Genomic DNA, 115,343 nt, shown 5'->3' with positions numbered 1-115,343 from the left:
GTGGAGCCCATGCAGGGATGGAAAGTGGCGGCCGATACAGTGGAATTGGGCTTTTTCTCCTTTGGCAAATTCCTGATCTATAACGACCTGGATGCTTCCAAATGGCAGCAGGAGGATGATATTATAACGCATCCGGTGATTCAAAGTCTTTTTGGCGGCGGATTTTCAGATACTGCTCCACAACTGCCGGATGATGTGTTCATCGACAACGATACCAATGCGCATGAACTGTTCCAGGTAGTGGATGCCGACAGTTCCCAGATCATGGCCATGCTGAGCGTGCAGGAAGGCCGTAACCTGGTGATACAGGGCCCGCCGGGAACGGGTAAATCACAAACGATTACCAACATCATTGCAGACGCTATTGGCCGCGGTAAAAAAGTGTTATTTGTGGCAGAGAAAATGGCAGCGCTGGAAGTGGTGAAACGCCGGTTGGATAATATCCAGCTGGGAGAAGCCTGCCTGGAATTGCACAGTCATAAAGCCAATAAAAAAGAACTGCACCAGGAACTGAGAAAGGTGCTGGAACTGGGGCGCCCGTCTATCCAGAAGTTACAGGAAGAAGTGTTGCTCCTGGATAATTACAAGAAAGAATTGAATGATTACTGTCTTGCAGTGAATGGCGCTATCGAAAGAAGCGGTTTAACTGCCCACCAGGTAATAGGTTACCTGTTACGGCTAAACGAAGAAACTGCAGGTATCACATTACCGCAAATACAATTGCCGGATATCGCGCGCTGGGATGCTGTTGCAATGAACAAGGCTACCGCAATGGCGTTGCGGATACAGGCCTGTTTGCAGGAAACAGGTGTGCCGGCCAATCTCGCTTTCCGCGGCAGCCGGCTCACGGTATTGCTGCCGCATGAACAAACTGCTCTTGCCCGGCTATTGGCGGATGCATTGACCGCCCAGGAAGCACTGGTGCAAACGACTTCCGCGATCGCAGGAAAAATGAGTATCCCATCTCCCAAAGATATTAACGCGGTACATACGCTTATTGATATTTGCGCGCTGCTGGCGCGTCAACCGGATCTACAGGAAATAGACGTCGCCAATAAAGCGTGGGTATTGCAAAAGCAGGATATCGCGGAATGGCTGACCGCAGGTGTAGCTGCTACTGCCGTTCAGCAGCAGTACCAGGAAATCTTTATTCCCGAGGCATGGGAGCAAAACGCAATGGAGATCCGGGAAAACCTGCTGGCACATGGCCACAAATGGTACAAGTTCCTGATTGGCGCGTACAAAAAAAGTAACCGGCAACTGGCGGCTTTATGCAAACACGCGTTGCCGGACGACAAGGAAGAAAAATTGCAGTATGTGGATGCGATCATGGAATTCCGCCGGCAGGATACACTGCTGAAAGAACATGCTGCATTAGCCGGCACCTTGTTCGGCAGCCGCTGGCAGAAATCACATACCGATTGGCCAGCGCTGGAAGAAGCAACGGCCTATCTAACGGAATTGCATACATGTATTTCAGCGGGCAGCTGTCCTGCGCAGGTAGCTCAATGGTTACACACTCACCGCAACGCCGCCGATGCCCTTGCAGATCAGCAGCAGCTTGCGCAATTGCTGGCAGAGCAGCAGCAACGCAACACTGCCGTGCTGGAGAAGCTGGAAATGCCGCCGGGACAATTTCCTGTGCTGCTGGATGTACAGCAATGGCAGTTACAAACATGGACAGATAAACTACCCGAAATACACCACCTCATTGCGTGGAACAATATAACGGAAACGGCTATACAGGAACAGCTGGGATGCCTGCTCACTCCGGTGCAGGAATGGGAAGGCGGTGCCAGATTACTGAGAACAGCGCTGGAAAAAACATGGTATGAATACCTGGTGGAAACAGCCGTGAAATCGCAGCCTGCATTGCGTAAATTTGAGCGTGCAGGTCATGAAGAAATGGTACAGCAGTTTCGTAAGCTGGACGTATTGAATCTTCAGTATAACCGCGCCCGTGCTGCGTTACAGCACTGGGAACAAATGCCTCGCGCAGATGCCGGCGGACAGGTAAACATCCTCCGCACGGAGTTTAACAAAAAGGCGCGGCATATGCCTATCCGGAAACTCATGCAGGAAGCGGGTTTGGCGATACAGGCTATTAAGCCGGTATTTATGATGAGCCCATTGTCTATCGCTAATTTTTTACCGCCGGCCACATTGGAATTTGACCTCGTTATTTTCGATGAAGCCAGCCAGGTGAAGCCGGTAGAAGCGCTGGGCGCTATTTTGCGCGGTAAACAACTGGTGGTAGTAGGAGATAATAAACAATTGCCACCTACCAGCTTCTTTGATTCCCTTACCCGGGAAACCGATGATGAAGAAAATGTTACCGCAGATATGCAGAGCATCCTCGGTTTGTGCGATGCACAGGGTGCGCCACAACGTATGTTGCGCTGGCATTACAGGAGCCGCCATGAATCGCTGATCACGTTGTCGAATCATGAATTTTATGAGAATAAACTGGTGATATTTCCGAGTCCCGGTGATAAAGAAAGAAAAGGACTGGTATTTCATCACCTGAAAGATACGGCATACGACCGTGGTAAAACCCGCACCAACCCTAAGGAAGCGGAAATTGTAGCAGATGCGGTAATGGAACATGCCCGTAAAAATCCCGGAATGAGTTTAGGGGTGGTAGCGTTTAGTACCTCGCAGCGGCAGGCGATCAGTGATGCGCTGGAATTGCGGCGCCGTAAATCACCTGAGCTGGAATCATATTTCATGGCGCACCAGGACGAACCTTTCTTTGTGAAGAACCTGGAAAACGTGCAGGGAGATGAAAGGGATGTAATATTTATTTCTATCGGTTACGGACGTACGGAGGAAGGATATGTGGCCATGTCTTTTGGGCCGCTGAATAACGAAGGCGGGGAAAGAAGGCTCAATGTACTGATCACGCGGGCGAAAACGCGTTGCGAAGTATTTACCAATATTACCGCTGATGATATTGATGTGAACAGGACCAAGAGCTATGGTATACAATCGCTGAAAAATTTCCTGTATTTCGCACAGCATGGTAAGCTGTACATGACCGCCGAAACAGGGCTTCCGGCAGATAGTCCGTTTGAAGAAAATGTGGCGTCTAAACTGGAATCGCTGGGATATATTGTACGCAAGCAGGTAGGGTCAAAAGGATTTTATATTGACCTGGCTATTGTAGATGCAGAAAATCCGGGCCGTTATATATTGGGGATCGAGTGCGACGGTGCTGCTTATCATTCTGCCCGTTCCGCCCGTGACCGTGACCGCTTGCGGCAGCAGGTGCTGGAAGCTGTTGGCTGGAAGATCCACCGGGTGTGGAGCACCGATTGGTTCCGTAATCCGGAGCGGGAGCTGAACCGCCTGGTGGCTGCTATTGAAAAAGCAAAAGCCGCTGTTGCGATCGACGACCAGGTAGCCGAAGATGCAAAGAAAGAATCCCCACAGGTACTGACCCGGGAAGCAGTGGAAGAAACCGAAGAAGAAGTGCCGGCATATGAAACCGCAGTATTACCGGATGAAATCCGGGCGCAGGAATTTCATCTGTCTCCCATTGGTAAACTATGTAACTGGATAGAACAGGTAGTAACAGTGGAAAGCCCGGTTCATTTTGATGAGTTAGCCCGGCGGATGGTAGAAGCAGCAGGTATTACCAGGGTGGGACCCCGTATCCGGGAAATACTGCGTCATGCGGTACGCCATTCCGATGCCGGCAAACGCATAAAAATTAAAGGACAATTCCTTTGGCATACTTCATTGCCTACGCCCGTGGTGCGCAACCGCAGCCAACTGCCGGCCGCCGCCAGGAAAATCAACTACATAGCAGCAGAAGAAATAGGCGTAGCCCTGGAAAAAGTGGTGAAGGATGCGGTGGCCATACAACGCGAAGATGCCGTGCCTTTCATTGCCAGGATGTTCGGCTACAGCCGTGTAACCGAAGAAATGAAAGAAGAGATCCTGAAAGCCATTGATCTCAGCATTGAAAATAACCAGGTACAACGGGAAGGCGAACTGCTGAAGGCATGATACCGTACAGGCGCTGTACTGAAACCGGACAAATTTAAATTAATAATATCTGTTTAGCGTTGGTATTTAGGATACATCCGGGATGGCATGTTTTTGCTTTTCAGGTGTGGAGAAGAGAATAATGTGAGATAGTCATCAACTTTAAATTTCTCCCGATGTTTCAAAATCATCTCCTGATAGCATGGCGTAACCTGGTCCGGTTTAAATATTATTCCCTGATCAATATTGCCGGGTTGTCTATTGGCCTGGCCGCCTGCTGGTTATTGTTGCTGTATGTACACCGGGAAACCAGTTATGATAATTTTTATCCGCAGGCGGATCGTATTTACCGGGCTGTTAATCATGCTACGTGGACAGGCGGTAATTTGCACCTGGCTACTACTTCCGCCCCATTTGCCGCGGTATTGAAGAAAGACTACCCCGAAATAGAACAGATAACAAGAGTAGAAGCCGATGGCGGCGCCGCATTGAAATATGGCGAAAAGAAACTGGAAGTAGGGGATATGTTTTTTGTGGACAGCACCTTTTTTAGCGTGTTCAATTTCCCGATAGCCGCAGGGGATGCTTCTTTCGCCCTGGCCCAACCCAATTCGCTGGTGCTGACCCGGAGTCTTGCTCAAAAACTCATCGGCAGCCCTGAGGAGGCGATAGGAAAAACCATCCTCACAGATGACAGCACTGCTTATACTGTGAGCGCAGTAATGGAAGATGTGCCCTCCAATTCCCATCTCTCTTTCAGCGCATTGCGCGTAATGCCGCCGGACTATAACGCTAACGGCTGGCAGAACTTCGACATATATACTTACCTGTTATTGCAGAAAGATGCGGATGCAAAATCGCTGGAAAGTAAGCTGCCGGCGTTTTTTGAGCGGTATTTAAAACCGCGTATGGGAGAAGTAACGTATAAAATGGAACTGCAGCCGGTGACAGATATCCACCTGCATTCCCACCTCGATTATGAAATATCGCCAAACGGCAACATGCTGTACATCTATATTTTTCTTTGTATTGGTTTGCTGACGTTGCTGATTGCCTGTATTAACTATATGAACCTGGCTACGGCCCGCGCCAGCGCGCGTATAAAAGAAGTAGGGGTGCGTAAAAGTATGGGATCGGGCAGGGAAGAAATTGCGCGCCTGTTCCTGACAGAATCCATGCTGCTTACTTTCTTTGCCGCCCTGGTTGCTGTGGGAATGGTAGCGGTATTGCTGCCCTGGTTTAATGCTTTCACCGGTTCGCAGGTACAGTTATGGCAGTTCGGACTGGCAAAAACCATCGTTGTTATTATAATACTGGCTTTACTCACCGGTCTGTTGGCAGGTATTTACCCGGCGGTGTTTATGTCTGGTTTTAAAGTGATCAATTCGCTGAAAGGGAAGCTGGGAAACAGCGGCCACGCTGGTTTCCGGAAGGGGCTTGTTACCTTCCAGTTTATCATTGCGATTATTTTAACAGGAAGCACCATGGTGGCGTATGACCAGCTGCAGTATATGATGCATAAAAACCTGGGTTTCGACAAAGACCAGGTATTGTCTTTTCATATACCGGACCAGCAGATGCGGAGTAAAATGGCGGTGCTGAAAGACCAGCTGTTGCGGAATCCGCTGGTGCAGCATGTAGCTGCGGCCAGTAATCCGATAGGCAGGAATAATATTGGTGGTCACGGCTTTTTCTTTGAGCAGAACGGCAGTATTTCCGAGGCGTCTGTAGTTGCGCAGAATTATATGGTGGACGCGGATTACCTGAAAACAATGGGCATCAAGCTGCAAAGCGGGCGTAATTTTTCAGATACCGGTGAATCGGATATGCATCATTCGGTGCTGATCAATGAAACGCTTGTGAAAATGCTCAACTGGGATCAGCCACTGGGCAAGCGGGTGCAGTTTAAGATTGACGCCGAAGGGAATCGTACCGAGCGTGTAGTGGTGGGCGTGGTAAAAGATTTTCACATCTATTCCCTGCAGCATAAAATAGCGCCGCTGGTGCTGGAGATGCCGCCGTTCCCCGGTGCGCAGGACAATGTATACGTGAAGGTGAGCAGGTCCAATGTACCGGCTGCAGTTGCCTATATTGAAAAAGTGTTTCATTCCTTTGATCCCGGGCATCAGTTCGATTATAGTTTTATAGATCAGAATTTCGCCAGGCAGTATGCCGGTGAGCAGAAGCAGGAAACGATATTTATGTTGTTTGCAATGCTGGCATTATTTATTGCCTGCCTGGGACTCTTTGGGCTGGCGGCTTTCACGGCGGTACAGCGAACAAAGGAAATAGGCGTACGCAAAACGCTGGGGGCTTCCACCGTAAATATTGTAAAATTATTATCGAAAGATTTCCTGCAATTGTTACTTATTGCCGCTGCGGTAGCATTCCCGGTTACCTGGTGGATTATGGACCGGTGGCTGAATAATTTCGCTTATCATGCGGGCATCAGCATCTGGGTGTTTGTGATTACAGGCAGCGCGGTGATAGTGATTGCGTTGGCGACGGTGAGTTTTCACGCGGTGAAAGCGGCGATGGCCAATCCTGTTAAGAGTTTGCGGGCTGATTAAAAGAAGGCGCCGGGTAAGTAATTGCCCGGCGCTGCATTATATTAAGCGGTTTTAAAACACCGCATACTGATACTTCCGTTCTGTATTTCTTCGTACGTGAATTTTATTTCCTCATTTTTATTTACCAGTCCCAGTGTATAGATCATTGGGAGATAGTGATCGTTGGTTGGGATGGACAATTGCGCTTCCCGGCCGAGGGTATGATAATTTACCAGGTCGGTGAAGGCGCCCTGTTCCAGTTTCTGTTTCACCGTTTCATCGAAGGAAAGGGCCCAGTCGAACGGTTTGGCATTGTCTGTAAACACTACCTGCCGGAGATTGTGCACAATGTTGCCGCTGCCCATGATGAGTACTCCTTTATCCCGTAGTGCTTTCAGTTCTGCCGCCAGTTTGAAGTGGTATTCCGGTGGCTGGTGATAATCGATGCTCAGCTGGAATACAGGGATATCGGCCATAGGATACATATGTTTCAGTACCGTCCATGAGCCGTGATCGAGGCCCCAGTGGTCATCTTCTATAACATTAGTGGAAGTGATGAGCTGTTTGGTTTCCCGGGCCAGTTCCGGTGCGCCGGGTGCGGGGTATTGTACTGCGTAAAGTGCTTCCGGGAATCCGCCGAAATCGTGGATGGTTTCCGGTTGCGGGGCTACCAGCACGTGGGTGCCTTTGGTGAGCCAGTGGGCGGATATTACCAGGATGGCGCTAGGTTTTTGAGGCAAGTCCTTTCCCATGCTGCTGAGGGCGCGTGTAAAGGGATTGTCCATGATACCGTTCATGGGGTTTCCGTGCCCGATAAACATAACGGGCATGCGGGCGCTGTTTTTAAATTCGCCGGTAATATTCCTGAGATCGTTGAGTTGCATGCTATTCCTCCTGTTGGCAGCAATGCCGTTGATGATAAAATTTATGCGAACTGGCGTAAGAAGTCCGCCAGGCTTGTTTTGTCCAGTTTAAGCAGCAGTGCGCCTTCAATTTCCTGGTAAAGGTTGTCCAGATGCTGGTTGATCTGTTTCCCTACGAGGCAGTCGGGGTTGGGCTTATTTTTGCTATTTCCCAGCAGGGAAGCCTGTTGTACGGCGTGGTATACTTCTGAGAGCCGGATCTTATCGGCTGGTTTTGCCAGGGTGGCGCCTCCGTTTTTACCTTCCTTACTTTCTATGAGCCCGTGGTTGCGGAGGTTGCTGATTTCCTTTCGAACCAGTACCGGGTTGATGTTAATGCTGCCGGCAATATAGTCGGACGACAAAAGTTCCCCTTCCGCGCTGGCCATCAGCGTGAGTATATGCAGTGATATGGGAAATCTTCCGTTGTTCATTCTGTAATCGACTTTATTACAGTACAAAAGTACGATAATAGGGGAGAATGGAAAAATTTATCTGTGGGTATAGAAGTAAACCACGCTGGCAATGATGAGAACCAGTACGATAAGGGCAATCACGCAGCCATTCCGGCTGGGTTGCTTCACTGCACTGGCTACCCCACGGGCGCCAATAAGCGCCTCCACGGCCTCTTTAGCTTCCAGCAGGCCAATATTGGTGCCGGGGAGCTTGTTCATTTCTGTCAGGTAGTATTTAACGGCATGCAATTTTCCGGAATGCAGGCTCAGTTGTATCGCTTTTTCCTCGATGGTACGTTTAGAAATGATGTTTTTCCGGTTTTCCGGGGTTGTTTGGTCGTTCACTACCTTTTGACAGCTTTGGCAGATAAACAGTACGTGAAATGGGTCTTTTTCCGGTATGGTACGGATAAGATCCGTGCTCCCACACCAGGGACATACTTGTACAGTGCTCATTAATGGTGGAACTTTTTATTAACTGCTGCATAAGTTAATAAAAGTTTTTTAGGATTCAGCAATAAATGCGGTAGAGGGGAGGTCGACGATGTTTGTCTGTTACTTCACCAATACTTCTCAGATGCCTGATGCATGGGTAAGCATTGCCTAACCCATGCACTATGAATACTGTTCTCATGCACTTCTGATGCACTTCCAATGCACTATCAATGCACTCCCCATGCACTATCTCCCCTTAGGGTTGTTTTTTCAGGTGTCCGGCAAATGCTTTTTTGAACTTCTCCAGTTTGGGTTTGATCACAAAAGTGCAATATGGCTGTGATCCGTTCTGGTTATAATAGTTCTGGTGATAATCTTCCGCCTCATAAAAGGTAGTAAGCGGCGCAATTTCCGTTACAATAGGTTTGTCATACGCGCCGGATTCCTGCAGTTTCTTCTTATAAAACGCTGCTTTCTCTTTCTGGTCCTCGTTATTGTAGAAGATCACGCTGCGGTACTGGGTACCTACGTCGTTGCCCTGCCTGTTCAGCTGGGTGGGGTCGTGACTCAGCCAGAAAGCCTGCAGCAGTTCTTCGTAGCTTATCTTTGACGTATCGTAGGTAACGCGGATCACTTCCGCATGGCCGGTAGTACCGGTACATACCTGCTCGTAGGTAGGGTTGGGTACATCACCGCCGGCATAGCCGGATTCTACTTTAGTTACACCGTCCAGGTATTGAAACTGAGCTTCTGTACACCAGAAGCAGCCGCCTCCGAAGGTAGCGGTAGCCGTTTTTCCATTGTTGGTTACTTCCATATCTCCGGGCACTTTGTCTTTTTTTTGCTGGGCACAGGCAGAAAACGCCATTGCAATCAGGCAAATGAATATTGAATATTTTCTCATAAAAATAAAAATTTCAAAGATGCAGCTTTTTTTATATGTCCGGAATGTAATGCTGTTAAGGGATTGCAGCTATTCCTGGCATCTTTAAAGAGCCTTTCCTTTTTATAATTTACGTAATATATGATGGAGGAGAGCGACAAGTTAAGTAACTTTAACATTCTTTTGCAGTTTCCAGGAACCCAGGAGCGCCCTGAAAACCGCCCAAAAGCATACGTCAGCAGCAGCAGGAACCGATAGTATAAGCCGGAATTGCCGGATAACGTTTGATAGCATAATGACAACAAAGATGAACAAGAATTAATAATTTTCCCGGATCAGCTTTCTCCGCCACCATGTTGGCAGCGCTTTTACGCGCACATGAACGTAAACCTTTTACGCAGACACGAACAATACCTGATTGTTGGTGCCTTCTTACTTTAAATAAATAACACTTGAAATATTTTCCTGAATCTGCGTTGATGCAGTTGGAATTCGACAAAGTACAGGCATTGCTGCAAGAGCACTGCAAAACAGAGCTCGGCAAGGAAATGGCCGCAGCGCTCCGCCTGCACACGCATATAGATTACGTAAAAACCGCCCTGCAACAGGCACATGAATATAAACAACTCACCCTGTTACAGGAAAATTTTCCGAACGATTTCATCCTGAACCTTAAAAGAGAACTCCGCCTGCTTTCTATTGAAGGCGCTGTACTAACCGGGGAACAGGCCATGCTGCTGCGTAAACTGGCAGAAAGCATGCATAGCATTGTCCGTTTCTTTGATCACGACCGCCGTACCCAGTACTCCGCGTTGTATGAAGTGATCAAAGAAACCCATTATGAGAAAAAGATCACCGCTACCATTGATGAAGTGCTGGATGAACTGGGACAGGTAAGGGATAACGCTTCCCCGGAACTGGCCCGCATCCGTATTTCGCTGTACCGCAAACGTACAGAGCTGCGCCGCGTGTTTGACCGTATCCTGCAGAAGCTGCAAAAGCTCAATTACCTGGCCGACCAGGAAGAGGCTTTCCTCAACGGACGCAGGGTTGTGGCTATTTACGCCGAAAATAAGCGCATGGTAAAGGGTATTATTCATGGCGAATCCGATACGCGGAAGACTTCCTTCCTGGAACCGGAAGAAACCATTGAGCTGAATAATGATATCCAGTCGCTCGAAAGGGAAGAAGGACGCGAGGTGTACCGCATTCTCAAAGCGATGACGGCCGCATTAAGTGGTTTTTCGTTTTTGCTGAACGGCTACCACGAAATCCTGGGTACTTTCGATTTTATCCGGGCAAAAGCCAGGCTGGCGCTGGATATGGACGCAAACTATCCCATGCTGCTGCCGCATGCACAGCTTAATCTTATACAGGCTTATCACCCGTTGCTGCTGCTTTATAACAGGAAAAACCAGAAGCCTACCATCCCGGTAAGCATCAACCTGGATAAAGATGCGCATATCCTGGTGATCAGCGGACCCAATGCCGGTGGTAAAACGGTGACCCTGAAAACCATCGGGCTTATTCAGCTGATGCTGCAATCGGGGCTGCTGGTGCCGGTACATCCATCGTCCCAGATCGGGATCTTTAAACAACTGATGATCCATATCGGGGATACCCAGTCGCTGGAGTTTGAGCTGAGCACGTACAGTTCCCATCTCAAAAACATGAAATATTTCATGGAAAACGCCAACGGCAGAACGCTTTTCTTTATAGATGAACTGGGAAGCGGGTCGGATCCCAACCTGGGCGGCGCTTTTGCGGAAGTGATCATGGAGGAACTGGCTAAGAAACATGCGTACGGTATAGTTACCACGCACTATCTGAACCTGAAAGTGATGGCCAACAAGGTAAAGGGGATCGTTAACGGGGCCATGGGCTTTGATGAACAAACGCTGATGCCTATGTATAAGCTGATGGTGGGGAAGCCCGGCAGCTCGTACACCTTCTCTATTGCTGAAAGGATAGGGTTGCATCCGTCGCTGATTGCGCGCGCCAAGAAACTCGTGGATGAGGGGCATTTCCAGCTGGATAAGCTGCTGAACAAAGCCGAACAGGATCTGCAGAAAGTAGAAAGCAAAGAAAAGGAACTGCAGAAGTTATTAAAGGAAAACGAGCGCCTGAAGAAGGAATATGAAGTGCTGGCCGACAAAGAGCGTAAGCAGCAGCAATATGCTTTACTGAAATTACAGAACCAGATCAAGGAGGATGACCTGCAGTATCTGAAGGATATGGAGCGGAAGCTGAAGCAGATCGTGATAGAGTGGAAACGTGCCGATGATAAGGAGAAAGTAATGAAGCAGGCAGAAATCCTGTTGTTCCGCCGCCGCGAAAAGCAGCATACTGAACAACTCAACAAAAAAGTACAGGACAAATTTGAGGAGATCAAAGGCCAGATAGAGGTAGGCACCCAGGTGAAAATTGTTACCAACAGGCAGGTGGGCAAGGTATTGGAGATCCGTGATAAACGTGCTATTGTCAAAATTGGTAATATTCCTATCAATGTGAAGCTGAGCGATCTTGTGCTGGTGCAGGAAAAACCTGCTGAAAAGGTAGAGGAAGGGAAATGATATAACGGATACCCTGAGGTGGTATAGAGATTATCTATAGGCCGTATAGTTGGAGCAAGGTTATTTAATAACCTATCTTTACCGCGTCAAAATTTAAATGGTGGTTACCGTAAAATATTAAACCAATGGAAGTATTAGAACGTGTTGTAACACGCAATTCGGATGTACAGGTTTATAACTGTGATTACGCAGAAGGGGCCAACTTTTTCATGGGGGAGTGGAATGGTTATGAGTGCGCAGGTGATCTGAACATTCCGCATCGTCACAATGGATATAGTATAGATATATTGATCAAGGGCCGCATAACGCAGGTGATTGATTTTAAAAAATACGAGATGGAAGCGCCGGCGCTCATGCTGATGGAACCTAACCAGGTGCATCAGCATGAGATGGATCCTGATGCGGAGCTCATTAATCTTTACTTCACCAACGACTTCCTGGTGCCCGAAATGCAGGGAGTGGTGAGCTGCTGGCGCTGTGTATTCAGCTCCGGTATGGTTCCGCTGAACGAAGAGCAGCTGGAGGAAGTATTGTCTTATGCAGATTTGATCAGGAAAGAGTATAACAGCAACAAATTACGCAAGGATGCCATCATCCGTAACCTGTTGAACGCTTTTATTATAGCGTGCGGGCGTATTTCTGAACCTTCCGGTAACTGGATGAATGCAGAGAGTTCGCAATATAATATGGCGCGGCAGTTTAAGATGCTGGTAGATCAGCATTTTCATGAGAAAGCGCAGGTATCGGATTATGCAGAAATGTTGTACGTTTCACCGGGACATTTAAATGACACGGTGAAGGCGTTGCTGGGAAGGAATGCTAAATTCATCATTGACGAGAAACGGATCATGGAGGCAAAACGCCTGCTGTACTGGGGTGAGCACTCTATTAAGCAGATTGCTGCGCAGTTGAATTTTTGAAGATGATGCCTATTTTAACCGTTTCTTTAAGAAGCATTCCGGATTCACCCCTGCATCGTTTCAAAAGAGTATCCGTGAAAAGTACAATTAAACCCGTAATAATTTAAACGTGCGTTAACTTTAAATATCTATTTTTGCATTGTGTTTAAAATAATGATGTCGCCCGTGCATCATTCTAAATTTTGAAAACCGATGAGAATTTTTTAGCGGCCGACCGCAAACCTTCAATTTTCTTTTTTACAGTAGTAACAAATTGCTGTGCTCAAACGTATAATGTGCTGTAACATTATAGGTGTCTGAGTGTTGCGGGGCTACCTACCTGTATTTCACAACCCGATTGCTGTCACTGATATTGATTGCTGCGAAGCAAGGCTGCCTTTTATTGGCCTTGATCGTACCGGGGAATTTTATTGTTAGTCGTTTAAAACAAAGTAGTATGAAACCATTTAAATCAACGTTTACAAATTTGCCGGCAGGCTTACTTTATAGTTTTTTTGTTCTTTCCGTATTGTCTGCCTGCAGCACATCGCAGGCAAAGAATGAGGCTCCGCCACCAGCATCTTTACCTGTAATTAAAGCAGTTACATTACCTGCTACAACCTTTCAGGACTTCCCTGCTTCGGTAGAAGGAACCCGTGATGTGGAAATAAGACCACAGGTAGATGGCTATCTAACGAATATTTCAGTAGATGAAGGTGCTTACGTTAGAAAAGGTCAAACACTTTTCACGATCGATAGCAGACCTTATGTAGAGCAACTCAACAATGCCACTGCAAATTTACAAGCTGCAAAAGCGGCATTAGAGAATGCACAAATCAATGTTGATAAATTGAAACCGCTACTTAGTAATAATGTGGTATCGGATGTTCAATTAAAATCGGCCGAAGCAAGTTACAATTCAGCGAAAGCTAATGTTGCCCAGGCACAGGCCCAGGTAGAAGCCGCCCGTATCAATCTTGGGTTCACAAATATCAGCGCACCCAGCGATGGTTATGTAGGTAGTATTCCCTTTAAAACGGGAAGCCTTATTAGCAGGGGAATGACAGGCGCATTGACTACTATTTCTGAAGTAAAGGATATGCGTGTTTATTTTTCTTTGAGTGAAACCGATTTCCTCAAATTCAAGGAAAAATATCCAGGTAATAGTGTTGCTGAAAAAGTAAAAGGAATGCCAGCGGTAGAATTAATCCTGGCAGATGGAAGTGTTTATCCTGAAAAAGGAAAAGTTGAAATAGTGGAAGGGCAGTTTGACAAAACTATTGGTGCAATTAGTTTACGTGCCAGCTTTCCTAATGCACAGGGAGTACTTAGAAGTGGTAGTACCGGTAAAGTCAGAGTACCTACTTTACATGCTTCTGCATTGGTAATTCCTCAGGAAGCTACGTTTGAATTGCAGGACAAAGTGTTTGTTTATACAGTGGCCGATAGTAATAAAATCGTTACAAAACCACTAACCATTTCTGGCAAAACGTCTAATTATTATTTTGTTACTGATGGCGTTAAGGTGGGAGATAAGATTGTATTATCTTCTCAATCTACCATGATGATGGGTGGTTTAAAAGATGGTGTTGTTATTCAGCCACAGATGGTATCTATAGATAGCCTGTTGAAAGCGAAGCCGCTGCTTTAAAATAGTTAAGCGTGAAAGCACGCCAGTGTTAAGAACGTTTACACAAAACATTATTCAAATTGTGACGCAGGCAGTGTTGTTACACACATGCACTGTTTGTGTTCGTGCGGACATACCGCAACCCATAATTGTTATTTATGTTAAAACGATTTATTGAAAGGCCGGTGTTATCAACGGTTATTTCTATCATATTGGTTATACTGGGAGCGTTGTCTTTATTCTCCCTGCCTACGGCCTTATTCCCTGAGATTGCGCCGCCATCTGTACAGGTTATCGCCAATTACCCTGGCGCCAACGGGGAGGTGATAGCCCGTACAGTTGCTACCCCCATAGAAGAATCGGTAAATGGTGTGGAGAACATGACGTACATGACCTCCAATTCCAACAACGATGGTAGCTACACCTTGACAGTTTATTTTAAACAAGGAACGGATCCTGATATTGCAGCGGTAAACGTACAAAACCGCGTATCTAAAGCTAATAGCCAGTTGCCTCCCGAAGTATTACAGGCTGGGCTTTCTACACAGAAAGTGCAGAGCAGCTTCCTGATGTTTGTGGCGATATATAGCGAGGATAGCGTTAAGTATAACGAACTGTTCTTAAATAACTATGCAAGAATTAATATCATCCCTCAGTTACAACGTATACCAGGGGTGGCACAGGTACAGCCATTTGGTTCAAAAGATTATTCGATGCGTGTTTGGTTGAAACCCGACAGGCTTGTTGCTAATAATCTTTCTACAACAGAAGTGATGAATGCGATCAAAGATCAGAACGTAGAAGCTGCACCAGGGCGTTTGGGACAAAGTAGTAAAGAATCTTTCGAGTATATTATTAAGTACAAGGGAAAGTTGAACAAGCCTGAAGAGTATGAAAACATGGTGATTAAGGCAAATAACGATGGTTCTGTTCTTCGCCTTAAAGATTTGGCCCGGGTTGAACTTGGTGGTTATACTTATACTGCCTCGAATTTGCTCGATGGCAAACCGGCTACTGGTTTTGGTATTTTGCAAACACCGGGTTCCAATGCCAATGAAATTCTTACCGAACTGGAACGCCAGATTGGAGAATTTGATAAGGCGTTACCCGATGGTATGAAGTTTAAGATCATGTACAACTCGAAGGAGTTTTTGGATGCATCAATCGACCAGGTAAAAGAAACACTGATCATTGCATTCATCCTGGTGGCCATCGTGGTTTTCGTTTTCCTGCAAGATCTGCGCTCTACATTGATCCCGGTAATTGCTGTTCCTGTTTCGATTATAGGTACCTTCTTCTTCTTACAATTATTCGGCTTTAGTATTAACCTGCTTACATTGTTCGCACTGGTACTGGCTATTGGTATTGTGGTGGATGATGCAATTGTGGTTGTAGAAGCCGTACACTCAACGATGGAACGAGAGCATTTACCGGCAAGAGAGGCAACAGTTAAAACGATGAGTGAGATATCCGGTGCGATTATTTCGATCACATTGGTAATGGCAGCAGTGTTTGTACCAGTGAGCTTTGTACAAGGTCCTGCAGGCGTATTCTATAAACAATTCGCCTTTACGCTGGCCATTGCTATCGTTATTTCTGCGGTGAATGCGTTAACGCTAAGTCCGGCGTTGTGTGCTTTATTCTTAAAGAACCAGCATATAGGCGAAGGTGGAGAGAAAAAAGGTTTTGGTGCCCGCTTCTTCGATGCGTTTAATACCGCTTTTAATGCAATGACGGCAAGATATATACGGAGCATCAAATTCCTGCTGAAGAACAGATGGGTGGCCGTTACCGGATTATTGCTTGTGGTGGTTGCTACAGTTTTGCTGATCAAAACAACACCTACCGGGTTTATTCCGGATGAGGATCAGGGGTTTGTTGTTGGTATTACCCAAACACCTCCCGGTAGTTCACTTAGCAGAACGGAGAATGCAACGAGCCAGATCAGTAAAATTACGATGAAAGATGAGGGTGTGAGCGATGTATGGGCTGCAAATGGAATGAACTTCGTAACAAATGCGAACGCTTCCCCTAACGCTGCGATATTTGTACGGTTAAAAGATCGTAAGGAGAGAGGTGCTGTAAAAGACCCCACTGCTATTGCAGGCGGTTTGTTAGGCAAGTCAATGCAAGTACATGATGCCCTGACTTTCTTTGTTGGTTTCCCAACAATACAGGGTTTCGGTAATGTGAGCGGGGTAGAAATGATGTTGCAGGACAGAACAAACGGATCGCTGGAGAAATTAGCGGGAACGGCATGGGGTTTTGTTGGTGCATTAAGTCAGCGGCCGGAAGTGGCGAGTGCGTTCACTACTTTTAATACGGGGAATCCACAATACACCATTGATATAGATGATATAAAAGTGAAACAATTGGGTGTATCTGTTGGTGATTTGTTGAATACGCTGCAAACGTATTATGGTAGTAGTTTTGTTTCAGACTTTAACCGTTTCGGGAAGTATAGCCGCGTAATGGCGCAGGCCGATGTTTCCTACCGGATGGATAAAAGTTCATTGGATGCTATTTATGTAAAGAACAACCTGGGTACGATGGTGCCGGTAAGTACAGTGGCCAAATTCACACGTGTATATGGTCCGGAAACAGTTACACGAAACAACCTGTATAGTGCTGTTACCATTAATGCCACGCCCAAACCAGGTTATAGTACCGGTGATGTAATTAAAGCCATTGGAGAAGTATCGAAAAAGGCATTGCCACAGGGATATGCCTATGAGTTTACGGGTATTACGAGGGAAGAGATAAGAGCAGGGAACCAAACTGCATTTGTGTTTTTATTGAGTGTGTTGTTCGTATTCTTCCTGCTGGCTGCACAGTATGAAAGCTATATCCTGCCACTGGCAGTAATCCTTACTGTACCTACGGGTATATTAGGTGTATATAGTTTCATTGGCTTCAGCGGCATAGAGGGCAATATCTACGTACAAATAGGTATGATCATGCTGATAGGATTATTGGCTAAAAATGCGATCCTGATTGTGGAGTTTGCCCTACAACGGCGAAGGGCGGGCTATGAGCTTGTTGAGGCGGCGTTGGAAGCAGCACAGCTTCGTCTTCGTCCAATATTGATGACTTCCTTTGCCTTTATTGTTGGTATGTTGCCATTAATCTTTACGCAAGGTGCATCTGCCAAAGGCAATCACTCGATCGGTTGGAGTACTGTAGGTGGCATGTTTACCGGGGTGGTCCTGGGGGTATTCATCATACCTGTGCTGTTTGTAATTTTCCAGTTCCTGCAAGAGAAAATCAGCCGTAAACCGATAGTGGCAGTGGAAGCAGAACATCAGGCAAAGCTGGTTCATTAATAGCGGCAGAAAAATATATTATCAGATTCAGAAAAAAGACAAATGAAAACAAGATATAGCTCATTTTACTTTTTGTTGTTCTCCTTAGTTGTAGGGTTAGCAGCATGCCGGGTAGGCCGCAATTACGAGCGGCCCCCGGTGGCGTTGCCGCAGCAGTTCAATAATGACACTGCGCCTTCAGACACCAGCAGCATAGCAGAAATAGAATGGAAGAAGTTTTTTACAGATGCCACCTTACAGCAGTTGATCAGCCAGGCCCTCACCGGCAACTACGATCTGCAGCTGGCGGTGAAAAGAGTGGAAACGGCGCAGGCTTACCTGAAACAGGCTAAAGTGGCCTGGTTGCCGGCTTTTACAGCTACCGCATCGGGCAGTACCAACTTCCCTTCCAAGAATAGTTTCAATGGATTGAACCTTGCTGTTAATAACCTCGGCGACCATATCGAAGATTTTAATATCGGTGTGGGCATGTCGTGGGAAATTGATATCTGGGGTAAGATAAAACGTCAGAAAGAAGCCGCACTGGCTACCTATCTGCAGTCGTACGAAGGCGAGCACGCCGTGCAAACCGGGCTGGTGGCAGCTATTGCCAACAGTTACTTCAACCTGCTGATGCTGGACAACCAGCTCAGTGTGGCCCGCAGAAACCTGGCGCTCAGCGACACCATCGTAAAGATGATCCGCCTGCAGAAAGCCGCCGGTGATGTAACAGAGCTGGGTGTGCAACAGGCTATTTCGCAGCAACAAACTGCGGAACTGCTGATCCCACAACTGGAACAAGGTATTGCCATCCAGGAAAATGCGTTACGCATTTTAACCGGTGAGCTACCGTCAACGATTACACGTAGCAGCAAACTGAGCGACTTCCAGGTATTGGACTCATTGCCGGCAGGTATTCCTGCGGCCATGATCAGCCGCCGCCCGGATGTACGCGCCAGCGAAATGGGACTGGTAGCTGCTAATGCACAGGTAGGCGTGGCGCAGGGTAGCATGTATCCTACGCTCACTATTACCGGCAGTGGCGGATTAAATGCCTTCAAAGCCAGCACCTGGTTTAATCTTCCTGCTTCCCTGTTTGGTACAGTGGCCGGAAGTGTGGCACAGCCTATCTTCCAGCGCCGCCAGTTAAAAACACAACTGGAAGTAGCTAAAATTCAACGTGAACAAGCGGTGATCCAGTTTAAGCAGTCTGCTCTTACAGCAGTAGGAGAGGTTAGTGATGCGTTGGTAAAGCTGGACAAAGTAAAGGTGCAGCAGGAAATTGCTGTCCGCCAGGTAAATACTGCGCAACTGGCAGTACAACAGGCTCAGCTGCTGTTCCGCAGCGGTATGGCTAACTACCTCGAAGTAATTACTGCCCAATCACGTTCCCTGCAGGCTGAACTGGCCCAGGCCGATATAGACCGCCAGCGCCTCAATGCGATGGTAGACCTGTACCGTTCTTTGGGTGGCGGTTGGAAATAGCCACTGCAAATGACGGATCAAAGCGAAAGACCATCAGCAGAGTTTTTGAATCACTACCCGAAACAGATCGCTTAGGTCCGTCATTTTTATCATACCATCCCGCGTTTACGCGTTGTAAACCGGGATTTTTATTTCCGGAAGGCTTGCTGCTGGCGGGTTTAAAAAATAATAGCCGAATTTTTTTTTATTTTCAATTTCTTTTATACTTTTGCGTCCCTGGAGAGTTGGCAGAGCGGTCGATTGCGGCAGTCTTGAAAACTGTTGACTGTAACAGGTCCCGGGGTTCGAATCCCTGACTCTCCGCAACCACATTGTTAAAATGGTTAAAGCCTGTAGATGCAAAATCTACAGGCTTTTTGTATTTAGAAAAATGCCGGATAAATGCCACTGATTTCGGTTAAATGAAAGCCTGAAGGAAAACAAAAATGTTACAGCTACTATTCTGCAAACCGTTGGTATTAAAGAACATGATGGGATGGTAATTGCAGTTGTTAACAGGTAAATGAATAAATAGAGATATCCGTTAGTTATGATGAGGTACATTGCTATCCTACTTATTTCTTACAATTCTCACAGCAATATATGGTTTTCCCGGTAACCCGATTAAGCTGTGTCCTGAAAATTTCTTTTCCAATGGTGTGATGGTCATATTCCATGTGTCAATCACTTCAACATTGTAGGATGCGTCTGTAGGAAGATCAATAACAATGCTCCGCGGTTGTGCATCATTCAAATACCCCAAATAGTATTCATGTTCAATGCCGACGCATGAAAATGGTGCCCACGTAAATAAAGGAATAGGTTTTAATTCCCCGGGTGCCGCTTCAATAATCTGGCGGAGGAACTTGATCCGATCGGGGCTTTTTCCTATCATCACACCGCCTTTCGACCACCATAAAATATCGGATGACTCACCAGGAAGCCGGATAGGATCTTCAGTAACATAAGTTTCTCCATGTCCTACAAATCCTCCATTGGTAAAACCTCTCCAAAACTTTTCAGTCATGGATTGAGCAGTTAAATTACCCCACGACCACGGTATGTTTCCTTCATATCTGCATTCATCAAAAATAACAGGCTTTTTATACTTCGTCCTGTACTCTTTTGCCTTATAAGTGTTTTCTTCCTGAATGCTTACATGCGTAATGTAGGGATTGGTATGATCATAGAACCGAACACCATTATGAATACTAAGGAGGTAGTGAAACTTATCTTTAGTAGCGAATTGCTCAATATAATAGTCCCAGTCACTCATTTTCTTATTCTGCATAAAATCATACTCGTTGGCCATGCTCCACCAAACATTCTTGAAAGCTGCGAATCGTGCAATGATGTAATTGATATAAAGGTCTTCGGTAGCTCTGTCGAGCGAACTAAATCCCCAACGGTCGTAAGGATGGAAAACAATAAGGTCTGCTTGAATGCCTAGTGAGTCGAGCTGCTTTATTCTTTCTTCGATGTTCCTGAAAAAGGCAGGGTTTAATTTGTTATAGTTCCAGTTTTTTAGCGGTGATCCCTCAAAAGGATAATACACAGGTTCATTATTGTTCCAGTCATAGCTCTTTGGAAAAATGCACATGCGCATTTTATTAAAATAACCCTTCGATAATGTTTGGAGCGTTACTTCGGCCAAACTATCACCCTGGTGTACCCAGCCGTAGCAGGTGGTTCCAAACGAATAATGCGGGGTACCGTCGGCATATGCAAAATAGAAACTGTCTTTTACTGCTACAGGACCATGATTATCTTTTTGCGCGGGGGTACATACAAAGCTTCCTTTTTTATTAGTAAGGTTTTTGACATTGCTTAAAGTTACATAGTTCCATTTTCCTTCGTTTGGAGGCATAAACCTGATTTTATAAATGCCATTGCCGTCGTAAAAACCAGGAACAGAAATAGTATCCTTGTTCTTAATAAATCTGCCTGTTAGGTTCACCGGATAAAATATGAATTGATTGAGCAAATGTGGATATTGATGATTGAAAACGGCATAGCAAAAAGGAACGACAGTTTCAATATAACGGCGATTAAGCAGGCCATTAACCGTTACGATCTTTTATGGTCGGAATGGAGGGCTTTAAATTATTCGAGTGTAATGGGTTTGTCTTTCCTTTTAAAATCAAACCACATTACCTTATCCTGCGCAGCTGATTTCAGGTATAAAATATTCTTATAAAAGGCAACCCCGCTGCCAGAGTATATTCCAGCATCGAAATCCTTATCTTTCTTTAAACGGTTGTGAACCGCATTAAAGAAGGACTTAATCGTGGGCATTGGATTTTTACTAATTAAACGCAGCGCAAGCAATTCTACATCCGTATCTGTTTGGCGGCCCCCTTTGCCTTCAATGCAATAATCAAATACGTCATCTGCATAAAAATTCGTGTCATCATTCAGTGTAACTTCCTGAGCGCTGAAGAAAAACTGACTATAGTCCATATCCAGCTGGTCAGCAAAAACATCCAATTTAACATACTCCGCCTGCAATGCTGCATCTCTTTTTTCCAGATAAAGATGCACCTGGTATTTCTCCATCAAATCTTTCACCCTATCCACAAATACATCAAACGGAACAATCACATTTATTAAAGAAGCCATAAATCCTATAAAAATTTATATTTAAAATATCTTACACCTTAACTAAAGTTAAATATTTCTATTGTTAATCATCCTACGGATAGCAGAAGTAAACTCAATTAGGGATTCAGGCTACACATTTGACGGTTTAGGCTAAGCTATGACCAATGCCTTTGTCGACCTTTGTAAAATGGAAAACAAAATTAAAGGAAAAGTAGTCGCTATAACAGGGGCCAGCAGTGGAATTGGTGAGGCTACGGCAATTATGCTGGCAGCGCAGGGTGCAAAAGTAGTTTTGGGCGCCCGTCGTAAAGATCGATTAGAAGATTTGGTTGGCCGGATCAAAGCGGCAGGTGGCGAAGCAGTTTATTTAGTGACGGATATCAAAAACCGCGGTGATTTAGTGCAATTGGTTCATTTAGCCTGTGAAACTTTCGGGCGTTTGGATGTGATAGTAAATAACGCTGGAATTGCCCGTTTGTCGAGGGTCGACGCTGTTCAGGTCAGCGATTGGGAAGAGATGATTGATGTCAATCTCAAAGGAACCCTGTATGGTATCGCAGCTGCCTTACCAATTTTTTTGAAACAAGGTTTTGGTCACATCATCAATATCATATCAACTTCCGGTATAAAAATTGTGCCCCTGCAGGGTGTGTACGCCGGTACCAAGAATGCAGTGCGTACCATCACCGAGGCCATGCGCCAGGAGTCAGGCGGGCTATACCGTGTAACCGGAATCTCACCTGGTTTGGTTAATACAGAACTGATAGATCATATCAAAGACGAAGCAGCCAGAATAGCTGTTAAGGAAAAGGCAGCACAAATCGCGATCACTCCTGATGCAATAGCAGCTGCGGTGATCTATGCTATTAGCCAGCCGGATCATGTGGAAGTGGGAGATATTGTTGTCCGGCCAAGTGTACAGGATTAAACTTAATTTAGCATGAATCATGAAACCTGCACAGCAACCCATTATATTTAAAACCATTTCTGAATTGATGAGGGGAATGGGTATGCCCAAACCCCTGCATCCTTTGGTGGCTGTAGTAAATTACGATGCTACCAGGATCAGCCGGGAAAACGCAGGAAGAAGTTTTTTGATCGACTTTTATAAGATTTCCTTTAAACAAAATTTCAGGGGTCAGGTTAAATACGGGCAGGGCTATTATGACTTTGAAGAAGGGGGCCTGGCTTTTTTAGCGCCCAATCAACTGGTTACTATGACGGGTGATGAAAGCAGCTACGAGGGCTATACGCTGTATTTTCATGCCGATCTTATCCGCAATTATCCATTAGGCAAAAACATGGATCAATATGGTTTCTTCGCCTACGCAGTAAATGAAGCCTTGTTTCTTTCTGACAAAGAGAAGAAAGTAATTGGTGCCCTGTTTGAAAGTATTGCTGCCGAACTGGATAATAATACTGACGCTTTTAGCCAGGACGTGTTGGTTTCGCAGATTGAATTGCTGCTTAATTACAGTAACCGGTTTTATAACCGTCAGTTCCTTACCCGGAAAGCTGTCAATAATGACCTGATCAGTCAAATGAATAGCTTCCTGGCTATTCGCTTCACAGATCACGTAGATGGAATACCTACTGTTCAGGAGGTTGCCCGGCATCTCAATGTTTCGCCCAGATATCTGACGGATATGCTCAAAACACTAACTGGGCAAAGCACACAGCAGCATATTCATGACCGGTTAATAGAAAGGGCTAAGGTGATGCTGACAACTACCCGTATGAATATTGCCGAAATCGCCTACCAATTGGGTTTTGAACACCCACAATCCTTCAATAAATTATTTAAACGAAATACTGCTCTTTCACCAAGCAAATTCAGGCAATCTTTCAATTAGCGGAAGAAAATCCCTGCTTCATCCGGAAACAGGGATTTGAAAGCAAATTTAAAAACCATACATACCACCCGAAACGGAAATCTGCTCTCCCGTAATCCAGGCTGCATCATCGGACGCAAGAAATACGGCGGCTTTCGCAATATCTTCGGGCTGGCCTCTGCGGCCAAGCGGCGTATTGGCAATAAACATTGTTTCATACTCACTGCCAGCAGTGACGCCGGCACTACGTGCTCCTTCTGTTTCCGTAGCGCCCGGCAAAATGGAATTGATACGGATGTTTTTTGCACCCAGTTCTTTCGACAAGGAAATCGTTATGGCGTCTAAGGCTGCTTTAGTTGCAGAGTACAACGAGGCTGCAGGAAGTGGCATTTTGCTTGCGCCAGAACTGATGTTGATAATATTGCCGCCCTTACCGCTGAACAGTTTCAAAGATGCCTGGATAGTAAGTATAGCCCCCAAAACGTTGGTGTTGAAATGCTGGTGAAAGCTTTCTGCTGATACCAGTTCAATAGGCGTGTATCCCTGAAAGGCCGCGTTGTTTACCAAAATATCCAACGTGCCGAAAGCCTTTTTTGTTTCTTCAAACAGCCTGGTTACATCCGCTTCCTTCGATACATCGCCCTGTACCGGAATGGCGATGCCTCCATTGTCAGTTATCTCCTTAACCACGCTATCTGCGCCTTCTTTACTTTTGGCATAATTCACAACTACCTTTGCGCCTTCCGCCGCAAAATATTTGGCGATAGATGCGCCTATTCCTTTTGATGCACCTGTAACCACCGCTACTTTGTTCTTTAATCTACTCATTGTTTCTTTTTTTGATGCTTGAGCGACAAAGGTAGGATTGGTAAGTTATTATTAGTAACTTCGTGCTGAAAAGTAACAGTAACATAGGTGTAACAAAGTAACATTATGGGGTGTAAAATAGAAGAGTTCCAACAGGAACAAAAGAAAAGAATGAAAGCTGTTCAGGATTCAATGGACGTGCTGAATGGGAAATGGAAGATTTCTATCATCTCATCTATTTGCTGTTACGGCAAAAGGCGGTTTTCAGATATTTTGAATGATGTAGAAGGAATTTCCAACAGGATGTTGAGTAAAGAATTAAAGGAATTAGAAATAAACCAGTTGGTAAAGCGAACCGTTTTAGATACACAACCCATAACGGTTCAATATGAGCTTACGGAACACGGTGATACACTACAAACCATCATCAGCAATCTGACAGATTGGGGCATTGTACATCGGAAGAAAATTGTCGGGAAATAATATAAGCTTCATGAACCGCCGTCGGGAATGGAGGTAAATGATGGCGTGCGTGAAAGAATTAAAAAGGAGAACAGGGAAAGAAGGAAAAACAGCAGCATAGGTTGTATGCAGCTGTTTGTGGACTGATCTTAAATCCCTGTCCTTTAAGGCACATTATTCTGCCAATCAGAGTTTGGCCTTCGCATCATTCAATAGTGACAGCAATTGAATTACATCCCCATCCTTCATAAACACATAGGACTTCTCATCAAATCGCTCTATTTTTAAAAAGGTGGACCATTGCTTTTTTGAATAAAAGCAGCCTGCCTGCAAGCCGCCGCGGCTTTTATATTCAACTTCAGTATATACTTCTGGTGTGGTCGGCATTATCTTGTCTTTTATTATGTTTAAAGATTTAATAAGCGCATCAACCTCATCTATATCAAGCAATCCTATTTTTGTATCGGATGAATATGCTCCGGAATACGCATATTCAAAACGTACTGCCTTGGCGGTTTCTCCGCCAATCAGGTCTGTAAATTGGGCAACTTGAATCTGGCAGCCCCTCAGCGATCCAACGTCCGTAAATTGTCTTTGTATTAGAGACCCGGATTTGTTTGAGAAAAGCTCTGCCTTGCTTTTTTGTTCTTTTAGATCTGTATTGGGTTTCGCTGTTTGAGAAAAAGCCGAATAGAATGGGGTTATAATTGCCAAAATTAAGATTACTTTTTTCATAGTTGATGGAGGTTTATTTAAAAGATTTTTTGAACGACATCATAACAGTTGCTGCTATATACTTAGCACGTTTAAGCCTGAACTTTTTCTGAATCATACCAATCAACCGTCTTATGCAGTATTTCTTCGAACTTAAAAAGGTCATCGATAGTTAAAATCTCCGTCCTCGTTTCTTTTTTTTGCTCGTCAAAAGTGCCAATGTATTTCCGTACACCGTTAAAATACAGTCTGCATATCGTTTTTCGATTATTATCATCCAGCAGTATAGCGAAATAGGATTGAGCATCGCGATATGCTATCCTGGCCGGTTTTATCTTTTGACGGAGCATCGTCTTTACAATCATGTAACCTTCCTTTTCCTCTTCGGTGGTTTCAATCACCGGGGCCTTTTCTTCTACATTTGTTGTTGCTAATTCTTTTTCAGCATCAGATGGCGCAGCCTCATTTTCCTTTTTCAACGCAGATTTAAGCCTTTCAGTTATCAGGTCATTAATGTATTGTTGTATTGACCTTTTGGTAAGCGTACCCAGCTGCTCAACAATTTTTGACGTTAACATCCCCTTATATATCTGTTTGGCAAAGAGCTTGATCAACCCCTCAGAAGGATTTTGAAATTCAATATTTATCAGCGTTTTGAGCTCATTCATATATTTTAGCTCGCTTGCAGTAGTTTGAATGCTTTCTATGTTGAAATATGACTTGTGGAATTTCTTTAGTTCTTCAATCTGGTTATCTTTTATATCTGTAACATTAAATTCAAAGAATGGCTTTTCATCCATTTTATTCTGCTCTGCAAGATCTGTATAAAACCGGTAAATTATTCCATTGGACAATAGTCCGAACTTAGCGGCTGTAGTGTGAAAGTACCGGAAAAGCTGGGAGTTGTGCGGATCCAGGCTTTCTCCCCAATGCTTACATTCGATAAGTATGGAAGGCTTGCCTTCTTTCAGGATTGCATAATCGACTTTTTCGCCTTTCTTGATCCCGATATCTGCAATGAATTCCGGCATTACTTCAAATGGGTCAAATACATCGTAGCCCAGTACTTTAATGAAAGGCATAATAAAAGCATTTTTAGTAGCCTCTTCTGTTTGAATCTGGTTTTTAAGCTTTTCGACTTTGTCGCCGAAGAGTTTAATTTCATCTTTGAAATCCATCTTTTTTATATTAATGTTGTTGGAAATCTATTACTGAACTGCTTTTCCGAGGGCGTCGAGCCGTCGTATCTGTAAGTTCATGTGGTGCAGCACCACCTTTTCGTAATCATTGGATTTGTCGCTCGCCTTACTGAAAAGCACCAGCATCTCTATAAACAGGAAAAACAGGATCCACAGGCACCAGAAAGCTAATGCAACGGACGATGCGGATAACATATGCATCATGATCGTTAACTCATCCAGGAATCCTGTATTCGCTTTCATTTCTTTTTCAAGTGCAGGCTTAATGTGGAGTAAATCGTTTTCCTTTTGGGCTCTTTGTTGCCGCATGGCGCCAATGGTGGAGTCAAGGGACGGTAGCAATGCTATTTTGGGATTTGGCACCAGCGTAGTTCCAACAGTAATGTCACTTATCGTTTTCCAGGTGGTGGTATCCCTGCCAGAAGATGTAACTGTTGCCACGGGTACCCGTCTTGTTGCTGTTTGCGTAGTTGTGGCAGTTGTGGTGGTATGTTTACTGATATCTGCGATGTAATTATCTTTTTCCTGTTCTTTTTTATTAATCGTCGTGTCCAGCGCTGCAATCTGCTTTCTTAATTCTTCGGTTTTCGAGGGTAGTATACTGTCAACCTTGTTCGAAACGTAGGAAATCTTCTCTATCTCAATATCTTTTTCGAATATTATCTGATCGATGATCACCGCGCCCAGAACAGACATAATTAGCGCCAGGCAGCATCTGAAAAATCGTAGTAGCCAGCTCGGATGGATGGATAAGATGATTTGCTTTTCAACCTGTACAATGATGACGATGGAGAGAAGCCCGGCCAGTATGCAACCCGGCAAACTGAGTGACAGGTAACGGTGGGCAAAAGTAAAACCAATGAAGAACCAGAGAATGCAAACGATCAGCATGGCTGCGGTGTACTTTTTCACGGATTTGAATGCGGCTTCGCTGCAGTTCCGCAGGATATTATAATTGTATCCGGTGAGGAAGCAGCCGAAACGGATCCAGAGATGTTTCATAGCGCAGGGTTTTAAAGGTTTTTGTTCAGAATCATGTGACTGGAAATTGCCGCAAGGCCATTCCTGAATCCGCGGGTATAGCTGATAATGATGCCATGCCCGACTCCCTCGTTGAGCTTTGCCTGTTCTTCGATTTCTTTGACCTGCCTGATGTGGCTTTCGGCAATTTCCTTTTTTACGGTAAGCTCTTCCACCGTATCTATCATTCCGCTTCTGCTCCTGCTGGAGATGTGGAAGTTTATTTGCCGGATAAAGTCGTCGTAAAACGTTTTTACCTTCCGGATTGATCTTTCCAGGTCATTCTTCAACGCGATCACATTTTGATCCAAATGAGTGATGTCCGGATTTATCAGAGCATCATTATACCCTTTAGACTCATAATTCTTGTCGAGGAAATCGTATAGAAGATGTAGTCCACCATTGAGCGGTGTAGCAGCTTTCCCGTCAGGCTGGTCTCCCGGTGCATCCTTCTCAATGAAAGTAGTTTCCGGGATATCGGGTATTGCGTTTTCAATTGCCAGATGGTGGTTGTGACCATTTTGACGTTGCCGGTTGAAAATATTGAAGAGGCTCATATGTTTTATTAAATAGTGATTGTCGGCACCTTATATTTATTATGCCCTTTATTATGACAGGATTCGCAAAGCGTGATGAGCAAGCGATCGGGGTACTCCCAGGGAAGGCGGAACTTCTGCTCGCTTGCTATAAACTGGTATTGCCGGTGATGTACCTGCAAGTCTTTGTCGCTACGGCAATGCACACAACGATGCATATCGCGGTGTAGTATTTCTTTTCGTCTTGCCTTCCAGTTGGGGTGAAATAGAAGGGCGCCATAACTGCCATGCGATTTAACGTTCAGGAGGTCCTGCTTTTTAGGTGTTACCGGAGGCGACTTGGCAGGAATATCTTCCTCGATATATCTGCGATAACATTGGTCTCCCTTAAACTGCAAATATTTATACGGCGCGTCGTTTGGAGTTGTCATAATAGTACAGGTTGGAGTTTATTGAAATATAGTTCCGATCGGGTCAATTTATTGCTCCCACTTACAAAGGGTTCTGGTTGTCATTGCTTTTTCAAGGGAAATGCTGATGATTCGGTGCTTACAATTACTTAGCCCACGGCAATCCGATTTATAATGATACTTTGTAGCACTTTTGCTGTCACAGACATACACCGTTATTGGGTTGCAGTGAGTATAGCTTATAAGCAGCCAGGTATACAGGAGTTTCATGGTTCGATCGGTTCTGAAGACAAGGGGCACATAGAACTGGCATTATTGGTTAAGTCGTATGACAAAGCCTGCAACAATGAATACAGCCATTCGCTTTTTTGTAGCGTTTTGTTGCTTCGCGAACCGCTTCCTGGCAGGTTTCAAATCCTCCCAGATAGGTCCGGTTATACATCATGGGAAAGTATTCGCAGGTACTGACGTGAACTTCATGATCGCCGTTGAGCTGGGGGTTATTGTTTACATAATAGTTCTGTTTCATAGTGTTGTTTTTAATTTATGAAACAAAAGTATATTTCATCAACCTCCTTTTTTTATGGGAAACCGTAATCAGTTATTTTCTTTCGAAATTTCTTTTGAGATGCTTATATAGCACCTAAATCCTTGCAGTGGGCCACCAGTTGTTCATTTTTGGTAAAGCCAAGTGCATCTTTCATCTGATTGAGTTTCTTTTCTACGCTGCTTAGGCCGGATGGTTTTATCCCGTTGCGTTGAAGGTGCGCGGGTATGTCTTTCTGCAGCATTCCCTGCGCAAGCAACGTTATGATCAGGATATCAAATTCTGAAAATGAGTAGGCGTTCTTTTTGTCGATCGACTGCCTGATATGATATGGCAAATAACGCCGGTGCTGGGCTATTTCATTGATGGCTTCTTTAAGCGACCGGATGTCGTTTCGGCCTTTGGCGACAAAACCGTCTATGTCGTACTTGTTGTAAAGTTGTTCAATAACAGCCGGCTTGTTTTCCAATGAGAAGACCAGGATATTCAGATCGGGCTGTACTTCCCGGGCAGTGGCAATCAGCTCTATACCACCAGATAATACCTGCTTACGATCATCCTGAATGAATGATAAATCTGTAATCAGGAGATCGAAGGAGCTTCCGGCTTTAACTGCCTGTGTGATCTTATACAAAGCATCATCGCAATAATAGGCATGTGCTATATCTGTGATAGCCAAATCTTCCAGTGTTTTCTGCAGAGAAATATTGGCGCTTTCGATATCTTCAGCAATAAGTACCTTTTTAATCATAAGGATTGAGCTATTGGAATGGAAATGTGAATTTTTAATCCTTTAGCAGGATGCTCAAATGTATATTGCCCGTCAATTCTTTTAATACGGTTTCCCGTATTCTGCAGTCCGTTTCCATACTTAACTTGCGGAGAAATACCGATGCCATCATCGGTATAGAGAATCTGAAGCTGGTTGTTTTGACATTCGAATTTTATCATCACGGAGTTGGCCTGGCTATGTTTTTTCATATTGATCATTAATTCCTGGAGAATATATTCAACTTCATGCTGAGCCTGCACACTGATCCGGCTCCAGAGCATAGGACCGTTGCCGAAGATCAGGACCTTGATTTGTTCAGATCCAAAAGATTCCAGCAGGTTGTCAATTTTAACGTGAAAAGGGATCTTTGAGATAGTGGGATTTTCGTAGGAGATATCGCGGGACTGCTCATACAGCACCTCGATCTTATCTATTAATTCCTCCTGATCTACAGACGCTTTATGCTCAAGTTCTGTCATGATGCGGTACAAGCCATTTGCTACCACGTCATGCACTTTCTGGGAGGTTTTAAGCTGATATTCCTGTATTGCCTGCCGGGATGCAAATTCAATTTGTTGCCGGCGCCGGCGGTACCGAAGGATTAAAGCGATTCCGGCGATAATGAAGAGCAGGATGGTTAGCGCCAGTATGAACCGCTGTACTATCAGCTGGGTCTTCTTTTGTGCATTATCTTTTTGCAGCTGAAGATTGTCGGCTTTGTTTTTTGCGGCTTCATACCGGATTAATGCAAATTGGTTCTTCGCTGCGTTCTTGGCCGTTTGGATACTATCCGTCAGGTGTTGGTAGCGGATGAAATAAGGTTTCAGCAGGTTAGTGGGGCTGAGGGTAATAAGTTTTGAAAGTGCTTCGACTTCGTCGTCCGGACTGTTCATTTCCCTGGCAATTTCGTACCTTCTTACCGCATAATGAAGCGCCGAATCGGGCAGGGAGAGCGAATAATAGTCTGATAGATGCGCGTAACTGGCATTGAGTCCCCTGATATCGTTTGAATCCTTACGGATTTGCAATGCAAGTTGCAGCTCAGGGCCGGCGGAGTATGCAGCGTTTTTCAGCCATTTAGTTTTGGCATAGTTGGAAAGTACCCGGGCATATTCTTTTTTGTTTTTACTCTCAGCCAGCAGGGATCTGTATAAATCGATAGCCTGGTCATAGTCGCCTTTTTTCTGATAAGTAAGGGCTATGCTGTTAAGGGCAATGGTCCTGGCCTTCGGATGTTTTATATATTTGAGTGCCTTGCGATAGTAGTCGATAGCTGCGTCATAGTTTTTAAGGTTAAGGCAGATATTGCCCAACTCATGGTAAATTGAGCTGAGGCATTCCAGGTCTTCTTTTTTGTGTTCATCAAGATAAGTAAGGGATTTCAACAGGCTTTCCTGTCCTCCGTAATGGTCTCCCTCATATGCCTGGATGATACCCATATAAGTATAGGCCATTGCAATTTCCAAACTGTCTGTGGCCCCGGTGGCAACGAGATTAAAATAATAAAAGGCAGAATCGTTGTTGTTGTTATTGAAAAATGATTCCCCTTTTTCCAGCGTGGGTGCAGAAATCGGTTGCGGGGGGGCCTGGTTGGAAGTACAGGCTAAAAAACCGCTGAGGAGTAGGGGCAGGATAATGTTTGAGGGGCGCACTAAGAATTATTTCTCTTAAAAGTATCGAATTTCTCAATTTTGAGGAATTATTATTGGTTGGCGCTAAAAAAGTGAGGCAAGAACTTCTTGCCTCACGGAGATGATACATCAGGGTTTCCTTGGAGGAATTGTTCCGGTTTCGCCGCCGGTATCGTCCAAAGTAGTGACCTGTTCGCCATTGTTATGGTTGCTGTTATTGGGATGGCATGGGCTCAGGAATGCCAGGAAGAAGCCTAATATGATGTGAAACATTGTTTTAGTTTTTAAAATGTTTAAGCAATAGGCTGCCGGTTGCCGGGCATCCGGCAGCGGAGTTTCGAGTTGTTGAAGAAGCGCTTCTTCTTTTTTTGGGAAGTGTGGGCGTGGATCACGGAAGCTGATTGTCGCTTCCCAAGCCGGTAACCGGCCTCCGCTTTCTTTGCCCGGGGTGTGAATAGGTTCTGTACAGAGTACCTCGTAGCTAAGGAGGCATTTACCCGATTGCAAAACGAAGATATGTCGAGGTAAAAGGTTGATTTACAAACAATTCCAATAATTCCGCTAATTCCTGGTATTCCACTTATAGTTCCGGGAATGCGGGTTTAATTCCGATTATTCAGTTCTATAATTTTATTTATGGCGACACATTATCCTGATTACCGGCAACTCGTCATGCGGGCGTTTGAACGAAAGAAGAAAAACAGTACGCTACCTCACGGCTTGATGCACCTGAAGCCGGCGAAGGTCAAAGAGGAATGTGTGAAGAAATGCACAAAAGAGGTAAATAGGCGGGATGAAAAAATCATCAGGGATTTCTGTGGAGATTTGAATGAAGAGAGAAGCTGCCATGATATTATGCAGCGATGCGACAGGGATAAGTTCCGGCCGTTGATAAATTACCTGAATGGGAGGTCTGAAAGTACAGATGAGAAGAATATCGAGCTCCTTGCCTGGCTGATTGACTTTCCTGGCAGGCCCTGGGAATTGGGGAAAACGTACTCCGGTGATGATGATGAAAATGGAGATCCTGTGTTAAATGAGGCTACCCCGGCAACAGTAGATCAGGAAACGGCACCGGGTTCCCCAGCTACCCCGCCCGTAGCTGGAAGGGATGAATTAACCGGAAATCCGATAATTCCGGAAAATCCGGCAATTCCATTCCTGATGTATAGCTCAAAGGAAAAGGAAGGCGCGGGTGTTAAAGTCGCAGAAACCAGTAATCAAAAAAAATTAAGAGGGAGATCCACGAGAACATTGGCCGCCGCGGTTATATTATCGCTGGCACTGGGAACAGGTGGTATGTGGTGGTGGAAAGATAATCCGCGGCCCGGCGGTAACTGCATGTATTGGCAGGAAGATCATTACGAGCCTGTAGCCTGTAACCAGAAAATAGCTAATGGGAGGGTCATAGCGGCAGATACAATGAAGTTGAAAAATTTCAGGAAGATAACCAGGCCGGACACCATCACCTACCAGGCTATAGGAAAGGTTTGGTATTCTAAAATTAACGACAAGATAGAATACTATACAGCGGGAGGAGAGCACCCTGTGGTCTTTGGCCGTCAGCTGAAGCCAATTACTGTCTATATTATCGATAAGTATATCCGTGGAATGAATGAGTGAAAGGTTGCCCTTCTTCAAATCCCCAAAAATGCTTATCTTAATTTCTACTACTTAGCAATTAACACTAAAGAACCCTAAAGCCGTGTTTGATACATTTTTTGAAAAATATCCAGACTACCGTATTATCCAAAAACCGAAGAGCGATAACGTGGATGAGTATATTGGCAAGCTGCCGGTTCAGCTTATCCAATTTTTGAACGCTTACGGATTTTGAACGTTTATGAATGGTTACCTGAAATTGGTTGACCCATCGGAGTATCAATCGGTTTTTGATGAAGCCTATAATAATAAGGACAAGGAAATTGTTTTTGCGGTTACCGGTCTTGGCGATTTCCTGACCTGGACGGGAGATGCGATACGCGCAGTTTACTTCAAAAATGGTGGCGATTCCATTATCGAAAGCGGGGATGACATGGAATGGTTTTTTAATATGGATTTAGCGGACAAGGGTTTCTTAAGAGATAACTTAAATGATACCAATTATCTCATCGCAAAGGAAAGGTTGGGTGAACCGGAATATGATGAATGCTATGGATTTGTCCCACTGTTAGGATTAGGAGGGAAAGAAAAAGTGGATAATCTTCAGAAAGTAAAAATAAAGGAACATATTTCCTTAATTGCCCAAACAATGGGTAAGATTGAATAGTGAAAACAGTGGGTGAGGCAAAATTGCTTTTTCCCTTTCCCCGAATGGCCTGAATGCCCCTTCTTTTGTCGCAGATGGCCTTTACGGTGATAACTATAGTATTTATTTTTGGACTGTATCTGAAACCAGCATAAAAAATTAAATACTAAAACCGATCAGATGAGAAAGATAATCTACGGAATCAATCTGACTGCAGATGGTTGCTGTGATCATACCCAGTTAAGTGGCGGCCCGGAAATCCATGAGTATTTCACGGACCTCATGCGGGATGCTGACCTGATCATCTACGGACGTAAAACCTACGAGTTGATGGTTCCTTACTGGCCTGACGTCGCAAAAAAACAATCCGGGACGAAATCGGAGATCGAATTTGCGAAAACATTTGACGCCATTGATAAAATTGTTTGTTCCCGGTCGTTAGACAAGGTTGAAGGTAATACGAGAATTATTCGTGAGAACCTCGCAGAAGAAATCTTAAAACTGAAACAGGAATCCGGCAAAAATATTTCAATCGGAGGTATAAGCCTGCCTGGGGAATTAATCAGACTTGGCCTGGTGGATGAATATTATTTTCTCGTTCATCCCATCATTGCGGGTGAGGGAAGAAGGTTGCTGGATGGTACCGGTCCGGCTCAGCGGGATTTAAAACTGGCAGACTCGAGAACGCTTCCATCAGGAGCTATAGCGCTTCATTACGTGAAACAATGATAATGCGGGTATTCAGGTGAAAGTACTGGTACAGGTCTCAAACCATTTAACCAATAATTTAATTAAAAGACTGACGGAACGCCATCGGCGACAGGTTGGTTTTGGTCTTGAACAATTTACTGAAGGATTGCAGGTGTTCAAAACCCAACTCGTAGGCGATCTCGCTGACGGAGAGATTGGTGGTTGATAGTTTTTCTTTAGCCACTTCTATGAGCTTATTGTGCAGATGCTGCTGGGTATTCTGGCCGGTAAGGGATTTCAGTAACCCGCTCAGGTAACCCGGTGAGATATTTAAGTTTTCGGCAATGTAGGCAACGGTGGGCAGGCCTTTTTGAGCAAGCATGCCGCTGTTAAAATAATTGGTGAGCAGATCTTCCAGTTTGGTGAGTATCTCATGGCTGGCGATCTTGCGGGTTATGAACTGGCGCTGATAGAACCGCTCTGAATAAGTCAGTAATAGTTCCAGTTGGGCAATGATCACGCTTTGACTGAACCGGTCGATATTAGCATTGTACTCCTGCTCGATATTTTGCGCAATAGATGCGAGCATTGTTTCTTCTTTGTCTGATAAATAAAGCGCCTCGTATACGGAGTAGTTGAAGAATTCGTATTGCTTGATGGTTTTAGCCAGCGGCGTGTTCCATAAAAAATCCGGATGGATCAGGATCATCCAGCCCTCCGGACGGTGCATCATACCACCATTTTCAATTTCCACTCCAAAGACCTGGCCGGGTGCCATAAAGAAGAGTACACCTTCATCAAAATCGCTGGCCTGCTGGCCGTATTTGAATTTAGCATTCTTTACCCTTTTCATGGATATTGTATAAAAATCATAGATCAAACTGAACTTGCCTTCGGCAAGGGGCCTGGTCAGGTCGTCCATCCGCACCAGGCTGATCAGCGGGTGCGCGGGCTTGGGCAGGCCCGCAGCCCGGTGATATTCGGTAATTGTGTGAAAATGAAAAATCTGCTTATTCATAGCTTTGATAAAGTTCGTTATTTTTTTTGGTAAGCCCGGGCAAACTCCTGAGCGAAATCGGCAAGTTTAACCTTCCCCATTTTCGGCTGGTTCCGGTGAAAGTTCTCCAGGGTTTTGCCACTGTGCATAACCGCCTGCATTTCCACGAGGGTCTCCGCCAACTTTTCCGGCACTTTAGCCATCTTCAATCCCTGCAGCATTTGCTTTTCAGAGAGCAGCACCCATTTTAACCAGGGCTTGCCTACTGCGCTTCCAATGATCTTTGCCGCTTCATTGCAGGTCATTTCCTCGCTGCCTACATAACGGATGGTTTTTTCTTTGGGTAATAATAGCAGTTCCTCCGCAATGGCATCCGCAATATCTTTTGGCGATACAAAAACGATCCGGTCGTCTCCTCCATAGTTCCCCATGAGCAGGCCGGTTTTGCCGGTTAACAACGCCCCAGGGCCGTAATAACGCAGTGCCAGCAATTTGCCCATAAGGCCCTTGCCTCTGATCAGGTCGATGGACTGATAGAAGTTGGTATAAAAGGCCGCAGGCCGCATGATGGTAATGGAGGCGTTAAGTCCGTCGAATACATGCTCTGCGTTTTCGGCTTTCACCAGGTCAGCTGCCCAACCGCTCAAAAGTACAACCCGTTTGGTGCCGGCTTCTTTGAGTGCCTGAACATAGTTTTGCGATATCCGGCGCAGGTAAGCTCCCATATCAGGTTCCGTAAAGCTCAGGGGAATCATTGCATAAACGGCATCTGCACCGGTGAATGTATCGGTCAGAAACCGGACATCGGAGATCGAGCCAATAGCAGGGGTAGCGCCTGTTTTTTCGATAGCTGCCCGCTTTTGGATGTCGCTGCTGATAACGGTTACCGCATGTCCCTGGGCGATCAATATTTCTGTCAGCGGCAGGCTGATGTTCCCTAAGGAACCTGTAACAATAATTTTCATCGCTGGTTATTTGGTATAAATACTGTTCTCAATATCGGTAAGCAAGGTAGCGTGCGTTGGTCGCCATTTTAAATTCTCCTGTGTCCAAACGCTCGATGCGGGACAGTCGATGGCGGCCATCTGTGAGAACCAGCCAAAATGTTCAGCGGCTGCTTCCGGCATTACCGGAACTACCGGGAAATTCAGTTGTTTACCTATGGCTTCCGCTATCGTTTTAACTGTAATCGCTTCTTCGGCTGAAGCATGATAACGGGCTCCCGGTTCGGCGTTTTCCAAAGCCAATCTGTACAAATGGGCAGCATCCAGCCGGTGTACGGCGTTCCAGCGATTTTGTCCGTCGCCGATATAAGCAGATATTCCTTTTTCTCTGGCCATATTGACCAGAATGGGTACGAAACCATGTTTATCATCGTCGCCATGTACCGATGGAGATAAACGGATCACTGCTGTACGCACACCCAGCGCGGCTACTTTATCTGCGGCTTGTTCAGAAGCCCTGGGCCAGGCCGGGTTGAACGGAGGAATGATATCTTCGGTAGCCGGCTTGCCGGGACTGACCAGGGCTGTGCCGGAAGTAACGATCAAAGGACGGTCAGAACCGGCCAGCACATCGCCGATGGTTTCAATGGCTGTTTTATCCACTTCGCATACTTCCTTAAACCGGGTAAAGTCGTGGATAAAGCCGGCATGGATCACGCCATCTGACTGAGCGGCGCCGCTGCGAAGGCTTTCCAGGTCTTCGAGGTCGCCACGATGAACTTCTGCACCTGCTTCGATAAGCTTTTGGGCTGAGGCATCTGAACGGGCCAGCCCTAATACCTGGTGGCCGGCAGCTAATAATTCCTGCACAATGGCAGTACCGACGAAGCCTGTAGCTCCTGTAACGAATACACGCATGATTGTTTTTTCTTTTGTTGACACAAAGATGAGTTGCTTTAGTGAGGTTGATTTATCCAAAACTGCGTTTGATTTAGCTAAAACAGGGAAAGAATTGTGTAATTAACTAATTTTGATATCCGGTTGTGAAATCCCGGGTTTTGTACGCACAGATTACAAACAACCAATTTAGTTTTAGCAATGAAACATAACGAGGTTAAACCTTGCTTAGCATTAGCCACCTATATTCATTCTTTCTGGGAATTGAAAGGAGATGACAGCGACCACCAATGGGAACGGATATTTCCTGATGGCTGCCCCGGGATCGTTATAAATTTAGGAGGATCCTGCAAAACCGACAACGGCCTGGCTACCATGGATCACGGGAAAACATACGTGGTAGGAGCAATGACTTCCTTTAAAGATAGTTTTATCGACAGCAACACCCATCTAATGGGAGTGTGCCTGAAACCAGCCATGTTTTCGTCTTTTTATAACTATGCGCCACAAAATGAATTGACGGATCATACCGTTGAATTTGACTTAGCACATTCATTTGATGTTGATAAGATAAATAATGATCCCCATGTTTATCTCAACAGATATTTTTTGGACAGGAAAAGAAATATCAACCAGTTGCTTCAGCCTGTTTTAAACGATATCCATATTTCTAAAGGAATGTTAAGCATCTCTGAAATGGCAAAAAATAATTTTATAACTGTCAGGCAATTGGAGCGGATTTTTAAAGCCCATATTGGATTAACCCCCAAGGAGTATGTAAAGATCATTCGCTTCCAGTCGGCTTTTTCTATGATGAGTGACAACAGCCCAAAGAAAAGCTTGTCAGATATAGCGTTTGAATGCGGCTTCTATGATCACGCACATCTTACCAATGAAATAAAGCAACACACGGGACTCACGCCTTCCCAATTTTAATTTTGTCGCTTTTTTCCAAAAGATAAACCAGGCCAGGTACTTAATTTTGCGTAAAAGGATTTTAAATGAAAAAAGTAATTTTGAATTTAGCGGTCAGCTTAGACGGGTTTATTGAAGGGCCAAATGGTGAAATTGATTGGTGCATTATGGACGACGATATGGACTTTGGAAGTTTTATAGCAAGCGTCGACACCATATTTTACGGAAGAGTGAGCTATGATGCCTGGGGGAATTTCCAACCTGATGCAACTACCAGTCCTGCAGAAAAAGAGATGTGGGAGGGAATACACTCAAAAAATAAATTTGTTTTCTCAAGCCAGAGCAGACAAGACAGCAAAGCTACCTTCATAGGCTCCGACATAGCAAACCGGGTTGCTGAAATCAAGCGACAAGATGGTAAAGATATCTGGCTATACGGTGGGGCAAGTCTTATTAAAACATTTATAAATACAGGTCTTATTGACGTCTATAAAGTATCAGTGCACCCGGTAGTTTTGGGAGCTGGCAAACCATTGTTTGAAGATTTGAAAGAACGAATAGGTTTAAGGTTGATTGAAACCAATGTTTTCAAGTCGGGTGTAGTGCAACTTACCTATGAGCCGGGGAAATAGATACCGGAGGATTTACTTGTTACAAAAGACAGTATAAATTGAAACGCCTTCAAGTTATCGAAGGCGTTTTTTATCAGTTGTCTAACCCAAGTTGTTTTCTCATGTCGAGGTTAAAATCATATTGTTCCTCAATCGAAATGGCTCTCCGGGAGTTTTCATTAATATCTTTTCCTTCCTTTGTCCAAAGAAAAGGATAAAAGTTAAAGACTTTATCGCCGTTTAACTTTGAAACTTCGTCCCGCCAATTTGTCCACCTGCTGCCCTCATAAAATTTATCCAAGTCATTGTTGAAACAGAAGTCCAGGAATTGGGTATAAGTAAGGTCCATTTGTTCATACTCCAAATTATCTGGCGAAAAATAATAGACGTTTCCTAAGTCCTTGCCAAGCCCTCCGCCATTTAGAAGATAAAAGCCTCCAATAGCATCATCGGCAATTAACAGAAATGATGGACTTTCACCAAATTCTTTAAAAGATTTCCCTTTATTCCAATCAGGAAGTGTCCGATTAATTTTTGAGCTACCTGAACCAAGAATCCTAATCCAGCCATCATCAATTAAAAGTCCGCCTGTCATATAAATAATTGCACCCATTGGGGAACGCGTTGTCACCTGGGTTTTGTACAACGCATCTTTTGCTTTTGAGGTGTCAACCGGTAAGATCTCAACTTTGTTTTTTGCGGATTTAATCCACTCATCTACAAATATCCATCCCGGATCAGTTTTGTTGATTAGTTCTTCAACTTGTCTCATTTTATTTTGGGCTGTCATTGGTAAGGCATACAAGGTCAGCAAGACTATTGTTAAATATCGTATCATAACCTTTGTGTAGTTTTCGCAAGCTATTATTTTTTCGGCTATCTAACAAAAAAGCGCAGTGACTGGCCGGATAACGCAAATATAACTCATGATTGGTTTAGATTATCCAGCTGACCTATATAACAACCCATATCAGCCTTCCTCAACGATGTAGAATAGTTCATCGGTTACGTGTTCGGTAAAAATATTGGAGTATACCTGAGGTATGTCATCACAGCAACCTAATGCCAGGCGACAGCGTACAGCATGTTTTCCGCTAAAATGGCTAATTTTCGACAGGATTAACTCACCAGGCATTAAATATATATTAGGCTGCCCGGTGCCGCAAAACCAATCCTTACACAATTTTTCACTTGTCTTTACCCATTGTCCCCGGCTGTTCAGCATTTCCCGGTGCATCTGGAAAACACTGAAGGTAATCCCTAATGATACCGCCGTATCTGACTTATTACGTATAATGATCATTGAGGCATGATAGTAACGGTTTGAATCACAGTAATGGTTAATTGAACCGTCCTTCTTAAGGTATTCCATTACTTCACATACGGGGGACGAGGTATCTACCTGTACCGCTATATGAGATTTTGAATACCTAAATATGCAAAGTTTTGGATACTCTTTGAACCGCCTTTCTTGTCGTAACCAGTATCGGCTTCCTGTACGGATAGTATCCTTCCATGGTCCAATGTAATAAATAGGAAAAGCATCATCACCGAACGATTGCAGATATTCGTTTGCAGGGCCGGTAGTATCTTCCAGAACAAATTTTTCTGTATTAGAGTAGCTGACAGGAATAGGCTTGCGCAAACATGAGGTAAATAATAAAATAGATAAAAGCATAATTCCTGTTCGCATAGTTTTTTTGATACAGATGCGGGGCAGAAATTATTCCATAACTGATATCGGGAAAACTTGCCTATCCGTAAAATATTAAAATGAGCTAAAAATATCCGACCAGATATCTTTTAGCTCATTTTAATAATTGAACCAATCAACTCAAGGTTCTGTGTGATCGTGTTCCAATGCCTTCTTGAATTTATTATACAGTGTCCAATCGGGATCCGGCTGGTTATCCATCCAGCCATAAGTAAGGCCCTCAAACCTTGCGCGGTAGAAAGTGTCATTTTCCGGGTACATTCTTATTCCGTCGTAATATCTTCTGAGGAAATATTCAAAATTAGCACGGTCCTTTCTGCCTGCAAATTTTTCACCTTCGGCGTAACCATAATTGTATTCCCGCTCGTACTCAGAAAGTACAGGCCCTGACGGATTAGACCGGGGAGGAGGAAGCGTTTGGGCATGAACCGATAATGATCCTACCAGTGCAATTAAAAGTACCGCAACTGTTTTAGCCGCTGCATTCCATTTTAAACATCGTTTTCTTTTATTTTCCATAAAATAGTATTTAGGCAATGAAATTAGCCTTCCTTACTATTAAAGGATAGTATAAAGACGACAAGTTTGGTTCCCGGTAAAAAGTCGCAGGTACTTGATAAAAAAAAAGCTGCTGGCCCGTATCAGCAGCTTCCGCAGATCCATTTTCTATACGGAGGATCTTATCCGATTTCAATTGTCCTGGGTGCTTTTTGCTTTGCTTCTTCTTTCTTTGGGATAGTAAGCAACAGCAGGCCGTTTTCGTAACGGGCATTTATTTTTTCTTCATCCACTACATCCTTTTGAAGTTCGAAGCTGCGCTGAAATGATTGATAGCTGAACTCCCTGCGGCTGTAATTTTTTTCCTTGGTTTCTTCTGTATGTTGTTTGGCAGAAGAAATAGTGAGCAGGTTGCCATCAAGTGTGATCTTAAAATCTTTTTTATCCATGCCGGGAGCGGCTACTTCAACTTCAAAGTTATCGTCCGTTTCCCGGATATTTACAGCGGGAAGGGTAGTGCTGGTGGATGAATAGTTATTATTTCCCCAATTAAAAAGTTCGCGGCCAAAGAAGTCATCGAACAAAGCCGGGAATGCGGGGAACTGATTCCCGTTCCTCTTAATAAGTGACATATTAACCTCCATTTTTAAATAAGTGAGCAATAAATAATGATCTAATTTTAATTGGCTGGCCAGCCTCAAAAAAAATTTCACAATCCATATGCCATGGCCCCAAAACTGATTTTTTTTCAGGAAAACTGACATTATTTACCCTCTTAATAGGAGGGGAAAGGTTATCCTGTCAGTCTCCTGCCATAACTCTTTATGAAGACTGGATATCTTAAAGAATCATGTTAAGTTTGAGTATGGAAAATTTATTGAAGTATATCCATTCTCTCACCAACTTTACACCGGACAACTGGTGTGCGCTTGCCCCCGCATTAACAACGGTGGTGTTCTCCAAAGATGAATACCTGTTACAGGCCGGTAAAGTTTGTGACGCCTTGTTTTTTGTGAGCAGCGGATACTGCAGGGCTTTCTATAACAAGGATGGGCAGGATATTAATACCGCTTTCTTTTTTGAGAATGATATCGCTACCAATATCAACAGCCTGGCTACCGGTGAAAAGTCGGCTTTCTCCATCCAGGCATTGGGGCCGGTAACGGCTATCCGCTTTGACGTAAAGAAGCTGCGCGAAGTATCCCTGCTGGACCCTGCTATAGAAGCGTTGGGCCGGAAATGCCTTCAGCAGATTGCGGCAAAACAGGAAAAGCATGCCGCCATGTTTAAATTAATGAGTCCGCAGGAACGTTACGAATTCCTGGAGGAGCATGACCCCGGCTTGTTGCAACGGGTGTCGCTTACCCAGCTGTCGTCCTACCTTGGCGTAGCCAGGGAAACATTAAGCCGCATCCGCAGCAGGAGATAGGCATCCTGTTTGTGACGATTGTCACAGGTTAAAATGGTTGGATCTGTGGATCTTTACACCATTAATTTTAAACCATTTAACAACAGAAAGTATGAATGCAACACAATCAGCAGAAACCGTACTTCGCTTCATTAATTCATTGAATGAAGAAGATTTTACCTCGGCACGCAACTGTGTGACCGATGATCTTACGTTTAACGGTGTAATGGGAACCCGTAATGGCGCTGACGCCTATTTCAAGGATATGGAGCGGATGAAGCTGAAATATAACATCCGGAAGGTGTTTGCTGACGACAGCGATGTGTGCCTCTGGTACGATGTAATTATGGATGACAAACCCATACTAAGCTGCGGCTGGTATCAGTTGCAGGACAACCGTATCCGTTCGTTCCAGGTGGTATTTGACCCGCGGCCATTATTGGAAACGGCGAAATAGTTTCGTCACGACAGTAGCCCATGTTTAAAAAAAGCCATTCCTTTACGAATGGCTTTTACTTTTTCAAACATTCACACTAGTTATGGGAAATATCTCTTTTGTTGATTAGTTTACGCATATTTTCCAGGATGGTATTTGCTTCTTCGAAATGAGTATTTAACTTCGGTACCATATCCCTGGCATAGGTACTGATGGCGGTATCCTTAGAGGCTACTGCATTATTAAATTCAAACAGCGTTTTTTTATGATCCTCGATCATCTGTTTAATATAGGCCCTGTCAAAATCTTCTTTCTTAATATCTGTCAGCGTTTGTTCTGTCGCTTTTGCATCGTCTGTAAGATCTGCAGGCATGGTAACGCCTGTTTTATTGGCAATGGCCTGTAATTGTTCATTGGCGGCAGTGTGATCTTTTTCCATCATCGCACCATACTGCCTCACCCGTTCATCCCGGGCTTTACTTTTTGCAAGTTGTCCAAGCCTTATTTCTTTAAGGTTAGCGGCAGCCGCGGTGGTGATAAAATTAACGGTAGCCTTTGGCAGATGATCCATACTTTCTTTCATCGCCACCGTACTGTCTTTTTCCGTTTGCTGGTCCGGTTTCTTTTGCTGCCCGCAGGAGAGAAGGGTAGCCACAGCCAATGTTAGAACAGGATATGTTTTCATCATTCCAGTTTTTGAAAGGATATCAAAAAAAGCGCCATGCCTCGAACCGGGGATTTTATCAATAAGATATGACACTTAAACATTAAACCTAGCCTTAGTCCGCTTGCGGGTATACCAGATACCAGCGGCAGCTAATGCCGCAGCGCCTGCCAGCAGCCACCAACGGGTATTCCCGGCAGGCGGAATGTATTCCACGCCGTTCACCCCGGCAACAGCCGCTTCATTTACATACCTGCCGGAATGGGGCCTGGCAGATGCTTTGAAATTATCTGCCAGTGATTGCAGCTGTTGCTGCATTTCCTGGCCGGTTAACGGCTTCCCATGGCCGGTAGCCACCGTTTGGGGTTGCAGGGCCGCCAGTTTTTTCACACTGCTCTCTGCAGAGATCCAGTCAGGTGTGAAATATTTGGGAGGACCGGATACTTTTTTCGATTGGGTGATCACGTGAGACAGCGACTCCGCCTGGGTGGTTACAAACGCATCTCCCGCCAGCAGTACACCGTCGTATTCGCGGTAAAGACTGATATGTCCCGGTGTATGCCCGGGCGTATGAATATATCGCCATCCCTCCAGCCCGGGTACGGATCCATCTTCCGGAAGCATGAGCAAATGGCCGTTCAGATTAATCCCCTGTTTGGGGAATGTCCACGACAGTAGCGTCATCATACCGCCGCCGGCAGATGGGTCGGGAGGTGGATAGGCAGACCTGCCGGTAAGATAAGGGGCTTCCAGGTAGTGCGCATACACCGGCACATCCCATTCCGACAGCAGCGCCGGAAGCGCGCCGGTATGATCAAAGTGACCGTGGGTAAGAATGATAGCCGATGGTGTTGCCTGTGGCCAGAAGAGATGTTTGGCCACCTGCATAATTTTATGGGCGGAGGTTTGCAATCCCGCGTCTACCAGTACCCAGGAATTATTGGCTGGCTCATGAATGAGGTACATATTCACAAATACGTCGTGTATACCCCACACGCCGGGCGCCACCGCAAACCATTTCTTATAAAGTTTCTCCTCGATTAACGTAATGTTTTCCATACCGGTTGTTTTCCTTCCATACAGCAATTACTGTTCCCTCTGAATGCCCCTGTCTCTCGAAAAATAAAAACAGTTATCTCAAACGGGTTATTTATTTTGCGGCAGAAGTGGACAAAAATAGCGAACAATGAAAATCAACCTGCTCTTCCGCCGCGGGAGAAAAGCATACCTGACAGGCATCTTCCTGCTTGCAGGTAGCCTTACCTCATATGCACAAAAGACTAACCAGGCGCTCCTGCTGGATGGCAATGATAACAACCCCTGTATTGGTATGGGTATCATCCGGAAGCATTGGACCGTGGAAGCCTGGATCAAAGGAAACGATAAAGTCTGGAAAGAACGCGAGGCTATTATAGGCGGCGGTGAATACGCAGCCTATCCCAACATCGACAATCTCTCTTTGATGATCAAAAACGGTCATTTACACAGCAAAAAAGCGAATATAACAGCGCGCGACATACTGGACAGTAACTGGCATCATGTAGCTGCCACCTGCAACGGCGTAGAAACCAAACTTTACCTGGATGGAAAAGAAGTGGGCCGCGCAAAAGGCGCGGTGGATATTTTGCCCGGCGCCATAGGCACCAACGATATGGACTCCAGCACCTTTGGCGGTTGTATCGATGAAGTACGGATATGGACTACCGCACTGGCTCCCGCCACCCTCCGCCGGTGGATGTATCAGCCGTTGGCCCCTTCGCACCCTGACTTCCAGGCACTCAAGGGCTATTATACCTTCGATGATATGCAGGACGATGTATGTCTTAACCTGGTTGGGAAAGGCCACCAGGCATATCATATGCGGAATACACGGAAAAAGTATAAAGAAACATCGCCGTTGGCGGCGCTGGTGAAAAATAACAATCCTTTATTTGTAACACCGCACCCGAAGCAACAACTGTTTAATGCGGTAACTATCCAAAGCGAATGGGATGCGGATCCGGGCAGCGCTAACGACGCGGTACTTAAACTACGTATAGTGGCTAACGGTAGTAAGGAGCCGCTGAAACTGACTGCTTTGCAGCTGGATTTATCGCGCAATACCCGGCTATCCGATATTACGGCAGTGCATGTATATGCTGCCGGTCAGACGCCGCGCTCCAACAGCAGGAAGGAGTTGTTTGGAACAGGTAATACCCCGGGGAAAAAAATGAAATTAGTTTTGCCTCCGGCAGATAGATATGCCTTGCAAGACGGGGTAAATTATTTCCTGGTAACCTTCGATGTAAAAAAGAACGCGGTGCCAGGAGATACTTTGTATGCAGATGTTGCTTCATTTGCTTTAAACGGCACCGCCTATACGCCGGAAGCAGCACCCACCAACATTATGAAAACAGTAGTACCCTCTTCTGCTACCAATGCACATATGGTGAAGCTGCTGCAATGGAATATCTGGCATGGTGGCGTGCACCTAGGAAATAATGGTCCCGGCCGGGTAAAGGAGTTACTGCTGCGGACCAATGCCGATATTATCAGTATGCAGGAAGCCTATGGTACACAACAGTTCCTGAATGATACGCTGGGGTTTCACCTGCAAACACCCGCCCCGGGTGCCAACCTCGCACTGTTCAGCCGTTACCCTTTGGAGCAGCATGCATCCGGTGATAATTTTAAATCCAATACCGCAACGGTGCTGCTGCCGGGCCGCCGGAAAGTATTGGTCGGCAACTGGTGGCTGAGGTATGCCAGTAAACATGAGTACACCGATTTTTATCCTATTCCGGGTTTGGATACTAACGACTGGATCAGGGAAGACAGTGAACTGGCGGTAACAGATGCCCGGAAAAACCTGGAGCAGAATATTAACCCGGTTGCATCTGCAGATACCTCGCTGCCGGTGATTTTGGCAGGGGATTTTAATTCGGGGAGCCACCTCGACTGGACCGCCAGGGCGGCGTTTTTACATTATGGATATGGTCCGGTGTTATTACCGGCTTCCAGGTTTATGCTGGAACGGGGTTACCGTGATAGTTACCGCGAGCTGCAACCCAATGAAGTAACGCATCCGGCAGGCACATTTGCGGTGATTTACGGGCACCTGCAAACATCGCGGATCGACTTTATATATTACAAAGGGCCGGGCATTAAAGCAATCGCTTCTAAAATTATCCGGACATCACCGGAGATAGATGACGTGTGGCCCTCCGATCATGCTGCGGTACTTACTACATTTGATATACGATAACAAGGCGAAATCGGTCACTGCCACACGTTTGAGGAGATCCGTCTCAGTAATGTGTAATCATTTTCTCATAGTAACCCCATCCTGGGAAACTTACATGAATGACTGCGACCAGTCATGTTGACAGAAAACAACACAGGAGCGAGGTTCGCTGTATCAGGCTGCTTTACGTGTAAGATGTCATTGGTATGGATTCACATTTGCGAATGAAATACGAAAGTATTGTTCACTCAAAAATGATGAAGTATGTTCTATCATGTAAAAGACCTGCAGTTTAATGCCCGGGTATCAAAACCGGATCCTGCATTTGCTACTTTATTACTGGAGCAGTTCGGCGGTGCAAACGGCGAATTGGCCGCTGCGCTCAGGTACTTCGGACAGGCATTTGGCGCCAGGAATCCATTTCCGGACAAGTACGACCTGCTGATGGATATAGCCACAGAAGAATTCAGCCACCTCGAAATAGTGGGCGCCACTATCCAGATGCTGTTGCAAGGCATCAACGGAGATTTGAAAAAGGCGGCAGAAGAGTCGGAGATCATGCAGTTACTGGATGGGAAAAAGGCGAAAGAAGAATTTATTCACAAAGCAATTGTAGCGCCGCAGCTGCTGGTGTCTTCCGGAGGCGGCCCTGCATACACCAACAGCCAGGGTGTTCCATGGTCGGCTTCCTATATCAATGGCGATTGTAACGGTGATCTTACAGTAGATCTCCGCTCTGATATGGCAGCGGAATCACGCGCAAAAATCACGTACGAATACCTGCTCCAATTTACTGACGATCCATATGTAAAGGAAACCCTTAACTTCCTGATGACCCGTGAAGTGGCGCACTTCCAGATGTTTGAAGCAGCGCTGGATTCCATACAGCCCAATTTTCCTCCGGGCGTATTGCAGTCTGATCCGCGGTACAGTAACCTCTATTTTAATATGTCCAGCGGCGCTGATATCCGCGGGGCATGGAATGAAGGCGAATCTTCCCAACTCGGCGAAACCTGGCAGTTTATTGAAGATCCTGTTAGTTATGTATTGCAAACAAACGGACTGCTGGATGTGGAACCAACCGGCACCAGCAGAACCCTGCAGGGTGTGGATGAAATAGACAAGAGTTTAAGCCTGCAGCGAAGCGAGGAAATAAACATGGCCGTACCGATTGGAGAACAGTCATGGAGTGAACATAACAATACCGACGGCGTACAAAAAAAGAGCAATGGAAAGGCAAGCCACGCTAAAAAGAAATAAAAAAAATAAGGCAGCAGATGCCGGGTATCATCTTGAAGTGGTTTATTATACTGATCCGCTTTGTTGCTGGAGCTGGGCGTTTGAGCCGCGTTATTCAGCGGCTTGTTAATGAGTACGGAAAACGGTTGTCGGTACGCTATTGCATGGGCGGCATGCTATCGGGATGGAACAACTATCACGATACACTGCATGCGGTTAGCCGGCCTATACAAATGGGGCCAGTGTGGATGCAGGCAAAACAACTGACGGGTGTAGCGTTGAACGATACCATCTGGTTCACAGATCCGCCGGCATCTTCTTACCCGGCCTGTGTAGCAGTAAAGTGTGCTGCCCTGCAATCGGAGCAATTAGCTGCGCAATATCTTTTTAAGTTGCGGACTGCGGTGATGCTCAAAGCAAAAAATATTGCGCGGAAGGACGTGTTGATCTCCACGGCGGAGGAACTGGCGAAAGAGAATCCCTTGTTTGATGCGGGGAAATTTGCAGCGCAGTTAACAAGCCAGCAGGCTATTGATGCCTTCCGGGCGGATATGCAGGAAACAAAATACCGGGGCATCCATCGTTTCCCTTCATTATTATTACAGGTAAGAGATATCAGGAAAAGTTTACTGCTCACGGGAAACAGGCCCTTTGAGGCTATTACATCGTGTATTGACCAATTAGTTGCTGAATAAAATAAAATATCCGGATTATTTATCCGGATATTTTATTTTCCATTGTTCCAGTAATTCTTCAGCTTTGCCGGGTTCCAGGTGTTTAATAATAAAATCCAGTTTTTCTTCCCGCCGGTCGTCACCTTCTTTTGATTGAGGGGATCCGCAGTACCACAGGAAGGATAATCCCACTACCTGCCAGATAAGCTGGAGAAATTCTGACTGCCAGTTTTCCATTGTTTCCCGCATCATCTGTACGGCATATTCCGGTACTTCCGCGGGTTGCGAATGCGCCATCTGCTCATTCAGATAATCTTTCCATCCAAAGTACCAATGTAATGCTACGGAAGCAAAGAACAGGAATAGCGTTACCCAGAAGTAGGCTTTTCGCTTCAGGTAGGAGGGCTTTTTCTGATTTGTTTTCATAACCTGTAATATAACAGTGAATAAAAATTATACAGGTAAATGACTAACAAAATCAAGCCAGGCCTAATACCGGTTATATATTAGCTTCCGGCGCCATTACTGAGGAAATAGTGAAACAGTTTGTCTGAATGATGTGGTTACTTATTACCGGTGTCTTTTGTTTTACGGCTGGATTGCATTCCCAGGTAAACGGCAACGGCAATAATAACTACAATCAATGCGATCAGTGGTACTAACATAGTAAATGGTTTCTGGTATTCCTTCATTAATTATGCCATGTGTGTCGCCTGGAATGCTTGTTGTTGCTGCGTTTGCTGATGTGGATGGCACGATTTTGTAAGTGTATTTCAGGAAGAAATAAACCATATTACTCATTCTTAAATCAGGTTATTATGGAAAACATACTGAACCAACAACGTGATGAAGGAAAAGTAGCAAAGGCGATAGAAAATCAAACGGCAAAACTGCCGTCCGATACTTTTTTGTGGGCATCTATAGGTGCCATGGGATTGTCGCTGGCCCTGCAATGTTTAGGCAAGAAACATGTGAGCCTTTTCATTGGTCAGTGGGCAGCGCCCTTCCTGCTTTTCGGTATTTACAATAAGATAGTTAAGGTAGAAGGTAACGATTAGTTACATGGTGAATGAAGAGGTGAAAACAGCAGGCGTCTTTTTTGGCGCCTGCTGTTTTTTGTCAGATGGATTGCTGAGTGGGAAGTAAACTGCTGGTCATTAAGTTGCAACGCCAGGGTTGACGCAGCAGGAACAGTACCAGTGAGGCGATATCTTCGGGAATCAGCATTTCTTCTTTCTGCTGCATTTCCAGTTTTTTTTCTGCCGGCATATCCAGCAGGTCAGTGCCCACCAATCCGGGTTCAATAAGCGATACCTTGATATTCGATGACTGTACCTCTTTTCGCAGCGCTTCTGAAAAGGCCTGGATACCGGCTTTGGTGGCGGTATACACGGAGCTGTTGGCCGTTCTTACATCCGCGCTGAGGGAGCCGATAAACACAATCTGTCCCCTGCCTTTGTCTTTCATACGTTTCATTGCCTCATGTGAGCAGGCCAGGTGCGACAGCAGGTTGGTGTTGAGCACATATTGCCAATCGTCGTACGTGCCTTCCTCTATCCCCTTGAATGGCACCGCGGCATTATTGATTAGTATGTCGAGGCCTTCAAAATGTTCATCTACCTGTTTAAATGTTTCTTCAATCCCTTTTTTCTCTGCAATATCTGCTGTAAACCCATGCACCTTTCCCTCCATGCCAGCGTCTTTAAACGCCTGAATAGTATCGTTCAGCTCTGGCTCATGTCTGCCGAAAACCATCACCTTTGCGCCGTACGAGGCCAGCAGGAGGGCGGTAGATCTGCCAATTCCGGTGGTGCCACCAGTAATCAGGATTTTTTTTCCTGTCAGTTCTTCCGGTTCATATTTACCGATTGATGAAAAATTTGTTTGCTCCATAAGAATACTTTTTAAATGGTTTACTTCCAGGAGATGGTAATCTGCTGGTTTCCTTTGAGTTTAAATTCAAGATGTCCGTTGTCACACGGCGCGCCGTTTATTTCCGTTTTCTCATCTGTTACTTTGATCCGGGGCAGGGCAGTACGTTTCTGGATGGCTATCATACGCATATGACAGACTCCCTTTTTATGTCCCAATACCCGGAAGGTCACCGTTTTGCCTTTTATGGTAAAGCTGCTGGTGGGATAGTCGATGAAAATGAGGAGCGATTCGCCGGGAACCACGTAATAGTGGCGGGGAATCAAAGCAAAGGCAAGGCCGGAACCGTATACTTCCTGGCCTACGGTCCCCGACTTGTTCCAGCCCTCCTGTAGATCTTCCACGGGTATCCACAACTGATTCGCCACTTCCCCGGTTTTGGTGTCTTCTGACAGGCAATCTTCCGGTAACATGGGCGGATAATAATAGGCTGCCCGGTAAATATAGTAGCGTGTGTATTCACTGAGCAATAACCTGACAGATTCAGGTATGGGCAGGTTTTCCGACATCAGAAGATATTCCCCGAAGGAAGAAAAACACTCGGTTTCCTCGTAAACTGCCGTATATAGCGCATCCGGCAGGGGGAACAGTGCGAAAAAAGTGGGGTAATCTTTTGCATAACCATAATTGCAATCCCACAGCCATACATTTTTAAACATATTAGCGAGACAGAGAAAGCTGATATCCAGGAATACCTCTTCCTTTGTAAGGAGGTATAACTTCAATGCCGTAAAAGCAGAAAAAGCTGTATTGTTGGCCTGGTAAAAAATCTGAAATCCTTCTCCCTGCAACGAAAGACATGCTGCCTTCGCTTCCTGCAGATATATTTCTTCCTGCGTAAGCTCCCATGCCAGCAACATCACTTTTGCATAAATACCGGCTACATCTTTTTCTCCGCCTTTGCCTGGCGCAGTTTCCGCTTTTATTACTTCCAATGTTTCCATGTTATAGAACACCGGCCATTTATAATTAAAATGATGGGCTACTTTTATCGCGAAATCAAGGGATGAGAAAAGCATTTCCCTGATACTTTCATGTCCCTGTTTCATCAGCCTTACCAGGTTCATTAACGGGTGGTGAAGGTACCAGCTGTCCATTAACAAAGGAGTTTTATGTTCTTCCGATTTATCCAGCCTGTCCTGGGCTGCGGGAAGCCACCGGACCAATGTTTTATGTTTTTTATCATAGAAATCCGGTATCACCGCTACAAGATCCTTTATCATCTGCATTTCGCGCCGGCTCCATTGCTGGTAATCTATCAGGGGGAGCAAAACACTCAGCTGCACCATCAGTTCCGGGGGTGTTTTATAATCACACACATAAGCGTTCAGAAAAGCATGGCCATTTACCTGGCACCAGCTGCCGGCGCTGTGTTCCAGATCGTGCCATGTTTTATCCAGTATTTCCGGCCAGTGGTGATATTGTGTTGCCGGTTTGGGAAGATGGAGATATATTTCTGCCAACAGGTCCATAAATTGTTTAGACATGGCTATTTCGTCAGCGGGTGCTTTGTCGTCCATTACCACAAATGCGTCGCTAATGGTGTAGGTTTTGCCCGCCTTTAAGGACTGTCCATCTGAAACAGGCAGCATAAAGCCTATATCAGGCCATGTGCCCCCTACTGAATTACTGGCGGATGTTTTCGTTTGCTCACAGTATTTATCAAGGGATGTTAGGTTTTGAAGATATAGTACGGACCCCGAGCCAGGTTCCTTTATGCTGAAATAGATCATTCCTGTACGCGGACCGTTTTGTGAAAGATGTATGTCACCTTCCGGGATACCCTTGTAACCACTTCGTTTCAGTGGCATAATATCACGTGGCCAGTAGTGAAAGATGAGCGGAGCAATTGGTGTAACGGTTGTTTTACAACGAATCGCCGAGTGTCCGTTATTATAAAGGTCCAGCGTTACCACATAGGAAGCCGCCAGCGTTTGCAGATGAAAAACAGCCTGGTTCTTTTTCCTGACAGTACGTTTGATCACGATCTTGTCGTGCGGGGCATATACCGCCCTGAAAGTAATACGGGCGCCTTCCGGCCACTCGGCCAGCACCCATAAGGCATCTCCTGCGCAGTATACATAGTAATGACAGGCGCCGGATGGCTGGTAAAAGATCTCTTTTAATTCGGGATTATTGAATATTTCATTAATGGCCGTTGCATGAGGTGAAACTCCTTCCATAATCATATATTTAAGCATGCTCCAGGGTTAAAATATGCAGGCACCACAAGGTGATCAGCAAGAGTTGTATACCGGCATCCAGCAGGTATATTTTTGATATCACTGCTTTGGATACATATATCACATCTACCAGCAGTAATACAAGTGCTGTGCCTGCGCCAATAATCAATATTCCCGTTGTTGCAGCCCCCGGATGCAAGGCCGCGTTTAATAAGGTACATCCTGTTACCGCCAGGAGTGCACCTACTGTTTTTACGAGCCATACATCCGTTTTGTGGCCGGTGATTGTTTCAAAGCTGGTATAATACACCAGCGGCCAGATGCCTGTAACCAGGAAATAGATTCCCTGTATCCATAACACTGTTTCAAGTATTTGCGTCATGCACTTTGGCGTTAATTATTAAACACCGCATAAAAATCCGTACCAGTCGGGAGGTCAGAACGGAAGACAACAAAAAGCCTGTTACATAGCACACACAGGCATTGTGAACGTGGATGAAAAGCCACGGACTGATATTTAGGAGAGGACAGATTGTACAATGTTTTACAGGGCTTCCATATTAATGAAGCCAGTGGTGCTGGATGGCTTCCATCGATTGGCCTTTGGTTTCCGGCACCAGCTTATATACCGTTATAAAAGCGAATACACAGCATAATGCAAAGCACCAGAATGTTTGGGGCGTTCCTACAGATGCCAGCATAACGGGCGTTAACTGCCCCATGATCGCATCGGCGGTCCACATTACCATGATGCTGAGCGACAGTGCCTTCGCGCGTATGCTGTCAGGGAATATTTCGGCTGCAATCACAAACTTCAACGGGCCGATAGAAAAGGCGAAGCAAGCAAGGAAAGCCAATACACAAAGCAAGAGATAGATGCCATTAACGGCGCCTGCATAAAAACAGATGCCGGTCAGCAACAGGCTCACCGCCGCGCCGGCTGTTCCCCACAGATATAAGGGGCGCCTGCCAAGACTGTCTACTTTCCAGATCGCAATAAACGTAAAGAGTACGTTTGCTGCGCCAAAAAACAGCTGGCTGATGAGGGAGCTGTCCAGCGTAAGCCCGGATTGGTGCAGTATAGTAGGCCCGTAATAAATAATGGCGTTGATCCCGCTGAACTGTGAGAATAACGGTAGCAGGATGGCAATCAACAAGGCACGGCGGTAGCGCGGCGCCAGCAATTGCGTATAACCGGTGGCGTTATCTTCCGTTAAAGTATGCCTGTGCTTCAGCCAGCGGGGGCTTTCCGGAATAAACGCGATACCCAGTAAAAAAAGCAGTGCGGGGAAAATGCCCACGCCAAACATTTTGCGCCATACCTCCAGGCCGGTGATCAGCAGCCATCCGCTTTGGGCGGGCGTGGCTGCATATTTCAGGAGCAGCGCATTGCTGCCATAGGCGCTGAAAATACCGATGGTCACAGCCAGCTGGTAATAGGTAACCAGCCGGCCACGCAGGTGGTCGGGGGCAATTTCAGAGAGATAAAGGGGTACCACACTGGAGGCGATACCTACCGCCATGCCGCCAAGTATGCGCGCTGCAATGAGCCAGGAAAATACCGGGATAAAGGTGCAGCCCAGCGCGGTGAGTACAAACAGGGCTGCTGAAAGGAATAACAACTTTTTTCTGCCAAGCCGGTCGCTGATGTCGCCGGCAAAAATGACCCCGGCAATACAGCCTGCCAGCGCCGACGAAACAAACCAGCCCAGTTGTGCGGGCGACAAAGAAAACCGGTGCTCCACAAAAGGAAGGATACCGGATACTACGGCCATGTCAAAACCAAAAAGGAAGCCGCCCAGGGAGGCTACCAGCGTAATAAAGGTGAGATGTTGACCGTGTTGCTGCATGTTCAGGTGGATGCTATTTGTTGATAAACCGGATGCGATGATTTTAAAAAAGCTTTGATCAGTTTCACCGGTTCCCCGTTATTGCTGGTAATCCGGCAGTCTGTCGCCGCCGCCGGTATCACGAAAGTTTCCGCATAGTGATACATATTCGTATGCCCGTTGGCGGTAGTAACCGTTATTGTACTGCCTTCTACGAGCATCATCACCAGGCAGTTGCCGTTGGTAGTTATATTAACGCTGTTGCTGAATTCCAGCCGGTGCACATCATAAAAATGTGCCGCATGTGTAGGCAGGTGTACCAGCCGGTAGTCTGCCTCTTGTTCTATTATCACAGGGGCAGCAATGAGTTGCTCTTTTACTGCCTTGCCCTGCCTGCTGAAATCCAGGTTGTGAAATGCATGCGCTATATTGATGGCCCTTGGTTTTCCATCCAGGCCGGGCCGCAGCCAGTCGTACATTTTAAATGTAAAAATGTACGGGGTGGCGCTGATTTCCAGTACCAGGTTATTGGCGCCGGCGCTATGTACAGTTCCGTTAGGCACCAGGAACAAGGTATGTTTATCTGCTGTATGTTGTTGTACAAAATCTGTTATTTCTACCGGAATACCAAGATCCCGGCTGTTTTCCAGTTTGGTTCTGAACACTCCGGGATCAATTCCATCCTGGAAACCCAGGTATACAGCGGCGCCGGCTTTACAATCCAGGATGTAGTAAGTTTCATCCTGCGTAAATGTTTCACCGAAATGTGTGCGGATATAATCCATGGTAGGATGGCATTGAATGGAAAGATTGCCGCCGTCGAAGGTATCTAGGAAGTCGAACCGGATGGGGAATTCATATTTGAAGATCGGGGCATGATTGCCGAGGATAGCCCTGTGCTGCGCATACATCAGCCATTCGAAGGGGATTTCCATCAGGTAGCCATCGCTTTCAAAGAGCACCCCGTTTTCCGGAACAATCAATTCAAAAGACCATGCGTAATTTACTTCTTCGGTGTTGATACCATTGATATGTGTTTTCAGCCACTGCCCGCCCCAGGCGCCGGCTTCAAACCAGGGCCGCACCCGGAACGTGGAATGAACAAGGTGGTCAATTCCCGCCAGCAGATCTTTACTGAATGCCCAGGCAATATGATCCGGCCATTGCGTATCTGCCATGATGTGGATACGTGGCAGCAGGGTTTGCTTATAATGATTGAGCACTACCCAATCCACGAAGTAAAACCGTTTATACATTTCCGTACTGCCGCCGGCGGTATGGCAGCCCAGGTTAGTAATAGTGCCTGCGCGCATACGGTACTGTAATTCATTCTTGGGCAGGTCCAGGTACACCAGCGGGGCAGCGGTATGGGTGAGCCCGGCGCCGACGCCCCATACAATGTGAAGGTCATAGGGGCCATCGAATGACAATGCCGCCAGTTTCTTTTCATCAAAGAAATCAGTGAGCTGTAAAGATGTCTTTCTACCCCACAGCTCACCTTCGTTGCCAATAAAGGGATCGACCAGCTCCTGAATGTTATCACTGTTTTTTAGCAGGCAATGCGTATCATGCCATTTAACGTTTACGCCTATACGTGTAAATTCCGCTTGCAGGGCAGCGCTGATCTTATCCCAGAAAATACCTGCATAGCCGTCAATCAGCACCACCGGGTGCTGTACCATCCATCTGACCAGTGATTCGTATCCTGTCTGTATCTTCCCATTGCCCAGCGGATGGGCCGGGTACCTGTTATAGGTACCTGGCGGTGGGGTGGCTGCATGTTCCGGCAGCAAGGGCTGTGCTGATTCTCGCCAGATCATAATCTTATTTTTTTTCCACACGGATCATTATTACTCCCTTGCCGGGAATGGAGAAACTTTCGGGAACTGTGTGTTTGTTTGTTTCCAGTATATCGCTTTCTGAAATATTTAAAGCAGTGGTTTTATTTTTTGATGTTAGTGTAGCCGTGGCCGTATGATCGGAAGTATTTACCAGTTGCAGCAATACGCCATTGCCGTCTGCCGGAGGATAGAGGTTTTCCACAAGTACATTTTCCCCGCTGATGTTAAAGAACAGGCTTTCCGAAGGAGCGCCGTTTGCAGCGGCAACAACTGGTGGCTGGTGATTTTCCAACCCGTTTTTGTTAACCGCAGTGGCATCAAATGGGCCATGCACCTGCAGATAGTAATGAAAGGTGGCGATGCCTTCCTGGTCCCTCCGGAAATTGGTATGCCACAGGTTATTCATTACCCAGGAAGAAATGAGCGGCTGTTGCTCTATAAAGGAAATCCAGCGGGGAGAGTTGTGCAGGCCGCCGAGTAGTCCTGCAGTAGGGTATTGACCTATTTCAAACAGGGGCGCATCGGGAGCGGACCAGGTAACGCCTGTATTTTTCCCGGATACATCTACCCAACGTTGCTGCGTATACCAGTTCCTGTTAGTATGGGGCAACTGATCAGCCTCAGCGGTTATATTTCCCCAGGGGATGTTGTAACGTACCTGTGCACCGGGGATACGGAACGGAAATACAAAGTGTACGCTTTCCTTGCTGCCAATGGCAGTTTTATCAATCGTGTTAGTCAGCATCACCTGGTCTGTACCTGCAGCGAGTTGTATTTCACGGGTGAGGGAGCGCGCGCCGGGTGCGGGTGTGGTGATCAGCAGGCTAACCACCAGCGGGCCTTTTTCCTTTACCTGGATGTTTGCCTGTCCGCTGTATTGTATTCTTTCAGCAGCGTCACCAGGCATATAGGTGTATTGGTTCAATCCTGCGGAATCGGCAAAGTTGCCGCTATAGCCTTTTTTAAGCAGCTGGATGATGTTGCCTGTCTTTGGATTTACCTGGACGGAGTAAATGCCGTTATCGAGGCTACTATTCGTAACTGTCGCTTTTTTAAACGGCGCTCCGGCGCCAGGATGAATCGTAAAGCGTTGTTTAGAGAAAGGAGGAAGCGCGGTGGCAAGGAAGGCGAGTTCGCCGGTGCTAAGCCGCTGGGAGGGCAGTTTCCTGCCGTTAAGATCTTTTACAAGGTCGCCGGAGGTACTGAGGGCGGCGGGTATGCGCACCAATGTGGTACGGGAATGTCCCAGGGTATTGTAAACGTCTATAGCGGATGTGATAGTGTTGCCGGTATATCCGTTGCCGTTAGTGCTGCTACGCAGCAGCGCTTCGGACCGGCCCCGGGCATTCAACGCAAAGCGCTGTTTAAACTGCCATTGGGCAACGGCTTTAGGATCCTTCGGATCAGACACGCTATTGAAAGCGCCCCAGGTGTGTTCGTTGAACATGATGAGGTCCGTCCAGGTGTTGCGGAAGGAGTCGGCCGGGTAACCGGTTTTTCCCCTGATAGCCCAGATAGCGCCGGCCTGTTGCAGCCGGTCAGATGCGTTCCTGTTGATGGCGGTTTCTTTTGCAGCAGAAGCGATGCCATCCGTCCAGTATTCAGTATAGTCGCCGGTGAACACAGGAATTTTGTCTTTCCATCCGGCTTCAAAGTCGTGGAAAAATTGCTTTACCGAGGTAATAATCAGTTTGGGAGATGTATACCGCTCGTTCCATGCTTTTACTGCGTCCGGCAGCTCAGGGTCTATGGGGGCATTGTCGCTCATAGCCCAGGTGAGGAGCGTCATATTATAGGGAAAGTGGTTGTGCTCCAGCTGGGAGAGATAATCAAAAAGATAGGGATTGAGGAAATTATCGGTGGGTTTGCCGGTGTAATAAGGCTTGGGGTCTTCTACGGTAAAGAAGTTGGGTATTTTGCTTCCTTTCAGCGTATAGCCGATAGAGTAGGGCGACGACTGCCAGAAGAGCACCTGTTGTTTCCCGGAGGCATCCAGCCAGTAGAAGGGTTTATCGCGCCATTGCCCGGAACTGCCGATGCGGTCGTTGGCATTGGGTGCGCTGAGGAAGTACTTCATGCCGGTAATGGCCGATTGACTGATGAGTCCCCAGGAGGCGCCTGGAACATCCCCCTGAAACATGGTGTTGATGTTAATGCCGTAGTCTTTTGCGAGCCGGGCCCCCAAAGAAAACAGTTGCAGCAACTGCGCGGATGAAGTGGCGCTGGTATTGGTGTTGGCGTAAGTCCCGTCGAGGTTGATCCAGCCTTTTTTTACGGCTTCGCGGAAAGTTTGTTTCTTTTCATCGTTGGCGGCGGCGAGGTATTTATCTACCACCCAAAGCGCTTCCGTGCTCCATTTGAAGCGAGCTTCCGGCGGATAGCCGGCCGTACGGGCGGCTATTTTAATTGCTTCATCGATGTTGTTCATATGAATGGCCAGCACTTTTGCCTGTACGTTGGTATAACCTACATCTACATGTGAGTGGGGCATGAGGTATACGTTCCATTGCCGGGTGGGTGAAACAATGCAGCGGGCGGTATAGGTTTGTCCGGCACTGAACAGGCGAACAAACAACTCGGTGTCTTTGTCTATTGCTTCGCCGGGCAGCGGCAGCTCATAGTCCGCGATGCCATCGGGACTGGCTGCCAGCGCGAGACTGTCTTCATGGCCATTAAAATACATATACACCATTGCGGGCTGATAGCTTTTGCCGCCGTGAAAGCGCATTCTTACCATCCGGGCGGGAGTGCCGTGATGATTCAGGTAAGCGATAGTGGATTGCAGTTCAATGCTGGTAAAGGATGTCTGCTGCTGCGATATTTCAGCGCCGGCAGGAGAAAGGGCTAAATTCCCATTATGTGAACCGGGAAATTCCAGGTCCCGTGCGCTGGCATGGGCAGCCGGAAAGCAGCTACATAACAGGAGTTTTGCTATTATATGCTTCATATGTACAAACATACGGACATATTTCAATATTCGGAAAGGATACGGGGTTAAAAAAAGGGCTGACCATAGTTTGGTCAGCCCTTAAAAACGTAATGTTATATGTTAGAAACCCGGGTTATTTGGCAATAACTTCGGGTTTACATCGCTTTCCTGTTTAGGAACAGGGAATAGCAGTTGTTTCGCGGCGAACGTAGCGCCGAATACAGTTTTATGTCCTACGAAGTCGTCCCAGTTGCCGGTTACATCGTTGTGAACTTTCCGGGTCCGTATCATATCGAACCACATTTTATTTTCGAAGCACAGTTCAAAATACCGTTGAAGCCATACTTCGCGCTCAAAAGCAACTTGTGATAGCGCGCCCAGCGGCGCCAGCTTAGCCCGGGCACGGATGGCGTTTACATAACGAAGAGCATCTGCATTAGGTCCGCCTTCTGCACGGTTAGAGGCTTCTGCATACATCAGGTACACATCTGCCAGGCGGTACAGCGTATAGTTAAGATCTGATTTGGCCGTGCTTACCACCGCTAAAGAATCAAACCACTTGTAGATGTAGCGGCCCTTAAAAGTAACTGTATCTGTACCAGGGTCTTTCCGCTTGTACTTGGTATAAAAGAATTGTCTTTCCTGTACCCTTTTATCACCGGCGGGGAATGAAGCAATAAACTGCGGAGTAGGATATACAGATCCATATTCATCAGAGTACTTTGAAATGCCTGCGTAGTTTGGAATGGTAAGCGGTGTAAGCGGATTAAGGCTTGGTACGGAAGCGGCGTACTGCACCTGGAAAATGAACTCCCCGAGATTTTTATTGGCGGGGTTGATCATATTCGTGTATTCCGGGAACAGGAAATAGCCACCGTTTGCAATCACCGACTTGGAGGCTGCTGCTGACAGTGCATAGTATTGATTACCGCCATTGATGGCCGCGCCGGCATAAGTCAGGTATACATCTGCAAGAAGTGATTGAACAAGCCCCATTGATACTTTACCCGTTTTATCTGACCAAGGCAGTGTGGATTTTGCCGCAGTGAGCAGATCCGGGATAATGATCTCATCATAAATCGCTTTCGCTTCTGTACGGGGCAGGTTCAGGTTGAGATCTTTGGGCACTTCGGTCACTTTGGGAACCGCGCCGTATAATCTTACCAGGTGAAAATAATAAAGCGCACGCAGCGTATGTGCTTCTGCCAGCATGTTGGTTTTATCTGCATCCGACACTGCGGCCTGTGGCAGCTTTTCAATGGCCAGGTTACAGGCGCCTACGCCCATGTATAAACGTTGCCACCAGGTATCCACATAAAAGGAAGTAGCGTTATAACTGAGGTTCTGAAAGGTGGCAAACCCGGTTTGCCCGAGATCACTGTTGGCCTTACCTGTCATGAATTCCATCAGGTTATAAGTGTTACCGCCATAGGAAGATGGTTGTCCCTGTAAGAAACCTTGCAGGTATTGGTACGATCCGTTTGCCAGCGCGCGTGCTACTTTTGGATCAGAGAGGTCAGCATCCGGCGGAAGAAAATTCGTGGGCTTTTGTTCCAGGAATTTTTTGCAGGAGCAACTGAGCAACACCAGCAACGCGAGTATAATATGTTTAGTCGTTTTCATTTTCATATTTTTTTAATCACAAAAAAGGTTATCACATCAACGGGTACACGATTTCATCAGAAATCAAGATTCACACCCAGGTTCCACACGCGCGGGCGGGGATAAGGGAAGAAGTCGATGTTCTGTGAGAATCCGGTGTTGGAGCCATAACCAAAGTTAAAGGTGTCTACTTCAGGGTCATAACCGGTGTATTTGGTAATGAGGAAAAGATTTTGCACGCTGCCATAGATGCGGAACCTGCGGATATGGCTTCTTTGCATCCAGGATTCAGGGAAGGTGTAACCCAGGGTAAAGTTCTGTCCCCGGATATAGGAACCGTCTTCTACCCACCAGGTATCAAAGTGGGAATCCTGTGTAAATTTATAACTGCGCACCTGGGCAATATGTGTATTCTGATTTTCCGGCGTCCATGCATTCAATACGGTGGCGAGGCTGTTAGCCAGCGTCTGACGGTCTTCCACAGAGTGTTTGAATGCAGCAGCTGTATTTACGCCCTGTACAAAACGGATATCAAAAGTAAAATCCCATCCTTTGTATTTGATGGTGCTGCTGAAGGTACCGGTCCATTTTGGATAGGCGCGGCCTATGATATCATACACCGCATTGCCGGCAGCATCGTATTCGTATTTCCTGTCGCCCGGCAGGAGGGAGTGTTTGGCTGCTTCTGCTGCTTCATCCGTACCATAGGTACCTAACCTTTTCATTCCGTAGAAAGAACCGATAGGCTCGCCTACACGCAGGATATTGGTTTGCCCCAGGAAATTGGGACCAGGGAAGATATCTGCGTTACCATCGTTGAGCGTGAGAATTTTATTTTTATTGGTAGCAAAAACGAAGGTAGTGGACCAGGTAAAGTTTGGTTTCTGGATGTTTACCGTATTCAGGTTTACTTCCAGACCGGTGTTTCTTACTTCACCTATATTTTTATACACATTTGGTGTGTACATACCGGCAGACCACGGAATAGGTGTTGCCAGCAGGAGGTCTGATGTTTTACGGTTATAGTAATCCACGTTCAGGTTAATGCGGTTATCCCACATCCCCAGTTCCACACCGGCGTCTATCTGGTTGGAACGTTCCCATTTGAGATCGGAGTTACCAATATACCCGGGTACAAGTGTTGGCTGGTTGGCGCCGCCTATTACGGTTTGATCGGGACGGTACTGTGGAGAGTACTGGAACTGACCAATTTCCTGGTTACCAGAGGTACCATAACTGGCGCGGATCTTCAGGTTGTTGATGGTTTTATTGCCTTTCAGGAAGTCTTCCTCAGAAACGCGCCATGCGGCCGCTACGGAAGGGAAGAAGGCGAACTGGTTGTCTTTACTGAATTTGGAAGATCCGTCATACCTCGCAGTAGCGGTAAAAAGATACTTATTCTTCAGGTTGTAGTTAACACGGCCATAGTATGAATTCATTGACCACGGCTGCGTTTCTGAAGTGATGTTGTTACGTACGGATCCTGCCGCCAGTGAATTCCACTGGAAGTAATCCGACAGGAAATTTTGTGTTTCCGCCAGGGCATTTTCATTACTGAATTGCAGGAAGGAAATACCCACTACTGCGTTTAAGCTGTTATTATTTTTGAACTGTTTGTTATAAGTAAGATAGTTTTCTGACTGCCAGTATTTGTTGTAGTTAGTAGTGATCCTGGCTATACCGCCCTGATCCTGCGACAGGTGAGGAAGATTGCCGGCGGAATAGAAATTGGCTTTATTGCTGATCTGATCGTAACCAAAGTCGGTTTTAAAATTCAGGTCTTTAGTGATCTGGAACTGCATGTAAAAATTGCCAAGGGTATGTACCTGGTTATTGAGGGTATACCTGTTCTGCGCAATCTGTACAGGATTTGGGCCTCCTTCAAGACCGTCAATATCATAGTTGCCTGCCCAGGAGCCGTCGGGATATCTTACCGGTACAATAGGCACTTCTTCCGTTACCATTCTCGGTACGTTTAAGGAACCGTTACCATCAGACACCACTCTTTGCGTGCTGGATACGATATTCAGGCTACCGCCAATTTTCAGCCAGTCTTTCACCTGGTCATCGAAAGTGGCCCTGGCAGAATATCTTCTGAACCATGATTCTATCATTAAACCATTCTGATCCAGGTAACCAAGGGACGCGCTATAGAGCAGTTTGTCATTACCTCCCTGGAAGTTCACCTGGTGGCTGGTAGACACGGCCGGTTTATAGGTTTCTTTTTCCCAGTTGGTGTTGTACAGCGGTTTGTCGTTCTCGTCAAACAGCAGCGGGAAATGCTCATGATCCAGGATAGCGGTGGGTGTCCAGGTGCCGTGGTCCGGATCGAACTTGGTGGCATTGGCAAATGATTCGTTATATACTTTTACAAATTGCTCTGAATTTAAGGTGGGAAGATGACTGGCCAGTGTACTTACGTTTACGTCGCCCTGGTAGCTTACCTGGGTCGGACCGGCCTTACCACGTTTGGTAGTGATCATAATTACACCGTTGGCGCCTCTCGCACCATAAATAGCAGTGGAGGAGGCATCTTTCAATACTTCAATGGAAGCGATATCATTCGGGTTGAGCGCATTTGCATCAACACCCGCCACTCCATCTACTACATACAAAGGATCCACAAAAGAGTTGATAGAACCGATACCGCGGATACGCACCTTAGCTGCCTGGCCGGGGGCGCTGCTGTTGATGTTTACGTCCACGCCGGCTACCTTGCCCTGCAGTGCCTGTGAAATGTTGGGAACAGGCTTATCCATTACCTGCTCGCCTTTAAGGGACGCCACCGCACCGGTGAGGTCAGATTTTTTTACGGATCCGTAACCAATTACCACAAGGTCGCTTAAGGTACTTACCTGTACTTCCAATGCTACATTGATGGTGGTTTGATTACCAACCCTGACCTCCTTGGTGCCGAATCCGGTGAAGGAGAACACCAGCACGGCGTTTTCGTTGGGCACCGACAGGGAGTATACGCCGTCTACATTGGCGATGGTTCCGCTGGAAGTGCCTTTAATGGCCACCGTGGTGTTTGGAATGACGGTCCCGTCAGCGGCGCTGGTAACTTTACCGCTTATTTTGATCTGGGCCATTGCATGCATGGAAATTAGGAGGCATGCAAGCACATAAAATAGTTTTGCTTTCATAACAAGTCTTTAGTGATGAGGTAATATTAGCCGGTGTTTCAGTTGATAGTAGTCACAGGAGCTATACGTGGAAGTCCCTGTGATAACAAGTGAGATTAGGTTTTAAGATTATGGTAATACTATGTTTTTTAATAAGATCCGGTTGACGAATAAATAATAACTGAGCAGGCCCAATTGTTTATTCTACTGCTGATTAATTGCCCACTTTTTTAAAAGTGTAATGGCATCTGATAAAACACCTGCTTCTCCACGAAAATTTCCCGATCCTTTTGGCGTGCCAGTCTGAACGTCGTACCATTCAAAGAAGCCATTCTGAGCAATGACGCGATCGGTCATGGGTTTAAGCTCTGCTACGGCTTCCTGTATAAATCCGTTTATAATAAGCGCCTGGATCATGCGTCCGCCGAACCAGGTCCAGTCGCCGGCATTCTGATACACATAAGGATGCATATTCGGGAACTCCTTTGCCGGGTAAGGAGGATACACCGTGATCCCTATGGTTGCAAACTTTTCTTTAGCGGCGGCCTGAGTCATTTGCCGGTTAATGGCCGCTATTTCTTTTGGTGTATGAAATCCTGCCAGTATTGCGCAGGCAGTGCCCCCGGTATAGAGGATCTCTTTTTCGTTGAATGAGGGGGAAAACGGGCTTCCGTTCAAATAAAGATGTGGTATGTATTTCTGTGCCCTGTTATCCCATAAATGTTTGCGTACATTTTTCCGGATATCTGTTGCTATTTTGCTCCAATCCTTTTGTGCCCGGTAGTTTGCTGGTTTGATTGCCAGGAAATCCTGTATCGCCATCACAAACATGGCGTTATCATAAATATCGACCGCCCATTTTGTTTTTTCATTGATCGCCACGCCCCAGCCGGTTTCGGGTTGCACGTCGCCCCAGTCGATGGTCGTAGCGCCTTTAATCAATCCGTATTTTTCCGACCAGCGCTCTTTCAGCAGATAGGCCATAGAGGCTTCCATCCGTTGCAAAATCGTTTTATCATTTATGGCCAAAAAAAGGAAGGCTTTATCGCCGGTAACAGCCACATATTTTCTAACCGCCTGTATCAGGGAAGATTCCTGATCGGTTTCCACGGTATTCTTATGAGCGGCCCATTGGGGAGCCAGATCGGAGTACCGGTACTGGTAGCCCACAGTTGCCTTTTCGCGTGGAATAACGCCGTCGGGTATATTTCCATCTGTGCCTTGCATACGGAAAAACAGCAACAGCATTTCTTTTACCTGATCATGAGGTAATACCTGCAGCGAGCCATTAATGAAAGTATTGAAATCCCTGATCCATACTTCGCCGTAGGAAGTGCCGGCAGAGAAACCGGTGAGTAGTCTTAATGCGCGGGCCTGTACAGTATCCAGCCGGCTATCTGCTAATACAGCTGCCGCCAGGGTCCTGGTGTTATCCTGGGCAGTCGCGTTTCCCGAAAGGAATACAGGAGCAGTGATGCCAGCAATAAACGGAATTATAGAAAAGACTTTTTTCATAATGTGGCCCCGGATATTATGTACAAACATATAAACATAATTTAATTATTGCAAGAAAAGTTTTTAACATAGCTATAACAGGCAACTTGCTTTATAAGCCGTTGATTATCTGGATGCTATATGATGATGGACGGCAAGACAACAATCCTCTGCAGAGATCCTGTTTTTTTCTCCGGAACATACATACGTTCAAAATAAGGGGGGCTAAAATTGTTTTTCTTGTTTATTTCCAGTTGCTTTGCAGGCATGAATTTGAGTATAGATCATAAAAATCCTTTACCACTTCATATACAGGCGGAAAACCTGTTGAGGAATATGATAAAAGATCCACAGTACGCAGGTGGAAAGTTTTTACCCAACGAAGTCCAGTTAGCAAAACAGCTGGCTATCTCCCGATCTACTTTACGTCATGCTTTAAACAAACTTGTATACGAAGGATTGCTGACCCGGAAAAAAGGAGTAGGCACCAAAGTGGCGGAAGCTGCCATCAGCTCTAAATCCAAGAACTGGCTGAGCTTTACACAGGAAATGACCGCGCGCGGCATCATCATCAAAAATTTTGAGCTGCATGTCACCTGGGTATTACCGGATGAAACCATCGCCAATTTTTTTGAGATCAGTCCAACTAAGAAAGTACTTAAACTGGAACGCCTGAGAGGGAAGGCAGAAGGCCCTTTCGTATATTTCATTTCCTATTTCCATCCACGGGTAGGGTTAACCGGAGAAGAGGATTTCAAACGTCCTTTGTATGACATCCTGGAGAAGGATTACATGACAGTAGCTACTTTATCCAAAGAGGAAATCAGCGCCAGATCAGCGGATAAATTTATTGCGGCTAAACTGGAACTGGAACCTGGCCACCCCATCCTTGTAAGGAAACGGTTTGTATACGACCAGGGCGAACGTCCGATTGAATATAACCTGGGTTATTACCGGGCAGACAGCTTCGTGTATACCGTGGAAAGCAGAAGAGAATAGTTTAATCTTTCATCAAAATACAACGGCTCAGCATTAATACACAGGTATTAATACTGAGCCGTTCTGTTTTACGGTTACGGGCACTGTTTATAGCTTAGGAGCGGCTGCCACGTTTTTTGTAACTACCGGCCATACACCTGGTGCAGGGAAGCTTACGCCTTTGTTAGCGCCTCTTACGCCCGCATCCTGTCCGAAGTAATACAGCGGCCAGCCTTTGTAGGTTAATTGTTTTTTGCCAGCAACGGTAATGCTGCCAAATAGTGTTTTATCGAGAGTAGACGGTACTACAATCTGGTCTGTTTCATAAATAGGCCATACCGCATTGTTGGAAAAATCAGGTTTGGTGAACTTGTTGATATTAAAACTGTCTTTAACGAAAGAGTAAAGTGTAAGACCCTTACCATCACTGAAATACAACGTTTTACCGGTACCCTCGGTGTGATTTTCCAGGTAGTTTTTACCATCGGCGCCTACCAGCTGGGCATTGATCAACTGTATGGTATAGTCAGGTTTGGCTACATACCAGATATTGCCAACGCCTTCCCCATCTGTTTTACCGGGCGCTTCACGCACATTTACGCCACCCACAGCAGGTGCAAAGTAATACAGGGGCCATCCTTTGTAAGCAGTTTGTTTTTTGCCATCGATAGTAGTGATGGTGGTGAAGTCTTTGATGTCCAGACCAGTGCCAAGTGCAGTCTGGGAAAGGTTATCGCCGGCATAATAAAGAGGCCATACTGCTGCGCATCCACCGGCGCAGTTATTTTTGCCATCAAAGTCGTTGGAGAAATAATAAAGGGAATTACCGTCCACATCTGTCAGGTGATTTCCCAAAGTGGCGCTGGCACTGAGTTGTACCAAGGGCTTAGGCGCAGGAGTGTCGGGATTGTCATCGTTTCCGCCGCAGGCGCTGAAGAAAACGATACCAGACAAGGCTATCAATGAAAGCAGGGTGTTTTTTACGGAGTTCATGCTGTTAAAATTTTTTTTTGAAATTTGAAATAATCAATACGCTATTGCGGGTTGTTGGTCAGTAACAACCTGTTTCGGTAATCCGTACCTATGCGTATTCGATAAAAACAGTAAAAAGGTTGTCTCCCCCGCAAAATATTTTCAGCTATTTTTGTTGCTATGGTCAATGAGCGTTTCTATTCAGAGCAATATGAATCACAGGAAAGGGATACCCGGCTTGTAATGGACGTCATGTCTGTGTACCTGTATCCCCTGGAAACATTTACCATTACAGACGCTGTGAACCGTGTGGGAGAAATGAAAGGCACCAGGGTCAGCGAAATATTGAAGCACCTGGTTGCAGCCGGACTGGCCATTAAAAATGTAACGGGCAATTATTCCCTGGTACCGGAAATGAATTTTCTGCTGTTCCCGGTAAATATAAAGCAACCTGCTTATTCGGTGCTGCTCCAAAGAACGCAACACGCAGTGCATGCGTTTTACAGCATGAGCGCCCGGTTGCAGGACCTGCAGCAATTGCTTACCGCTTATTTTACAGGCGACCGCTTTTTATTATCACCTCCTGTAAGGAAACTGGAAATGGAGCTGGATGAGTATCAACCTTATTTATCCTACCTGCTGTACTTCCCGGCCTATGCAGAACTGTTACCTTTTTTCAGCCAGGAAAGCCTTGACCGGATGGTATCTTTTGCCTTAAAATATAACCTGCTGAAAATGCCGCCGGTGGAAGAACTGGAGCGTTTTCGCCGGCAGTATGGTGCGGATTTTCCTGAGTTGTCACTATTACAGGGGCATCTTAATTTGCCTCCGGCAGATAAAACAGCAGATGACCTTTATGCACAGGCGGTGACATTACTGTACAGCGGGCAACCGGCAAAAGCACTGACATCCTTTGAAAAAGGAATCAAACGTCAACGGCAGTACGATAAAAAGAACAGCCTGCCGCTATCGCCGTTGTTTGCTTTTTATTATGCATTCACACTGGCGGTGTTGCCCGGTGAGCAAACGAATCCACTGATCGCTAAAATTGTAGCGGCTTATGAACGCAAGCTGTTCCCGGCTATTACCCCGGCCGTTTGTTTGCTGCATTTTCATGCAGGCCGGAAGGAGAAAGGCGAGCAGTTGTTATTGCTGATACTGGAAGGAGGGGAGGGCAACCTGCTCAGCTACCTGTCTGTATTGTGTTTGCAGCTGCTGCATCCCAAAAGTAAATTGTTGCGCACTTTTAGTACTACCGTTGCAAGATTGCTGGCATTAGGCATGGAGCGTCACTACCGGTTACTGACCTACGAATATTTATATTTATTTAAGGGAGATGATTACCAGGGATATGAAAGTATGTTCATGGAAGCCGGCGCCATTGCCGTGCACCCACCGGTATTTTCCCAGATGGAACAAACGCCCGACTGGGAGCGGCTATTAAATACGCTGCTGGGCGCAGATACACATCTTACAAAAAAAGAAAAAAATGTAGTGACCTCCCGGTTAATTTACCTGATAGATTTTGACCGGTACAAAATCCAGCCGGTGCTGCAAACTTCCCAGGGCAATAACACCTGGAGCAGCGGCCGTAACGTAGCATTAAAGAAACTGAAGGAAGGGAAGGCGGAAGCCATGACAGAACAGGACTTCAGGATAGGCGCCACCGTACAGAAAGATCATTATTATAACTACGACGGGGAATCTTATTCCTTTGCTGAAACGGTATGGGGAGAAATTGCCGGCCATCCGTTATTATTTTCTGCAGATGATATCACTGTTTCCGTGGAAATAGTAAAAGCCCAACCGGAGCTGAGCGTTAACAGGTCGGGGCAAGGCTATACTTTCAGCGCCAACGTGGATGATTATATCAGTGAAACGGTATTTGTAAAGGAAACCAACACCCGCCTGAAGATCATCCATCTCACCGCGCAGCAGCGGCGGCTGCTGCAAACATTGCAGCAGATCCCCATGGTGCCGGCAGCCGGGAAAGACAAGCTGATCCAGGTACTGAAGAGCATTGGCGCGCACCTGACCATCCATGCGGATGTGGGCGATATGGCCGCTAATATCAGCCGGCGGCCCGGCGACAGCCGCATTGTAATACAGCTGCTGCCTCTGGGCGATGGATTGAAAGCCGGTATTTATGTAAAACCATTTACCAGTGACCCGCCGTATTGCAAGCCGGGCATTGGTGCGCATAATATTATCGGTATCAGCAACGGGGAACGCTGGCAGGCGATCCGGGACCTGGCAAAAGAAAAGAGTAATGTAACTGCCCTGCTGAACCTCATCCAGGGAGCAATAGAACAGGACCTTTCTGATGATACCATCATTTTTGAAGATCCGCTCGACTGTCTGCAATTGCTGGAAATTATCCACCAGCATCCCGAACTGGTGAGGGCAGAGTGGCCGGAAGGGGAGCGTTACAAAGTGAAGCAACAGGCAGGCTTTGCGCACCTGAGCATTTCATTGAAGGAAAAGGACCATTGGTTTATGTGTACCGGCGAATTAAAAGTGGATGAAACCACGGTACTCGCATTAAAGGACTTGCTTGATACTACGCGTACCGTAAAGAAGCGGTTTATTGCCTTACAGAATGGAGAGTACCTGGCACTGACAAGCGACTTACGCCGCCGGCTAAACGAAATGGCCAGCGTAGCAAATATTGACCGTAACAATGTAAGCATTCAGCCCTATGCCGCGCCGGTACTGGACGAATTATTGGAACAGGCGGGCAGCGTTACTACTGATGCAGCGTGGAAAGCTTTCTCACGTAAACGTACCAACGCGATGGAACTGGCAGTAACGGTGCCGGTTACACTCCAAACCACCTTACGCCCGTACCAGGAAGAAGGTTTCCGCTGGATGACGCACCTGGCGGCCTGGGGAGCTGGCGCCTGCCTCGCAGATGACATGGGCCTGGGTAAAACCATCCAGGCGATTGCCTTGTTGCTGCATCGCGCCCCGGATGGCCCAGCGCTGGTTATTTGCCCGGCTTCCGTGGTAAATAACTGGAGCAATGAAATCAGCCGCTTTGCGCCTTCCCTGAACGTGGTGTTCCTGCATAACGGTCACCGTGCCAGCCTGATAAAAGCCGCCGGCGCTTTTGACGTGGTAGTGACCACTTATGGTTTACTCCAATCAGAAGAAACACTGCTGGCCGCCGTGAAATGGCCTACGCTGGTACTCGACGAGGCGCATACAATCAAAAATTTCCAGACAAAAACTTCCAAAGCGGCCATGTCGCTGCAGGCCGGATTTAAACTTATGCTAACAGGAACGCCTATACAAAATCACATGGGCGAGATCTGGAACCTGTTTAACTTCCTTAATCCGGGATTGCTGGGTACACTGGATCATTTCAATAAGCAATTTGTTTTCCCGTCTCTAAGGAACCCGGAGAGCACGGTGAAGCAACACCTGAAAAAACTGATCACGCCTTTTATATTGCGGCGTACCAAAACAGGCGTGCTGGATGAATTGCCGCCCAAAACCGAGATTGTAAAGCTGGTGAGCTTATCACAGGAGGAAGCGTCGTTTTATGAAGCATTGCGAAGAAAAGCGCTGGAAAATATCAGGGCGCAGGAAGGTAGTATGGCACAGCAACACATCCGGGCACTGGCGGAAATCAGCCGGCTGAGGATGGCGGCTTGTAACCCGCAGCTGGTGGATGCTGAAGCCGATATCCCATCTTCCAAATTAATGGTATTCCGGGAAATAGTGGAGGAACTGGTGTCCAACAACCACCGGGCATTGGTGTTCAGCCAGTTTGTAAAGCATCTCGACCTGGTAAGGGAAGCCCTGCATCAACTGGGAATTACCTATCTCTATCTCGATGGAAGTACGCCGATATCGCAACGGGATAAGCTGGTAAAAGATTTCCAGGCAGGCACAGGGCAATTATTCCTCATCAGCCTGAAAGCGGGTGGATTGGGACTTAATTTAACCGCTGCTGATTATGTGATCCATATGGATCCGTGGTGGAATCCGGCGATTGAAGAACAGGCGTCCGACCGGGCGCACCGGATCGGGCAAACCAGGCCGGTAACTATTTACCGGCTGGTAGCGCAACATACTATTGAAGAAAAGATTATTGCATTGCATAACAGCAAGCGGGATCTGGCCGATCAGCTGCTTGAAGGCAGTGACCAGGCCGGTAAACTCAATGCCCGGGAATTACTGGACCTGATCGCAGAAAGGTAGCTCAGAACGGCGAGGGACTGATACTGGTCCATCCGCCATCGATGATAAGGCTTTGGCCTGTAATATGCCTCGCCTGATCGGAAACCAGGAACAGCGCAGCATCGGCGATATCCTGCGTATAAGCGGGTCGTCCCATCGGCGTGAGGCTGGACCAGATCTGTTCATAGGAAGGATCGTCCAGCGTACGTTCCGTGAGGGTGGCGCCGGGAGCAATGGTGTTGACTGTAATTTTAAAAGGAGATAATTCAATCACTAAATTTTTTGCCAGCATTTCCAGCGCTGCTTTACTCATGCCGTAGGCCGCAAGATCTTTATGCGCCTGGTGGCCGGTTACAGAAGAGGTGAACAGGATAGCGCCGCCCTGCGGCTGTTGCTTCATTTGATTGGCGGCGGTTTGCGCCAGGAAAAAGGTACCGCCCAGATTCACCTGCATAACGCGGTTAAATGCTTCCGGTGTGTAAGTGAAGAAGTTGCCAAACAAAGTAATACCGGCGTTGGCAATCACAATGTCCAGCCGGCCAAATTGTGTCACCGCCGTGTTCACCATTTGCTGAATAAAGGCAATATCGCCCGAGTCGCCGGGCAGGGCTATGCATTGCCCCTTTGCCGCAGTGATAGCGCCGGCAGCCTGTTGCGCCAGCTGTGCATCAATATCATTCAGTATAACCGTAGCGCCTTTCAGCGCCAGTTGTTTGCTTATCTCAAAACCGATGCCCTGGCCGGCGCCGGTAACAATCGCTACTTTCTTTTCAAATGTCATGAGCCGTTTTTTAGTGTGAGTCCCTGGTTACTTCGCTGCCGGAGCTGCCTTTCAGAAAGCCGAGGTCCGCGCCAAGATGGGCCTGCTCCACGTGTTGCTGGTAGAGTTGTACATATCCCCGTGTGGACTGTGGATACACCGGTTTCCACGCCGCTTTTCTGCGCGCAATTTCTTCAGGGGAAATAGCTGCCTCCAGCCGGCGCTGGTGTACATCCAGTGTAATCACATCGCCATCGCGGAGAATGGCGAGATTGCCGCCGGCAGCGGCTTCGGGCGATATATGCAGTACTACGGTACCAAAGCCGGTACCGCTCATCCGGCCGTCGGAAATACGTACCATATCTGTAATTCCTTTGGCCAGCAGTTTTGCGGGCAAGCCGAGATTCCCTACTTCAGGCATCCCCGGATAGCCTTTAGGTCCTACATTTTTAAGCACCAGCACACTGTTTTCATCCACATCAAGCGCAGGGTCATCAATCCGTTTTTTATAATCGTCGATATCCTCAAACACCACTGCCTTGCCTGTATGCTGCATCAGGTGAGCGCTTGCGGCAGATGGTTTGATCACCGCACCCTCCTCGCAAATATTTCCTTTTAATACCACGATGCCTGATACCGTATTAAAGGGAGCTGCTATTGATGAAATTACGTCTTTATTGTAGCTGACAGCGTTAGCGTAATTGGCGCCGATCGTTTTGCCATTGGCCGTAATACAATCGGTGTGAAGATGCTCCAGCAGGGCGTTGATCACAGCTGGCAATCCGCCGGCATAATAAAGATCTTCCATGAAATAACTGCCGGAGGGCTGCAGATTGGCAATCAGCGGGATATTGGCAGAAAAGGTATCCATGTCCTGCAGGTTCAGTTCTACGCCTATGCGGCCTGCAATGGCCAGCAAATGGATGACAAAATTGGTGGAGCCGCCAATGGCAGCGTTCACCCGGATGGCATTTTCAAAAGCTTCTCTTGTCAGGATATCCGTTAAGCGCCTGTTTTCCCGGACCATTTTCACGATCTCGTTGCCAGACAATTGTGCCAGTATTTTGCGGGCGGCATCCGGCGCGGGAATAGCGGCATTCTGCGGAAGGGAAAGTCCGAGGGATTCCACCATACAGGCCATGGTAGAGGCGGTGCCCATTACGGCGCAGTGGCCATCACTGCGGCACATGCCTGCTTCTGCCATAGCGAGTTCTTCGTTGGTCATCCTGCCGGCCCTTACATCTTCACTAAACCGCCAGATATCACTGGTGCCGATACTGTTGCCCCGGTGCCTGCCGGTGAGCATAGCGCCGCCCGATACCACAATGGTGGGAATGTTTACACTGCAGGCGCCCATTACCAATGCCGGGGTGGTTTTATCACAACCGCATAGCAGCACTACCCCGTCGATAGGGTTGGCGCGGATAGATTCTTCCACATCCATGCTGACCAGGTTGCGGTATAACATAGCAGTAGGCTTGATAAGTGTTTCGCCCAACGACATTACCGGGAATTCCAACGGGTAACCACCGGCTTCCAGTACCCCGCGTTTCACGGCTTCTGCCAGTTCCCGGAAATGGGAGTTGCACGGTGTGAGCTCCGACCAGGTGTTGCAAATACCTATTATTGGCTTGCCTTCCAGCTCATGTGAGGGGATACCCTGCTTCTTTAGCCAGGCACGGTAAATAAAACCATCTTTGCCTCCGCGGGCAAACCAATTAGCGCTTCTCAGTGAATTTTCTTGCTTCATAACGGGAGTGGATATTTTAAAAGATACAATAAATTATGGATTTCAAAAATGAACAGGGACAGATTTTGTTATCATATGGCCGGTTATCTTTTTATTAATCTTCTTTCTCTACATGATAAGTAGGTAATCCATTTAACAGATGTTTATCACTCATGGCAACAAAAGTTCAATTTTTATTATGGAATTTTAATTTCACAGCATCTGTACGATAACCTGTATAATCCACAAATGAAGAAACTATCCGGATTGATCCTCGGCATGGTCCTTACCCACTGCTGCCTGGCACAACAAGCCACGGTGAAGGGTATTGTATCAGACACACTTAATCATGTACAGTTATCCAATACCGTAGTGGCACTGCTTCAGGCGAAAGATTCTATCTTATATAAATTCACGCGGAGTGATGAAAAAGGACACTTTGAATTAAAGCACCTGCAATCCGGGAAGTACCTCTTGCTGATAAGTTATCCTGCCTTTGCAGATTACGTAGAGCCTTTAACGTTATCAGATACTTCTGCTGTGCAACTCGATAATATTATGCTGACACTTAAATCGCGATTGCTGCAGGAAGTCGTGATACAGCAAAAAGTAGCTGCTATAAAGATGAAAGGAGATACCACGGAATTCAATGCCGGCAGCTATGAAACCGCGGCAAATGCTTCTGTGGAAGAGTTGTTGAAAAAGCTACCGGGTATACAGGTAAACGGCAAAGGACAGATTACCGCGCAGGGCGAAACAGTAAAGAAAGTGTTGGTAGATGGCGAAGAGTTTTTTGGAGATGATCCCACCCTGGTCACTAAAAATCTGCGTGCAGATATGGTGGATAAAGTACAGTTATACGATAAGAAAAGTGATCAGGCGGCCTTTACGGGTATCGATGATGGAGAAAGATCAAAAACGATTAACATCCAGCTGAAGGAAGATAAGAAACGCGGTTACTTTGGCAAAGTGGCTGTAGGCGCCGGCGACAACGGTTTTCACGATAGCCAGGCTATGTTGAATGTATTCCGCGGAAAGAAGAAACTGGCTGCCTTTGGCATTGTGTCCAATACCGGCAAGGTAGGCCTCGACTGGGGCGAACGGGAGAAGTTCGGCTCCGGCAGCGGTGAACTCTCTTTTAACGATGATGGCGATATGGAGTTTAGTTTCCGGGGTGATGATCTTGACAGCTGGGATGGCCGCTACGGCGGCGATGGTTATCCACTGGTACAAACCGGGGGATTACATTATTCAGATAAATGGGACCGGGACCGGCAGAACCTGAATGCCAACTATAAACTGATGAAATTATATATCGACGGGAACAGTGAAAGCATGTCGCAGAATATCTTACCAGATACTATTTATTATAATCATTCTAAAGAGCATTTCAATAACAATATTCTCCGGAACCGTGTTAGTGGCAGCTATGAGCGGCAGCTCGACTCTAGTTCATCCGTCAAATTACAAATAGATGGCGGTCTCGATCATAAAATAGCCAATCGGCTCAGCAGCAGCGGAATGGAACTGAATGATATAACCGTGAACCAGGGAGAGCGTAAAACCTCCAATGTATCGGACATTGGCAGTATGAATGCAAACTTCTTATGGCGTAAAAAATTGAAGAAAAAAGGGCGTACCATATCACTGAACCTCGCGGAGAATTATTCCCGCACTAACGGCGAAGGAATGCTGGATGCCTATACGGAGTACTACAAGCAGGGTAAGCTGGATTCGGTACAAAATACGGATCAGCTTAAAACCACCAATAATGAAAGCATTAGTATCGTAAGTAATTTTACTTACACAGAACCATTGTCTGTGGCCTCTTCGCTGCTGTTTAACTATGGCATTAATATCGATAACAATCATTCCAACAGGAATTCCTATAATCAGCAGACCGATGGTAAGTATACTGCCCTGGATTCTTTATACAGTAATGACTATGCGTTTAATGTACTAACGCATAAGGGTGGTATCCGGTACGGATATACGAAAAACAAAATCCGCATTAACATAGGCGGCAATGTAGGTCTTACCAGCTTCAGCCAGAAAGATATGTTCCGGAACACTAAAGTAGAACGTGATTTTGTTAACTGGTATCCGCGCGCGATGTTCCGGTATAGTTTTTCGCAGCAACGTCGACTTACTGTTGAGTATAACGGATACACCAGTCAGCCTGGCATCGACGACCTGCAGCCTATCCGCGTGAATGATGACCCGCTCCACCTGCAGGTTGGAAACCCTGCACTGAAGCCATCTTTTAATAATAACTTCAGTATTAATTTTAATGATTTCAAAGTAATGACCAATCGAAGCATCTGGGCGTCTTTGAGGTATGGATCCACTACGAATGCCATCAGCGACCGGACCGTGATAGATACTTCAGGAGTAAGTACCAGCCAGGCTGTAAATGTAAATGGAAACCGGAGCGCACAGTTCAATTTATATATAGGCTGGAAGATCAATCCATGGGACCTGAGAGTGGGAGGAAGGGCAAATGGTGGCTTGAACAGGAATGTAAATTATGTGAATGGTTTATTGAATACTACGAATTCTTCCAATACGGGGCTGGGAATCAACCTGGGTAAGTACAAAGACAAAAAGTATGAATATTCCCTGGAGGGAGAGGCGAATTTTAACAACAGCGTATCTTCTGTGGATAAATCTTTACGGACGCAATACTGGACGTATAATATTTCACCTAACGTGAGTTTTTTCCTGCCGCTTAAATTTGTATTGCATGCGGATCTGAACTATAATATCCGGCAGAAAACAGCGGTGTTTGCTACCAACAACAATGCTGCTATCCTGAATGCTTATGTGGCAAAGAAGTTTGGTAAGAAAGAGCTGGTACAGATCAATTTGTCCATGAGTGATATCCTGAATCAGAATATTGGCTTCAACAGGTCGGTGTCTACCAATACGATCAGTCAGCGGACTTACAGTACCATTGGGCGTTATGGCTTGTTGTCTTTTATCTGGAACTTTAACAAACTGGGTGCGGCGGCTCCAAAAGAATAGTGTTATGAAAAGTATCATTACAAGAATCCGTATAATCCTGACCGTTATATTGGTGGTGATGGCTGTTTTCCCGGCACGGGCGCAGCACACTGCTTTTTTGCAGCAGGGAAGGATAGAATTTGAGAAGCGGGTGAACCTGTTTGCCCGCATGGATGAACTGAGTAAGGGGCAGGATAATTCATGGACGGATATGTTGAAAAAAGGGATGTCGCAATACCAGGTCACTTATTTCGATTATTCATTCTCCCGTCAAACGTCCCTGTATAAACCGGGAAGGGATAATCCTGATAATAAAAAGCCCATATGGGAATCCGCACCGGCCGAGGTGAATGTGGTATATTCCCGGCTCGATAGTATGCAAAGTATTTCGCAGAAACAGGTATTTGAGCAGATGTACCTGGTGAAGGACACGGTGCGCCGGATACGCTGGAAAATCACGGATGAAACCCGTAAGATCGCCGGGTTTGATTGCCGGCGGGCGAATGCTATTATTATGGACTCCATTTACGTGGTGGCTTTTTATACTGATGCCATTGTTACTCCTGGCGGGCCCGAGTCGTTTAGCGGTTTGCCTGGTATGATTCTCGGTGTGGCCCTGCCGCACGAGCATGTTACCTGGTTTGCCACTAAAGTGTTGATAGATGATATAAAAGAAGATGCGCTGAAGCCTCCTGTAAAAGGAAAACCGGTAGACAATAAAGGCATCTTCGAATCCGTTTCAAAAATACTAGGTAAGTGGGGGAATTATGGGAGTGCCTATATCAGGGCAATTATGTTATAATTGCAGAACGATCCGGACGTATGATGAAAAGTAATTCTCACATATACACGCCTGTACAGCCGTTTGTAAAGCAGCCGGAGGGGGCGGTGGTATACCGGGAGTTTTTGCCGGACCTACCCTTACAGGAATACATTTATTGTTACTGGCAGCTTAAAACCACCCGCCCGCTTACCGCGCCTTTTCATTACCGGGTGGTGGCCGATGGCTGCATGGATATTTTTTTTGAGCTGCATGATCCCAGGCAGAGTTTTGTCATGGGATTCAGCGATGCCTATACCTGTTTTCCGCTGGAAGGAAGCTTTAATTATGTGGGCATCCGTTTTTTGCCGGGCATGTTTCCCCGGTTGTTCCGGTTAAATGCTGCGGAAATAAGTAAGCAGGTGATCTCATTAGAGGATGTGGCGCCGGCGATTACCCGTTTTTTGCGGGATTGCTTTCATGCAGAAATGAGCGAACAGCAGTTGAAATCCCTGCTGGATGGTTTTTTACGCGATCGCATTGCCCAAAAGATGTCACCGGCAGATAACCGCCTGCTTGAAGCGGTGGATCTGATTGTCCGGCATTCGGGCATCATCAGTATTGAAAAGGAGCTCCCTCCAGGGATCAGTTCCCGCCAGTTGAGGCGCCTGTTTGAATTTTATATTGGTGACACGCCCAAGGCATTCAGTAAAGTGGTGCGTTTCCAGAGGATATTACAATTTACCCATTCTCCGGAATACATCCGCAGGAACAGATCTTACCTCGACGCCGGGTACTACGACCAGGCCCATTTTATCAGGGAGTTTAAAACGCTTTATGGCCTTACCCCGGCTAAAGTGTTTGGCAAATAAGTTGTCCGTTTTTTACAATTTTTCTTCTCCCCGCTATCTTAGTTTTGCTGTTATAAAACTTAGCAGGATATGAAAAGATGGTTATTACTGTTTATTTTCTTTTTTTCTGTATCTAATATTTATTCACAGGTAAAACCCGGTAAAATGAAACTGAACGCAGGAATTATTACGGCTAAATTAGCGGAGAGTAAAAAATTCTATACAGAGACATTAGGATTCGGAGTGTCTTTTGAAAACGAATTTTACCTGTTGCTGCATACACCGGATAAGCAGGCGGAGATTAGTTTTTTGTTACCGGAGCATGCATCGCAGCAGCCATTGTTTAAAACCGCTTTTAATGGAAAGGGCGTGTATTTGACCATTGAGGTCGCCGATGTGGACAAGGTATATGAGGCTATTAAAGCGAAGGGGGTGGACATTAAAATAGCGATCCGCAATGAGCCGTGGGGCGACCGGCATTTCGCCATACAAGACCCCAATGGCCTGGGTATTGACCTGGTGACTTATTCCCAGCCCTGATGCCATTAACATAATTTTAAGTTAATATAATCTTAAAAGGGCGCTGATCGGTATCATACAGGAACCATTTTTGTTTTACAGGGGTTAACCAAAAAATTTTAACCATGGCAAAGCAAAGCAAGGACACAGTAAAACAAGAAATCCAGGTATTGGCAATTGGCAACTACAAAAGTTATCCTGATGATTACGAAGTAGCACCTGCCACGGTTTCCCAGAATATTCAGTCATTGGCGAAAGGTTATTGGGACAGCCGGGAATATAAAGAAGTAGAACGGGATGAGCGACTGGGCATCAACCTGGAAGATTATCAGCATTGGACAAAAGAAGCATATGACGCCTTTATGAAATCTAATCAGCAGTCCATGAACTAGCCCCATTCACCATTTTTCGATAAAGACAGCCTGAAAGTAATCGCTTTCAGGCTGTTTTGTTATTATTTGATACTGTTTGCAACCATTTCTCCCCGACTATTGTTTTAATAAGACGGTGGATTCACTGCCATAATGTAGTGGGCACTACACCTGCTTCTTATTTTACTACACCATACCAAGCTGGTGTTCGTTACCCCCTGAATACATAGGCTTGTGGCTGAACCTGCCATTAATCCTAAATTTTCAGTGCATGAAAAAGCTTATCTGTCTGTTCATGATCCTGGGCGCCGGCTGGCAATTAACTGCTCAAATTACGCCAGCTGCAGTCGTTTTGCCAACTGAGGATCTTGTAACGCAAATCTTTGGCAAAAACAAAGAGTCATTGTTGAATGACTTTCTAAGAATTTCGCCTTTGGAAGAAAGGGCATTTCAATCTGCATTTCTTGAGTACGAAACGGAGAAGAGTCCGTGGTTAACGGAGCGTATTGCCTTATTGAAGATGTACAACGAGGAGTTTTCTTCTATTGATGAAAAGAAGATGAATTCGCTTACCAGGCAGTTTATTAACAACGATCTGGAGTTCGGACGTTTGCAGATGCGTTATTTCCGGAAGTTTAACAAGCTGCTGGGCGCTACCAGGGCGGCCAAGTTCTTTCAGCTGGACAATTACCTGGAACAATCGACGAGGGTGTACCTTCAGAACCAGTTGCCTTTTATAAAAGAGCTGGAATCTGATAAACTGGCGAAACCGCTGACGGCGAGATAGATGCGGATTTTGTCTTACTCAGCATAATCAGCGTAATCCTGAGTAAGACAACCTACGCTTCTTCCACGAAATCCTCACTCCGTGGTATGGCTTTGAACTTCTCCATGAGTTCAGGGGGAAGTCCTGTGAGTTTGCGTTTACGGGTATCTATCCAGGCGCCGTCTACTAATACGGTGGCGGATTTGGTGCCATCGCCCCGGAAAATTTCGTGCTTAATGGACCAGCGGGAGCCATCTGCCCGGCATTTGGTCATTTCACAGCTTACGCGCACTTTGTCGTTAGGGCTGATTTCCCGGTGGTAGAACAGCTCTTCCCGGAAAAGGATGGGGCCTAGCTGTTGCTGTATAAAATGAACTGCGGTAAGCCCTACCTGTTCAAGGAGACTAAGCCTGGCCTGTGCGGCAAAGTCGGCATAGGCCGAGTGGCGCAGGTGCATATTAGCGTCTATCTGTGACCATAATACTGGTCCTTCAAAAAATATGTTCATACTTAAATTTACGGAAAAGTGGTGTAAAAAGCCTGGGTCAAACGGGCGGATATTATATCTGTGATGGCTATACGTAAATCAGAACGGCAGCCTGATGTCTGCCAGGGGATTGCTTATTAACGAAATTTTTCTAATAAAAAAAGTAAAACAAATTTTTTTAGAATGAATTCCTTTTATACTTTCGCAGCCTGGAGAGTTGGCAGAGCGGTCGATTGCGGCAGTCTTGAAAACTGTTGACTGTAACAGGTCCCGGGGTTCGAATCCCTGACTCTCCGCATAACCCAAAAAGCACTGATTTCAGTGCTTTTTGGGTTATAGATATATACGTTCGAATACCATTACATAATGTGTGCATAAATCATATCCTCTGATTGCTTCTAATGTATTCCTTCAATGCTGTTTCATTGTCATTTAATCCTGCTTGAAAAGCATTTTGTACTTTACTGTTTACTAATCTTTCAAGCATCGTACGGAAAAGCCGTGATACTTTCCACCGTGGTTTCTACCTAAAGCTTCACTGTCGAATCGCAAATACCAAGCCCAGGCATCTATATCGTCAAAGGCTGTGCTGCTCCAAAATAATAGCGTGCCATTGCTTGAAGGAATAAATCCGCTTTTACCACGAAAACTGCTGTATAAAGCGACGAATCCACTTGAATTTGTTGCACCAGTGTTTGGGCCGGACCAAAATTCCGTACCGGTTGCTTTCATTTTTCCACCCGCTACCGTTTCGCCACCAAGAAATTCTGCCAATATCGACCATTCTTTATCTGTTGGTATGTGCCAACCTTTAGGGGATAGTTTACCGGTATTTATTACGTGCCAATTATACAAAGCGCCTGTAGTTTCCTTATTAAACTTATCATCATCATACCAGCAATATCCTGGTGAATTTAGCTCATGCCAAGCCTCAGCCGTATCAACTATAAATGGAATTTCAGTCCCATCGTTGTATTTGGTGGTTTTTAAGTTTTCCACCATCCATACTTGTGTTCCAATGGATATTGTGTGATAAATATTGCCATCAATATCAGTAACTATTTCTGTGTTCATGTCTATTATTTTTTGATTGCTGTATGCAAATGTATCTCTAAAAACGGTGTACTTTTGATACCAATATCCTAAAGGATACCAAAACGGTTTGTTATGAAAGGAATGACAGAAGAACAGGCATTGAAATATTTACAAGACACTTTGTTTGTCGTAGGCGGAAAGTGGAAGCTCCCAATACTCAGAGCAATACACAGTGGGAGTTATCGCTTTCGGGATATACAGCGAAGTTTGCCTTTAATTACAACCAGGGTTTTGTCAAAAGAATTAAAACATCTTGAAGAGAACAAGTTAGTAGTCAGGACGGTTTATCAAGCACCGCTTGCGGTAGAGTATAAAGTGCCCCACTATATGCATTCCCTATTGCCTGTTATTAAAGAAATGATTTTATGGGGTAAAAACCACAGAAAGAAAGTTAGTGAGCAATGATCCCCGGTTGCATCAATTAAATGACGCCCTGAATTTCAACGGTGAAAGCCTGGTCTTTGTCTTAAACAACTTGCTGAACGACTGCGAATGTTCAAAGCCCAATTCATAGGCAATTTGACTAACCGACAAATCCGTAGTCGATAATTTTTCCTTGGCCTTTTCAATGAATTTGTCATGAATTCAACGGTCGGTAAGCCTTTGTAAACAAGATCATCACTATTAAAGTCTTGCTGAGGCCATGCAAAAATTTGTTGCGCTGGCGGGTCTCAATTTTAAAGACAAGGAGCCCGATGCGGAGTTCCCGAAGCCAACACCTCAACGAACTGCCGATCTTGCTTTCTTTCTTCAACACGATGCACCTGCCGTCCGGAAATACCGGCTTAACCCCGTTGAATTACAACAAGTGGCAGATAAGATTTTTTTAGCGGCCGGTGCTACGTCCGGAGAAAACTTAGCCCATCAATGTACTATAAGTACTGCTGAATTTTTAAGGAAAGAAATAACAATATTTCCCGGAGGACACAACGGCTTCATAACACATCCAAAGGCTTTTGCGATGTTGCTGGCAACCTTTCTCCTGTCCAAACCACAAGGTATTGATACAAATGCAAATGGTTAAAAAACACCCTCATATTGTCGCAATTGCACCTCACCTGTATACCTTGTCCTCGTTAACTTTGAACAATAATCAAACAAAAACAAATAAAATGAGAAAGATCAGAATTTTCGAACACATCTCGCTGGATGGCGTGATAGAACATGATGGAGACTACACCTATGGCGCCTGGACTACACCCTATCGAAGCCCTGCCGGGGCGGCGATGCTCTTTGAGGCATATGGGCCGAATTTTGACCTGATACTTGGCCGCCACACCTATGATATATTTAGTGGCTTTTGGCCTAATGCCGGAGATTTCCCTATGGCAAATGCTATAAACGCTGCAACGAAATACATCGCCACGCACAGGCCCGATAGTCTGGAATGGGGACCGGTGCAGCATTTGGGTGAGGACATTACAGCGGCGATTCGCGATCTCAAGTCAACGGAAGGCCGCGACCTGATCGTTGTGGGAAGTTCGACGTTAACCTCTTTGCTGCTCGACCAGGGACTGGCTGACGAAGTTGTGCTCATTACCTACCCGGTTTTGCTCGGCCGGGGTAAACGCTTATTGGCTGACAGTATTGACGCCCGGGAACTTGCTTTTGTTGACTCGAAAGCTACACCCACCGGTTTGCTTGTCAACACTTATAAGCACGTTGGATCGCTGAAGAAATAATCTTTGCCGGGATGGCACGGCTAATTCATTCATATCCGTATGATGGGTGAGTATATGAGGTCATTAAGATCGCCTTATCTCATACTTATTCTTTGATCACTGTCTGCCAGCGCACATACGCCGTTCGATATTGAACAATAATTTATATAAGAATTTACAGGTATTGCTCACAATCAATAGTTTATAAATTTGGCGCACAAATAGCAATTGTTGATCAACCAGTTAGCAATAATCTAATGAGATATCTTATCGTCCTGACATTTTGCGCTATCATATTTGCCGGCAAGGCCTCAGGTCAGGCCACTGAAGTTTCGCCGGCGAATGCTGCCATTACCAATAGCATCGACAGTCTCGTACAAACGCTGATCACCAATAAACAAGCAGCGGGCTTTATGCTGGGCATAGAAAATGATCACCAGCAGCCTTTTGTAAAAGCATACGGCATTGCGGATCTTACCACCGGAAAACCAGTGAACGTGGCAAGTGAATTCCGCATTGCATCGATCACTAAACCGTTTACGGCCGTTGCATTGATGACACTTGTCGAGCAAGGTAAAGTAGGTTTGTACGATAAGCTCTCAAAGTATTTCAAAGATTACCCGAAAGGTGATAGTATCACCATTTACCAGCTACTGTCGCATACATCCGGTATTCCGAACTGGTGGGAAGGCGAAACGCCCGCCAATACGCCAGGTAACTTTCCTATGTGTAAAAATCCGCACTTGTACCTGCAGGCTATGAAGAAACCATTTCTTTTCGAGCCTGGCACAAAACATTCCTATTCCAATTCAGGATATGTGCTACTTGGAGAAATCATTGAGCAGGTGAGCGGACTTCCCTATATGGACTATCTAAAGGCACATGTATTAAGCAAAGCAGGAATGCACCAGACCTTATGGGACGAGGGCCATGACCTGGACGATACCTGGGCAAAGGGTTATCAGAAAATAAATGATACCACCTTTAAGGAACCGACCAACTATACAATGCCATATACGGCAGGCTCACTTCGAAGTACTGCTGCAGATCTGATCAAATTCCTGGATGCGCTTTATGGCGGCAAGATCGTCAAAAAGAGCAGCCTTCAGAAAATGACAACGTATGCCCTTACAAGTAGTGGCAAACCTGTTGATGAGGCCATGTTCTTTCCCAATAACTTTGTGCCGCCGCCACCACCTGCTTACCTGAAACGATATGGTTATGGCCTTGGGTTTACATTGACTAAGATATATGGTACGCCTATAGTTTGGCATACCGGCGGTATTGCAGGTTTTAATTCGATTATGTTGTACATCCCGAAAAGCAAAACGAAAATCATCCTGCTGGCAAATACTGAAAATGGCGTAATCCCGATATGGGAACAGTTGCAGCAATTGATGGTAAGGTATCAGTAAATAAGCGACGGTATCGTTTTATCGAATGGAGCCGGTCTTTTCAATCATACTAACCTCTTCGTGGGCACATACTCATGACTGTTTCCGCATGCTTTGCCTGATCTTTTCCCTGTGTTGTCCTCCCCAGGCACTTAGTTCGCCTATCAGGTTTTTTAAAGTCCGGCTATAGTCAGTCGCTTCATAAACAATGCTAACCGGCGTGGTCGGATATACATTACGCCTGACAAAGTCGTTCAATTCCAGGTCTTTTAGCTCTTTAGCCAGTATCCTGGAAGAAATACCAGGGATTTCATGCTGAATTTCATTAAAGCGCTTTGATGATTGCACCAGGCAAAGAATCAAAGCCAGCTTCCATTTCCCATTAATAACAGACAGTGCATCAAGGACGTTTTTGAGCGATCCTGCACATGCGTCGTTGTCCGGAAGGGGCTCATTTATAATCATCTCCATGGATACAAATGTAATTACATTACCTAAATGTAACCGCTTCCCTTTGGGTAAGTAGTGCCATTTGACCACCTGGTAAACATAATTTTGCCTTTGATAATTCGAACGAAAGAATTGTTTCACCGTTAACACAAAAAGATATCGGTGATTAATGAATTTAAAGTTGATAATTATTAAACAGGTAAATTTTTATGAAACGTATCCTTCATTTAATATCAAGTCTGCAAGAGAACGGATCGCACAGCATTCAGCTGGGTCGCGCTATCGTCGAAAAAATTCAGGAAAAGTATCCGGGCAGTGTAGCTGAAGAATTAAACCTGGTCAATATCGAAATTCCACATCTTACTCCTGCTGTCCTTCGTACATTCTTTATTCCAGGAGAGCAGCTAACGGAAGAAGAAAAAGAATCCGTCCGTTTTTCTGATGAGATGGTTAAACAATTATTGGCTGCAGACATCATTGTGATAGGTGCACCGCTTTATAACTTCACTATTCATACCGCGTTAAAAGCCTGGATTGATCATATAACCAGGGCCGGGATCACTTTTGGGTATGGTGAAAATGGTCCTGTTGGAATGGTAGCAGGAAAAAAAGTGTATGTCGCAATGTCTTCCGGAGGCATTTACTCAGAGGGGCCAGGCAAAGCCAACGACTTTGTAGCTCCTTATCTGAATGCTTTCCTTGGTTTTTTAGGCATGACAGATCTGACGATATTCCGGGCTGAAGGGTTAAAAGTACCGGGAGTGAAGGAGTTTGCTATGCAGAAAGCAATTAACAGTATAGCAATTGATTAAAATCTTCTTTTAATAACAGGTAGTTAGTTTATTGTCCTCTGGAAAAATAAGCCAAATCACATCTTCCAAAATGATATTTGCATTTGAAAAGAATAACAGGAAAGAAATTGTTTGATAATAATGGCTTATTTTTCAGGACGAAAAAGAATTTATGAAGAAGATAGGATTTTTATCGTTTGGGCATTGGTCTAACCACCCAGCCTATAAGACCCGTACGGCGAGTGACACGTTGCTTCAATCTATTGATTTGGCTGTTGCCGCAGAGGAAATTGGTTTAGATGGCGCCTATTTTCGTGTGCATCATTTTGCAGCGCAGCTGGCATCCCCATTTCCGTTGCTTTCGGCTATCGGCGCCAAAACAAGCAAGATAGAGATTGGAACGGGTGTAATTGACATGCGGTATGAAAATCCACTGTATATGGTGGAAGATGCCGGCGCGGCCGATTTGATCTCGGAGGGTCGATTGCAATTGGGTATCAGCAGAGGTTCGCCGGAACAGGTAATAGATGGGTGGCGCTATTTTGGATATGAACTGGCCGAAGGAGAAACTGACGCAGATATGGGACGCCGCAAAGCGTTGGAATTCCTGGATAAGCTGAAAGGTGTTGGATTTGCCCGGCCTAATCCGAACCCGATGTTTCCGAATCCGCCGGGCCTGCTGCGCCTGGAGCCACACTCGGAAGGGTTGCGGGAACGCATTTGGTGGGGAGCCGCTTCTAATGCTACTGCTGTTTGGGCAGCCGAGAATGGCATGTACCTTCAAAGTTCTACCTTGAAGTACGATGAAAGCGGCAAGCCTTTCCACATACAACAGGCCGAGCAGATCAGGCTGTACAAAGATGCCTGGAAAAAAGCCGGGCACCAGCGCGAACCGAGGGTTTCGGTGAGCCGGTCTATTTTCGCATTGGTGAACGATCAGGATCGCTATTTCTTTGGGCAGGAAACCAACCGGGTCGATAAAATAGGAATGATTGAACCGGAGAAGCGCGCCATTTTCGGAAGAAGTTATGCGGCGGAGCCGGATCAACTCATAAAGGAGTTAGCGGAGGACGAGGCAATTCAGGAGGCAGATACGATTCTGTTGACAATACCCAATACATTAGGAGTTGATTACAATGTACATGTACTGTCCTCTATTTTAAAGCATGTGGCTCCCGGATTGGGGTGGCGTTAAATTTTAATCGACGGAGAATACCGGGAGTGTCTGTCAGATACTCCCGGTATATATCACCCTTCGGCATCCAGTAACTCGCTTTGCCTGTCTTTTACAAGCTGTGAGTGCTTCAGTCCCCATTCATCCATCACTACTAAAACAGGAAGAATACTTTCGCCGAAAGCCGTCAATTTATATTCCGATTTTTTAGGATAAACTTTTTCCGAACACTTTTCAACAACACCATAAAAAAGCAATTCGGCTATTTGCATTTCGATAACCCGTAGTGATGCTTCCCCTATATACCTGTTGATGTCAGCGGGCCGGTTGATGCCCTTACTGATCGCATCTAAAATGCAACATTTCCATTTACCACCAAACACCTTACCCGCAATCCGTAATCCGCAGTCCAAATCTTCTTCTATCTTTTTTGTATACATAAGTATTGTGTTTCGAGTTACAAATTTACGCCCTTAATTACTTAAAAAGGAGATCATGTATACCGAATCTTTTTTCGGTTATTGTTTAGAAAACGTTTGTCAGGGAAATTTGCCATGAAGATAAAACGTTTAAAATGAATAAGAATAAAAATACATCCACAGCAGACAGGACTTTTCAACTTAATAAAACAGATTTTTTACCGGTACTGATTTTCGCTGCTATATTTTTTATGACCTGGTTGTTTATGCATGGAGTTAACCATTTTTTAGCATTAACCCCCGAAGCATTAGGAAAATATTATGATTTCAAATGGATAATCATTGCGCATATTACCGCAGGTGGAGGTACATTGATTTTTGGGATAATACAATTTTGGAAAAAACTCAGAACATTCAGTTGGCAACTGCACCGTATTGTCGGTTTCATATACCTGTTGGCAGTATTAGTGAGCAGTACCTGTGCCTTAATATTAGCATTTACTACAACGTACGAGGTAAGTTGGGCAGTTGCATTTACCTTACAAATTTGGGCAGGTGTCTGGTTATCCGCTACCATCATAGCTTATTACATGGTTGTAAAAAAACGGTTTAAGCTACATCACGAGTGGATGGTAAGAAGCTATATCATTACCTTGGGGTTTCTGATATCAGGATTTGCCTTGAAAATCCATTTCATACAAGAGCTCGGAAAAACAGAAGACATACAAAGTCCCCTATTTTGGATGGGCTGGTCGGTACCTTTATTCATTTATGAAATTATAAAAAGCAGCAAAACAAGCCATTAATAATCCATTTTTTAAGACCCGATTTTTGCCACTTCTAGCCCACGAAATTTTCATTTAGCCCGAGATGCCACGAAGATTTAGCATATGTCCCGATTTATTTTTTCCCGACGAGCAGGAATTATGATAAATTATTTTTAAATTTCGTGTTAACCGTAACACTTATTGATATAGATGATACATCCCAGGGTGACAGGACTTTCATGACAGATTTCGCCATCAATTGTCTTGAGACACTAAACCCTGATCCCAGCCTGCCCGTAAGTGTTCTCGAATTTATAAAGACGATGATCCTGTTTCTATCCGGGGTAGATGATTACGTAAAGGACCGTTACCTGTAGATCATGATTGATTTCTTCAAAGGATGCCAGGTGGAGCATGCGATCGACCGGTGGTCATTACCCTAGATCAATATCTCGAGAACAGAAGGAACGTGATTCTTTTGAGAATGTATACGTATGCACTATGGATAGTGGAGGACAGGTTTGGGCGTAAGGAATTCGATTTGACATTCGATATACTGCGTGATATTGATGAATGTGGCGTATTAATGAATGATCACCTTTCTGTCTGGAAAGAAATAGAAGACGAAGATCCGGGAAACTGGATTATTATAAGATGCCGGAAAACCGGGGAAGCATTCAGAGATGTTTATGCAGCGCAATTTGGGCAAACGCTGGACAAAACATATGATTTAATCAATAAGCTTCATATAATCGACCTGGTACATCGCACGGATATCGGGAAAAACCTGCTCCATTTCGTTGCCGGGATATATATTTGGAACAAGTACAGCAAACGGTATCAGGTCAGATACAGTTAAGCTTATTCAATAAAAGAACCTAAGTATGAACCACAAAGAAAGAATGCTGGCCGGCCTGCCTTACAAGGCATGGATGGACGGACTGGCAGAAGAGCAGCTGGAGAATAAAATGAAGATCTATCACTTCAATCAATGCCCGCCGCATGAAACCAAAAAAATAGAACAATACATCAGAAGTATTCTTGGAAAGGCTGGTAAAAACATATTGGTGCTGGCTCCATTTCACTGCGACTATGGTAAGCATATTGAGGTAGGGGATAACTTTGTAGCCAACTATAACTGCGTGATCCTGGATGTGGCAAAAGTGCGTATTGGCGATAACGTTATGTTTGGTCCCAATGTTTCCCTGTTCACTGCAGGGCATCCTGTACATCCCGATTCAAGAAACTCCGGTTATGAATATGGAATCGGTATCACGATTGGCAACAACGTGTGGATTGGCGGGCATACCGTCGTGAATCCCGGTGTTAATATCGGCAACAATGCGGTAATAGGATCGGGTAGTGTTGTTACCAAAGATATTCCCGATAACGTTGTTGCAGTGGGAAACCCCTGCCGGGTGGTGCGCACCATTACAGAAGAAGACAGGCACTTTTATTATAAAGACAGGAAATTTGATGTGGCGGATTATTGACTGAAACCTGCCGGCCACCTGGAAAAAACAGGTGGCCGGCAGGAATATGATCAATAGCTTACTTTGTAATGATTTCTATCTTCCCTCCTTGTTTAAACAGGTCGTGCGGCACAAAGTATCCTTTGTGCTCTCTGCCATTTACTTTAATGGCAGTTAAGTTCCGGCCTTTGCCCGGTTTGGATATAGTCAGCAACTTGCCGTTGCTGGTTCTCCACTTTACTTCATCAAACAGCGGAACGGTAACAAGGTATTCCGGATCGGTAGCGGAAAAGGTGTAGAGCCCTAATGCACTGAATACATACCACGACGACATTTCACCGGCATCATCCATTCCACAAAGCGCAAGTCCCTCATCGCCGATGCCGTATAAAGTATTTAAAATAGTGTCGATGATCTTTTGCGATTTTTCCGGTTTCCCGATAAAATAGTATGCAAACGGCGCTTCATGATCGGGCTGATTGCCATGGCAGTACTGGCCTATCATCGTTTCTACATTTCTTGCAATGTAACTGGGGTTCCAGGGCACGGTAAACAGGGAATCCAGTTTGGATTCAAATCCTTTGGCGCCGCCATACAGGGCTATCAGGCCGGGCATATCATGCGGTGCAAAAAAAGACACCTGCCATGCGTTGGCCTCGCGGTACATGTATTCATAATAAGGGTACTGTGGATTGAAATTTTTAATCCATTCTCCATTTTCCAGTTTCCCCCTCATAAAGCGGGTAGACGGATCAAACATGTTTTTGTAGTTCTTTGACCTTGCCATCAGCATGTTGTAGTTAGCCGTGTCGCCGAGTTTTTTGGCAATCTGCGCTACTGAGTAGTCGTCGTAGGAGTATTCCAGCGTTTTGGATACGCCTGCTTTTCCTTTCGTTTCTACGTGCGGGTTAGTTACATCAGGATCGCTGATGAATCCCTTTTCCATATATTCTTTGATGAATGGCCGCGCCCCGCCTTCAACGGTGGCGTTTTTCAGCAGTATCTGGTAGGCGCCTTTGATATCGAAATCATCGATGCCTCTCAGGTAAGCCCCTGCAATAGAGGAGGAGCCGTGATCGCCGTGAAAAAAGGTAGGTATAAACCCGGTTTTATCTCCCACATCTTTCATAGATTTAATAACATCCAGCGTTACCTGCGGGGAGATCAATCCCAGCAGCACATCTTTATTCCGGTAAGTATCCCACAACGAAGGCTCGGTATAATAGTTGAAATCAGCTTTGGCCACCTGGTGTTTGGCATCGGTATACTGCCCGTTTACATCGCTGCGCAGGGCGGGCCACAGAAAGGAGCGGTACAGGCAGGAGTACAACATTTCCTTTTGTTTGGTGGTGCCGCCTTTTACCTGGATAGACGATAGGAGCGTTTCCCACTTTTGGGTAGCTTCTTTCCGGATATCATTATAAGATTTGTGGCCGATTTCTTTCTCCAGGTTTTCCCTGGCGTTTTCCGTACTTACAAACGATATTCCTATTTTCAGTTCCACCGGACCTGTGCTGCCGTTGGCTAAATGAACCATGGCAAAGCCATTGCTTTTGCCTTCTTCCTTCTTTTCCAGTTGCTCAATATTGGTGTTGAGGACTGCATAGAAGTAGATCCTGCCGCCTGCCTGCTGGTAGCCCTGCAACGCGGAAGCCCCTACCTGCTCAATGTTCCAGCCGTTTACTTTATTATTGGCCCTGGCAAGGTCAAAAAGGATTTGCCGGTTCGTGTTATTTTTATATTCATACCGGTGGTATCCGCATCTTAGGGTGGAAGTAAGACTTACATTCACATCATAATCATCCAGGTACACCTGGTAGAATCCGGGTGCAGCACTTTCCTTTTTATGGGAGAAGTGAGAGCCGAATTTCTCACCGGGATTTGAAACCGGCAGCACGGGTATATTACAGAGGTTCCAGTGACCTTTATTGGTATGGGTAAAGCCGTAAATCACGGAGTCTTCATACTCATAGCCCGCGCCGGAGCCATATTCCGTCATAGGACTTAACTGCACCATTGCGTTGGGCAAAGAGCTGCCAGGAAAGGTGAGTCCGGCCCATGATCTCCAGCCGTCCGGCAATTTATAGCCAAGGATTTTAGGGTCCGTCATGGGCGCAGTGCCGATGAAAGTATTTACATATTTTGTATAGGTTTGACTGCTACCTGTAAAGGAAGTAAAAAGTATTAACAGTAAGCTGCTTAAATGATGGATCGTTTGTTTTCTCATTCGGATGTGTTTATTATTATTGTTCGCCGGTGTACCTGATATCAAAGAAGCTGAATGCAGCATTTTCATCCGGGGTGCCTTGGAAGTTCAGTCCCGGCCGCGGGCTGCGGTCCCAGGGTGGGAGAAACCCTATAGGGTATGCTGTTTTACCCGGTGTAAGCTCTTCCCAGTTTGCCTGTTGTTTCCAATAAACCTTACAGGTAAAATCAGGTAGCATCGCCATTTTCAGGTGTACCGGCTTACCGGTATCTGTGATTTTTTGTTCGCCCAGCACATTTCTTTTTCCATCCGTCACTACCCAGAACTCCACTTTATCCTGGCGAACAGCAATGCCAACAGCGGCAGATACATCTCCATAAATAATTAATCCTTTGCTTGCCTTATTACTATTCAATACGGCGGTACTGATTTCATAAGCGGCTGCATAAGGCCTGAGGGTGAGCGCTATGCCGGCCGTATGGTGGCTGTTGTATAACCCCGACACCTGCAATTGCGCTCCTGTTTGCCGGAATACCGGCTTCATATTTCTAAAATCCCACTGCCAGAAAATTTTCCCTGTTGGTTTGGCAAAGTTATAATGAAGATGAATGTTCTCTTTGCTTTTCGGTTCTACCGGAACGGGCTTCAGCTCCGGCCATTGGTTTGGTTTCCACGACAATGCTGAAATTAATGCTTCCCTGCCGGTAAACACATTGCTCGCTTTGTTATAGGCATGGTAGATATAGAAGTCGTTGCCGGCGGTATCCTTTACAAAGGTGCCATGTCCGGGGCATTTCCAGGCGCCATTGTCAGACAGCACAGGATTGTTGGTATCTTCTTCATATGGTCCGGTGATAGCGGTTGCGCGGGCTACATTCACCAGGTAGCTGCAGGATACGCCACAACAGTTACCTGCGGAGTAAAAGAGGTAATAGTAGTTACCTTTTTTTATAATGCTTTGTCCTTCCATGCCTGAACGGGCATTATCTTTCAACAGGCTGAAGGGATTGCCCGTCAGCGAAAGCCCGTCGTCGGAGAGTTTACTTCCGAGGATCTCAATCGGTCTGTCATCCAGGCCGTAGGCTTTCCAGGTGATGTATAATTGGCCGTTGTCGTTGTACACAAATGCGTCAATTGCCTCTTTGCCGTATTCGATGATGATACCATGATCTTTGAAGCCATGATCGGGGTATGCGGAGGTGGCCACGCCTATGCAGGAAACGCCATCCGTTTTTCTTTTAGCCGTATAATAAACGTAATAGGTATTGTGGTGATAGAAGTATTCGGGCGCCCAGAAGGACGAGGAGGTCCAGGAGGGAGCTTTGTCAAATAAGAAACCTGTTTGTTCCCATTGCTGCAGGTTATTTGACCGGAAGATGGGAAAATGCGGTCCCCATTCGCTGGAGGTGCCGATAGCATAAAAGCTGTTGCCCTTCCGGATAATGGAAGGATCTGCAAAGTCGCCCGGGATGTTTGCCCGCACCTGCTGGGCCATTGAAGGACGAACACCCCCCAGAAGGATGGAAATAGCCAGTGCAAGAAGTTTAAATCTCATCTGTATGATCATTTATGGATAGCCGGATAAGGTGGATTGGAAACCCGGTGGGAACAAAAATAGAAGGTTATGTGGATGTTTTTTCGTTAAAACATCTCATTCCTTCCTTGTAAAGTCTCATTGTAGGGTTAAAACTTATCCTGGGTATGCCTGAAAACGGGCGGACAGTTAAAAAAAACGTGTGAGTATTTCAAACCAGGCGGCAGTGGTCAAAAAGCCCACCAGGATGCTGATACCGATAATTAAGTTTATCACCCTGGTGTTCAGCCTGAACTGTTCGGCTATTACGCCGGAGGTGACCAATGTAGGCATCGCCGCCTCAAAAATACTGATCCGGGCGATGTCGCTCCGTTCTTTAAACAACAGGGCTGCTACCAGGACCAACGCAGGGGCCAGCAAAAGCTTGTACAACAGCACCACCGATACCTGGGAAATCTCTTTTCTCCAGCCATTAAATTTTAACTGGAGGCCGATGGAAAATAATGCCAGCGGCGCTACGGTGGCCGCCAGTTTATCGAAGAATGGCTCCGCTATAGAAAGGTCGGTTAACCTGCTGAGTAAAAGTGCCAGCACACAACCAAGGAATGGAGGAAAGGTCAGGAGCTTTTTAAGGAGAAAGCGGGCGCTCACGGAAGTGTTATTGGCGCCGCCTTTCAGGGCAGTAATAATACCGAAGGTAGATAAGATCAGGAACGTCATCTGGTCACAGATGATAGCGATGCTTATAAATTGCTCGCCAAAATAGGCGATAATCAACGGAAAGCCAATGAAGGAGGTATTACTGTACCCACCTGCGAGTTCCAGGGTAGCACGGGTGCGTTTTGAATACTGTTTATGACGGCAGTAAATATGCATGAAGCACCAGCTCCCCGCCACTACCACCACGGCGCTTACCACCGGCAGGATCATGGCGGGCGACCAGACTACCTTGGGCAGGTATTTGAAAGATACCGCGGGTAAGGCGATGTATAATATCCAGGTGTTGATTCCTTTATGCGCATCCGGATGAATGATGCGGGCAGCCTTCATGCTCATACCAGCCGTGATACAGACTGCTATCATTATAAAATTCATCATAATACCAGCAAAGCTAGTAATCAGAAAGAAGGGTTAATTGTACTTTCTGGTAGTACCATAGTACTTTTTTGCAGCCGGATTAAACGCCTTTTGCTCTGAAGGCAGCGGGGGTAACATGGGTGTTCTTTTTAAAAAAGCGGTTAAAATAGGAAGGATCTGCAAAACCAAGACTATAACTGATCTCTTTAATAGTAAGGGGGGAAGATGCCAGCAGGATTTTACTTTCCGTGAGAAGTCTTTCCTGGAGCAGGTCGTGGACGGTATAGCCTAATTTGGTTTTCACTATCCGGTTGAGATTCCTGGATTGCAGGTTCAGCGCATCTGCATAAAATGAAACCGGCTTTCCTTTTTTAAAGTGTTGCTCAATCAGCAGGGTGAGGTTACGTATCAACTGTTTGGAGCTGTTTTTATTTTTTAGTTCCAGCGTATGCTTTTGTTCGTGCAGTTTATTTCCTGCCAGCAGCAACAGGGATACAAAGTGAATAAGCATATTAAAGTTTTTCGGCGACTTTAACAGCTCTTTTTGAATCATTGCGGTGATATGTTCATAAAGTACCGCGGTGTCCTCATCCAGGTCCACAAAGGGTTCGTGGCCGCCTTGCTGCATCATGCCGTTTAATTCTTCCTGCGGATGAAAACGGGTGAACAGTTTATAGATTGGTTCATCAAAGATGAGCATCCAGCCGTCGCGCTCAAAATCATTCATTTTATGCACCTGCCCGGGATGAAAGAAAAACACCCTGTTGGTCAGCATCTGGTGTTCCTGTCCGTCGATCATTTGGGTGCCATGCCCTTTAGTGATCCACATGATCATGTAATGATCGTGCCGGTGCGCTACCGTAGATAGCTCATGTACATATTGGTTCATGCTGATCAGGTGAACCGGATTGGTTTCCAGCAATTCCTGCCGCGGAATAAAATCTTTCATAGTCCGGTTCAAATTTACAATATACCCGCATTTTTATTTGCGGTAATGATAAAAGATGCCGGTATCGAAGATAGTCCACCTGCAGGCTTTTTGCCCGCAGCTTTTCAGGCCGTTATTGGCCCAGGTATTACAGGTATAGAAGAGATGATAGCTGCCTTTGGCTTCATAAAAGGCATCGTTCCTGTCGTAGTTGGCATTGGTGGCAATGTACACCGGCATTTCGCCGGCAGGGGTGCGGAAGCTGTTGCTGATGTAGTGAACCAGCCGTGCATACTGCTCTTTGTTCACCATGATCCTGCGGCAACTTTCATCTTCGCTGATGTTGCGGTAGTAGGTGGCATGGATCGCGGCGGTGCTAAGACTAAATGCTGCCTTAAAAGCGGTGCTGGCTTTGAGGTCAGCCCACGTAGGGGTTTCCAGGTAAAAGCCTTTGTCGCCCCAGCCAAAGGCCAGCCATTGTGCGGTGGTGTCTTTGCCAGTGGTATTGCTGAAGGGGATGCGTGTGCTCCAGTCTATTTGTCCGGTGCGTACCGGTAATACCAGGTCGGTGTGTACTCCGTTGGTAAGGATATAAATAGCGATATCCGCATCGGACACTATTTCCCTGTTGGTGCTCATGCGTGAAAGCGTATAGGCAGCCAACAGGTAAATGCTGATTAGCAGCACCAGGGCTGAAAGGGAATAACCGGTAATTTTTAACATCTTCTTCAATAATATCCATTTAGTTCAGGGTTACAAATTAGCTTATTTTATTATTTTTGCCGGGAATCAGTTTTTTTAACCCTGGTTGTTGATATTGCTATGTTCCCATTTTGGAGTGACTATTATTATCTAGTTATTATTCTGCAGATTATATGTGTGGTGCATGTGCTGAAATCGGGGAGGAGCAGGGAGTGGTTATTTTTTATCCTGTTTATCCCGGTGATAGGCGTGGTGGTTTATTTTATCCGCGAAATATTGCCGGATATTACCAATGGCAGTTTCGGGGAGAACCTGTTACGTACTTTATGGCCAAACGGACGTATCCGGGAGTGGGAGAAGCGGGTACGTATATCCGATACAGTTACCAACAAAATGCAGCTGGCAGATGCTTATGCGCAGCAAAAGCAATACGATAAAGCCATTGCGCTGACGCAGGAGTGTGCCAACACTTTTACCAAAGATCCTGGTATTATCCTGCAACTGGCGCGGCTTCAATTCCTGAACGGGCAGTATGCGGCAAGTATTGTAAGCTTTGATAAAATGAATACTTTCAAGGGCGTACGGATGAGCAAGGCGGAAGATGAGCTGATGTATGCGCGGGCGCTGGAGCAAACAATGGAAACCGCCAGGGCCGAAGAGGAGTACCAGAAAATAATCCGGGTGCATCATTCACTGGAGGCGATGTATTATTATGGGTTGCTGCTGAAGAAACAGGGCCGGACAAGCGAAGCACGGGCACAATTTCAAAAAACGGGACAGGAAATAGATCTGCATCCCCGCTATGTGAGGCGAACGATCCGCAAGTGGGTATGGTTATCAAAAAAAGAATTGGCTACATTATAAAGAAAAGGCTCCGGTGGATACCGGAGCCTTTGTCTTAACGCTATAAATTACGGCCCTTTAGGAGAGGGCACCTTAAACACAAATCAGTTTTAAAGTACGTAGTAAGCGGGTGTTTCCTCCTGCTCTTCCGGTGTGTTGTCCTGTTCGTGCAACATCTGCCGGAGATCTTTTTCAATTTTCCGGGCAATGGTAGTTACCGGTGTATCTGTAGGTTTATTTTCAAACGGATCCTGCAGGTTGATCGCCATTTTTTCGATCAGCAGGAACGATGACGCAATGGCTACCACGAGTGGTATTTCCATAAAGCCGAGGACATCTATTAAGGCAAACGGCAATAACAGTATAAAGAAGATCACGGTGAAATGGGTGTAAAGACTGTAGGTAGCCGGAAACACGGTATTTTTAATACGTTCACATTTACCCATTGCGTCGCAGAGCCTGGTCAGCGTCTGGTCCAGGGCAATTTGCTGGTATTGGTTTATCCAACCCTGTTCCATTGCATGTTTCAGGTCTTTTGCATGTAAAAGCAACAAGGCAGCCGGCACATTATCATATCTCATCACATAGTTTAATTCCCTTCTTGATAATAATCTGTCTACACCTTTGAGCGGATCAGTCTTACGTAACGATTGTCCCAAACTATAGCACCATGCTGCCTGTCGCTTTATAAAGCGCTCCTGGAAAAGCGTGAGGTCGTCCGATTGATACGTAGTATCCATCAGGCTTAGTACCTGTCTTGTCAGTGAGCGTGAATCATTTACAATCGCGCCCCATATGGTTCTGGCTTCCCACCAGCGGTCGTAAGCCTGGTTGGAGCGGAATGCGAGTAATAATGACAACACCGTTCCCAGCACCATTGGTACAGCTATAGGAATAACCAGGTTGGTGAAATCATATTGGTAGTAAAGAATATTAATAGCCAGCGAATAAACGGTTACCAGCAGGATCTCTATCTTTATCTTACCAAAAACATAATTTAAGGGGATATTATTTTTCAGTAACATAACCTTGCTTTTTTATTCTGTTGCCAGCAATAGTGCTGAGATGGTAGACTTGTCTGCCACATATTTCCGTTTCTGGAGTTGAATTTTCATCTTTGGATAATTGCATTTGCTGATCAGTTTCTGCGGATCATAGCTTCTTTTGGAAGGCGCATTAAATTCATGATCGGCAGGTTGAATGATCAGGTCGATGTTTTGGGCCAGCAGGAAATTGCGTAATGCCGCACGGGTGTTGCCATGGAAGAATTCAATCTTCAACTGGTTAATGGCAGATGAATATTTGTTACGGATTATTTCACACCCATCCTGGAAGTCGGACGAGATGAGTTCCAGGTGCCTGCTGTTGCGGGTGTAAGTCATCAGGTCAAACAAAGAGTCCGGCATTTCCAGTGCGTGCATTAATATGATGTTTACCTGCTCGCCTGGGTGTTGCGCTACAATGTTATGGACATAACTGAGTGAGCGGATAGAGAAATCTGTGGGTATGAGTATATTTTTCATATCTGGTAGCTTTTATAACAACAAAATTATTGTTGTGAAATAAGTAACCAGTAAGAGCAGCGTTAAAAGATAGTAAGAATGTGGTAAGAATTTGGTAAGAAAAGCAGTCGCTACAGTGGGAGTTCAACCCTGATCTCGGTTCCGTGGTTTACACGGCTGTTTACAATGATGTCTCCCTTATGCATCCGGATAATATTCATGGCTAATGGCAGGCCGATACCATATCCTTTGAAACGGCCGGTATTAGAGGCGCGGAAGAAGGGAGAGAAGATATATGGCAGATCCTCCGGGGGAATGCCGATGCCCTGGTCTTTCACGATAATAATATTTTTCTTTTCTGTGGCGGCGAGTGCAATGGACACCGGTTCGTTGTTGGAATATTTCACAGCATTCATCACAATGTTGCTGAGTGCCAGTTCCAGCAGTTGTTCGTTGCCGGGGATGATTAATTTTTCTTCTTCTTCGGGGAACAGGCTGTAATCTATTTCCACTTTATTACCGGGGTGCAGTTTATCGATCGTGTTTTTTACGGTGAACAACAGTTCATCGCTGCGGATCTGCCCCCATTCCTGTTTCTTGCCATCAAAGCCGGTTTGGGCGAGGTGCAGCAGGCTTTTGGTGATATGTTCCAGTCGCCCTGCTTCATGAAGGATATTTTTCAGGGAGTACACATATTTATCCTGGGTACGGTCCTTATTAAGCGCCAGTTCTGCCTCACCGATAATAGCGGTGAGCGGGGTGCTCAGTTCATGAGAAGCGTTGCTGACAAAGTTATTTTGTGTTTCAAAGGCAGTTTCCAGCCGGTCCAGCATATTGTTGAAGGTGTTGGCCAGGTCGTTGATCTCATCGCCACTGTCGTCTACATTTAGCCGCAGGTGCAGGTTACGGGAACTGATGCTTTTTACCTGCAGCATCATGTGCCGGATGGGTTTTAGAATATACCTGGAGAAGAAAATTCCGGCGCCTACCAGGATGACGCTGGAGGCCACGGCGCAGATGATGAGGATTTTGCGCAGCCAGCCCAGGTATTCCACGCTGTATTGATTAATAGCGGATACGATCACGATATACAATCCCTGTTTGCTTTTATACAACACCCCTTCATAGAAGCGGTCGCCTTCTCGGTAGGTGGCTTTGCTTTCGCGGTGTACCTGTTCGTAGAAGGAGTTGGGGAGGGTGAGTTGTTCATCTTTATGAACGGTACCATCGCTGGCTACCTGCAGGAAATATTCTTTTTCAGCAGGCAGTTTTTCGAGGTGTTCTTCCCGGATTTCGTTGTAGATCACCGAGTCGGATTCGTAATAGGGCAGGGTAGCTTTTGCAGTAAGATAGGCGCGTATTTCCAGGCGTTTGTAGAAGTCTTCGAACGAGTGCTGGTTGGCAAAATAATACACCAGTCCGGTCATCACGAGGATGGTAGAAATCGTTAATCCGGCAAACAACAGCAATATCTTAGTGCGTATCTTCATCGGCCTTATTTTCTTTGATCATATAACCCAGTCCCACTACGGTATGTATCAGTTCTGTAGGGTTATATTTATTAATTTTTTTCCGGAGATAGTTGATATAAACATCCACCACTTTGGTGTTCATATTAAAGTCGATGCCCCATACCTGTTCCAGTATTTCCAGCCTGGACAGTACTTTCCTCGGATTTTTCAGTAAATATTCCAGCAGCCGGTATTCTGTGGCGGTGAGCTGGATATTTCTTCCGTTCCTGCTGGCGGATTTGGTGTCGGTATCCAGTTCCAGGTCGGCCATGCTGAGTACAGCGGGGGAGGTAACGGGAACGGGTGTATCTACGGGCGCTTTTCTCCGCATAAGGCTGCGGATGCGGGCTTCCAGTTCCTGTAGTTTAAATGGTTTCACCAGGTAATCGTCGGCGCCGCTGTCGAGGCCCATTACAATATTTTCTGTTGTCCCCAGGGCGGTGAGCATGAGTATGGGCACTTCCAGCTTTGCGTTGCGGAGGGAGCGGCATACTTCTATGCCGTTCATACCGGGCAGCATTACATCCAGTATAATCAGCCGGAATGATGGGTTATTGAGCGCCATTTGTAGTCCGCTGGTACCATCGGGGGCCACGCTTACTTCGTAGCCTGCTTCCGAGAGGCCGCGGGTAATAACAGATACTACAGCAGGTTCATCTTCTATCAGTAATAGTTTCATGAACAACAAATATAATTCTATTCGAGGTGGCTCACGCAATTAAACAGTTCGCAGTTCCAGTTTTCGTCGGAGAACTGGAGCCTTGTGATGGAAGTATTTTTCATGGCGGGGGTAGGATGCATTTGTGGCAGGAGGGCATCCAGCATTTGCCGGATAAAGCTGCCATGACTTACCAGCAGTATTTTTTTACCGGTATTTTCAGAGAGGAGGTCCTGCATAAAGGAGAGGCCTCTAGTTACTACAGACTCATTGCTTTCCATGCCGAGGTCCATCAGTTTCCAGCTTGGACCCCACCGGAGGATGCGTTCTTCCTCAGTAGTACCTTCAATGAGGCCGCCGCCGGCTTCCCCGATACGTTTATCTTCAATTACACTATCCAGGTTAAGCTCTTGTGCAATGATGGCCGCTGTTTGCCGGGCACGGAGCAGGTGACTGGAATAAATGAGGTCCCAGGTTTCGCCGGTGAGCCGTTGTCCCAGTTTCAGGGCCTGCGTGATGCCTTCTTCATCCAGCGGGATGTCTGAATGGCCTTGCAGTTTGCCAGCTTTATTCCAGGAAGTGGTACCGTGACGGATAATAGCGATCTGGGTCATATTGGGTCTTTTAATCATTCCGGGGGACAAATATATATAAAAGGCCGCGGGGTTAATAGTTAAAATTCCCGGCGCAGATAGAATTCAGCAGGGTTTTGTATATTAAAAGTATAATATATTTGTTCGGAGTGTCGCCCAATACTACTTTCATCCCTGGCTGTTTATTCCTGTGATATCAACATGCCCTATAACCGGATCCAATTAATACAGTTTCCTTATTTCTTACTCAAAAATTAACATTTATGAAACACAATGTTCAGATGCTGGCTCATGCCAGTATGCAAAAAATGCAAAAAGAATATGCTGTTATGATGAGGGAGGGTGTAGCACCTTTTTCTTTATTTCAATTATTTAACCAGGAGGAATTCAGACTGGATGAATTTTGTCAGTCATTCAGGCCTCACCCATATTCCCGTCAGCTTAAACGGGGAGCCCAGGAATTTTGCGAGCGGTATGGTATCTGGCATGAAAATGCGGAGCATTATGTCACTTGCGCCATATACCTGTTCCCTACCGCCAATTTGTACCGCATGAATAATATTCTTAAGAACTGTACTGTAGATTTTTTTCTGAATGATACAATGGGGCGCGAGGTTTTCACCCACCTGAGTGCCAATGAACAGGAACACAGCAATGCGGTCAGGCAACGTATCGGAAGCATGGATTATCCTTTTGAAAACGTGCCGGAAGCCCATGGCGTGGAAATGGCGAACGCAGAAATGCTGCTGGATATTTACCATACTTCGCCGGCTCATTGGTTCAGGGAATTTAGAAAAATGTACAACTATCATATTGATGTAACGCACCTGGATTGCAACACCCATTCCCTTGGGCATATTCCTACCGTGGAAGAATATATTGACATGAGGGGGCATATTTCCGGGATGCATCATACCATCCAGCTGATAGAGTATAGCGACGGACAGTTTCTTGACTGGAAATGGATGGAAGCAGCAGGTCTTAAAACTGATATGCAGCGCCTGCAGTATGTTACGGCTGCTATTGGCTGTTTGATGAATGATCTTTTTTCTTTTGAGAAAGAGGTGATCGACAATAGTTCAGATTCGAATCTGCTGATGATCCTGGCATTAAATGACCCCGGTCTTCCACTGGAGGAAATTATTATCAAGGCTGCCACCATTGTACAACAACTGCTATTGGAATTTGGATTGCTGGTGAACAGGGTGAGGAACAGGAGTTATCAGCAATTACCTGCCAACTCAGAAATGGTAGATAAGTTGGATGCACATATTGCAGGTTTGGAACGATGTGTACAAGCCAGTTGGGTGTGGCAGATTTATACCAAACGTTATAAACGGCCAAATTCTATCTGGAAGGAAACGCAATTAGTGCCAGCTATTGCTGAGGCAGTTTAAACGCATTAAATTATTATTGTAATTCGCCACTGAGTGGATGCAGTTGCTGACTAAGTACTTTTATCAGAAATTTATAATCAATTGGTTTTTCAATAAAGGCACTGGCGCCAGCTGCCATCATTAGCTCGCGCGACTCTAAAAAGGCATCCCCGGTGGCGATAATAACAGGTATATGTTTCAATATTGGATCCTTTTTCAGGCTGACTAAGGTATCTTTCCCATCCATTATGTCCATATGGTAATCCATGATGATGATATCCGGTATACGTTTCCTGCTTTCCTCCAATACTTCAGCCCCATTGGCCGTCAGGCAAATAGAGCAGCCGGTTTGGGTAAGAAACCTGGATATCAGCAGGGCACTCATTTCATTATCCTCGGCAACTACTACATGAATGTCACTCAGGTCCGTCATCTCCTCTTCATCATTGTTGTCTGGTCTGATATCATCAGATTGGCCCGGTACCAGCGGAAGCACTACTTTGAAACTGTTTATCCCGGTAGGGCTGCTTTCTGCAGTAATAATGCCGTTCATGGAATTAACCTTATTCTGTACAATATAAAGCCCCAGGCCCGCACCTTCTGTATACTTTCTTTTATCGGTAATAAATGGATCAAATATCGTTTTCAATTTATCATCCGTGATGTGGTCGCCCATATTAACAATATGGATAGACCAGGAATTTTTGCTGGCAGCAATGTAACAGTTAATGGTAGTTCCCTTGTTAGAGTATTTAATGGCATTCCCTAACAAATTTGTTATAATCTGATTGAGTTTCAAGGTGTCCGCAATAATCACAGGAGGTATTTCACCGATACTGAGTTTAATCTTGATATTCCTGGTTTTTGCTATTATCCTGTTGATGTCCACTAATTTTTCAATAAATGGTTTTATTTCAAAAGCTTCGCTGTTCAGTACATCTGAATTTCCTGATTCTATCTGTGCCATATCCAGCACATCATTTACAATGTTACGGGTATGGTTGCTTGCCAGTAATAATTGATCAACCAATGGCTCTATCCCCCTGAGCTGATCATTTAGTTTTATCTCCCGCTTTAATAACTGTCCCACACCAAAGATTGCATTCAGCGGCGTTCTCAGCTCATGTGATACCTGGTATACAAATATCTTTTTAAAGTGATTACTCCTCTTTAACTGTTTATTGACATCATTACTGTGAACATAAGGTTTGCTTACCACAATGATAAGTGTTAAAACGCCTGCCATCGCCGAGATGCGGAAAATAAATGCTACATCTTTCTGAAGGTGTATCGCTTCTGTAAAATGATAATGGTAATAGGTTTCCAGTAGCAGAAGAATGCCTACGGCCACTACCAGTGATATTCTTCTCGATGTTCTGTCAGGAAATATCAGGTATATAATGGAGATCAGGAAGATGATCATTGCCTGCAGTTCAATAATATTACTGAGTAGTATTCCAAAGTAGATGGAGGCAAAACATTGTACCAGAAAAGTGCTGGCACCTGCCATTCTGTGATATCCCCTGTGGTTCAGATAGATCGCTGAAATCGTAAGGATAAATTCTATGGAAGCAGGTATAAGAATAGATAATTCTCTTGTAAATACTATAAATATGGATCCTACAACCAGGATTAAGGAGGCAAGCACCAGGCTTAGTGTATTAACAAGTATCATCCTGGATATCAATTCATCATCTGTTTGCCCCTGTGTACCTGCTCTTGTAATTGATTTTACTACTTGTTGAATCCGTTTAATAATTTTAATAGTCATGTTAAGCATCGTAGGGTTTAAGTAAAGTTAAGCTCGGGATGACCCTAAACAACAGGGCGATAACAGTTTGTGTTGCAGGCAAAAAATCTTTTCATAGAAACCTAATGATCTTCTGAGGGTATTATCCTATTGATAATTCTTCCGGTGTCCTCTTTATGGGGTATGAACGCCGGCAACCAAAGTTATAGTATTTATTCCTAAACTTAAATTCATTTCATTTTTTTCATGCCATACTCAAATAACGATTTATAAGTAATCAGTACATTTGTTATTATGGAAATGAGTATCAATCCCAACGAAGAAAAACCAGTCAAAAAGGAAGACGAAGTAAAGCCGGAACCCGTTATTCACGATGGTTCCGGAGGCGCATTTGAAGGCACGGAGATGGTAACCGAAGAGCGGGAAGAACAACCCCGCCCGAATGGGCCAACTCCTTACTGAATAATGCCGCATGCCGGTGCGGTATTAAATCCTTAAATTAGGTGTATCAAAAAAGTTATGCTTATGTTATCCTTGGAAAAAATCAGCGAATTATTAGGCAAAGAAAGCGATACCCTGTTGCAGCACGAAAGCAAAACTATCAGTAAAGACCTGCTGCATCTGCCCGGACCGGATACCGTCAATAAAATTTACCAACCTTCCAGCCGTAACCCGCAGGTATTGCGCAGTTTGGGCCAGTTATTTCAGCACGGGCGTCTCGGAGGCACGGGCTACATGTCTATACTCCCTGTAGATCAGGGCGTGGAACACAGTGCTGGTGCTTCTTTCGCCAAATACCCGGCTTATTTTGATCCTGAAAATATTGTGAAGCTGGCTATTGAAGGCGGCTGTAATGCCGTCGCTTCTACTTTTGGCGTATTGTCGTCGGTATCGCGCAGTTATGCACACCGTATTCCTTTTATTGTCAAGCTTAATCATAACGAACTGCTTACTTATCCCAACAGGGCGGACCAGGTGATGTATGGTACCGTGGAAGAAGCCTGGAACCTCGGAGCAGTGGCCGTTGGAGCCACCATCTACTTTGGCTCTGAGCAGTCCGACCGGCAAATTGTGGAAGTGTCGCGTGCCTTTGCAAGGGCGCATGAACTGGGCATGGCTACTATTCTCTGGTGCTACCTGCGGAACGATGCGTTTAAGAAAGATGTGGATTACCATCTCTCAGCGGATCTTACCGGGCAGGCTAATCACCTCGGGGTAACTATCCAGGCGGATATTATCAAGCAGAAATTACCGGTCGTGAACGGCGGTTATAAGGCTTTGAATACAGGAGCGTCTTCCTATGGTAAACTGGATGAACGTATTTATACTACACTCACGTCTGATAATCCCATTGACCTGTGCCGCTACCAGGTTGCTAATTGCTATATGGGGCGCATGGGACTGATCAATTCCGGCGGCGCCTCCGAAGGCGAGGCTGATCTGGCAGAAGCCGTACGCACGGCGGTTATTAATAAAAGGGCCGGCGGCGTAGGACTGATCTCCGGGCGCAAAGCCTTTCAGCGCCCGATGGTGGAAGGAGCGGCGTTACTGAATGCGATCCAGGATGTATACCTGAACGAACAGATAACGATAGCGTAGCAGTGGGAGCGGAGGAAAGTTCCTCTGCTCACCTCACCTGGCCATTGCCACGTACAAACCATTTTTCCGTTACCAGTTTTTCCAATGCAAAGGGGCCGCGTGCATGCAGTTTCTGCGTGGAGATCCCTATTTCCGCACCCAGGCCAAATACGCCTCCGTCTGTGAACCGCGTAGAGGCGTTCACGTATACAGCTGCGGCGTCTACTTCATTGAGGAAACGCTCGCTGATGGCGGTATCGCCTGAAATAATTGCTTCTGAGTGGCGCGAAGAATATTTTTGAATATGCGACAATGCAGCGTTCGTGTCGGGCACTACTTTAACGGAACACTTGAGCGAAAGGAATTCCCTGCCGAAATCTTCCGGCTGCGCCGCGAAGAGATGCGGATAATTATTCTTTTGCAGGATATCGAAGGCTAACGGGTCCGCATATATGTCGACTGCATAATGCTGCAGCTGCGGCGCCAGTAATGCCAGGAAACCGGCAGCCACGGCTTCGTCCACCAGCACGGTGTCCAATGAATTGCATACCGACGGGCGGGAGACTTTCGCATTGGTAACAATGGCGGCGGCCTGTTGCAGATCGGCAGTTTTTTCCACGTAGGTGTGACATACACCGGCGCCGGTTTCAATTACCGGTACCCTGGAGTTGGTGCGGACAAATTCGATCAGTTGTTCGGAGCCACGCGGGATGATGATATCGATATACTTTACGGCAGTAAGCATTTCCATCACGAAGCTGCGGTCAACAGGCAGTAGTTGCACTGCATGTTCATCTACCTCAAACTGCTTTAATACATCCTGGATCAGCGCTACGAGAATAGTGTTGGTATAAAAGGCATCGGTGCCGCCACGCAGCACGCATACGTTGCCCGAGCGGATACAGAGGGCGGCTACATCCACGGTTACATTTGGCCTCGATTCATAGATCACGCCCACTACGCCGAGCGGCACGGTTTTCTTTTGCACGAGCAGGCCGTTGTCGAGGGTTCTTTCGAGCACCAGTACATTGGCGGGATCGGGCAAGCCGGCAATATCTTCCAGGCTGGAGGCGAGGTCGCGGATGCGCGCATCCGTCAGCAGCAGCCGGTCTTTTTTCGGATCGTCGTCCGGCATGCGGTCGAGGTCTTTCTTATTTTCTGTGATAATGTCTTCCGACCGGATCAGGATCACGGATGCCAGTTTGAGCAGCAATGCCTGTTTCTGTGCATCAGGGAGGGTACGTATAGAAACGCCCGCCTGCTGCGCTTTTTCCAGTAATGGTTGTATCGTTTGCATGATTGTTTTTCTTTATAACAGCACGATGTCATCGGCATGGGCCACTTCTATGTTCTGTGCTTTGTGTTGGGTATCGAGTGTGTCTGAAGCAATTTTAGCCCTGCCCACGGCGATGGCGATATTGTCTTCGTTCACAATTTCAATGACTTCCCCGCATTCAAACTTCTCCAGTACGGCCTGCACGCCTACGGCGAGGAGGCTGTGACGCTTTTCCAGTGCTTGTTGTGCGCCGGCGTCAATCCGGATCCTGCCGGTAACCAGGCTGCCGCTGGCCAGCCATTTCTTGCGGGCAGGCATGCTGCAGGGCTGTGGCAGGCACAAGGTACCTGTTTTGCCGGCAATAGCATTGAGAATGCCATCTTCTGTCCGGATCCCAAAAATAACGACCCTGATGCCCATCCGGGTGGCGAGGCGGGCGAAGGTGAGCTTGGATACCATGCCACCTAAGCCGAGACTGGATTTTTCTTTATCGGCCAGCCCCAGGGCTGCTTTGTCAATAACATCTATTTGTGGTACTACCTGCCCGGACCTGTCCAATACGCCGGCTACAGAGGTGCTGAACAACAGCAGCGATGCGCCAAAACCCACGGCTATCAGCGTGGCCAGCTCGTCGTTATCAGAAAATTTCAGTTCCAGGCTGCTCACCACATCGTTTTCATTGGCAATGGGGATGATGTTGCTCGCCCATAGTTCCTCATAGGTACGCTTTAACTGGAGGAACTGGTTCCTGTCGGAAAAATGCTGGCGTTCACAAAGGCTCTGCGCTACCGCAATACTATAAGGGGCAAAATAACGGCTGTATTTATTCAATAATAACGGATTCCCCACGGCTGCCGCGGCTTTGCGCTCACTGATGGTGCCGTTGTAATGACGTAAGAACTGTTTGCCCGCGGCCACGGCCCCGGATGAAACCAGTACAATATGATAATCTGCATGTAACTCTGCTACCTGCCGCGCTATACCGGCAATTACGGTTTCGTCGAGGTCACCATTCTGATGGGTGATCGACGCTGTTCCAAATTTTATAACTAATATCGGTTTACTCAATTTCTGCTCTATTTGGAGCCTAAAATAATATTAAGGTGGCGAAATTCTAAATGCATAATTTATTCCGGATACCGGAAAAGCCTTAATTTGACTCCTTACATTGATTTAACTCGCTATATGATAAAGTTTATCGCCATGTTTATAACAGCCACTATGGCTGTTTCTGTTATTTATCTCCCAGCGGCCAACGGCCAGCAAACACTCCGTCAGCAAATTGCCGGTATCGCCGGAAATATCTCTGGAAAAGTTGGCGTATATGCGGAAATCCTGGAAACCGGGGACACTGTTTCTTTTAACCGTGATCAGCATTTCCCTATGCAGAGTGTGTATAAATTTCCGATCGCCATGGCGATGCTCCACCAGGTTGACCAGCACAAATTCCGCTTGGATCAGCCTATACACGTAACAAAAGACGACCTGATTGGACCGAGAGGAGTAAGCCCGGTGCGGGATCAGCATCCGGAAGGGAATTTTGATATGCCGCTGGCAGAACTGATCGATTATAATATCCGCGCCAGCGACGGCAGCGCCTGTGATGTGCTGCTGCGCTTATTGGGCGGCACCGGCAAAGCAAACGCATATGTGCACAACCTTGGCGTAAAACAGATCGCGATTGCCACCACGGAAAAAGTGCAGGTGCCCAGTGAAATGATACAGTATAAGAACTGGTCCACACCCATGGCCATGACACAGTTGCTGAAAATATTTTACCGGGATCCTGTGTTGTCCGACAGCAGCAGGAACTACCTGATGCACCTGATGGTGACCTCCAGACCCGGTGCTAAAAGATTAAAAGGGCTGCTGCCGGCGGGCACGGTGGTGGCGCATAAAACCGGTACTTCGTGGACTACAAACGGGTTAACCCGCGCCACTAATGATGCAGGTATTATTACCCTGCCAAACGGGCATCATCTGGCTATTACAGTATTTGTGTCTGATGCAAAAGCCAGCGAAGAAGGGCGGGAGGGCACCATTGCTAAAATTGCAAAGGCGGCATACGATCATTGGAACAAATAAAAGGAAACAGGCAGTTTCAAAAACGAAACTGCCTGCCGGAAATTATTTCATGTATTTCTTGTATTCGTTTTCAATATCCATGACATCTATTTTGTGGAGTTGATCACCATCAAATAACCACATTTCCCAATTGTATTTAACATCACTTAAATTGAGCGTAGCCGGATTTCCTTTGGCAGAATGAAAACTGATTTTGCCGCCGGCAGGTTCAATAATTTTTACACCTTTTCCTTCCAGGAAAGCGCGTGCATCGGTCATGTAATTCTGGTAATCTTCATTGATGGTATAAAATGCTTCTTCCCCGTTATCTTTTTTCAGATGTTCCAGTTGAATGCTATCTGGCGTATGAAGTATAGCGCAGGGGCGTGTAATCTGACTGTCACTTTCTGTTACGGTTTGCACGGGTGGCGCCGCATCTGTTGAAACTTTTTCTTCCGGTATTTTACTTTCCTGGCAGGCATAAAAAATAAAAAACGCTGCAGACAAGATAAAGTAGTTTTTCATGGTTTTCATAGCAATAGTTGTTTGGCATATTTGTTACACCTTACAGCAGTGTAATGGCATAAAGATAGTATAAAATATACCCCGTGCAACTACTGCGATATGTTCATACATGGATAATCTATCAGTCCTTCTGCTCCACCTTGATAGAAAGTGTTTTTATCGCCTGGCGCCAGTGGATGCTGATGTTTGAAACGTTCTGGCAGATCAGGATTAGAGATAAATGGCCGTCCGAATGCAATAAGATCTGCTTCATTTCGCTGCAGTGCTTTTTCTGCATTGTCTGCTGTAAAACCACCTGCCAGGATCAGCCAGTTTTTAAACTGCTGGCGTAGTAAACCGATATAATTTGAAGGTATTGGTAAACTACCGTTGGTAGATTGATCAGAGAGATGAATATAGCGTATATCCATCTGGTTTAGTTTCGGGATCAGGTACAAATGAGTAGCTGTTTCTTCATCGTATAATGGTAAGTTATTGTGTGCCGCAAAAGGAGAGAAGCGGATACCTACCCGGTGTGCTCCGGCAATATCAATGGTACCTTGAACGATCTCCAGTAAAAAGCGATTTCTGTTTTCAATGCTGCCGCCATATTTATCCGTGCGTCTGTTGGTATGTGGATGCATAAATTGCTCAATGAGATAACCATGTGCAGCATGCACTTCTATGCCGTCGAAGCCTGCAGCGATGGTATTTTCTGCTGCTTTGAGGTGCAACCTGATCATTTCTTCTACCGCTGTAGTGCTCATGGCTTCAGGAACGGGCATGGGCATGGGGCCTTGTACGGTGGTTATACTGCCATTGGCAGCTATTGCTGATGGCGCCAGCAAAGGCCCGCCACCGGGGAGATTCAGCGGATGACCAATTCTTCCGCTATGTACAAGCTGGAGGAATATGGTACCGCCTTTTTCATGAACGGCATCCGTTACTTTTTTCCATGCAGCTATTTGCTCGTTGTTGTAAATGCCAGGCAAGCGGTAGTAGCCCACCCCATTGGGGCTTATAGCGGTACTTTCTGCTATGATAAGTCCTGCGCCTGCACGCTGGCTGTAATACGTGGCCACCATATCATCGGGTACGCTGTTGGTAGCTCTTCTTCTGCTCATAGGCGCCATCACGATTCTGTTGTTTAATGTGAATGTGTTTGAGGTAACCGGTTCCAGTAATTTCATTGCTATCTTTTTTATAGCACAAAATTAAGTGTGCGTGTAAACATGGAACAGGTAGAATCCGGGGTGATTATTGTAATTTTGCAGGTTATGGGAGAAAGAAAAATTTATATACGCCGTTTGAATTGTTCCAGGCAGATATGTCGGACTGGGATCCGCAGCCGAAGGTGTATTTCTTTTTTGAGCTCATTCATATCCGCGAAGGCAGCGGGTTTCGTACGGTGAACGACAACCGGTTCCCTTATCATAAAGGCAGCCTGTTTTTATTTACCCCGCGTGATTGCCGCGGATTCGAGGAAGAAACGCCTACTAAATTTGTATCGGTCCGCTTTTCCGAGATGTTTGTAGGCATGTCTCATTCCGCGCCTGAAAAAGCACGGCTGGGAGAATGGCTCCGGCAACTGGAGTACCTGTTTTTTTATCACAACCGGCAGGAGCAGTTATTGATCAGCCAGGAGGATGATTGCAAAATGATTATGGCGCTCATCTGTAATATGATGGATGAATATGAGAAGAAGCCGCCTTATTACCAGCAAAACCTGCAGCATTATGTAAGTTTGTTGTTGAACATAGTAGCACGGAATGTGGCGGAAGATATAAATATAGATGGTACTGACAACGCTACTCCTTTGATCAGCCGGATGATAGGGTATATCCGGCAGCATATTTATTACCCTGATATGCTGAAGCAGGAGTACCTGGCGAAACAATTCAATCTTTCCCCACACTATATCGGGGAGTTTTTCCGGAAGCAAACGGGGGAGAGCCTGCAACAATTCATTATTCATCACAAACTCAACCTGGTGCAGCTGCGGGTGAGCTATAGCGACCTCACCATTGCGGAAATCGCCGATGAGCTGGGCTTTACAGACGAAAGCCATATGAGCCGGCTCTTTAAAAAGTATTACGGGGTTACCCCCGCAGCCTACCGGAAAGAGCAAATCCAGGCCAAAAATGAAGGGGCGGAAAAAAATATTCATCGAAATATTTCGATATTTCAAAAATAGTCTTACTTTTGTGTCATGGATTTAGCAGTTATAGAAAAAGCAGCAAATGCCATCGCCGACAAACATCGATTATCTATTATAATGGAGGTTGTTAAGAAGGGAAAGCTGGTTTGTGGTGATGTGTGTGGGTTTACGTGTTTGTCGCAGCCTACGGTGTCGCATCACGTTAAGATCCTGGTTGATAGTGGCGTACTGCATTCTGTGAAAAATGGAAGATCACTGGAGCTCACGCTCAATAAAGAGATGATGAAACAGTTGTCTATGTTCTTTTTACAATTAAGTTAGGTACAAAACGGGCTGAGGTGCTACCGGGCGGGTAACCAACAGCTTTTTTTATACTTATATATATTGATACTTTTAAATTAATGGATTGATAGAGAAAGATTTTCTCTTTTTTTTGGAGATTAAACATTGATAAACTTAAATAAATCGATAGAATGGATCAGTTACGAAATAAAACAGCTGTCATCACGGGCGGTAACAGCGGTATAGGATATGCTACAGCAGCAGATTTTTTGGCGAAAGGAGCAAAGGTATTAATAACAGGACGCAAACCGGAGGCCGTACAGCAGGCCGCCACAGCGTTAGGAGGAGAGATAGATAGTTTTATCGCGGACCAGGGCATCACCGCCGATTCACAAAAATTAGCGGAGTATGTGCGTGACCGTTATGGCAAAATAGACGTCTTATTTGTAAATGCGGGCGTAGCGGCGTTCGAGTCAGTTGCTGATGTATCGGAAGCTTCTTTCGACACGATCATGAACATTAACCTGAAGGGCGCCTTCTTCACCGTGCAGCATTTGCTGCCGCTGATCAACGACGGTGGCACCATCATTTTATTGTCTTCCGTAAATGCTTACTCCGGTATGCCGGGAGCATCCGTGTACAGCGCCAGCAAGGCAGGTTTAAACTCATTGGGACGCACCTTATCAAGAGAACTGGCTTCCAGGAAGATCCGGGTAAATATTGTAAACCCCGGCCCCGTGGCTACGCCTATCTTTGAAAAATCAGGTATTCCAAAAGAAGCGGTCAATGAAGAACAAATGGCCAAATCATTACCGATAGGCAGAATAGGACAACCGGAAGAAATTGCAAAACTGGTTTCCTTCCTCGCATCAGACGACGCATCATTTATCACAGGTGCAGAGTACAATATCGACGGAGGTATCAGTGTTCATCCATTAATCGGTTAACCTCAAACAAACATCATTCATGTCATCTCTGAAGGATAAAATAGTTGTTATCACAGGTGGTAACAGCGGTATAGGATACGCAACAGCAAAGGCATTTTTAGCAAAAGGAGCAAAGGTTTTGATAACAGGTCGTCAGCCTGGCGCGGTACAAAAGGCCGTACACGCATTGGGCCACCCTGCAGAAGGTTTTAAAGCGGATCAGTCAGACATGAATGATATACGGCGCCTGTATGATTACCTGCAGGGCCGTTTCGGGAAAATAGATTCCTTATTTGTAAATGCTGGCGTGGCGAAATTAGCACCGTTTGAAACGGTAACAGAGGCACTATACGATGAATTAATGAACATTAACTTCAAAGGTGCTTATTTCACCATCCAGCAATTACTTCCCCTCATCAGCGATGGTGGCTCTATCACGCTGCTGTCGGCCCTGAATGCATATTCAGGAACACCCAATGCTACCGTACTATCTGCCAGTAAAGCAGCACTGAACTCATTGGGCAGAACATTATCGAGGGAGTTAGCGGCAAGGAAAATACGGGTTAACACGGTGAACCCCGGTATTATCAGCACGCCGCTATTGGAAAAAGCAGGATTACCGGATGAAGCCAGAACACACCTGAGCAGTATCACGCCGCTGGGCAGACTGGGGCAACCGGAAGATATTGCCGGCCTGGTTACTTTCCTGGCATCCGACAATGCTTCGTTTATTACAGGTGCAGAATACAATGTAGACGGCGGCCTTATGGTGCACCCGTTGATCGCTTAATAAATGATCCTGGCGTTGCAGTGTGCAGCATTGTGTAAATGCTGCACCGGCAGCAAGGACTGGCGGAATTTGTCTTGGAACACTGATTACACTGATTATACTGATTTATCATTTCTGATTTTATTTTTTAGAAAATGGAAGATAAAGAGAGGTACCAGCATATAATTTAAATCAGTATCAAAATTGAAAAAATAACATCCCGAAAATCAGCATAATCAGTGTAATCAGCGTCCCAAGACAAAATCCTCTTTTAAGACAAAATTCTTGTTGATTTACAGTTAACGGTTGTTTAGGATGTTTGCGAACCCCATTGGTTGCCTGCCGGATGCCGCTTGCTATACGGGTATCTGGCAGCAACTTTAAAAACTTTAAGTTGTAGGTTTAACAGCGGCCGGAATAATCTTATTCCGGTCTTCGCTTTTTTAGCTCATCTTCCGGATCAGTTTCCCCAGCGTTTTCAATCCGTCATCCACCTGCTTGCTCCATACCGGACCAAAACTGATACGTAAACAGTTGTTGTATTTATTCTGTAAAGAAAAGATCCTGCCGGGGCAGAAGCTGATCTTATGTTTCAGCGCCTGTTGAAATAATTCAAATGTATTAATGGATTCGTCCAGTTCTACCCATAGCACACAGCCACCCTGCGGCCGGGATATACGGGTACTTTCCGGGAAGTATTCGCTGATTGCCTGGGAATACCGTAAACACTGGGTGTGCAGCACCTTCCGCAAATTGCGGAGGTGGAATTCGTACCGGCCTATCTCCAGGAAATGCC

General features: G+C 45.9%; 105 protein-coding genes, 2 tRNA genes and 1 pseudogene (2 of these 108 cut by a window edge). 49 read left to right on the top strand and 59 right to left on the bottom strand.

Going from position 1 to position 115,343, the window contains the following annotated elements; all coding sequences use genetic code 11:
* Both QFZ51_RS25855 and QFZ51_RS25850 read left to right on the top strand, forming a co-directional pair.
* Positions 1 to 4,011, top strand: partial view of a DUF3320 domain-containing protein gene (locus tag QFZ51_RS25855; RefSeq protein WP_429050353.1) — the 3' portion only. Its footprint begins 306 nt before the window's first position; only the last 4,011 of its 4,317 coding nucleotides appear in the window; its start codon lies off the left edge, out of view; the stop codon is at positions 4,009 to 4,011.
* Between the two features lie 155 nt (positions 4,012 to 4,166).
* Positions 4,167 to 6,560 (top strand): ABC transporter permease, encoded by a 2,394-nt coding sequence (locus QFZ51_RS25850; protein ID WP_429050351.1) that lies wholly within the window; start codon positions 4,167 to 4,169, stop codon positions 6,558 to 6,560.
* A gap of 41 nt (positions 6,561 to 6,601) precedes the next feature.
* Here QFZ51_RS25850 and ygiD read toward each other — a convergent pair whose 3' ends face one another.
* From ygiD to msrA, 4 genes are all read right to left on the bottom strand, one after another.
* The gene (ygiD, locus tag QFZ51_RS25845) at positions 6,602 to 7,423 is read right to left on the bottom strand and encodes a 4,5-DOPA dioxygenase extradiol (protein WP_429050349.1); all 822 of its coding nucleotides are present in this window, start codon (positions 7,421 to 7,423) and stop codon (positions 6,602 to 6,604) included.
* Between the two features lie 41 nt (positions 7,424 to 7,464).
* A complete protein-coding gene (locus QFZ51_RS25840; RefSeq protein ID WP_429050347.1) occupies positions 7,465 to 7,875 on the bottom strand; it encodes an Rrf2 family transcriptional regulator in 411 nt (136 codons plus the stop codon).
* Positions 7,876 to 7,932: 57 nt separating this feature from the next.
* Positions 7,933 to 8,352, bottom strand: a complete 420-nt coding sequence (locus tag QFZ51_RS25835) for a hypothetical protein (protein WP_370907891.1) — start codon at positions 8,350 to 8,352, stop codon at positions 7,933 to 7,935.
* Between the two features lie 235 nt (positions 8,353 to 8,587).
* Positions 8,588 to 9,235, bottom strand: a complete 648-nt coding sequence (gene msrA / locus QFZ51_RS25830) for a peptide-methionine (S)-S-oxide reductase MsrA (RefSeq protein WP_370907890.1) — start codon at positions 9,233 to 9,235, stop codon at positions 8,588 to 8,590.
* A gap of 431 nt (positions 9,236 to 9,666) precedes the next feature.
* On the opposite strand from msrA, the gene QFZ51_RS25825 reads away from it, so the two are divergent.
* The 6 genes from QFZ51_RS25825 (at position 9,667) to QFZ51_RS25800 (ending at position 19,406) form a co-directional block, all read left to right on the top strand.
* Positions 9,667 to 11,787: an endonuclease MutS2 gene (locus QFZ51_RS25825; RefSeq protein WP_429050344.1), complete on the top strand. Its 2,121-nt coding sequence runs from the start codon at positions 9,667 to 9,669 to the stop codon at positions 11,785 to 11,787.
* A gap of 125 nt (positions 11,788 to 11,912) precedes the next feature.
* Positions 11,913 to 12,707: an AraC family ligand binding domain-containing protein gene (locus QFZ51_RS25820; protein ID WP_429050342.1), complete on the top strand. Its 795-nt coding sequence runs from the start codon at positions 11,913 to 11,915 to the stop codon at positions 12,705 to 12,707.
* Between the two features lie 436 nt (positions 12,708 to 13,143).
* Positions 13,144 to 14,337 carry an efflux RND transporter periplasmic adaptor subunit gene (locus QFZ51_RS25815; RefSeq protein WP_429050340.1) on the top strand — a complete coding sequence of 398 codons (1,194 nt, stop codon included), beginning with the start codon at positions 13,144 to 13,146 and terminating at the stop codon, positions 14,335 to 14,337.
* A gap of 137 nt (positions 14,338 to 14,474) precedes the next feature.
* Positions 14,475 to 17,639: an efflux RND transporter permease subunit gene (locus QFZ51_RS25810; RefSeq protein ID WP_429050338.1), complete on the top strand. Its 3,165-nt coding sequence runs from the start codon at positions 14,475 to 14,477 to the stop codon at positions 17,637 to 17,639.
* Positions 17,640 to 17,681: 42 nt separating this feature from the next.
* Positions 17,682 to 19,103 (top strand): efflux transporter outer membrane subunit, encoded by a 1,422-nt coding sequence (locus QFZ51_RS25805; RefSeq protein WP_429050336.1) that lies wholly within the window; start codon positions 17,682 to 17,684, stop codon positions 19,101 to 19,103.
* Between the two features lie 218 nt (positions 19,104 to 19,321).
* A tRNA-Ser gene (locus QFZ51_RS25800) sits at positions 19,322 to 19,406 on the top strand.
* Between the two features lie 247 nt (positions 19,407 to 19,653).
* On the opposite strand, the gene QFZ51_RS25795 is transcribed toward QFZ51_RS25800, so the two are convergent.
* A complete protein-coding gene (locus QFZ51_RS25795; protein ID WP_429050335.1) occupies positions 19,654 to 21,039 on the bottom strand; it encodes a DUF5605 domain-containing protein in 1,386 nt (461 codons plus the stop codon).
* A gap of 146 nt (positions 21,040 to 21,185) precedes the next feature.
* A complete protein-coding gene (locus QFZ51_RS25790; RefSeq protein WP_429050334.1) occupies positions 21,186 to 21,701 on the bottom strand; it encodes a hypothetical protein in 516 nt (171 codons plus the stop codon).
* 139 nt (positions 21,702 to 21,840) lie between these two features.
* Between QFZ51_RS25790 and QFZ51_RS25785 the strand changes: the two genes are divergently transcribed.
* Positions 21,841 to 22,611 (top strand): SDR family oxidoreductase, encoded by a 771-nt coding sequence (locus QFZ51_RS25785; RefSeq protein WP_429050332.1) that lies wholly within the window; start codon positions 21,841 to 21,843, stop codon positions 22,609 to 22,611.
* A 19-nt stretch (positions 22,612 to 22,630) separates the two neighbouring features.
* Positions 22,631 to 23,536: a helix-turn-helix domain-containing protein gene (locus QFZ51_RS25780; RefSeq protein ID WP_429050331.1), complete on the top strand. Its 906-nt coding sequence runs from the start codon at positions 22,631 to 22,633 to the stop codon at positions 23,534 to 23,536.
* Positions 23,537 to 23,584: 48 nt separating this feature from the next.
* Here QFZ51_RS25780 and QFZ51_RS25775 read toward each other — a convergent pair whose 3' ends face one another.
* Positions 23,585 to 24,343 carry an SDR family NAD(P)-dependent oxidoreductase gene (locus QFZ51_RS25775; RefSeq protein WP_429050330.1) on the bottom strand — a complete coding sequence of 253 codons (759 nt, stop codon included), beginning with the start codon at positions 24,341 to 24,343 and terminating at the stop codon, positions 23,585 to 23,587.
* 105 nt (positions 24,344 to 24,448) lie between these two features.
* Here QFZ51_RS25775 and QFZ51_RS25770 point away from each other — a divergent pair, with 105 nt between their 5' ends.
* Positions 24,449 to 24,805, top strand: coding sequence for a winged helix-turn-helix transcriptional regulator (locus QFZ51_RS25770; RefSeq protein ID WP_429050329.1), 357 nt, complete (start codon positions 24,449 to 24,451; stop codon positions 24,803 to 24,805).
* 165 nt (positions 24,806 to 24,970) lie between these two features.
* Here QFZ51_RS25770 and QFZ51_RS25765 read toward each other — a convergent pair whose 3' ends face one another.
* The 9 genes from QFZ51_RS25765 to QFZ51_RS25725 all read right to left on the bottom strand — a co-directional run bounded on the left by QFZ51_RS25765 (position 24,971) and on the right by QFZ51_RS25725 (position 31,886).
* Complete coding sequence (locus QFZ51_RS25765) at positions 24,971 to 25,519, bottom strand: hypothetical protein (protein WP_429050327.1); 549 nt, start codon at positions 25,517 to 25,519, stop codon at positions 24,971 to 24,973.
* A gap of 71 nt (positions 25,520 to 25,590) precedes the next feature.
* Positions 25,591 to 26,676, bottom strand: coding sequence for a type I restriction endonuclease (locus tag QFZ51_RS25760; protein WP_429050325.1), 1,086 nt, complete (start codon positions 26,674 to 26,676; stop codon positions 25,591 to 25,593).
* 30 nt (positions 26,677 to 26,706) lie between these two features.
* A complete protein-coding gene (locus QFZ51_RS25755; RefSeq protein ID WP_429050323.1) occupies positions 26,707 to 27,699 on the bottom strand; it encodes a DUF4407 domain-containing protein in 993 nt (330 codons plus the stop codon).
* A gap of 11 nt (positions 27,700 to 27,710) precedes the next feature.
* Entirely contained in the window at positions 27,711 to 28,274 is a 564-nt protein-coding gene (locus QFZ51_RS25750) for a hypothetical protein (RefSeq protein WP_429050321.1), read from the bottom strand.
* An 8-nt stretch (positions 28,275 to 28,282) separates the two neighbouring features.
* Positions 28,283 to 28,684 carry an HNH endonuclease gene (locus QFZ51_RS25745; RefSeq protein WP_429050320.1) on the bottom strand — a complete coding sequence of 134 codons (402 nt, stop codon included), beginning with the start codon at positions 28,682 to 28,684 and terminating at the stop codon, positions 28,283 to 28,285.
* Positions 28,685 to 28,982: 298 nt separating this feature from the next.
* Complete coding sequence (locus QFZ51_RS25740; RefSeq protein WP_429050319.1) at positions 28,983 to 29,192, bottom strand: hypothetical protein; 210 nt, start codon at positions 29,190 to 29,192, stop codon at positions 28,983 to 28,985.
* Between the two features lie 103 nt (positions 29,193 to 29,295).
* On the bottom strand, positions 29,296 to 29,961 hold the full coding sequence (locus tag QFZ51_RS25735) for a response regulator (protein ID WP_429050318.1): 666 nt from the start codon (positions 29,959 to 29,961) through the stop codon (positions 29,296 to 29,298).
* On the bottom strand, positions 29,958 to 31,634 hold the full coding sequence (locus QFZ51_RS25730; protein WP_429050317.1) for a tetratricopeptide repeat protein: 1,677 nt from the start codon (positions 31,632 to 31,634) through the stop codon (positions 29,958 to 29,960). The genes QFZ51_RS25735 and QFZ51_RS25730 overlap by 4 nt, the downstream gene beginning before the upstream one ends.
* 108 nt (positions 31,635 to 31,742) lie before the next feature.
* Positions 31,743 to 31,886 carry a hypothetical protein gene (locus QFZ51_RS25725; RefSeq protein ID WP_429050316.1) on the bottom strand — a complete coding sequence of 48 codons (144 nt, stop codon included), beginning with the start codon at positions 31,884 to 31,886 and terminating at the stop codon, positions 31,743 to 31,745.
* A gap of 363 nt (positions 31,887 to 32,249) precedes the next feature.
* Between QFZ51_RS25725 and QFZ51_RS25720 the strand changes: the two genes are divergently transcribed.
* The 3 genes from QFZ51_RS25720 to QFZ51_RS25710 all read left to right on the top strand — a co-directional run bounded on the left by QFZ51_RS25720 (position 32,250) and on the right by QFZ51_RS25710 (position 34,590).
* Entirely contained in the window at positions 32,250 to 33,236 is a 987-nt protein-coding gene (locus tag QFZ51_RS25720) for a hypothetical protein (RefSeq protein ID WP_429050314.1), read from the top strand.
* Between the two features lie 220 nt (positions 33,237 to 33,456).
* Positions 33,457 to 33,882, top strand: coding sequence for a T6SS immunity protein Tdi1 domain-containing protein (locus QFZ51_RS25715; protein WP_429050312.1), 426 nt, complete (start codon positions 33,457 to 33,459; stop codon positions 33,880 to 33,882).
* A 159-nt stretch (positions 33,883 to 34,041) separates the two neighbouring features.
* Positions 34,042 to 34,590 carry a dihydrofolate reductase family protein gene (locus QFZ51_RS25710; RefSeq protein WP_429050310.1) on the top strand — a complete coding sequence of 183 codons (549 nt, stop codon included), beginning with the start codon at positions 34,042 to 34,044 and terminating at the stop codon, positions 34,588 to 34,590.
* 58 nt (positions 34,591 to 34,648) lie between these two features.
* Here the strand turns inward: QFZ51_RS25710 and QFZ51_RS25705 are convergent, their stop codons facing one another.
* Genes QFZ51_RS25705 through QFZ51_RS25695 form a run of 3 tightly spaced genes read right to left on the bottom strand, consistent with a single transcriptional unit; the run spans position 34,649 to position 37,410 of the window.
* Positions 34,649 to 35,569, bottom strand: coding sequence for a helix-turn-helix domain-containing protein (locus tag QFZ51_RS25705; protein WP_429050308.1), 921 nt, complete (start codon positions 35,567 to 35,569; stop codon positions 34,649 to 34,651).
* A 17-nt stretch (positions 35,570 to 35,586) separates the two neighbouring features.
* Positions 35,587 to 36,513 (bottom strand): NAD(P)H-binding protein, encoded by a 927-nt coding sequence (locus QFZ51_RS25700; protein WP_429050306.1) that lies wholly within the window; start codon positions 36,511 to 36,513, stop codon positions 35,587 to 35,589.
* A gap of 6 nt (positions 36,514 to 36,519) precedes the next feature.
* Positions 36,520 to 37,410, bottom strand: coding sequence for an SDR family oxidoreductase (locus tag QFZ51_RS25695; protein ID WP_429050304.1), 891 nt, complete (start codon positions 37,408 to 37,410; stop codon positions 36,520 to 36,522).
* A gap of 180 nt (positions 37,411 to 37,590) precedes the next feature.
* Between QFZ51_RS25695 and QFZ51_RS25690 the strand changes: the two genes are divergently transcribed.
* Positions 37,591 to 38,325 carry a DUF6597 domain-containing transcriptional factor gene (locus tag QFZ51_RS25690; RefSeq protein ID WP_429050303.1) on the top strand — a complete coding sequence of 245 codons (735 nt, stop codon included), beginning with the start codon at positions 37,591 to 37,593 and terminating at the stop codon, positions 38,323 to 38,325.
* A gap of 65 nt (positions 38,326 to 38,390) precedes the next feature.
* Positions 38,391 to 38,936: a dihydrofolate reductase family protein gene (locus QFZ51_RS25685; RefSeq protein ID WP_429050302.1), complete on the top strand. Its 546-nt coding sequence runs from the start codon at positions 38,391 to 38,393 to the stop codon at positions 38,934 to 38,936.
* A 73-nt stretch (positions 38,937 to 39,009) separates the two neighbouring features.
* Here the strand turns inward: QFZ51_RS25685 and QFZ51_RS25680 are convergent, their stop codons facing one another.
* From QFZ51_RS25680 to QFZ51_RS25665, 4 genes are all read right to left on the bottom strand, one after another.
* On the bottom strand, positions 39,010 to 39,753 hold the full coding sequence (locus tag QFZ51_RS25680; RefSeq protein WP_429050301.1) for a DUF2625 domain-containing protein: 744 nt from the start codon (positions 39,751 to 39,753) through the stop codon (positions 39,010 to 39,012).
* A gap of 132 nt (positions 39,754 to 39,885) precedes the next feature.
* Positions 39,886 to 40,608 (bottom strand): hypothetical protein, encoded by a 723-nt coding sequence (locus QFZ51_RS25675; RefSeq protein WP_429050299.1) that lies wholly within the window; start codon positions 40,606 to 40,608, stop codon positions 39,886 to 39,888.
* Positions 40,609 to 40,749: 141 nt separating this feature from the next.
* The gene (locus QFZ51_RS25670) at positions 40,750 to 41,148 is read right to left on the bottom strand and encodes a hypothetical protein (RefSeq protein ID WP_429050298.1); all 399 of its coding nucleotides are present in this window, start codon (positions 41,146 to 41,148) and stop codon (positions 40,750 to 40,752) included.
* Between the two features lie 161 nt (positions 41,149 to 41,309).
* Positions 41,310 to 41,759 (bottom strand): Hsp20/alpha crystallin family protein, encoded by a 450-nt coding sequence (locus QFZ51_RS25665; protein ID WP_429050297.1) that lies wholly within the window; start codon positions 41,757 to 41,759, stop codon positions 41,310 to 41,312.
* 233 nt (positions 41,760 to 41,992) lie between these two features.
* Here QFZ51_RS25665 and QFZ51_RS25660 point away from each other — a divergent pair, with 233 nt between their 5' ends.
* Together QFZ51_RS25660 and QFZ51_RS25655 are read left to right on the top strand one after the other, a co-directional pair.
* Positions 41,993 to 42,556, top strand: a complete 564-nt coding sequence (locus tag QFZ51_RS25660; protein WP_429050296.1) for a Crp/Fnr family transcriptional regulator — start codon at positions 41,993 to 41,995, stop codon at positions 42,554 to 42,556.
* A gap of 91 nt (positions 42,557 to 42,647) precedes the next feature.
* Positions 42,648 to 42,992, top strand: a complete 345-nt coding sequence (locus tag QFZ51_RS25655) for a nuclear transport factor 2 family protein (protein WP_429050295.1) — start codon at positions 42,648 to 42,650, stop codon at positions 42,990 to 42,992.
* Positions 42,993 to 43,068: 76 nt separating this feature from the next.
* Here QFZ51_RS25655 and QFZ51_RS25650 read toward each other — a convergent pair whose 3' ends face one another.
* Both QFZ51_RS25650 and QFZ51_RS25645 read right to left on the bottom strand, forming a co-directional pair.
* Entirely contained in the window at positions 43,069 to 43,656 is a 588-nt protein-coding gene (locus tag QFZ51_RS25650; RefSeq protein ID WP_429050294.1) for a DUF4142 domain-containing protein, read from the bottom strand.
* A 75-nt stretch (positions 43,657 to 43,731) separates the two neighbouring features.
* On the bottom strand, positions 43,732 to 44,694 hold the full coding sequence (locus tag QFZ51_RS25645; RefSeq protein WP_429050293.1) for an MBL fold metallo-hydrolase: 963 nt from the start codon (positions 44,692 to 44,694) through the stop codon (positions 43,732 to 43,734).
* Positions 44,695 to 44,821: 127 nt separating this feature from the next.
* Between QFZ51_RS25645 and QFZ51_RS25640 the strand changes: the two genes are divergently transcribed.
* The 3 genes from QFZ51_RS25640 to QFZ51_RS25630 all read left to right on the top strand — a co-directional run bounded on the left by QFZ51_RS25640 (position 44,822) and on the right by QFZ51_RS25630 (position 48,792).
* Positions 44,822 to 46,879: an endonuclease/exonuclease/phosphatase family protein gene (locus tag QFZ51_RS25640; RefSeq protein ID WP_429050292.1), complete on the top strand. Its 2,058-nt coding sequence runs from the start codon at positions 44,822 to 44,824 to the stop codon at positions 46,877 to 46,879.
* A gap of 243 nt (positions 46,880 to 47,122) precedes the next feature.
* Entirely contained in the window at positions 47,123 to 48,118 is a 996-nt protein-coding gene (locus QFZ51_RS25635) for a manganese catalase family protein (RefSeq protein WP_429050291.1), read from the top strand.
* Positions 48,119 to 48,135: 17 nt separating this feature from the next.
* Complete coding sequence (locus tag QFZ51_RS25630; RefSeq protein ID WP_429050290.1) at positions 48,136 to 48,792, top strand: DsbA family protein; 657 nt, start codon at positions 48,136 to 48,138, stop codon at positions 48,790 to 48,792.
* 15 nt (positions 48,793 to 48,807) lie between these two features.
* On the opposite strand, the gene QFZ51_RS25625 is transcribed toward QFZ51_RS25630, so the two are convergent.
* Complete coding sequence (locus QFZ51_RS25625) at positions 48,808 to 49,197, bottom strand: DUF6766 family protein (protein WP_429050289.1); 390 nt, start codon at positions 49,195 to 49,197, stop codon at positions 48,808 to 48,810.
* 392 nt (positions 49,198 to 49,589) lie between these two features.
* On the opposite strand from QFZ51_RS25625, the gene QFZ51_RS25620 reads away from it, so the two are divergent.
* Positions 49,590 to 49,829 carry a hypothetical protein gene (locus tag QFZ51_RS25620; protein ID WP_429050288.1) on the top strand — a complete coding sequence of 80 codons (240 nt, stop codon included), beginning with the start codon at positions 49,590 to 49,592 and terminating at the stop codon, positions 49,827 to 49,829.
* Between the two features lie 61 nt (positions 49,830 to 49,890).
* Here QFZ51_RS25620 and QFZ51_RS25615 read toward each other — a convergent pair whose 3' ends face one another.
* From QFZ51_RS25615 to QFZ51_RS25575, 9 genes are all read right to left on the bottom strand, one after another.
* Positions 49,891 to 50,664, bottom strand: a complete 774-nt coding sequence (locus QFZ51_RS25615; RefSeq protein ID WP_429050287.1) for an SDR family oxidoreductase — start codon at positions 50,662 to 50,664, stop codon at positions 49,891 to 49,893.
* 20 nt (positions 50,665 to 50,684) lie between these two features.
* Entirely contained in the window at positions 50,685 to 52,886 is a 2,202-nt protein-coding gene (locus QFZ51_RS25610; protein ID WP_429050285.1) for a hypothetical protein, read from the bottom strand.
* Positions 52,887 to 52,896: 10 nt separating this feature from the next.
* Positions 52,897 to 53,268, bottom strand: coding sequence for a hypothetical protein (locus QFZ51_RS25605; RefSeq protein WP_429050284.1), 372 nt, complete (start codon positions 53,266 to 53,268; stop codon positions 52,897 to 52,899).
* 178 nt (positions 53,269 to 53,446) lie between these two features.
* Positions 53,447 to 54,736: an MFS transporter gene (locus QFZ51_RS25600; protein WP_429050282.1), complete on the bottom strand. Its 1,290-nt coding sequence runs from the start codon at positions 54,734 to 54,736 to the stop codon at positions 53,447 to 53,449.
* Positions 54,737 to 54,738: 2 nt separating this feature from the next.
* Positions 54,739 to 56,535 carry a class I mannose-6-phosphate isomerase gene (locus tag QFZ51_RS25595; RefSeq protein ID WP_429050280.1) on the bottom strand — a complete coding sequence of 599 codons (1,797 nt, stop codon included), beginning with the start codon at positions 56,533 to 56,535 and terminating at the stop codon, positions 54,739 to 54,741.
* 4 nt (positions 56,536 to 56,539) lie between these two features.
* Entirely contained in the window at positions 56,540 to 59,503 is a 2,964-nt protein-coding gene (locus tag QFZ51_RS25590; protein WP_429050278.1) for a glycoside hydrolase family 38 C-terminal domain-containing protein, read from the bottom strand.
* A 102-nt stretch (positions 59,504 to 59,605) separates the two neighbouring features.
* Complete coding sequence (locus QFZ51_RS25585) at positions 59,606 to 61,108, bottom strand: RagB/SusD family nutrient uptake outer membrane protein (RefSeq protein ID WP_429050276.1); 1,503 nt, start codon at positions 61,106 to 61,108, stop codon at positions 59,606 to 59,608.
* A gap of 56 nt (positions 61,109 to 61,164) precedes the next feature.
* Positions 61,165 to 64,233, bottom strand: a complete 3,069-nt coding sequence (locus QFZ51_RS25580; protein ID WP_429050274.1) for a SusC/RagA family TonB-linked outer membrane protein — start codon at positions 64,231 to 64,233, stop codon at positions 61,165 to 61,167.
* Positions 64,234 to 64,416: 183 nt separating this feature from the next.
* On the bottom strand, positions 64,417 to 65,727 hold the full coding sequence (locus QFZ51_RS25575) for a hypothetical protein (RefSeq protein WP_429050272.1): 1,311 nt from the start codon (positions 65,725 to 65,727) through the stop codon (positions 64,417 to 64,419).
* Between the two features lie 246 nt (positions 65,728 to 65,973).
* On the opposite strand from QFZ51_RS25575, the gene QFZ51_RS25570 reads away from it, so the two are divergent.
* On the top strand, positions 65,974 to 66,705 hold the full coding sequence (locus QFZ51_RS25570; protein ID WP_079473525.1) for a GntR family transcriptional regulator: 732 nt from the start codon (positions 65,974 to 65,976) through the stop codon (positions 66,703 to 66,705).
* 87 nt (positions 66,706 to 66,792) lie between these two features.
* On the opposite strand, the gene QFZ51_RS25565 is transcribed toward QFZ51_RS25570, so the two are convergent.
* Positions 66,793 to 67,677, bottom strand: a complete 885-nt coding sequence (locus QFZ51_RS25565) for a COG4315 family predicted lipoprotein (protein WP_429050270.1) — start codon at positions 67,675 to 67,677, stop codon at positions 66,793 to 66,795.
* A gap of 159 nt (positions 67,678 to 67,836) precedes the next feature.
* Between QFZ51_RS25565 and QFZ51_RS25560 the strand changes: the two genes are divergently transcribed.
* The gene (locus tag QFZ51_RS25560) at positions 67,837 to 71,862 is read left to right on the top strand and encodes a DEAD/DEAH box helicase (protein ID WP_429050268.1); all 4,026 of its coding nucleotides are present in this window, start codon (positions 67,837 to 67,839) and stop codon (positions 71,860 to 71,862) included.
* 1 nt (position 71,863) lies between these two features.
* Here the strand turns inward: QFZ51_RS25560 and QFZ51_RS25555 are convergent, their stop codons facing one another.
* Both QFZ51_RS25555 and QFZ51_RS25550 read right to left on the bottom strand, forming a co-directional pair.
* Positions 71,864 to 72,622, bottom strand: coding sequence for an SDR family NAD(P)-dependent oxidoreductase (locus QFZ51_RS25555; RefSeq protein WP_429050266.1), 759 nt, complete (start codon positions 72,620 to 72,622; stop codon positions 71,864 to 71,866).
* Positions 72,623 to 72,632: 10 nt separating this feature from the next.
* On the bottom strand, positions 72,633 to 74,351 hold the full coding sequence (locus QFZ51_RS25550; protein WP_429050264.1) for an IlvD/Edd family dehydratase: 1,719 nt from the start codon (positions 74,349 to 74,351) through the stop codon (positions 72,633 to 72,635).
* Between the two features lie 228 nt (positions 74,352 to 74,579).
* Between QFZ51_RS25550 and QFZ51_RS25545 the strand changes: the two genes are divergently transcribed.
* The 6 genes from QFZ51_RS25545 to QFZ51_RS25520 all read left to right on the top strand — a co-directional run bounded on the left by QFZ51_RS25545 (position 74,580) and on the right by QFZ51_RS25520 (position 80,621).
* Positions 74,580 to 77,354 (top strand): outer membrane beta-barrel protein, encoded by a 2,775-nt coding sequence (locus QFZ51_RS25545; RefSeq protein ID WP_429050262.1) that lies wholly within the window; start codon positions 74,580 to 74,582, stop codon positions 77,352 to 77,354.
* 4 nt (positions 77,355 to 77,358) lie between these two features.
* On the top strand, positions 77,359 to 78,135 hold the full coding sequence (locus tag QFZ51_RS25540; RefSeq protein WP_429050260.1) for a GLPGLI family protein: 777 nt from the start codon (positions 77,359 to 77,361) through the stop codon (positions 78,133 to 78,135).
* A gap of 20 nt (positions 78,136 to 78,155) precedes the next feature.
* The gene (locus QFZ51_RS25535) at positions 78,156 to 78,965 is read left to right on the top strand and encodes an AraC family transcriptional regulator (RefSeq protein WP_429050258.1); all 810 of its coding nucleotides are present in this window, start codon (positions 78,156 to 78,158) and stop codon (positions 78,963 to 78,965) included.
* Between the two features lie 69 nt (positions 78,966 to 79,034).
* Positions 79,035 to 79,484 (top strand): VOC family protein, encoded by a 450-nt coding sequence (locus QFZ51_RS25530; RefSeq protein WP_429050255.1) that lies wholly within the window; start codon positions 79,035 to 79,037, stop codon positions 79,482 to 79,484.
* A 104-nt stretch (positions 79,485 to 79,588) separates the two neighbouring features.
* Positions 79,589 to 79,855 carry a hypothetical protein gene (locus QFZ51_RS25525; protein ID WP_370907821.1) on the top strand — a complete coding sequence of 89 codons (267 nt, stop codon included), beginning with the start codon at positions 79,589 to 79,591 and terminating at the stop codon, positions 79,853 to 79,855.
* 250 nt (positions 79,856 to 80,105) lie between these two features.
* Complete coding sequence (locus QFZ51_RS25520; RefSeq protein ID WP_429050254.1) at positions 80,106 to 80,621, top strand: hypothetical protein; 516 nt, start codon at positions 80,106 to 80,108, stop codon at positions 80,619 to 80,621.
* Between the two features lie 52 nt (positions 80,622 to 80,673).
* Here the strand turns inward: QFZ51_RS25520 and QFZ51_RS25515 are convergent, their stop codons facing one another.
* Entirely contained in the window at positions 80,674 to 81,108 is a 435-nt protein-coding gene (locus QFZ51_RS25515; protein WP_111579096.1) for an acyl-CoA thioesterase, read from the bottom strand.
* Positions 81,109 to 81,298: 190 nt separating this feature from the next.
* Between QFZ51_RS25515 and QFZ51_RS25510 the strand changes: the two genes are divergently transcribed.
* Positions 81,299 to 81,383 (top strand) — tRNA-Ser (locus QFZ51_RS25510).
* 175 nt (positions 81,384 to 81,558) lie between these two features.
* On the opposite strand, the gene QFZ51_RS25505 is transcribed toward QFZ51_RS25510, so the two are convergent.
* Positions 81,559 to 82,161 (bottom strand): fibrobacter succinogenes major paralogous domain-containing protein, encoded by a 603-nt coding sequence (locus QFZ51_RS25505; RefSeq protein ID WP_429050252.1) that lies wholly within the window; start codon positions 82,159 to 82,161, stop codon positions 81,559 to 81,561.
* Between the two features lie 93 nt (positions 82,162 to 82,254).
* Between QFZ51_RS25505 and QFZ51_RS25500 the strand changes: the two genes are divergently transcribed.
* Positions 82,255 to 82,587, top strand: coding sequence for a winged helix-turn-helix transcriptional regulator (locus tag QFZ51_RS25500; protein WP_429050251.1), 333 nt, complete (start codon positions 82,255 to 82,257; stop codon positions 82,585 to 82,587).
* A 12-nt stretch (positions 82,588 to 82,599) separates the two neighbouring features.
* On the opposite strand, the pseudogene QFZ51_RS25495 reads toward QFZ51_RS25500, so the two are convergent.
* Positions 82,600 to 82,767, bottom strand: a pseudogene (locus QFZ51_RS25495) (helix-turn-helix domain-containing protein); the annotation flags it as partial.
* A gap of 58 nt (positions 82,768 to 82,825) precedes the next feature.
* On the opposite strand from QFZ51_RS25495, the gene QFZ51_RS25490 reads away from it, so the two are divergent.
* The 3 genes from QFZ51_RS25490 to QFZ51_RS25480 all read left to right on the top strand — a co-directional run bounded on the left by QFZ51_RS25490 (position 82,826) and on the right by QFZ51_RS25480 (position 85,258).
* Positions 82,826 to 83,206: a hypothetical protein gene (locus tag QFZ51_RS25490; protein ID WP_429050250.1), complete on the top strand. Its 381-nt coding sequence runs from the start codon at positions 82,826 to 82,828 to the stop codon at positions 83,204 to 83,206.
* A gap of 88 nt (positions 83,207 to 83,294) precedes the next feature.
* Positions 83,295 to 83,864 carry a dihydrofolate reductase family protein gene (locus QFZ51_RS25485; protein ID WP_429050248.1) on the top strand — a complete coding sequence of 190 codons (570 nt, stop codon included), beginning with the start codon at positions 83,295 to 83,297 and terminating at the stop codon, positions 83,862 to 83,864.
* A gap of 236 nt (positions 83,865 to 84,100) precedes the next feature.
* Positions 84,101 to 85,258, top strand: coding sequence for a serine hydrolase domain-containing protein (locus QFZ51_RS25480; RefSeq protein ID WP_429050247.1), 1,158 nt, complete (start codon positions 84,101 to 84,103; stop codon positions 85,256 to 85,258).
* 72 nt (positions 85,259 to 85,330) lie between these two features.
* Here QFZ51_RS25480 and QFZ51_RS25475 read toward each other — a convergent pair whose 3' ends face one another.
* Positions 85,331 to 85,708 carry a winged helix-turn-helix transcriptional regulator gene (locus tag QFZ51_RS25475; RefSeq protein ID WP_370907815.1) on the bottom strand — a complete coding sequence of 126 codons (378 nt, stop codon included), beginning with the start codon at positions 85,706 to 85,708 and terminating at the stop codon, positions 85,331 to 85,333.
* 188 nt (positions 85,709 to 85,896) lie between these two features.
* Here QFZ51_RS25475 and QFZ51_RS25470 point away from each other — a divergent pair, with 188 nt between their 5' ends.
* Positions 85,897 to 86,499, top strand: coding sequence for an FMN-dependent NADH-azoreductase (locus QFZ51_RS25470; protein WP_429050246.1), 603 nt, complete (start codon positions 85,897 to 85,899; stop codon positions 86,497 to 86,499).
* 151 nt (positions 86,500 to 86,650) lie between these two features.
* Positions 86,651 to 87,673, top strand: a complete 1,023-nt coding sequence (locus QFZ51_RS25465) for an LLM class flavin-dependent oxidoreductase (RefSeq protein ID WP_370907813.1) — start codon at positions 86,651 to 86,653, stop codon at positions 87,671 to 87,673.
* A gap of 53 nt (positions 87,674 to 87,726) precedes the next feature.
* Here QFZ51_RS25465 and QFZ51_RS25460 read toward each other — a convergent pair whose 3' ends face one another.
* Positions 87,727 to 88,092 (bottom strand): winged helix-turn-helix transcriptional regulator, encoded by a 366-nt coding sequence (locus tag QFZ51_RS25460; protein ID WP_370907812.1) that lies wholly within the window; start codon positions 88,090 to 88,092, stop codon positions 87,727 to 87,729.
* Positions 88,093 to 88,226: 134 nt separating this feature from the next.
* Between QFZ51_RS25460 and QFZ51_RS25455 the strand changes: the two genes are divergently transcribed.
* The 3 genes from QFZ51_RS25455 (at position 88,227) to QFZ51_RS25445 (ending at position 90,331) form a co-directional block, all read left to right on the top strand.
* Positions 88,227 to 88,877: a DUF2306 domain-containing protein gene (locus tag QFZ51_RS25455; RefSeq protein WP_429050245.1), complete on the top strand. Its 651-nt coding sequence runs from the start codon at positions 88,227 to 88,229 to the stop codon at positions 88,875 to 88,877.
* A 445-nt stretch (positions 88,878 to 89,322) separates the two neighbouring features.
* On the top strand, positions 89,323 to 89,697 hold the full coding sequence (locus tag QFZ51_RS25450; protein ID WP_429050244.1) for a hypothetical protein: 375 nt from the start codon (positions 89,323 to 89,325) through the stop codon (positions 89,695 to 89,697).
* A 25-nt stretch (positions 89,698 to 89,722) separates the two neighbouring features.
* The gene (locus QFZ51_RS25445; protein WP_429050243.1) at positions 89,723 to 90,331 is read left to right on the top strand and encodes a sugar O-acetyltransferase; all 609 of its coding nucleotides are present in this window, start codon (positions 89,723 to 89,725) and stop codon (positions 90,329 to 90,331) included.
* 58 nt (positions 90,332 to 90,389) lie between these two features.
* Here the strand turns inward: QFZ51_RS25445 and QFZ51_RS25440 are convergent, their stop codons facing one another.
* The 5 genes from QFZ51_RS25440 to QFZ51_RS25420 all read right to left on the bottom strand — a co-directional run bounded on the left by QFZ51_RS25440 (position 90,390) and on the right by QFZ51_RS25420 (position 96,778).
* A complete protein-coding gene (locus QFZ51_RS25440) occupies positions 90,390 to 92,537 on the bottom strand; it encodes a GH92 family glycosyl hydrolase (protein WP_429050242.1) in 2,148 nt (715 codons plus the stop codon).
* Positions 92,538 to 92,553: 16 nt separating this feature from the next.
* Positions 92,554 to 94,071 carry a glycoside hydrolase family 43 protein gene (locus QFZ51_RS25435; RefSeq protein ID WP_429050240.1) on the bottom strand — a complete coding sequence of 506 codons (1,518 nt, stop codon included), beginning with the start codon at positions 94,069 to 94,071 and terminating at the stop codon, positions 92,554 to 92,556.
* A gap of 168 nt (positions 94,072 to 94,239) precedes the next feature.
* Entirely contained in the window at positions 94,240 to 95,133 is an 894-nt protein-coding gene (locus tag QFZ51_RS25430) for an AEC family transporter (protein ID WP_429050239.1), read from the bottom strand.
* 94 nt (positions 95,134 to 95,227) lie between these two features.
* Complete coding sequence (locus QFZ51_RS25425) at positions 95,228 to 96,076, bottom strand: helix-turn-helix domain-containing protein (RefSeq protein WP_429050237.1); 849 nt, start codon at positions 96,074 to 96,076, stop codon at positions 95,228 to 95,230.
* Positions 96,077 to 96,109: 33 nt separating this feature from the next.
* Positions 96,110 to 96,778: a TIGR02117 family protein gene (locus QFZ51_RS25420; RefSeq protein WP_429051605.1), complete on the bottom strand. Its 669-nt coding sequence runs from the start codon at positions 96,776 to 96,778 to the stop codon at positions 96,110 to 96,112.
* 165 nt (positions 96,779 to 96,943) lie between these two features.
* Between QFZ51_RS25420 and QFZ51_RS25415 the strand changes: the two genes are divergently transcribed.
* Positions 96,944 to 97,621 carry a tetratricopeptide repeat protein gene (locus tag QFZ51_RS25415; RefSeq protein ID WP_429050235.1) on the top strand — a complete coding sequence of 226 codons (678 nt, stop codon included), beginning with the start codon at positions 96,944 to 96,946 and terminating at the stop codon, positions 97,619 to 97,621.
* 89 nt (positions 97,622 to 97,710) lie between these two features.
* Here QFZ51_RS25415 and QFZ51_RS25410 read toward each other — a convergent pair whose 3' ends face one another.
* From QFZ51_RS25410 to QFZ51_RS25390, 5 genes are all read right to left on the bottom strand, one after another.
* Positions 97,711 to 98,625 carry a bestrophin family protein gene (locus QFZ51_RS25410; protein WP_429050234.1) on the bottom strand — a complete coding sequence of 305 codons (915 nt, stop codon included), beginning with the start codon at positions 98,623 to 98,625 and terminating at the stop codon, positions 97,711 to 97,713.
* A gap of 12 nt (positions 98,626 to 98,637) precedes the next feature.
* Complete coding sequence (locus QFZ51_RS25405) at positions 98,638 to 99,123, bottom strand: hypothetical protein (RefSeq protein WP_370907803.1); 486 nt, start codon at positions 99,121 to 99,123, stop codon at positions 98,638 to 98,640.
* 110 nt (positions 99,124 to 99,233) lie between these two features.
* Complete coding sequence (locus QFZ51_RS25400; RefSeq protein ID WP_429050233.1) at positions 99,234 to 100,592, bottom strand: sensor histidine kinase; 1,359 nt, start codon at positions 100,590 to 100,592, stop codon at positions 99,234 to 99,236.
* Positions 100,576 to 101,292, bottom strand: coding sequence for a response regulator transcription factor (locus QFZ51_RS25395; RefSeq protein ID WP_429050232.1), 717 nt, complete (start codon positions 101,290 to 101,292; stop codon positions 100,576 to 100,578). Before QFZ51_RS25395 ends, QFZ51_RS25400 begins: the two co-directional genes overlap by 17 nt.
* A gap of 17 nt (positions 101,293 to 101,309) precedes the next feature.
* Complete coding sequence (locus QFZ51_RS25390; protein WP_429050231.1) at positions 101,310 to 101,885, bottom strand: histidine phosphatase family protein; 576 nt, start codon at positions 101,883 to 101,885, stop codon at positions 101,310 to 101,312.
* 242 nt (positions 101,886 to 102,127) lie between these two features.
* Between QFZ51_RS25390 and QFZ51_RS25385 the strand changes: the two genes are divergently transcribed.
* Positions 102,128 to 103,261: a terpene synthase family protein gene (locus QFZ51_RS25385; RefSeq protein ID WP_429050230.1), complete on the top strand. Its 1,134-nt coding sequence runs from the start codon at positions 102,128 to 102,130 to the stop codon at positions 103,259 to 103,261.
* A gap of 13 nt (positions 103,262 to 103,274) precedes the next feature.
* Here the strand turns inward: QFZ51_RS25385 and QFZ51_RS25380 are convergent, their stop codons facing one another.
* The gene (locus QFZ51_RS25380) at positions 103,275 to 105,011 is read right to left on the bottom strand and encodes a hybrid sensor histidine kinase/response regulator (protein ID WP_429050229.1); all 1,737 of its coding nucleotides are present in this window, start codon (positions 105,009 to 105,011) and stop codon (positions 103,275 to 103,277) included.
* 273 nt (positions 105,012 to 105,284) lie between these two features.
* Between QFZ51_RS25380 and QFZ51_RS25375 the strand changes: the two genes are divergently transcribed.
* Together QFZ51_RS25375 and QFZ51_RS25370 are read left to right on the top strand one after the other, a co-directional pair.
* Positions 105,285 to 105,452 carry a hypothetical protein gene (locus QFZ51_RS25375; protein ID WP_429050228.1) on the top strand — a complete coding sequence of 56 codons (168 nt, stop codon included), beginning with the start codon at positions 105,285 to 105,287 and terminating at the stop codon, positions 105,450 to 105,452.
* Positions 105,453 to 105,515: 63 nt separating this feature from the next.
* A complete protein-coding gene (locus tag QFZ51_RS25370) occupies positions 105,516 to 106,589 on the top strand; it encodes a class I fructose-bisphosphate aldolase (RefSeq protein ID WP_429050227.1) in 1,074 nt (357 codons plus the stop codon).
* A gap of 28 nt (positions 106,590 to 106,617) precedes the next feature.
* Here the strand turns inward: QFZ51_RS25370 and QFZ51_RS25365 are convergent, their stop codons facing one another.
* The gene (locus tag QFZ51_RS25365) at positions 106,618 to 107,865 is read right to left on the bottom strand and encodes a glutamate-5-semialdehyde dehydrogenase (protein ID WP_429050226.1); all 1,248 of its coding nucleotides are present in this window, start codon (positions 107,863 to 107,865) and stop codon (positions 106,618 to 106,620) included.
* A 12-nt stretch (positions 107,866 to 107,877) separates the two neighbouring features.
* Positions 107,878 to 108,912: a glutamate 5-kinase gene (gene proB / locus QFZ51_RS25360; RefSeq protein ID WP_429050225.1), complete on the bottom strand. Its 1,035-nt coding sequence runs from the start codon at positions 108,910 to 108,912 to the stop codon at positions 107,878 to 107,880.
* Positions 108,913 to 109,029: 117 nt separating this feature from the next.
* On the opposite strand from proB, the gene bla reads away from it, so the two are divergent.
* Complete coding sequence (gene bla, locus QFZ51_RS25355; RefSeq protein WP_429050223.1) at positions 109,030 to 109,929, top strand: class A beta-lactamase; 900 nt, start codon at positions 109,030 to 109,032, stop codon at positions 109,927 to 109,929.
* A gap of 42 nt (positions 109,930 to 109,971) precedes the next feature.
* Here bla and QFZ51_RS25350 read toward each other — a convergent pair whose 3' ends face one another.
* Positions 109,972 to 110,442, bottom strand: coding sequence for a hypothetical protein (locus tag QFZ51_RS25350; protein WP_429050221.1), 471 nt, complete (start codon positions 110,440 to 110,442; stop codon positions 109,972 to 109,974).
* Between the two features lie 80 nt (positions 110,443 to 110,522).
* Positions 110,523 to 111,602, bottom strand: a complete 1,080-nt coding sequence (locus QFZ51_RS25345) for an alkene reductase (RefSeq protein WP_429050220.1) — start codon at positions 111,600 to 111,602, stop codon at positions 110,523 to 110,525.
* A gap of 137 nt (positions 111,603 to 111,739) precedes the next feature.
* On the opposite strand from QFZ51_RS25345, the gene QFZ51_RS25340 reads away from it, so the two are divergent.
* The 4 genes from QFZ51_RS25340 (at position 111,740) to QFZ51_RS25325 (ending at position 114,568) form a co-directional block, all read left to right on the top strand.
* Positions 111,740 to 112,606 carry a helix-turn-helix domain-containing protein gene (locus tag QFZ51_RS25340; protein WP_429050218.1) on the top strand — a complete coding sequence of 289 codons (867 nt, stop codon included), beginning with the start codon at positions 111,740 to 111,742 and terminating at the stop codon, positions 112,604 to 112,606.
* Between the two features lie 15 nt (positions 112,607 to 112,621).
* Complete coding sequence (locus QFZ51_RS25335; protein WP_079473476.1) at positions 112,622 to 112,891, top strand: ArsR/SmtB family transcription factor; 270 nt, start codon at positions 112,622 to 112,624, stop codon at positions 112,889 to 112,891.
* Between the two features lie 152 nt (positions 112,892 to 113,043).
* Entirely contained in the window at positions 113,044 to 113,799 is a 756-nt protein-coding gene (locus QFZ51_RS25330) for a glucose 1-dehydrogenase (RefSeq protein WP_429050217.1), read from the top strand.
* Positions 113,800 to 113,818: 19 nt separating this feature from the next.
* Entirely contained in the window at positions 113,819 to 114,568 is a 750-nt protein-coding gene (locus tag QFZ51_RS25325; RefSeq protein WP_429050216.1) for an SDR family oxidoreductase, read from the top strand.
* 422 nt (positions 114,569 to 114,990) lie between these two features.
* On the opposite strand, the gene QFZ51_RS25320 is transcribed toward QFZ51_RS25325, so the two are convergent.
* Positions 114,991 to 115,343: the end of a PLP-dependent aminotransferase family protein gene (locus tag QFZ51_RS25320; protein WP_429050215.1), read on the bottom strand. The gene runs 1,075 nt beyond the window's last position; 353 of the gene's 1,428 nt are visible here — the last part of the coding sequence; its start codon lies beyond the right edge, outside the window — the gene reads right to left on this strand; it ends in the stop codon at positions 114,991 to 114,993.

The sequence above is a fragment of the Chitinophaga sp. W3I9 genome, from assembly GCF_050434025.1.
Classification (GTDB): Bacteria; Bacteroidota; Bacteroidia; order Chitinophagales; family Chitinophagaceae; genus Chitinophaga.
Note: the sequence above shows the minus strand (reverse complement) of the source record. Positions and strands in the feature narration are given on the sequence as shown.

What these genes read in the sequence shown, in the direction of transcription:
- QFZ51_RS25850 (WP_429050351.1), top strand. Translation starts at nt 4,167, where the DNA reads ATGTTTCAAAATCATCTCCTGATAGCATGGCGTAACCTGGTCCGGTTT.
- ygiD (WP_429050349.1), bottom strand. Translation starts at nt 7,423, where the DNA reads ATGCAACTCAACGATCTCAGGAATATTACCGGCGAATTTAAAAACAGC.
- QFZ51_RS25840 (WP_429050347.1), bottom strand. Translation starts at nt 7,875, where the DNA reads ATGAACAACGGAAGATTTCCCATATCACTGCATATACTCACGCTGATG.
- QFZ51_RS25835 (WP_370907891.1), bottom strand. Translation starts at nt 8,352, where the DNA reads ATGAGCACTGTACAAGTATGTCCCTGGTGTGGGAGCACGGATCTTATC.
- msrA (WP_370907890.1), bottom strand. Translation starts at nt 9,235, where the DNA reads ATGAGAAAATATTCAATATTCATTTGCCTGATTGCAATGGCGTTTTCT.
- QFZ51_RS25820 (WP_429050342.1), top strand. Translation starts at nt 11,913, where the DNA reads ATGGAAGTATTAGAACGTGTTGTAACACGCAATTCGGATGTACAGGTT.
- QFZ51_RS25815 (WP_429050340.1), top strand. Translation starts at nt 13,144, where the DNA reads ATGAAACCATTTAAATCAACGTTTACAAATTTGCCGGCAGGCTTACTT.
- QFZ51_RS25810 (WP_429050338.1), top strand. Translation starts at nt 14,475, where the DNA reads ATGTTAAAACGATTTATTGAAAGGCCGGTGTTATCAACGGTTATTTCT.
- QFZ51_RS25805 (WP_429050336.1), top strand. Translation starts at nt 17,682, where the DNA reads ATGAAAACAAGATATAGCTCATTTTACTTTTTGTTGTTCTCCTTAGTT.
- QFZ51_RS25790 (WP_429050334.1), bottom strand. Translation starts at nt 21,701, where the DNA reads ATGGCTTCTTTAATAAATGTGATTGTTCCGTTTGATGTATTTGTGGAT.
- QFZ51_RS25785 (WP_429050332.1), top strand. Translation starts at nt 21,841, where the DNA reads ATGACCAATGCCTTTGTCGACCTTTGTAAAATGGAAAACAAAATTAAA.
- QFZ51_RS25780 (WP_429050331.1), top strand. Translation starts at nt 22,631, where the DNA reads ATGAAACCTGCACAGCAACCCATTATATTTAAAACCATTTCTGAATTG.
- QFZ51_RS25775 (WP_429050330.1), bottom strand. Translation starts at nt 24,343, where the DNA reads ATGAGTAGATTAAAGAACAAAGTAGCGGTGGTTACAGGTGCATCAAAA.
- QFZ51_RS25770 (WP_429050329.1), top strand. Translation starts at nt 24,449, where the DNA reads ATGGGGTGTAAAATAGAAGAGTTCCAACAGGAACAAAAGAAAAGAATG.
- QFZ51_RS25765 (WP_429050327.1), bottom strand. Translation starts at nt 25,519, where the DNA reads ATGAAAAAAGTAATCTTAATTTTGGCAATTATAACCCCATTCTATTCG.
- QFZ51_RS25760 (WP_429050325.1), bottom strand. Translation starts at nt 26,676, where the DNA reads ATGGATTTCAAAGATGAAATTAAACTCTTCGGCGACAAAGTCGAAAAG.
- QFZ51_RS25755 (WP_429050323.1), bottom strand. Translation starts at nt 27,699, where the DNA reads ATGAAACATCTCTGGATCCGTTTCGGCTGCTTCCTCACCGGATACAAT.
- QFZ51_RS25750 (WP_429050321.1), bottom strand. Translation starts at nt 28,274, where the DNA reads ATGAGCCTCTTCAATATTTTCAACCGGCAACGTCAAAATGGTCACAAC.
- QFZ51_RS25745 (WP_429050320.1), bottom strand. Translation starts at nt 28,684, where the DNA reads ATGACAACTCCAAACGACGCGCCGTATAAATATTTGCAGTTTAAGGGA.
- QFZ51_RS25740 (WP_429050319.1), bottom strand. Translation starts at nt 29,192, where the DNA reads ATGAAACAGAACTATTATGTAAACAATAACCCCCAGCTCAACGGCGAT.
- QFZ51_RS25735 (WP_429050318.1), bottom strand. Translation starts at nt 29,961, where the DNA reads ATGATTAAAAAGGTACTTATTGCTGAAGATATCGAAAGCGCCAATATT.
- QFZ51_RS25725 (WP_429050316.1), bottom strand. Translation starts at nt 31,886, where the DNA reads ATGTTTCACATCATATTAGGCTTCTTCCTGGCATTCCTGAGCCCATGC.
- QFZ51_RS25720 (WP_429050314.1), top strand. Translation starts at nt 32,250, where the DNA reads ATGGCGACACATTATCCTGATTACCGGCAACTCGTCATGCGGGCGTTT.
- QFZ51_RS25715 (WP_429050312.1), top strand. Translation starts at nt 33,457, where the DNA reads ATGAATGGTTACCTGAAATTGGTTGACCCATCGGAGTATCAATCGGTT.
- QFZ51_RS25710 (WP_429050310.1), top strand. Translation starts at nt 34,042, where the DNA reads ATGAGAAAGATAATCTACGGAATCAATCTGACTGCAGATGGTTGCTGT.
- QFZ51_RS25705 (WP_429050308.1), bottom strand. Translation starts at nt 35,569, where the DNA reads ATGAATAAGCAGATTTTTCATTTTCACACAATTACCGAATATCACCGG.
- QFZ51_RS25700 (WP_429050306.1), bottom strand. Translation starts at nt 36,513, where the DNA reads ATGAAAATTATTGTTACAGGTTCCTTAGGGAACATCAGCCTGCCGCTG.
- QFZ51_RS25695 (WP_429050304.1), bottom strand. Translation starts at nt 37,410, where the DNA reads ATGCGTGTATTCGTTACAGGAGCTACAGGCTTCGTCGGTACTGCCATT.
- QFZ51_RS25690 (WP_429050303.1), top strand. Translation starts at nt 37,591, where the DNA reads ATGAAACATAACGAGGTTAAACCTTGCTTAGCATTAGCCACCTATATT.
- QFZ51_RS25685 (WP_429050302.1), top strand. Translation starts at nt 38,391, where the DNA reads ATGAAAAAAGTAATTTTGAATTTAGCGGTCAGCTTAGACGGGTTTATT.
- QFZ51_RS25680 (WP_429050301.1), bottom strand. Translation starts at nt 39,753, where the DNA reads ATGATACGATATTTAACAATAGTCTTGCTGACCTTGTATGCCTTACCA.
- QFZ51_RS25675 (WP_429050299.1), bottom strand. Translation starts at nt 40,608, where the DNA reads ATGCGAACAGGAATTATGCTTTTATCTATTTTATTATTTACCTCATGT.
- QFZ51_RS25670 (WP_429050298.1), bottom strand. Translation starts at nt 41,148, where the DNA reads ATGGAAAATAAAAGAAAACGATGTTTAAAATGGAATGCAGCGGCTAAA.
- QFZ51_RS25665 (WP_429050297.1), bottom strand. Translation starts at nt 41,759, where the DNA reads ATGTCACTTATTAAGAGGAACGGGAATCAGTTCCCCGCATTCCCGGCT.
- QFZ51_RS25660 (WP_429050296.1), top strand. Translation starts at nt 41,993, where the DNA reads ATGGAAAATTTATTGAAGTATATCCATTCTCTCACCAACTTTACACCG.
- QFZ51_RS25655 (WP_429050295.1), top strand. Translation starts at nt 42,648, where the DNA reads ATGAATGCAACACAATCAGCAGAAACCGTACTTCGCTTCATTAATTCA.
- QFZ51_RS25650 (WP_429050294.1), bottom strand. Translation starts at nt 43,656, where the DNA reads ATGAAAACATATCCTGTTCTAACATTGGCTGTGGCTACCCTTCTCTCC.
- QFZ51_RS25645 (WP_429050293.1), bottom strand. Translation starts at nt 44,694, where the DNA reads ATGGAAAACATTACGTTAATCGAGGAGAAACTTTATAAGAAATGGTTT.
- QFZ51_RS25640 (WP_429050292.1), top strand. Translation starts at nt 44,822, where the DNA reads ATGAAAATCAACCTGCTCTTCCGCCGCGGGAGAAAAGCATACCTGACA.
- QFZ51_RS25635 (WP_429050291.1), top strand. Translation starts at nt 47,123, where the DNA reads ATGTTCTATCATGTAAAAGACCTGCAGTTTAATGCCCGGGTATCAAAA.
- QFZ51_RS25630 (WP_429050290.1), top strand. Translation starts at nt 48,136, where the DNA reads ATGCCGGGTATCATCTTGAAGTGGTTTATTATACTGATCCGCTTTGTT.
- QFZ51_RS25625 (WP_429050289.1), bottom strand. Translation starts at nt 49,197, where the DNA reads ATGAAAACAAATCAGAAAAAGCCCTCCTACCTGAAGCGAAAAGCCTAC.
- QFZ51_RS25620 (WP_429050288.1), top strand. Translation starts at nt 49,590, where the DNA reads ATGGAAAACATACTGAACCAACAACGTGATGAAGGAAAAGTAGCAAAG.
- QFZ51_RS25615 (WP_429050287.1), bottom strand. Translation starts at nt 50,664, where the DNA reads ATGGAGCAAACAAATTTTTCATCAATCGGTAAATATGAACCGGAAGAA.
- QFZ51_RS25610 (WP_429050285.1), bottom strand. Translation starts at nt 52,886, where the DNA reads ATGGAAGGAGTTTCACCTCATGCAACGGCCATTAATGAAATATTCAAT.
- QFZ51_RS25605 (WP_429050284.1), bottom strand. Translation starts at nt 53,268, where the DNA reads ATGACGCAAATACTTGAAACAGTGTTATGGATACAGGGAATCTATTTC.
- QFZ51_RS25600 (WP_429050282.1), bottom strand. Translation starts at nt 54,736, where the DNA reads ATGCAGCAACACGGTCAACATCTCACCTTTATTACGCTGGTAGCCTCC.
- QFZ51_RS25595 (WP_429050280.1), bottom strand. Translation starts at nt 56,535, where the DNA reads ATGATCTGGCGAGAATCAGCACAGCCCTTGCTGCCGGAACATGCAGCC.
- QFZ51_RS25590 (WP_429050278.1), bottom strand. Translation starts at nt 59,503, where the DNA reads ATGAAGCATATAATAGCAAAACTCCTGTTATGTAGCTGCTTTCCGGCT.
- QFZ51_RS25585 (WP_429050276.1), bottom strand. Translation starts at nt 61,108, where the DNA reads ATGAAAACGACTAAACATATTATACTCGCGTTGCTGGTGTTGCTCAGT.
- QFZ51_RS25580 (WP_429050274.1), bottom strand. Translation starts at nt 64,233, where the DNA reads ATGAAAGCAAAACTATTTTATGTGCTTGCATGCCTCCTAATTTCCATG.
- QFZ51_RS25575 (WP_429050272.1), bottom strand. Translation starts at nt 65,727, where the DNA reads ATGAAAAAAGTCTTTTCTATAATTCCGTTTATTGCTGGCATCACTGCT.
- QFZ51_RS25570 (WP_079473525.1), top strand. Translation starts at nt 65,974, where the DNA reads ATGAATTTGAGTATAGATCATAAAAATCCTTTACCACTTCATATACAG.
- QFZ51_RS25565 (WP_429050270.1), bottom strand. Translation starts at nt 67,677, where the DNA reads ATGAACTCCGTAAAAAACACCCTGCTTTCATTGATAGCCTTGTCTGGT.
- QFZ51_RS25560 (WP_429050268.1), top strand. Translation starts at nt 67,837, where the DNA reads ATGGTCAATGAGCGTTTCTATTCAGAGCAATATGAATCACAGGAAAGG.
- QFZ51_RS25555 (WP_429050266.1), bottom strand. Translation starts at nt 72,622, where the DNA reads ATGACATTTGAAAAGAAAGTAGCGATTGTTACCGGCGCCGGCCAGGGC.
- QFZ51_RS25550 (WP_429050264.1), bottom strand. Translation starts at nt 74,351, where the DNA reads ATGAAGCAAGAAAATTCACTGAGAAGCGCTAATTGGTTTGCCCGCGGA.
- QFZ51_RS25545 (WP_429050262.1), top strand. Translation starts at nt 74,580, where the DNA reads ATGAAGAAACTATCCGGATTGATCCTCGGCATGGTCCTTACCCACTGC.
- QFZ51_RS25540 (WP_429050260.1), top strand. Translation starts at nt 77,359, where the DNA reads ATGAAAAGTATCATTACAAGAATCCGTATAATCCTGACCGTTATATTG.
- QFZ51_RS25535 (WP_429050258.1), top strand. Translation starts at nt 78,156, where the DNA reads ATGATGAAAAGTAATTCTCACATATACACGCCTGTACAGCCGTTTGTA.
- QFZ51_RS25530 (WP_429050255.1), top strand. Translation starts at nt 79,035, where the DNA reads ATGAAAAGATGGTTATTACTGTTTATTTTCTTTTTTTCTGTATCTAAT.
- QFZ51_RS25525 (WP_370907821.1), top strand. Translation starts at nt 79,589, where the DNA reads ATGGCAAAGCAAAGCAAGGACACAGTAAAACAAGAAATCCAGGTATTG.
- QFZ51_RS25520 (WP_429050254.1), top strand. Translation starts at nt 80,106, where the DNA reads ATGAAAAAGCTTATCTGTCTGTTCATGATCCTGGGCGCCGGCTGGCAA.
- QFZ51_RS25515 (WP_111579096.1), bottom strand. Translation starts at nt 81,108, where the DNA reads ATGAACATATTTTTTGAAGGACCAGTATTATGGTCACAGATAGACGCT.
- QFZ51_RS25505 (WP_429050252.1), bottom strand. Translation starts at nt 82,161, where the DNA reads ATGAACACAGAAATAGTTACTGATATTGATGGCAATATTTATCACACA.
- QFZ51_RS25500 (WP_429050251.1), top strand. Translation starts at nt 82,255, where the DNA reads ATGAAAGGAATGACAGAAGAACAGGCATTGAAATATTTACAAGACACT.
- QFZ51_RS25490 (WP_429050250.1), top strand. Translation starts at nt 82,826, where the DNA reads ATGCAAAAATTTGTTGCGCTGGCGGGTCTCAATTTTAAAGACAAGGAG.
- QFZ51_RS25485 (WP_429050248.1), top strand. Translation starts at nt 83,295, where the DNA reads ATGAGAAAGATCAGAATTTTCGAACACATCTCGCTGGATGGCGTGATA.
- QFZ51_RS25480 (WP_429050247.1), top strand. Translation starts at nt 84,101, where the DNA reads ATGAGATATCTTATCGTCCTGACATTTTGCGCTATCATATTTGCCGGC.
- QFZ51_RS25475 (WP_370907815.1), bottom strand. Translation starts at nt 85,708, where the DNA reads ATGGAGATGATTATAAATGAGCCCCTTCCGGACAACGACGCATGTGCA.
- QFZ51_RS25470 (WP_429050246.1), top strand. Translation starts at nt 85,897, where the DNA reads ATGAAACGTATCCTTCATTTAATATCAAGTCTGCAAGAGAACGGATCG.
- QFZ51_RS25465 (WP_370907813.1), top strand. Translation starts at nt 86,651, where the DNA reads ATGAAGAAGATAGGATTTTTATCGTTTGGGCATTGGTCTAACCACCCA.
- QFZ51_RS25460 (WP_370907812.1), bottom strand. Translation starts at nt 88,092, where the DNA reads ATGTATACAAAAAAGATAGAAGAAGATTTGGACTGCGGATTACGGATT.
- QFZ51_RS25455 (WP_429050245.1), top strand. Translation starts at nt 88,227, where the DNA reads ATGAATAAGAATAAAAATACATCCACAGCAGACAGGACTTTTCAACTT.
- QFZ51_RS25450 (WP_429050244.1), top strand. Translation starts at nt 89,323, where the DNA reads ATGTATACGTATGCACTATGGATAGTGGAGGACAGGTTTGGGCGTAAG.
- QFZ51_RS25445 (WP_429050243.1), top strand. Translation starts at nt 89,723, where the DNA reads ATGAACCACAAAGAAAGAATGCTGGCCGGCCTGCCTTACAAGGCATGG.
- QFZ51_RS25440 (WP_429050242.1), bottom strand. Translation starts at nt 92,537, where the DNA reads ATGAGAAAACAAACGATCCATCATTTAAGCAGCTTACTGTTAATACTT.
- QFZ51_RS25435 (WP_429050240.1), bottom strand. Translation starts at nt 94,071, where the DNA reads ATGAGATTTAAACTTCTTGCACTGGCTATTTCCATCCTTCTGGGGGGT.
- QFZ51_RS25430 (WP_429050239.1), bottom strand. Translation starts at nt 95,133, where the DNA reads ATGATAGCAGTCTGTATCACGGCTGGTATGAGCATGAAGGCTGCCCGC.
- QFZ51_RS25425 (WP_429050237.1), bottom strand. Translation starts at nt 96,076, where the DNA reads ATGAAAGATTTTATTCCGCGGCAGGAATTGCTGGAAACCAATCCGGTT.
- QFZ51_RS25420 (WP_429051605.1), bottom strand. Translation starts at nt 96,778, where the DNA reads ATGTTAAAAATTACCGGTTATTCCCTTTCAGCCCTGGTGCTGCTAATC.
- QFZ51_RS25410 (WP_429050234.1), bottom strand. Translation starts at nt 98,625, where the DNA reads ATGTTACTGAAAAATAATATCCCCTTAAATTATGTTTTTGGTAAGATA.
- QFZ51_RS25405 (WP_370907803.1), bottom strand. Translation starts at nt 99,123, where the DNA reads ATGAAAAATATACTCATACCCACAGATTTCTCTATCCGCTCACTCAGT.
- QFZ51_RS25400 (WP_429050233.1), bottom strand. Translation starts at nt 100,592, where the DNA reads ATGAAGATACGCACTAAGATATTGCTGTTGTTTGCCGGATTAACGATT.
- QFZ51_RS25395 (WP_429050232.1), bottom strand. Translation starts at nt 101,292, where the DNA reads ATGAAACTATTACTGATAGAAGATGAACCTGCTGTAGTATCTGTTATT.
- QFZ51_RS25390 (WP_429050231.1), bottom strand. Translation starts at nt 101,885, where the DNA reads ATGACCCAGATCGCTATTATCCGTCACGGTACCACTTCCTGGAATAAA.
- QFZ51_RS25385 (WP_429050230.1), top strand. Translation starts at nt 102,128, where the DNA reads ATGAAACACAATGTTCAGATGCTGGCTCATGCCAGTATGCAAAAAATG.
- QFZ51_RS25380 (WP_429050229.1), bottom strand. Translation starts at nt 105,011, where the DNA reads ATGACTATTAAAATTATTAAACGGATTCAACAAGTAGTAAAATCAATT.
- QFZ51_RS25375 (WP_429050228.1), top strand. Translation starts at nt 105,285, where the DNA reads ATGGAAATGAGTATCAATCCCAACGAAGAAAAACCAGTCAAAAAGGAA.
- QFZ51_RS25370 (WP_429050227.1), top strand. Translation starts at nt 105,516, where the DNA reads ATGTTATCCTTGGAAAAAATCAGCGAATTATTAGGCAAAGAAAGCGAT.
- QFZ51_RS25365 (WP_429050226.1), bottom strand. Translation starts at nt 107,865, where the DNA reads ATGCAAACGATACAACCATTACTGGAAAAAGCGCAGCAGGCGGGCGTT.
- bla (WP_429050223.1), top strand. Translation starts at nt 109,030, where the DNA reads ATGATAAAGTTTATCGCCATGTTTATAACAGCCACTATGGCTGTTTCT.
- QFZ51_RS25350 (WP_429050221.1), bottom strand. Translation starts at nt 110,442, where the DNA reads ATGAAAACCATGAAAAACTACTTTATCTTGTCTGCAGCGTTTTTTATT.
- QFZ51_RS25345 (WP_429050220.1), bottom strand. Translation starts at nt 111,602, where the DNA reads ATGAAATTACTGGAACCGGTTACCTCAAACACATTCACATTAAACAAC.
- QFZ51_RS25340 (WP_429050218.1), top strand. Translation starts at nt 111,740, where the DNA reads ATGTCGGACTGGGATCCGCAGCCGAAGGTGTATTTCTTTTTTGAGCTC.
- QFZ51_RS25335 (WP_079473476.1), top strand. Translation starts at nt 112,622, where the DNA reads ATGGATTTAGCAGTTATAGAAAAAGCAGCAAATGCCATCGCCGACAAA.
- QFZ51_RS25330 (WP_429050217.1), top strand. Translation starts at nt 113,044, where the DNA reads ATGGATCAGTTACGAAATAAAACAGCTGTCATCACGGGCGGTAACAGC.
- QFZ51_RS25325 (WP_429050216.1), top strand. Translation starts at nt 113,819, where the DNA reads ATGTCATCTCTGAAGGATAAAATAGTTGTTATCACAGGTGGTAACAGC.